Origin of the sequence: Dickeya sp. ws52 (assembly GCF_007210685.1) — a bacterium.
Taxonomy (GTDB): domain Bacteria; phylum Pseudomonadota; class Gammaproteobacteria; order Enterobacterales; family Enterobacteriaceae; genus Dickeya; species Dickeya chrysanthemi.
In genome coordinates this window covers 1-115,343 of the sequence record NZ_SZVX01000014.1, presented here as the reverse complement: position 1 = coordinate 115,343, position 115,343 = coordinate 1, and the positions used below count along the sequence as shown (strand labels likewise).

103 protein-coding genes, 1 other RNA gene, 5 pseudogenes and 1 riboswitch (1 of these 110 running past the window's edge) are annotated in these 115,343 nt (G+C 53.5%); of the genes and pseudogenes, 39 read left to right on the top strand and 70 right to left on the bottom strand.

Annotation, left to right across the window (positions count from 1 at the left end):
* Together FDP13_RS14760 and FDP13_RS14755 are read right to left on the bottom strand one after the other, a co-directional pair.
* Positions 1 to 926, bottom strand: the 5' end (the start) of a protein-coding gene (locus FDP13_RS14760; RefSeq protein ID WP_143839776.1) for a DEAD/DEAH box helicase. 1,885 nt of this gene lie to the left of the window's left edge; only the first 926 of its 2,811 coding nucleotides appear in the window; the start codon lies at positions 924 to 926; the stop codon falls past the left edge of the window.
* Positions 923 to 1,687: a hypothetical protein gene (locus FDP13_RS14755; protein ID WP_143839775.1), complete on the bottom strand. Its 765-nt coding sequence runs from the start codon at positions 1,685 to 1,687 to the stop codon at positions 923 to 925. Before FDP13_RS14755 ends, FDP13_RS14760 begins: the two co-directional genes overlap by 4 nt.
* A 516-nt stretch (positions 1,688 to 2,203) precedes the next feature.
* Between FDP13_RS14755 and FDP13_RS14750 the strand changes: the two genes are divergently transcribed.
* The 4 genes from FDP13_RS14750 (at position 2,204) to FDP13_RS14730 (ending at position 5,688) form a co-directional block, all read left to right on the top strand.
* Entirely contained in the window at positions 2,204 to 2,953 is a 750-nt protein-coding gene (locus FDP13_RS14750; RefSeq protein WP_143839774.1) for a HipA family kinase, read from the top strand.
* 309 nt (positions 2,954 to 3,262) lie between these two features.
* The gene (locus FDP13_RS14745; protein WP_234424414.1) at positions 3,263 to 4,012 is read left to right on the top strand and encodes an ETEC_3214 domain-containing protein; all 750 of its coding nucleotides are present in this window, start codon (positions 3,263 to 3,265) and stop codon (positions 4,010 to 4,012) included.
* 645 nt (positions 4,013 to 4,657) lie between these two features.
* Positions 4,658 to 5,206: a hypothetical protein gene (locus FDP13_RS14735; protein WP_199886341.1), complete on the top strand. Its 549-nt coding sequence runs from the start codon at positions 4,658 to 4,660 to the stop codon at positions 5,204 to 5,206.
* 116 nt (positions 5,207 to 5,322) lie between these two features.
* Positions 5,323 to 5,688, top strand: coding sequence for a DUF3742 family protein (locus tag FDP13_RS14730; RefSeq protein ID WP_081652041.1), 366 nt, complete (start codon positions 5,323 to 5,325; stop codon positions 5,686 to 5,688).
* Between the two features lie 6 nt (positions 5,689 to 5,694).
* Here the strand turns inward: FDP13_RS14730 and FDP13_RS14725 are convergent, their stop codons facing one another.
* Genes FDP13_RS14725 through FDP13_RS14705 form a run of 5 tightly spaced genes read right to left on the bottom strand, consistent with a single transcriptional unit; the run spans position 5,695 to position 10,351 of the window.
* Complete coding sequence (locus FDP13_RS14725; RefSeq protein WP_143839773.1) at positions 5,695 to 7,218, bottom strand: conjugal transfer protein TraG N-terminal domain-containing protein; 1,524 nt, start codon at positions 7,216 to 7,218, stop codon at positions 5,695 to 5,697.
* Positions 7,219 to 7,229: 11 nt separating this feature from the next.
* Positions 7,230 to 7,580, bottom strand: a complete 351-nt coding sequence (locus FDP13_RS14720) for a hypothetical protein (protein ID WP_143839772.1) — start codon at positions 7,578 to 7,580, stop codon at positions 7,230 to 7,232.
* A complete protein-coding gene (locus tag FDP13_RS14715) occupies positions 7,577 to 8,974 on the bottom strand; it encodes an integrating conjugative element protein (RefSeq protein ID WP_143839782.1) in 1,398 nt (465 codons plus the stop codon). Before FDP13_RS14715 ends, FDP13_RS14720 begins: the two co-directional genes overlap by 4 nt.
* A 10-nt stretch (positions 8,975 to 8,984) precedes the next feature.
* Positions 8,985 to 9,920 (bottom strand): TIGR03756 family integrating conjugative element protein, encoded by a 936-nt coding sequence (locus tag FDP13_RS14710; RefSeq protein ID WP_143839771.1) that lies wholly within the window; start codon positions 9,918 to 9,920, stop codon positions 8,985 to 8,987.
* Complete coding sequence (locus tag FDP13_RS14705) at positions 9,917 to 10,351, bottom strand: TIGR03757 family integrating conjugative element protein (protein WP_143839781.1); 435 nt, start codon at positions 10,349 to 10,351, stop codon at positions 9,917 to 9,919. Before FDP13_RS14705 ends, FDP13_RS14710 begins: the two co-directional genes overlap by 4 nt.
* Before the next feature lie 175 nt (positions 10,352 to 10,526).
* Here FDP13_RS14705 and FDP13_RS14700 point away from each other — a divergent pair, with 175 nt between their 5' ends.
* Complete coding sequence (locus FDP13_RS14700) at positions 10,527 to 11,138, top strand: DUF6088 family protein (protein WP_143839770.1); 612 nt, start codon at positions 10,527 to 10,529, stop codon at positions 11,136 to 11,138.
* A complete protein-coding gene (locus FDP13_RS14695; RefSeq protein ID WP_143839769.1) occupies positions 11,131 to 12,150 on the top strand; it encodes a nucleotidyl transferase AbiEii/AbiGii toxin family protein in 1,020 nt (339 codons plus the stop codon). The genes FDP13_RS14700 and FDP13_RS14695 overlap by 8 nt, the downstream gene beginning before the upstream one ends.
* Here FDP13_RS14695 and FDP13_RS14690 read toward each other — a convergent pair.
* The 9 genes from FDP13_RS14690 to FDP13_RS14650 are packed head-to-tail and all read right to left on the bottom strand — an operon-like array spanning position 12,134 to position 19,769.
* Entirely contained in the window at positions 12,134 to 14,995 is a 2,862-nt protein-coding gene (locus FDP13_RS14690) for a conjugative transfer ATPase (protein WP_143839768.1), read from the bottom strand. The two genes, FDP13_RS14695 and FDP13_RS14690, sit on opposite strands and share 17 nt — an antisense overlap.
* Positions 14,995 to 15,432 carry a TIGR03751 family conjugal transfer lipoprotein gene (locus FDP13_RS14685; RefSeq protein WP_143839767.1) on the bottom strand — a complete coding sequence of 146 codons (438 nt, stop codon included), beginning with the start codon at positions 15,430 to 15,432 and terminating at the stop codon, positions 14,995 to 14,997. The genes FDP13_RS14690 and FDP13_RS14685 overlap by 1 nt, the downstream gene beginning before the upstream one ends.
* Positions 15,413 to 16,813 (bottom strand): TIGR03752 family integrating conjugative element protein, encoded by a 1,401-nt coding sequence (locus tag FDP13_RS14680; RefSeq protein WP_143839766.1) that lies wholly within the window; start codon positions 16,811 to 16,813, stop codon positions 15,413 to 15,415. The genes FDP13_RS14685 and FDP13_RS14680 overlap by 20 nt, the downstream gene beginning before the upstream one ends.
* Positions 16,803 to 17,699, bottom strand: coding sequence for a TIGR03749 family integrating conjugative element protein (locus FDP13_RS14675; protein ID WP_143839765.1), 897 nt, complete (start codon positions 17,697 to 17,699; stop codon positions 16,803 to 16,805). Before FDP13_RS14675 ends, FDP13_RS14680 begins: the two co-directional genes overlap by 11 nt.
* Complete coding sequence (locus FDP13_RS14670) at positions 17,696 to 18,376, bottom strand: PFL_4703 family integrating conjugative element protein (RefSeq protein WP_143839764.1); 681 nt, start codon at positions 18,374 to 18,376, stop codon at positions 17,696 to 17,698. Before FDP13_RS14670 ends, FDP13_RS14675 begins: the two co-directional genes overlap by 4 nt.
* The gene (locus tag FDP13_RS14665) at positions 18,373 to 18,771 is read right to left on the bottom strand and encodes a TIGR03750 family conjugal transfer protein (RefSeq protein ID WP_143839763.1); all 399 of its coding nucleotides are present in this window, start codon (positions 18,769 to 18,771) and stop codon (positions 18,373 to 18,375) included. Before FDP13_RS14665 ends, FDP13_RS14670 begins: the two co-directional genes overlap by 4 nt.
* Positions 18,772 to 18,783: 12 nt before the next feature.
* Entirely contained in the window at positions 18,784 to 19,143 is a 360-nt protein-coding gene (locus FDP13_RS14660) for a TIGR03745 family integrating conjugative element membrane protein (RefSeq protein WP_143839762.1), read from the bottom strand.
* Positions 19,144 to 19,161: 18 nt separating this feature from the next.
* Positions 19,162 to 19,395, bottom strand: coding sequence for a TIGR03758 family integrating conjugative element protein (locus tag FDP13_RS14655; RefSeq protein ID WP_019844513.1), 234 nt, complete (start codon positions 19,393 to 19,395; stop codon positions 19,162 to 19,164).
* Positions 19,392 to 19,769 (bottom strand): RAQPRD family integrative conjugative element protein, encoded by a 378-nt coding sequence (locus FDP13_RS14650; protein ID WP_143839761.1) that lies wholly within the window; start codon positions 19,767 to 19,769, stop codon positions 19,392 to 19,394. Before FDP13_RS14650 ends, FDP13_RS14655 begins: the two co-directional genes overlap by 4 nt.
* 182 nt (positions 19,770 to 19,951) lie before the next feature.
* Here FDP13_RS14650 and FDP13_RS14645 point away from each other — a divergent pair, with 182 nt between their 5' ends.
* Complete coding sequence (locus FDP13_RS14645) at positions 19,952 to 20,980, top strand: hypothetical protein (protein WP_143839760.1); 1,029 nt, start codon at positions 19,952 to 19,954, stop codon at positions 20,978 to 20,980.
* 80 nt (positions 20,981 to 21,060) lie between these two features.
* On the opposite strand, the gene FDP13_RS14640 is transcribed toward FDP13_RS14645, so the two are convergent.
* From FDP13_RS14640 to FDP13_RS14610, 7 genes are read right to left on the bottom strand one after another with little or no spacing between them, the layout of a single operon-like run.
* Complete coding sequence (locus FDP13_RS14640) at positions 21,061 to 21,810, bottom strand: TIGR03747 family integrating conjugative element membrane protein (protein ID WP_143839759.1); 750 nt, start codon at positions 21,808 to 21,810, stop codon at positions 21,061 to 21,063.
* Positions 21,807 to 23,966: a type IV conjugative transfer system coupling protein TraD gene (gene traD / locus FDP13_RS14635; protein WP_143839758.1), complete on the bottom strand. Its 2,160-nt coding sequence runs from the start codon at positions 23,964 to 23,966 to the stop codon at positions 21,807 to 21,809. Before traD ends, FDP13_RS14640 begins: the two co-directional genes overlap by 4 nt.
* A gap of 4 nt (positions 23,967 to 23,970) precedes the next feature.
* Positions 23,971 to 24,510: an integrating conjugative element protein gene (locus FDP13_RS14630; protein ID WP_143839757.1), complete on the bottom strand. Its 540-nt coding sequence runs from the start codon at positions 24,508 to 24,510 to the stop codon at positions 23,971 to 23,973.
* Positions 24,507 to 25,097: a transglycosylase SLT domain-containing protein gene (locus FDP13_RS14625; RefSeq protein WP_143839756.1), complete on the bottom strand. Its 591-nt coding sequence runs from the start codon at positions 25,095 to 25,097 to the stop codon at positions 24,507 to 24,509. The genes FDP13_RS14630 and FDP13_RS14625 overlap by 4 nt, the downstream gene beginning before the upstream one ends.
* A complete protein-coding gene (locus FDP13_RS14620) occupies positions 25,079 to 25,786 on the bottom strand; it encodes a TIGR03759 family integrating conjugative element protein (RefSeq protein WP_143839755.1) in 708 nt (235 codons plus the stop codon). Before FDP13_RS14620 ends, FDP13_RS14625 begins: the two co-directional genes overlap by 19 nt.
* Before the next feature lie 11 nt (positions 25,787 to 25,797).
* The gene (locus FDP13_RS14615) at positions 25,798 to 26,436 is read right to left on the bottom strand and encodes a hypothetical protein (protein WP_143839754.1); all 639 of its coding nucleotides are present in this window, start codon (positions 26,434 to 26,436) and stop codon (positions 25,798 to 25,800) included.
* The gene (locus FDP13_RS14610) at positions 26,433 to 26,990 is read right to left on the bottom strand and encodes a PilL N-terminal domain-containing protein (RefSeq protein ID WP_143839753.1); all 558 of its coding nucleotides are present in this window, start codon (positions 26,988 to 26,990) and stop codon (positions 26,433 to 26,435) included. The genes FDP13_RS14615 and FDP13_RS14610 overlap by 4 nt, the downstream gene beginning before the upstream one ends.
* 92 nt (positions 26,991 to 27,082) lie before the next feature.
* Between FDP13_RS14610 and FDP13_RS14605 the strand changes: the two are divergent.
* From FDP13_RS14605 to FDP13_RS14595, 3 genes and pseudogenes are all read left to right on the top strand, one after another.
* Positions 27,083 to 27,379: pseudogene (locus tag FDP13_RS14605) on the top strand (integrase); the annotation flags it as partial.
* A gap of 357 nt (positions 27,380 to 27,736) precedes the next feature.
* Positions 27,737 to 28,417 carry a hypothetical protein gene (locus FDP13_RS14600; protein WP_143839752.1) on the top strand — a complete coding sequence of 227 codons (681 nt, stop codon included), beginning with the start codon at positions 27,737 to 27,739 and terminating at the stop codon, positions 28,415 to 28,417.
* A gap of 127 nt (positions 28,418 to 28,544) precedes the next feature.
* A pseudogene (locus FDP13_RS14595) lies at positions 28,545 to 28,727 on the top strand (IS30 family transposase); the annotation flags it as partial.
* Here the strand turns inward: FDP13_RS14595 and FDP13_RS14590 are convergent.
* The 16 genes and pseudogenes from FDP13_RS14590 to FDP13_RS14515 form a co-directional block, all read right to left on the bottom strand.
* Positions 28,728 to 28,937, bottom strand: a pseudogene (locus tag FDP13_RS14590) (DUF3275 family protein); the annotation flags it as partial. It lies immediately after the preceding pseudogene.
* An 82-nt stretch (positions 28,938 to 29,019) separates the two neighbouring features.
* Positions 29,020 to 29,913: a DUF3577 domain-containing protein gene (locus tag FDP13_RS14585; RefSeq protein WP_143839751.1), complete on the bottom strand. Its 894-nt coding sequence runs from the start codon at positions 29,911 to 29,913 to the stop codon at positions 29,020 to 29,022.
* 504 nt (positions 29,914 to 30,417) lie between these two features.
* Positions 30,418 to 30,783 carry a DUF3085 domain-containing protein gene (locus FDP13_RS14580; RefSeq protein ID WP_143839750.1) on the bottom strand — a complete coding sequence of 122 codons (366 nt, stop codon included), beginning with the start codon at positions 30,781 to 30,783 and terminating at the stop codon, positions 30,418 to 30,420.
* Positions 30,784 to 30,931: 148 nt separating this feature from the next.
* Entirely contained in the window at positions 30,932 to 31,729 is a 798-nt protein-coding gene (locus FDP13_RS14575; RefSeq protein WP_143839749.1) for a GTPase, read from the bottom strand.
* Positions 31,730 to 32,133: 404 nt separating this feature from the next.
* Positions 32,134 to 33,486: a DNA cytosine methyltransferase gene (locus FDP13_RS14570; protein WP_143839748.1), complete on the bottom strand. Its 1,353-nt coding sequence runs from the start codon at positions 33,484 to 33,486 to the stop codon at positions 32,134 to 32,136.
* A gap of 526 nt (positions 33,487 to 34,012) precedes the next feature.
* Positions 34,013 to 36,025 carry a DNA topoisomerase III gene (locus FDP13_RS14565; RefSeq protein ID WP_143839747.1) on the bottom strand — a complete coding sequence of 671 codons (2,013 nt, stop codon included), beginning with the start codon at positions 36,023 to 36,025 and terminating at the stop codon, positions 34,013 to 34,015.
* A 119-nt stretch (positions 36,026 to 36,144) separates the two neighbouring features.
* Positions 36,145 to 36,261, bottom strand: a pseudogene (locus FDP13_RS14560) (single-stranded DNA-binding protein); the annotation flags it as partial.
* A 90-nt stretch (positions 36,262 to 36,351) separates the two neighbouring features.
* The gene (locus FDP13_RS14555) at positions 36,352 to 36,882 is read right to left on the bottom strand and encodes a DUF3158 family protein (RefSeq protein WP_119875308.1); all 531 of its coding nucleotides are present in this window, start codon (positions 36,880 to 36,882) and stop codon (positions 36,352 to 36,354) included.
* Entirely contained in the window at positions 36,879 to 37,697 is an 819-nt protein-coding gene (locus FDP13_RS14550) for a PFL_4669 family integrating conjugative element protein (protein WP_143839746.1), read from the bottom strand. The genes FDP13_RS14555 and FDP13_RS14550 overlap by 4 nt, the downstream gene beginning before the upstream one ends.
* Positions 37,698 to 37,880: 183 nt before the next feature.
* Positions 37,881 to 39,095, bottom strand: coding sequence for an STY4528 family pathogenicity island replication protein (locus tag FDP13_RS14545; RefSeq protein WP_143839745.1), 1,215 nt, complete (start codon positions 39,093 to 39,095; stop codon positions 37,881 to 37,883).
* A complete protein-coding gene (locus FDP13_RS14540; protein WP_019844480.1) occupies positions 39,095 to 39,655 on the bottom strand; it encodes a DUF2857 domain-containing protein in 561 nt (186 codons plus the stop codon). Before FDP13_RS14540 ends, FDP13_RS14545 begins: the two co-directional genes overlap by 1 nt.
* An 11-nt stretch (positions 39,656 to 39,666) precedes the next feature.
* Positions 39,667 to 41,391, bottom strand: a complete 1,725-nt coding sequence (locus FDP13_RS14535) for a ParB family protein (RefSeq protein ID WP_143839744.1) — start codon at positions 41,389 to 41,391, stop codon at positions 39,667 to 39,669.
* Positions 41,392 to 41,398: 7 nt separating this feature from the next.
* The gene (locus FDP13_RS14530) at positions 41,399 to 41,644 is read right to left on the bottom strand and encodes a type II toxin-antitoxin system HicA family toxin (RefSeq protein WP_143839743.1); all 246 of its coding nucleotides are present in this window, start codon (positions 41,642 to 41,644) and stop codon (positions 41,399 to 41,401) included.
* Complete coding sequence (locus tag FDP13_RS14525; RefSeq protein WP_143839742.1) at positions 41,628 to 42,332, bottom strand: ParA family protein; 705 nt, start codon at positions 42,330 to 42,332, stop codon at positions 41,628 to 41,630. The genes FDP13_RS14530 and FDP13_RS14525 overlap by 17 nt, the downstream gene beginning before the upstream one ends.
* Positions 42,333 to 42,365: 33 nt before the next feature.
* A complete protein-coding gene (locus FDP13_RS14520; RefSeq protein ID WP_019844476.1) occupies positions 42,366 to 42,578 on the bottom strand; it encodes an AlpA family transcriptional regulator in 213 nt (70 codons plus the stop codon).
* Positions 42,579 to 43,020: 442 nt separating this feature from the next.
* Positions 43,021 to 47,922: an NACHT domain-containing NTPase gene (locus FDP13_RS14515; protein WP_143839741.1), complete on the bottom strand. Its 4,902-nt coding sequence runs from the start codon at positions 47,920 to 47,922 to the stop codon at positions 43,021 to 43,023.
* A 744-nt stretch (positions 47,923 to 48,666) separates the two neighbouring features.
* On the opposite strand from FDP13_RS14515, the gene FDP13_RS14510 reads away from it, so the two are divergent.
* Positions 48,667 to 49,164 carry a hypothetical protein gene (locus FDP13_RS14510; protein WP_143839740.1) on the top strand — a complete coding sequence of 166 codons (498 nt, stop codon included), beginning with the start codon at positions 48,667 to 48,669 and terminating at the stop codon, positions 49,162 to 49,164.
* Positions 49,165 to 49,513: 349 nt separating this feature from the next.
* On the opposite strand, the gene FDP13_RS14505 is transcribed toward FDP13_RS14510, so the two are convergent.
* On the bottom strand, positions 49,514 to 50,962 hold the full coding sequence (locus tag FDP13_RS14505; RefSeq protein WP_143839739.1) for a hypothetical protein: 1,449 nt from the start codon (positions 50,960 to 50,962) through the stop codon (positions 49,514 to 49,516).
* Between the two features lie 166 nt (positions 50,963 to 51,128).
* On the opposite strand from FDP13_RS14505, the pseudogene FDP13_RS14500 reads away from it, so the two are divergent.
* Positions 51,129 to 51,229 (top strand): annotated as a pseudogene (locus FDP13_RS14500) (IS481 family transposase); the annotation flags it as partial.
* A 32-nt stretch (positions 51,230 to 51,261) separates the two neighbouring features.
* Here the strand turns inward: FDP13_RS14500 and FDP13_RS14495 are convergent.
* The 3 genes from FDP13_RS14495 to smpB form a co-directional block, all read right to left on the bottom strand.
* On the bottom strand, positions 51,262 to 52,491 hold the full coding sequence (locus FDP13_RS14495; RefSeq protein WP_199886339.1) for an integrase domain-containing protein: 1,230 nt from the start codon (positions 52,489 to 52,491) through the stop codon (positions 51,262 to 51,264).
* A gap of 165 nt (positions 52,492 to 52,656) precedes the next feature.
* Positions 52,657 to 53,037, bottom strand: a transfer-messenger RNA (tmRNA) gene (gene ssrA / locus FDP13_RS14490).
* A 50-nt stretch (positions 53,038 to 53,087) separates the two neighbouring features.
* Positions 53,088 to 53,570 (bottom strand): SsrA-binding protein SmpB, encoded by a 483-nt coding sequence (gene smpB / locus FDP13_RS14485; protein WP_012770969.1) that lies wholly within the window; start codon positions 53,568 to 53,570, stop codon positions 53,088 to 53,090.
* Positions 53,571 to 53,725: 155 nt separating this feature from the next.
* Between smpB and FDP13_RS14480 the strand changes: the two genes are divergently transcribed.
* Positions 53,726 to 54,160 (top strand): type II toxin-antitoxin system RatA family toxin, encoded by a 435-nt coding sequence (locus tag FDP13_RS14480; RefSeq protein ID WP_012770968.1) that lies wholly within the window; start codon positions 53,726 to 53,728, stop codon positions 54,158 to 54,160.
* Entirely contained in the window at positions 54,153 to 54,446 is a 294-nt protein-coding gene (locus FDP13_RS14475) for an RnfH family protein (protein ID WP_012770967.1), read from the top strand. Before FDP13_RS14480 ends, FDP13_RS14475 begins: the two co-directional genes overlap by 8 nt.
* Before the next feature lie 54 nt (positions 54,447 to 54,500).
* Here the strand turns inward: FDP13_RS14475 and bamE are convergent, their stop codons facing one another.
* The 3 genes from bamE to nadK all read right to left on the bottom strand — a co-directional run bounded on the left by bamE (position 54,501) and on the right by nadK (position 57,580).
* A complete protein-coding gene (bamE, locus tag FDP13_RS14470) occupies positions 54,501 to 54,845 on the bottom strand; it encodes an outer membrane protein assembly factor BamE (RefSeq protein ID WP_012770966.1) in 345 nt (114 codons plus the stop codon).
* A 111-nt stretch (positions 54,846 to 54,956) separates the two neighbouring features.
* Positions 54,957 to 56,618 carry a DNA repair protein RecN gene (gene recN, locus FDP13_RS14465; RefSeq protein ID WP_012770965.1) on the bottom strand — a complete coding sequence of 554 codons (1,662 nt, stop codon included), beginning with the start codon at positions 56,616 to 56,618 and terminating at the stop codon, positions 54,957 to 54,959.
* 83 nt (positions 56,619 to 56,701) lie between these two features.
* Positions 56,702 to 57,580 carry an NAD(+) kinase gene (nadK, locus tag FDP13_RS14460; protein WP_033577678.1) on the bottom strand — a complete coding sequence of 293 codons (879 nt, stop codon included), beginning with the start codon at positions 57,578 to 57,580 and terminating at the stop codon, positions 56,702 to 56,704.
* Between the two features lie 153 nt (positions 57,581 to 57,733).
* On the opposite strand from nadK, the gene grpE reads away from it, so the two are divergent.
* The 4 genes from grpE to maeB all read left to right on the top strand — a co-directional run bounded on the left by grpE (position 57,734) and on the right by maeB (position 63,397).
* A complete protein-coding gene (grpE, locus tag FDP13_RS14455; protein ID WP_027713004.1) occupies positions 57,734 to 58,321 on the top strand; it encodes a nucleotide exchange factor GrpE in 588 nt (195 codons plus the stop codon).
* Between the two features lie 365 nt (positions 58,322 to 58,686).
* Positions 58,687 to 59,922, top strand: a complete 1,236-nt coding sequence (locus tag FDP13_RS14450; protein WP_143839737.1) for an Nramp family divalent metal transporter — start codon at positions 58,687 to 58,689, stop codon at positions 59,920 to 59,922.
* Positions 59,923 to 60,069: 147 nt separating this feature from the next.
* Positions 60,070 to 60,654 carry a GDP-mannose pyrophosphatase NudK gene (gene nudK, locus FDP13_RS14445; protein ID WP_012770961.1) on the top strand — a complete coding sequence of 195 codons (585 nt, stop codon included), beginning with the start codon at positions 60,070 to 60,072 and terminating at the stop codon, positions 60,652 to 60,654.
* A 463-nt stretch (positions 60,655 to 61,117) separates the two neighbouring features.
* Complete coding sequence (gene maeB, locus FDP13_RS14440; protein WP_012770960.1) at positions 61,118 to 63,397, top strand: NADP-dependent oxaloacetate-decarboxylating malate dehydrogenase; 2,280 nt, start codon at positions 61,118 to 61,120, stop codon at positions 63,395 to 63,397.
* 66 nt (positions 63,398 to 63,463) lie between these two features.
* Here the strand turns inward: maeB and FDP13_RS14435 are convergent, their stop codons facing one another.
* Together FDP13_RS14435 and hemF are read right to left on the bottom strand one after the other, a co-directional pair.
* The gene (locus FDP13_RS14435; protein WP_012770959.1) at positions 63,464 to 63,916 is read right to left on the bottom strand and encodes a YaiI/YqxD family protein; all 453 of its coding nucleotides are present in this window, start codon (positions 63,914 to 63,916) and stop codon (positions 63,464 to 63,466) included.
* Positions 63,913 to 64,851 carry an oxygen-dependent coproporphyrinogen oxidase gene (gene hemF / locus FDP13_RS14430; RefSeq protein WP_143839736.1) on the bottom strand — a complete coding sequence of 313 codons (939 nt, stop codon included), beginning with the start codon at positions 64,849 to 64,851 and terminating at the stop codon, positions 63,913 to 63,915. The genes FDP13_RS14435 and hemF overlap by 4 nt, the downstream gene beginning before the upstream one ends.
* A 199-nt stretch (positions 64,852 to 65,050) precedes the next feature.
* Between hemF and FDP13_RS14425 the strand changes: the two genes are divergently transcribed.
* The 7 genes from FDP13_RS14425 to FDP13_RS14395 all read left to right on the top strand — a co-directional run bounded on the left by FDP13_RS14425 (position 65,051) and on the right by FDP13_RS14395 (position 76,401).
* Positions 65,051 to 65,476, top strand: coding sequence for a GNAT family acetyltransferase (locus FDP13_RS14425; RefSeq protein ID WP_012770957.1), 426 nt, complete (start codon positions 65,051 to 65,053; stop codon positions 65,474 to 65,476).
* 339 nt (positions 65,477 to 65,815) lie between these two features.
* Complete coding sequence (locus FDP13_RS14420) at positions 65,816 to 66,688, top strand: TonB family protein (RefSeq protein WP_033577681.1); 873 nt, start codon at positions 65,816 to 65,818, stop codon at positions 66,686 to 66,688.
* Positions 66,689 to 66,747: 59 nt separating this feature from the next.
* Positions 66,748 to 69,318: a TonB-dependent siderophore receptor gene (locus FDP13_RS14415; protein ID WP_033577682.1), complete on the top strand. Its 2,571-nt coding sequence runs from the start codon at positions 66,748 to 66,750 to the stop codon at positions 69,316 to 69,318.
* Between the two features lie 132 nt (positions 69,319 to 69,450).
* On the top strand, positions 69,451 to 72,207 hold the full coding sequence (locus FDP13_RS14410; RefSeq protein ID WP_143839735.1) for a pitrilysin family protein: 2,757 nt from the start codon (positions 69,451 to 69,453) through the stop codon (positions 72,205 to 72,207).
* The gene (locus FDP13_RS14405; protein WP_143839734.1) at positions 72,204 to 73,865 is read left to right on the top strand and encodes an ABC transporter ATP-binding protein/permease; all 1,662 of its coding nucleotides are present in this window, start codon (positions 72,204 to 72,206) and stop codon (positions 73,863 to 73,865) included. The genes FDP13_RS14410 and FDP13_RS14405 overlap by 4 nt, the downstream gene beginning before the upstream one ends.
* 243 nt (positions 73,866 to 74,108) lie before the next feature.
* Positions 74,109 to 74,702 carry an RpoE-regulated lipoprotein gene (locus FDP13_RS14400; RefSeq protein WP_033577694.1) on the top strand — a complete coding sequence of 198 codons (594 nt, stop codon included), beginning with the start codon at positions 74,109 to 74,111 and terminating at the stop codon, positions 74,700 to 74,702.
* Between the two features lie 424 nt (positions 74,703 to 75,126).
* Positions 75,127 to 76,401 carry a glycosyltransferase gene (locus FDP13_RS14395; protein ID WP_199886337.1) on the top strand — a complete coding sequence of 425 codons (1,275 nt, stop codon included), beginning with the start codon at positions 75,127 to 75,129 and terminating at the stop codon, positions 76,399 to 76,401.
* Positions 76,402 to 76,615: 214 nt separating this feature from the next.
* Here FDP13_RS14395 and FDP13_RS14385 read toward each other — a convergent pair whose 3' ends face one another.
* Positions 76,616 to 76,903, bottom strand: coding sequence for a helix-turn-helix domain-containing protein (locus FDP13_RS14385; protein WP_143839733.1), 288 nt, complete (start codon positions 76,901 to 76,903; stop codon positions 76,616 to 76,618).
* Positions 76,904 to 77,201: 298 nt separating this feature from the next.
* On the opposite strand from FDP13_RS14385, the gene FDP13_RS14380 reads away from it, so the two are divergent.
* From FDP13_RS14380 to FDP13_RS14360, 5 genes are all read left to right on the top strand, one after another.
* Entirely contained in the window at positions 77,202 to 77,879 is a 678-nt protein-coding gene (locus tag FDP13_RS14380; protein WP_027712991.1) for a LuxR C-terminal-related transcriptional regulator, read from the top strand.
* A 13-nt stretch (positions 77,880 to 77,892) separates the two neighbouring features.
* Positions 77,893 to 79,188, top strand: a complete 1,296-nt coding sequence (locus tag FDP13_RS14375) for a cytosine permease (RefSeq protein ID WP_143839732.1) — start codon at positions 77,893 to 77,895, stop codon at positions 79,186 to 79,188.
* A 223-nt stretch (positions 79,189 to 79,411) separates the two neighbouring features.
* Positions 79,412 to 80,311 carry a Dyp-type peroxidase gene (locus FDP13_RS14370; RefSeq protein WP_012770946.1) on the top strand — a complete coding sequence of 300 codons (900 nt, stop codon included), beginning with the start codon at positions 79,412 to 79,414 and terminating at the stop codon, positions 80,309 to 80,311.
* Between the two features lie 88 nt (positions 80,312 to 80,399).
* Complete coding sequence (gene cysM, locus FDP13_RS14365; RefSeq protein ID WP_033577689.1) at positions 80,400 to 81,281, top strand: cysteine synthase CysM; 882 nt, start codon at positions 80,400 to 80,402, stop codon at positions 81,279 to 81,281.
* Between the two features lie 245 nt (positions 81,282 to 81,526).
* Positions 81,527 to 82,753: an anaerobic sulfatase maturase gene (locus FDP13_RS14360; protein ID WP_027712988.1), complete on the top strand. Its 1,227-nt coding sequence runs from the start codon at positions 81,527 to 81,529 to the stop codon at positions 82,751 to 82,753.
* A 61-nt stretch (positions 82,754 to 82,814) separates the two neighbouring features.
* Here FDP13_RS14360 and FDP13_RS14355 read toward each other — a convergent pair whose 3' ends face one another.
* The 3 genes from FDP13_RS14355 to FDP13_RS14345 all read right to left on the bottom strand — a co-directional run bounded on the left by FDP13_RS14355 (position 82,815) and on the right by FDP13_RS14345 (position 85,377).
* Entirely contained in the window at positions 82,815 to 83,318 is a 504-nt protein-coding gene (locus FDP13_RS14355) for a hypothetical protein (RefSeq protein WP_143839731.1), read from the bottom strand.
* A 68-nt stretch (positions 83,319 to 83,386) separates the two neighbouring features.
* Positions 83,387 to 85,066 carry a sulfatase gene (locus FDP13_RS14350; RefSeq protein WP_143839730.1) on the bottom strand — a complete coding sequence of 560 codons (1,680 nt, stop codon included), beginning with the start codon at positions 85,064 to 85,066 and terminating at the stop codon, positions 83,387 to 83,389.
* A 191-nt stretch (positions 85,067 to 85,257) separates the two neighbouring features.
* Positions 85,258 to 85,377, bottom strand: coding sequence for a CAT RNA binding domain-containing protein (locus tag FDP13_RS14345; RefSeq protein ID WP_143839729.1), 120 nt, complete (start codon positions 85,375 to 85,377; stop codon positions 85,258 to 85,260).
* A 375-nt stretch (positions 85,378 to 85,752) separates the two neighbouring features.
* Between FDP13_RS14345 and FDP13_RS14340 the strand changes: the two genes are divergently transcribed.
* Positions 85,753 to 86,433, top strand: a complete 681-nt coding sequence (locus FDP13_RS14340; protein WP_033575904.1) for a response regulator transcription factor — start codon at positions 85,753 to 85,755, stop codon at positions 86,431 to 86,433.
* Between the two features lie 2 nt (positions 86,434 to 86,435).
* Positions 86,436 to 87,833, top strand: coding sequence for an ATP-binding protein (locus FDP13_RS14335; RefSeq protein ID WP_143839728.1), 1,398 nt, complete (start codon positions 86,436 to 86,438; stop codon positions 87,831 to 87,833).
* Positions 87,834 to 87,936: 103 nt separating this feature from the next.
* Here the strand turns inward: FDP13_RS14335 and FDP13_RS14330 are convergent, their stop codons facing one another.
* Positions 87,937 to 88,902, bottom strand: coding sequence for an enoyl-CoA hydratase-related protein (locus tag FDP13_RS14330; protein ID WP_143839727.1), 966 nt, complete (start codon positions 88,900 to 88,902; stop codon positions 87,937 to 87,939).
* A 532-nt stretch (positions 88,903 to 89,434) separates the two neighbouring features.
* On the opposite strand from FDP13_RS14330, the gene FDP13_RS14325 reads away from it, so the two are divergent.
* Positions 89,435 to 89,995 carry a helix-turn-helix domain-containing protein gene (locus tag FDP13_RS14325; RefSeq protein WP_012770941.1) on the top strand — a complete coding sequence of 187 codons (561 nt, stop codon included), beginning with the start codon at positions 89,435 to 89,437 and terminating at the stop codon, positions 89,993 to 89,995.
* A gap of 180 nt (positions 89,996 to 90,175) precedes the next feature.
* Here the strand turns inward: FDP13_RS14325 and crr are convergent, their stop codons facing one another.
* The 5 genes from crr to cysZ form a co-directional block, all read right to left on the bottom strand.
* Positions 90,176 to 90,685 (bottom strand): PTS glucose transporter subunit IIA, encoded by a 510-nt coding sequence (gene crr, locus FDP13_RS14320; RefSeq protein WP_012770940.1) that lies wholly within the window; start codon positions 90,683 to 90,685, stop codon positions 90,176 to 90,178.
* A 41-nt stretch (positions 90,686 to 90,726) separates the two neighbouring features.
* Positions 90,727 to 92,454, bottom strand: coding sequence for a phosphoenolpyruvate-protein phosphotransferase PtsI (ptsI, locus tag FDP13_RS14315; protein ID WP_012770939.1), 1,728 nt, complete (start codon positions 92,452 to 92,454; stop codon positions 90,727 to 90,729).
* A 48-nt stretch (positions 92,455 to 92,502) separates the two neighbouring features.
* A complete protein-coding gene (gene ptsH / locus FDP13_RS14310) occupies positions 92,503 to 92,760 on the bottom strand; it encodes a phosphocarrier protein Hpr (protein ID WP_012770938.1) in 258 nt (85 codons plus the stop codon).
* A 405-nt stretch (positions 92,761 to 93,165) separates the two neighbouring features.
* Positions 93,166 to 94,134, bottom strand: coding sequence for a cysteine synthase A (cysK, locus tag FDP13_RS14300; RefSeq protein ID WP_143839725.1), 969 nt, complete (start codon positions 94,132 to 94,134; stop codon positions 93,166 to 93,168).
* Positions 94,135 to 94,310: 176 nt separating this feature from the next.
* Complete coding sequence (cysZ, locus tag FDP13_RS14295; protein ID WP_033576086.1) at positions 94,311 to 95,081, bottom strand: sulfate transporter CysZ; 771 nt, start codon at positions 95,079 to 95,081, stop codon at positions 94,311 to 94,313.
* Between the two features lie 223 nt (positions 95,082 to 95,304).
* Between cysZ and zipA the strand changes: the two genes are divergently transcribed.
* Together zipA and yjeH are read left to right on the top strand one after the other, a co-directional pair.
* The gene (gene zipA / locus FDP13_RS14290; RefSeq protein WP_012770935.1) at positions 95,305 to 96,231 is read left to right on the top strand and encodes a cell division protein ZipA; all 927 of its coding nucleotides are present in this window, start codon (positions 95,305 to 95,307) and stop codon (positions 96,229 to 96,231) included.
* 163 nt (positions 96,232 to 96,394) lie between these two features.
* Positions 96,395 to 97,648 carry an L-methionine/branched-chain amino acid transporter gene (yjeH, locus tag FDP13_RS14285; RefSeq protein ID WP_143839724.1) on the top strand — a complete coding sequence of 418 codons (1,254 nt, stop codon included), beginning with the start codon at positions 96,395 to 96,397 and terminating at the stop codon, positions 97,646 to 97,648.
* Positions 97,649 to 97,703: 55 nt separating this feature from the next.
* Here the strand turns inward: yjeH and FDP13_RS14280 are convergent, their stop codons facing one another.
* Positions 97,704 to 97,988 (bottom strand): accessory factor UbiK family protein, encoded by a 285-nt coding sequence (locus FDP13_RS14280; protein ID WP_012770933.1) that lies wholly within the window; start codon positions 97,986 to 97,988, stop codon positions 97,704 to 97,706.
* A 160-nt stretch (positions 97,989 to 98,148) separates the two neighbouring features.
* A riboswitch (FMN riboswitch) is annotated at positions 98,149 to 98,309 on the top strand.
* A gap of 128 nt (positions 98,310 to 98,437) precedes the next feature.
* Between FDP13_RS14280 and ribB the strand changes: the two genes are divergently transcribed.
* The gene (ribB, locus tag FDP13_RS14275; protein WP_027712977.1) at positions 98,438 to 99,091 is read left to right on the top strand and encodes a 3,4-dihydroxy-2-butanone-4-phosphate synthase; all 654 of its coding nucleotides are present in this window, start codon (positions 98,438 to 98,440) and stop codon (positions 99,089 to 99,091) included.
* Between the two features lie 85 nt (positions 99,092 to 99,176).
* On the opposite strand, the gene tehB is transcribed toward ribB, so the two are convergent.
* The 3 genes from tehB to norV all read right to left on the bottom strand — a co-directional run bounded on the left by tehB (position 99,177) and on the right by norV (position 102,836).
* The gene (tehB, locus tag FDP13_RS14270) at positions 99,177 to 100,040 is read right to left on the bottom strand and encodes an SAM-dependent methyltransferase TehB (protein ID WP_143839723.1); all 864 of its coding nucleotides are present in this window, start codon (positions 100,038 to 100,040) and stop codon (positions 99,177 to 99,179) included.
* Positions 100,041 to 100,160: 120 nt separating this feature from the next.
* Entirely contained in the window at positions 100,161 to 101,342 is a 1,182-nt protein-coding gene (gene norW / locus FDP13_RS14265; protein ID WP_033576083.1) for an NADH:flavorubredoxin reductase NorW, read from the bottom strand.
* 9 nt (positions 101,343 to 101,351) lie between these two features.
* Positions 101,352 to 102,836, bottom strand: coding sequence for an anaerobic nitric oxide reductase flavorubredoxin (gene norV / locus FDP13_RS14260; protein ID WP_143839722.1), 1,485 nt, complete (start codon positions 102,834 to 102,836; stop codon positions 101,352 to 101,354).
* A 162-nt stretch (positions 102,837 to 102,998) separates the two neighbouring features.
* Here norV and norR point away from each other — a divergent pair, with 162 nt between their 5' ends.
* On the top strand, positions 102,999 to 104,525 hold the full coding sequence (gene norR, locus FDP13_RS14255) for a nitric oxide reductase transcriptional regulator NorR (RefSeq protein WP_143839721.1): 1,527 nt from the start codon (positions 102,999 to 103,001) through the stop codon (positions 104,523 to 104,525).
* Between the two features lie 46 nt (positions 104,526 to 104,571).
* Here the strand turns inward: norR and fumA are convergent, their stop codons facing one another.
* Positions 104,572 to 106,215 (bottom strand): class I fumarate hydratase FumA, encoded by a 1,644-nt coding sequence (gene fumA / locus FDP13_RS14250; protein WP_143839720.1) that lies wholly within the window; start codon positions 106,213 to 106,215, stop codon positions 104,572 to 104,574.
* 429 nt (positions 106,216 to 106,644) lie between these two features.
* Entirely contained in the window at positions 106,645 to 107,511 is an 867-nt protein-coding gene (locus FDP13_RS14245; protein ID WP_143839719.1) for a LysR family transcriptional regulator, read from the bottom strand.
* A gap of 106 nt (positions 107,512 to 107,617) precedes the next feature.
* On the opposite strand from FDP13_RS14245, the gene FDP13_RS14240 reads away from it, so the two are divergent.
* Positions 107,618 to 108,082 (top strand): multidrug/biocide efflux PACE transporter, encoded by a 465-nt coding sequence (locus FDP13_RS14240; RefSeq protein ID WP_143839718.1) that lies wholly within the window; start codon positions 107,618 to 107,620, stop codon positions 108,080 to 108,082.
* A 67-nt stretch (positions 108,083 to 108,149) separates the two neighbouring features.
* Here the strand turns inward: FDP13_RS14240 and FDP13_RS14235 are convergent, their stop codons facing one another.
* Positions 108,150 to 108,824 carry a DNA-3-methyladenine glycosylase gene (locus FDP13_RS14235; RefSeq protein ID WP_143839717.1) on the bottom strand — a complete coding sequence of 225 codons (675 nt, stop codon included), beginning with the start codon at positions 108,822 to 108,824 and terminating at the stop codon, positions 108,150 to 108,152.
* A gap of 98 nt (positions 108,825 to 108,922) precedes the next feature.
* Here FDP13_RS14235 and alkB point away from each other — a divergent pair, with 98 nt between their 5' ends.
* Positions 108,923 to 109,576, top strand: a complete 654-nt coding sequence (gene alkB / locus FDP13_RS14230) for a DNA oxidative demethylase AlkB (protein WP_143839716.1) — start codon at positions 108,923 to 108,925, stop codon at positions 109,574 to 109,576.
* Positions 109,577 to 109,639: 63 nt separating this feature from the next.
* Here the strand turns inward: alkB and FDP13_RS14225 are convergent, their stop codons facing one another.
* From FDP13_RS14225 to FDP13_RS14205, 5 genes are all read right to left on the bottom strand, one after another.
* Entirely contained in the window at positions 109,640 to 111,211 is a 1,572-nt protein-coding gene (locus FDP13_RS14225; RefSeq protein WP_143839715.1) for an FAD-dependent oxidoreductase, read from the bottom strand.
* Positions 111,212 to 111,273: 62 nt separating this feature from the next.
* Complete coding sequence (locus FDP13_RS14220; protein ID WP_143839714.1) at positions 111,274 to 111,618, bottom strand: FMN-binding protein; 345 nt, start codon at positions 111,616 to 111,618, stop codon at positions 111,274 to 111,276.
* A 56-nt stretch (positions 111,619 to 111,674) separates the two neighbouring features.
* A complete protein-coding gene (locus FDP13_RS14215) occupies positions 111,675 to 113,048 on the bottom strand; it encodes an MFS transporter (protein WP_143839713.1) in 1,374 nt (457 codons plus the stop codon).
* Positions 113,049 to 113,050: 2 nt separating this feature from the next.
* Positions 113,051 to 114,007, bottom strand: coding sequence for a cytochrome c nitrite reductase subunit NrfD (gene nrfD, locus FDP13_RS14210; RefSeq protein ID WP_012770919.1), 957 nt, complete (start codon positions 114,005 to 114,007; stop codon positions 113,051 to 113,053).
* The gene (locus FDP13_RS14205; RefSeq protein ID WP_012770918.1) at positions 114,000 to 114,698 is read right to left on the bottom strand and encodes a 4Fe-4S dicluster domain-containing protein; all 699 of its coding nucleotides are present in this window, start codon (positions 114,696 to 114,698) and stop codon (positions 114,000 to 114,002) included. The genes nrfD and FDP13_RS14205 overlap by 8 nt, the downstream gene beginning before the upstream one ends.
* Between the last annotated feature and the right edge of the window lie 645 nt (positions 114,699 to 115,343).

Genomic DNA, 115,343 nt, shown 5'->3' with positions numbered 1-115,343 from the left:
AATCGCTTCCGTAGTGAATCTTTCACCTGTTCGCCAACGGAGACATACGGTGCTACATAGACGCATAGGCCATCATTAACTAAACCAGAGGCTATACAAGCTTCAGCTACAAAAGTTTTGCCAGTGCTTGTGGGTAGCGTCAAGAGAGTATTGCGTCCATGACTAGCAATTCGTCTCTTACTCAACAGCATGTGTTGCGGAGGTAGCAAAGTCACCATGCCTGATTTTATGGAGTTTCGGATAAACCAATTTGGAATTTCAGGAGCGTCATCTTGAAGGTTTGCTGTAGCTAATCTTTTAGCTTGGTGAGCTGCCATTCGGCCGCCCAGCATAAGAGCACCTTCCGCCATGGTGCCTGCCAACGCTGTTTCAGTAAAAAGCTTGAGTGCATGTCTGAATTCTTCATTTCGCTTTTGGCTATATTTACTGCGCAAAGCGAGATACCAGCTTCGCCGAAAAGGCTCAAATTCGATATCTTCCGAACTATATCTAACTGATTTGTCACAGGGATCGCATATTGCTACGACCATACGCAACATCAAGCTTTCCTCAACAAAGTCTGACGATATATCTAAAAGGGCTGCATGGGCACTAGGGAAATTACCATGCATTGCAAAAGCAAGTGCCGAATATAACAATAAGTCATTAATGTCGGCGTTGTTTGATGGTTTGTTTGCACTTCGCAAATGCTGTGCGGTCGACTGTAAAATACGAGCTGCTGCGATAAGAGGCTTAGCGTTGTTCTCATCATCGAGTGCTTCAAGGGTTTCGATATTAACGCGGACTTGAAAAGCGTTAATGCATTTGAGTGCTGTTGCTACATCGAGTGGATCAGCTGTCGACCATATCGGTTCAACACCTCTGGCCTTTGCTGCGGACGAAGCAGCACTATCAAGAAATTTGACTGAAACAGGTAGGTTGGTCATGGCATTGTACTTTCATTATTTGAAAGATGCACAAGGCACCTAGTCAGATTGCTTATTGCAATGCTCCAAGGTTCGATGGTCTTCTTGCCCCAGCCTTGCTTTTCAATTTCTCCAGCAACATGATCTAATGCGTTGACAGCAGCTTCATCACCGACATTGCGATCATGTACGAGAGTTGGTAGTAACCGGATACCTTTACAGTCTTTAGCTTCAGGCATGAAGAGATTGCCTACCCGCTCAATCTCTTCATCAGAGAATTCATGTATCTCTTTCAAGTAGCCCAGGAGCCAGTTAAATCTTTGACCTAACGAACCTGCTACCGTCGTTTTACCCAAGAGCTTTTCATAATCACCAATGAGTGCCGTCGCATAGGTTAGATTAACGGCGCCGGTAGTCTTTACTTCCATGATGTACAGGCAGTCTTTACTGGTATCGCCACTGGGATCCAAATGAACAATGGTGGTATCCAACCCAGTAGGGGCCCCATCTTGAAGCGGAGTAAGGGCTCCCATAAGCGCCACTGTATATCCTTTCCTTTTCCCATAAAGCCCATTAACAACTGCTACTTTGTACGACAGGAATTCACCTAAATTCCCCCGTCGACCAGTTGTCAGTGCAGTGATTTTTGGTGGCCAATTTTTGGTCACATTTGCGAGCTCGGCATAAATCCATTTGTAGAAGGTTCCACAGTCGGGATTGCCCCGCATGAGCAGTATATCCCGCCCATTAGACGATTTAAAAGGCAACTTATTAAAGGCCATTGGATCCCATTATAGTTTTAATATTCAACCATTACAGTGTGAGTGAAGCCTACACGAAGGTTACAATAAGTTCCTAATTATTGGTATGTGTGCAGATCAATAGTTCTTCATGATCAAATGCCCATTCGAAAATGATTTGTAGCACTGGGCCACTTCAACGTAAAAAGCTCACAGATACCAGGGCTGCTGGCAGTTCGTCCGAGAAAAGTACTTTAATGATTAATAATACAGCAAAAATCTATTGTAAAGCAGCCCAACATTAGTCACGGAACTAATAGAGGTCTGCTAGCTATTTATGGACTAACCCAAAAATTGTGTTGCATCCATCGGTTGAACTCACAGCTCATAACGGACCAAACAATTGCTTCGGCCTGCATTGTGCCAGGCGGGAGACATCAAAGATCAAAAAGCTCAGGTATGATGGTAGTCAACTAATCGTTAGAAAATGTTTGTGCTCCTCTTGGTTATACAATTATACTTTATGCCAAATTTCATGATTTTTTATTCAAGGTCGCCGTGATAATAATTAATTCCATTAAAGATAAACTGGAAAAATCCACAAGTCACTCTAATCCTTTTATTGGTGTTGATGAGTTAGGGAATGATTGGTTTGTAAAAACATATCTCAACGAGTCCGGTCATGAAACAAATGCGTTGTTTAATGAATTAGTAGCTTTTAATTTAGCCAAAAAAATAGGTTTGCCTTGGCCCAAAGGCCATATTGTTCAGCTTTCTGAGATTGTAAAGAGTGAACTAAATGTATCAATTTCTCATTTTATTGCATATGAGTTCATACATGCTATAGAAGAGTTGCCTGATGGTTATCAATTCAGTAATGACCAAATGAATAATCTTTATGGTAAATCAATATTTGATAATTGGCTGTCAATAGGTGATGTGAAAAATGATACTTGCAAGTTATTAAATGGCGAGTTGCTATTTATGGATGCTGGAATCGCTTTTGGGGATGATAGTTGTGATACATGGGGGGAAGATGGTTTTATCTGGAAAGATAATAAATTATTTATTGAATCATCGCCATATCATCGCGGAATTTTGCATTCTGCAGAAGGATATGAATCATGGATGAATCAAATTTGTGAAATACCTGTTGGGTTTTATCAATCTATCGCAGATAGCATCCCTCAAGATTGGCGTGTTCCGGAAAGTTACAAATCAAAATTTGTTGAGGTATTTTCGTCATCCTGTGAGAAGTTTATTCCTATGATGAAATCTTGTATTGAGTGGGAATTAAATCACCGATAATTATATTAATAACTAGGCGAAACATTCGATTCTCGCGCATAGCCGACCTAAAGTTCCATACATTTTCCCGCTCCGTGTCAGAAGTAGACATCGTGGACGCTATGGCACGTTAGGTAAGATATCTAAAAGCACATGGTCCGCTTGGGTAGGGTACTAACACTAGGAACGGAAGCATATATGATTGTAGAAAAGCTAATACCATGCTTTCCTATAATATTACGCTATGATTATTATTGACAATAACCGATTTTATTTTTATTATTTTAAACTGTAATCAATCCAATATGTAATAATAAAAAAGAAAACATTATGCCATCAAACAAAAAAACACTAAGAAAATCATTAGTTGCTGTTTTATTTAGTGGTGCAATTGCCATTGTTGGATATTTTTCCGCAGGTTTTGGGCTATTGAATGGAGTGTTTGATTTATATAAAAATATCTCAAATGAGTTTTTCCAAAGACAAGCAGAAGATAATCTCCATGTCATTTATACAGGGTCATCAATAAAATATATCGAGTCAATTTTTGGTGTTCCGGTGAAAGAGGAGCATTCGGAAGATGGTAAGGTTAATGAGTATATTTACTCCTTTAAAAAATTTTATCTGCAAGTCGTTTATGACAAAAATAACACGGTAATACTATATTCTGTAACTAGCAAAGACAAAAGCTTTCATCCTGAAATACCATATTTAGGAGGGGTGCTTGGCGATAAATTCAAAAATTTTGGTGACGATGTTGATTATTTGGAATCTGGTTATTCATCGAAGTTCTATCAATATGAAGAAGGGCACTACTTAGGGAATCCAGGTAATTATAGGAATTTTTACCTAGCTTACAATCCTGCTGGCGCTGATTACGTTGAGTTACAACCCCTTCCAGATGTTTATAATAACAAGGAGTCACCTCCAGATAAGAAACATCTTGAGGATTTCAGAAGTAATAATGCTCCGAATACCTTTGGAGTAGGTGATATACACGGAGGTCCCGATGGTCTTGAGTTGTATTATGGACTTGGAATTGATTACTATGATGCGAGAGATATTCCAGATCAAGATTAGTGTTAGGGGGTGTTCCTGACTATTTTTTGTACAATTAGGTCTATGATTTGCTCATAAAAAGTCCTTTAATTTGGCTCGTTACAATTTCCCTGATGAGGTATGGGCACTGATTTCTCCCAATGCTGCCACCTGAAAGAGGTGTTTCCGGAGGCGGACGTCCTTACTTTGTACATACACGTCATGAATGGCATGTTTTGGATGCTTTTCTCCGGTGCTCCCTGTCAGGATTTATCAGAGGAGACAGAGCCGACTAAAGCCTTATTGGAGGATATCGATATCCAGAAAAAGCTTGATGTACTTGCCTTAGCTGACAAGCTGGGTAACGTAGTAGGAGCCTCTCGTCTGAGCCGCGTGTCACGGGAAACTATTCACCGTTGTCAACAACACCGCTTAATGACCGCTTGGGATCTTAATCAGTGTTGCTGACAACGTCACAGACGGTTGGTTAAAGAAGGAGGTATTGATGCCCTCAAGCGCCAGGAGACACCAAGTTTACGGCACAAGAACCGAACAGAAGAAGCCCTGGAAAGGTTGATTATCGACTTCTCCCCACGTAATAACACCGAAAAAGACTTTGCCTGAATCGAAGGGCGTTGATAGTGTGATAACGACAAAATCGCCTGGTAATTATTCCGTCAGTATCCCTTGGACACTAATGCAATTTATGTCAATGACGTATTTCATGTTGATGCGTCGGCTTTACCTATTACCCTGTTGTTCACTACCGGGCTTATGGTATTCAAATTAATTTTGCCATTTATAATCGTCGTGGCTGCGGCTATGTTTATTATAAATATTTTATTTCTGTTAGCTTGGCTCAAGAATAAGTTTGATGGTGGGGATTCAGAGTTGCCAGTGTTGCGCCCTGTCCTTTGTGTGTTGGTTTCATCCGTTCTTCTTTTTCATGGATGGTTATGGTCCAATGAGCAATTGAGCGATGCCCGGGTGCCTGAAAAAATCTATCTACTGGCTCATGCGCTAGATTTTAATAACTCGCATCAATGCGCTAATGTTCCAGCGGGTCGGCCAGTGGTTTTTCTTGGTAATGCTCAGGACTCGGTGTTAGTTGCGCCGTATCAATTGGAAGGCTTCGACTTTACCACTTTCTTTGAAGCCTCGGTAAAAGTTCCCCAGCAATTTATGCGCATGCGATGTGAATACCAAATGGCGCAAGCGTTGCAGGAAGGGGAGTGACTTGATGTATGGTATTTCTGCTCTAAGCTAAGTAGACAGGGTGACTGCTGTCGCAATACTGCGTATCAATCGTTGTAAGGTGGGATGTAGGGACAAACGGGTAACGCAGGCAAATGATGACCATGAATAGCGCGAGCCATAACAGTATTGCAGAACGCTTTGGCCGTTGGCTCGGCAGGGGGTGGCGTGTCTATGCGCGTTGTGAGCAACAGATATCAGGCTGGTTTGTCGAGCAGGGGATGCCTGTTAAGGGAGCATTTGTTCTGCTGTGGATGACCAAACTGACTTTTTTGGGGTTATTGCTTTATGTGGCATTCTGGTTAGCGACCCTACTCATTTTCGTTGTAGCTGCTGCTCTGATGGCTAATGCCGCTGGATTCGTTGATGAGCCTCCAAAACCAGAGTGGCGTAACGGCCCTGCAGGATTCGGGCTGTATACCTACGATGACTTTCGTATCGATCCGCATATTGAAGACGATTAAAAGAGCTTATTTTTTCGATACGGATTTAAGAACCATGTCACCTCCTTTAGCTCCTGCTGCTTTGGCATCAGCCGTAGCTCCAGCGAACGCTTGAAGAACATTACCGGCGCGGATGCCTGCCCAAGCCAAAGCCATTATCCAGAATGTGGGTAGTACAATGAACATCGTGCCCATGACGAAGTTCAGCAGCATGTCGCCGAAAGTGTTGCTCAAACCTGCCATCGGATCGACGTTGCTGTGCGGCCGATTCCAGCCCCAACCCCACCCGTAAAGTGCATCGAGGATGGTGCTGTCAATCCATCGTGCCAGTTGAAACCAAAAATCCGCAAAGAACAGTGCAAACTGCACGACGCTGACTGTTATCGTTGTCTTCAGGTTGTAAGTGCCGACCAGAAGCACGAGAGGGATACAGATCACCAGCGCCATCTTCAGTAGTGCAAGTACCATCGGTAGTCCCTGACGCATCACGTCCAATGCCGGGAATGCGGCGAGTCCTCCCACTGTCATGCCGATGTCACCCGCAGCGCGAGTAACGATATTCGGTAAGGTCTTGTCGATTTGACCGCCGTAATCCGTGTAGACACTACCTTGGTTGAGTTTCTGTTGGTGAGGGGAGACAATCGTCCTGATAACCGAGTCATCTACCTCCGTGCGGCTGAGGAACCCGGCCCAACCGGCGATGCGATTGAGTAAGCTGGGATCGACCTGTGCCAGCAGACGTGCACGCAAGCCGTTGCCACCCTCGCTCCACCACTGGCGGCAACTTGGGTAGCCAGCACCACTTGGCACCTGAGCCAGTCCGGCGTCACGATGGCTGTCGTAGGCCCAACCCTCACGCGGTGTCCTGGCGTGATAGGTGTCGTAGAAGCCTGCGGTACTGACAAAATAGGTCGAGCCGATCCAGGTCACATCGTGCATTTGTGTCTTGTCAAGATTGGGACGAGTCATGAACAGCTTGGCGCGTGCGGGGCCGTAGCAATCGTGGGTAAAGTCTGCCACTTCCTGAGCCAGTACCGGGTCATCAATTCGGGTGGCATTGATCTCCATTCTCATTTGACGCAGGTCGGTGCCGCATGGGATAGCTGATACCGAGGCACTGGTGATCGCACGTGAGAGTGCGTGCATGAAGGCCCACCAGACTGGCACTTTGGCGCTCTGGTTGTTGAGGGTGCTGAAGGATTTTGACCAGCCAGTGTCTTCGGGTTGCGGTACGCTGATCTGGCACTGTGTCGAACGCGCCTGGTCGTATCTGATCGTGTTGAGGTCGACATCGATGAACGGAATGCCTGCGAACATCACCACAACAATTGCCACCCATACCCGGTTCTCAATGCGCATTGATGACAGCACGCCCTTGTTGCCCTCATCAGCGCCTTCGGTACGGGCTCTCAGCCACTCGTCGATGATGATGGCCACGAAGGGGAGGACAAACACGCCGCTGGAAACCAATACCGCCCAAATACCGTTGTGGACGATCCAGCCCACCAGAGTCAGGTAATACTCCAGGTAATCGGTGGTGAAAAGCGTCATGGTCACAGCCCCTATACGTACTGCACCAACAGGCTGAATTCCAGCACCAGTAACGCGCCGACACCGAAAACTTCGGCGCGAATGAGCCTGCGCCGGTCATCGGTACTGGTTTCGCGCAGGAGCAGGCGGCGGCGCATCCACTGCCAGCCATAAACGGTGGCACCGTACAGACACAGACGCCACAACAGAAAATAGCCGGCTGTATCGGCCAGCCAGTGTTCCCAGCCAGCAATGCTGCCAACGAAGTGGATACCCAGAACGTTGGCTGTGACGGTGATGACCAGCAATGCGACAATCCACAGAAGGACTTTGGGTGTACGCCAACTGAACAGACAGTGTGATCGCAGCCAGGCAAACTTCATGGTGTGTCTCCGGGATTGCGTCGCTGTAACTGGTCGAGACGGTCAGGTACAGGGTCTCCTTCATAGATACCGCGTGAACCGGCTGAACGTACACTGTGGCGTTGGATAATGGCCATCGGTGAGTTGTTGGCGAGTTCCCGGCGTAGCTCAAGCTCGGTTTTGAGGTTGAGGATCTCGCGGTCGAGGGTGTTGCTTTCCTGAGTGACGGCAGCGACTGCCAACTGATTCGCGGCAACATTTGGCTCTTTCTGGCCAGTCAGTAGCGTACGCTGCAGCAGCAGGGCTTTTTCCAATACCGATGCCAGCGCAACTTCGGAGGCCAGGCGTCGGGCCAGAATGTCTTGATCAGGTTCGTCACGCAGTGCCTCGATAACGCCACGGGTGATTGGCAGCGAAGTACTGCCAGCTTCGTGAAGGTTCTCGAACGTGGTATTGCGGGTTCCTCTGACCAATTCCTGCAGCACTTTCAGCTTGGTGTCGTACTCTTTCTGGATGACCGGGGTCAGCCCGACGCCGGGTACGGTCTCGGTCCTGATACAGCCTTCGCAGGTACGCTGCTCCTGTTCGCCCAGTACACGAGTGGCAAAGTCAATAGCCTGTTGTGGTGATGTCCAGGTCTGGCAGGACAGGCTTTGGCAATTCGCGGTGTCGATGGATGAGGTGTCGGCCACATTGCGGCCGTTGACCAGGTTGTAACCTGCACGGGTCACGTCACCGACGACCTTGATTGAGTGTTGTCCGACACCGCCGGCGTTGTCGCCGCCGACCCACGGTACCCCGTCATTGCCTCGGTTTTTTTCAGCTTGTTCAATAGCCGATACGGCATCGGTGCTGGATACCGCCTGACGCAGCGCCATGCCTTCGGCAATCTGGCTCCAGCCGAGTTGGCCGCCTGCCGTGTCCGCCATGCGTTCCGCCATCGCCCGGCAGGTGAGTTTGGAGCGATCAAAGTCGAGCCGAGCTTGCAGAATACCATTGGTCAGAAGGTTGTAGAGACCCGGATCGGCCCGCTGGATGATGAGTGCAGGCAATGAGGCGACCGCGCTGGTGGCGTTCTGGATCACGCTGCTCATGATGTTCTGGAAGCCGTTGGTTAGCCCATTGAGCTGATTCTGGATGGTCGTACTGATGTTCATGTCGCCGCAGATCAGATTGCTGTTCCAGCCCACACCGACACCAATCGAGCGCATACTGGCCGCACTACTCATCGATACGGCGTTGCCGCCACCGATGGAGTACATCACCTCATCGCCAATGACAGCACCGCTGTTCTGGAAGCCTCCATCCTGTGCCAGAGCCAGGCCACTGGTCATAGACAGTGCAGTAACCAACAACGCGCATTGCCACAGGCGTGGCATAGGCGTTGAGTACGCTTTCGGATCGAGATGTTTCATCATCATGTCCTCAGTTGAAATCCATACTGCCGAGAAAGGTCTGGCCGCGTCGCTGGCAGCAGCTATACGGTCGCCATAGTGCCCAGGCATAGTCGTCTTGCTGCGCCTGAGTCAGTGGCCCGTTATGTGGGAAGACTGTGCAGGAGGAGGACAGGCCAGGGGCCAGCTCTTGCCATTTGCCGGTCGATGCATCGTTTTCCATCAGTGCGCCTGCTGGCCAGTAGCCATCGTGCGCGTTGGCAAGCAGGGGTTGGTATACATGCAGTTGTCCCCGACGGGTCACGATATCGCCCGCCCGCTGGGCGACCACGGCACTGGCCTTGTAGCTGTCCACCTGGTGCAGGAAACCGCCGCGCGGATAGAGGTTGCCCCACAGGTTCAGCGTGTCGCGTGCGCCGATCTCGCGCATACCGGGGATCAGCGCCTCGGGATACACGACTTCGGGAATGTTGTAGCGCCACGCGACGGTATCGAGTGTGCTCAGCAGGTACGGCATGAACGCGATGCCAGCACCGTCGCAGATGTAGCCTGATGACGAGGCAAACTGACTGAATGTCTGGCCGCCGGGATGGCCGATCACGTCAGCGTTGCGGAATCTGGATAGATTGTCCTCGTTGCCATGGTTGCTGGTGCCGTCACCACCGCCCTGGGCCGTGGTGTTGGGCATACTCATGGCGCGCACCTCAATCCACGGGTTTTCGCCCGTATTGCCATAGCTCGATACCACGGCATCGGGAACGTAGTGCCTGACTTTGACGGAAGTGCGTACCGAACATCCGAACGGGGTGCAAAGCAGCCAGTAGCAGATCCCGGTGACGCGGTATTCCAGGCAATCAGGGGATAACGACGAGGATATGATGGTGACGGTGTTGAGAGCGAACGATGAACTGGCTGCCGTCAGCAAAATACTGGCGATGCTGGCGCGCAGACGGCGGGTGAGTCTCATTGCTGAGTCCTCCTGTAAGCGTCGATACGCACAACTGCTTTGGCGACGTCAGGCTCTCCGTAAACCACATACTGTTGATCAACGATAACGGCGGGAAGGGTGGTGATGCCCAGGCTCCAGGCATCGACAACATTCTGATAGGCCTCGTTGATGCGCTGCTGCAGGGCGGTGCCGCCTTCTTTCAGGCGTTGTTGCACGATTGCCGTGGCACGGGTTGGGTCTTTGGGGAGGTTGGCTGCCAGCTCGGCTTCGATGCGTGATGGGAGGTCCAGTTCGATGAGCCGGGTGTTGCCCAGGTTTTGCATCGGGTGCCGGGTATCAGTAACGGCCAGTAAATCCGCGGCCTGTACGAGTGGACTCAGCAGCGCAGTGAGCAAGACAGTAACAAGCCTATGCCGCGAGAAGGCATAGATGGAAGCAGAAGCCGACATACGGAGCACCGCAAAATTGATCATGGCGGTAGTCCACTCCAATCTGCTTCAGGAAACGACAAACAATCGGGAAGCGGTGCATCCCGGTTTTGGGATGAATCTGCTTTAGGCGGTTCTTGCCCTCATTGTGATGTGTTAGATTTTTTTGTAAAATACCTAACAACAGGAGGCCGCTATGAGCACAGCCCAAGCTATTCGAGAACGCATCTCCGCCCAGTTGGTCGGAGAGCCTTTCACGCCCGCTATCTTCGCCGGGTTAGGGTCGCGTGCGGCCATCGATCAGGCGCTGATGCGGCTTACCAGGGCTGGCCGTATTGAGCGTATCGGCCATGGATTGTATGTCGTTCCCAAGGTCGGTCGCTTTGGCGTCAAGACGTTGCCTGCGCCTGAGCAGATCGCGCAGACACTGGCTGAGGCGGAAGGCGCGACGATTGAGATCCACGGTGCTGAGGCCGCACGGCGTTTCGGCTTCTCTACGCAGATGCCGGCGCAGGCGGTGTTCTACACCAGTGGGTCGTCACGGGCGGTTAGGTTAGGAAAAATGACCGTCCGCTTGCAGCATGTCGCGTCGCGCAAACTGGTATTGGCCGGCCGACCCGCCGGTCAGGCGCTGTCGGCGCTCTGGTATCTGGGACGTCATCAGGTCACCTCCGGTACATTCCAGCGGATTGCGCAAAAGCTCGCTCCCACTGAATTTCAGGCGCTGTGCTCTGCCAAGGCCTCAATGCCTGCATGGATGCTGGAAGCATTGCGCGGCTACGAACGCAGCGAGGTGACACATGTCTGATACGTCAGATGCGTCCTATTTTGATCTGACGCCCGTTGAGCAGGCCGAACTGCTGAATGGTCTGGCACCCGGGCTTGGACGCCGTGCCGAGATTCTGGAAAAAGATATCTGGCTATGCCAGGTACTCGGCTCACTCTTTGCGTTACCCTGCCGCAAACCGATGGCCTTCAAGGGAGGGACATCACTGTCGAAGGTCTATCAGGCTATCGAGCGTTTCTCCGAAGATATCGATGTCACCATTGATTACCGCAGTCTGGTGCCGGACGTGCCCGTGCTGGCCACGCTTTCCGGCAATCAGCGTCGGAAATTGTCTGACACACTCAGGGAGGCATTGGCTGAGCATGTCACCGGGGAACTGGTGCCGGCACTACGCGAGGCGTTGCTACAGGCTCTTCCAAATCACGAAATCACGATTGAAATCAGTGATAATGCGGAAGAGCTCAGGCTTTATTACCCCAGTGCAGTGGAGAACACCGACACCTATCTGCGGCCCAGCGTGTTGATCGAGTTCGGTGGCAGAAATGCGACCTTGCCGCAGGAGATGTTGACCATTGTGCCTGACATTGGTGAGCATGTGCCGGGGTTGGTGTTTCCAACGGCAGAGGTCGCCGTACTGTCGCCGATGCGTACTTTTTGGGAGAAGGCAACACTCATTCATGTTGAATGCCATCGCCCGGATCTGCGTATCGGTGCTGAGCGGCTGTCGCGGCATTGGTACGATCTGGCGCGGTTGGCTGACCACCATATCGGTCATCAGGCTTTGGAAGATATCGCGCTGCTGCAGGATGTGCTGAACATCAAAGAAACCTTCTTTCGCAGCAGTTCCAGCCACTATGACCGCTGCCTGACGGGCGCGCTGAGACTGATCCCGGATGCGGCGCTGCTTGATGCGTTGAGGCAGGACTATCAGGCGATGCTGAATGCCCAGATGTTTTATGGTGAGATCTTACCGTTTGATCGGATTATCGAACGCCTGGCTGTACTTGAACAGCAAATCAATCAGCAACGCTGAGAGGTTCCATGGAGTGTATGCCGCGTGCATGGTCAATCATTTCGGCCACTTTGAATGCGGCATCCAGCTCGCCAATGCCGAACTGCTGCATCAGCCGGTAGCGTTCTGCTTTTTCCTCGGGCTCGGTCTGCGCCAGGGCGAGGTAGAGACTGGGGGGGACGGCACGGAATAGCACCTCCAGGTTCTTGGAGAGGATGACGCCTTCGGTGAATTTGCCGGATTCTTTCCGTGCTGACAGCATCAGCGTCTTCTGAGCGGGTGTCAGTTCCCTGAACCGGGCAATTTTTTCGACTTCGTCGGGCGGCATCGACAGGCAAATCCACCACTCGATCATGTTGAGCATCGGTTCTGCCGCTTTTGGCAGATCGTCGATGTTCTGCGTCGCGAGCCAGAACCACGCCCCAAGCTTGCGCCACATTTTGGTTACTTTCACAACGTAGGGCGAGAGCAAGGGGTTTTTGGTGATGATATGGCCTTCATCCGTCACGTTGAGGATGGGGCGGCCCAGGAACTGATCGCGTTCGGCGATGTTATTGACGGTGTTGATCAGTGAAATGTAGGCGATTGACAGTTGCGCGTTATAGCCTTCGCGCGCATAGGTTGCCAGGTCGACCAGCGTGATGTCGGCCTCTGGCCAGGGGGTGCCGTCGCGGTCGAACATTTCTCCGTCGCTGCCCTGGCAGAACATATCCATCGCGTCTGCCATCTCCAGCAGGCGAGCACGCCGGATTTCCGGCAGTGTGGTGTCATGGCCGCGTTCACGCAGTGCATCACGTATGTCGCGGGTCAGTACGGTGCGGTTGGCCGTCACGCCGCGTTGGGCTGCGTCCAGAATGCACTGGCGGATCAACGAGCGATCGGCCCGTGTCATGCGGGCTTCTTCCTTGTCTTCACCTCCTGTGATCATCAAACGTGCAGTGATTTCCAGTTCGCCCAGCACATCGCGCTGTTCGTCGGCATCGGTTTCCTTGCTCTGTAGCCCATCATCCAGTTCATCGGCATCGAGTGTTTGTACATCACTGGGCGTTTCAATGAGTCGACGGGCGTCGGCGAACGGCGCGAGACTCACGCCCGCTCCGGGGGAGAGCTTGACGCGGTTGACGGTCAGTCCTAAACGCCGGGCGAACTCGCAGAACAGCCCGAAGGAATTGCCAGCCTCCACAATGAAAATCCGTGGACGATAGATTGCTGTGACCTGATTGAGCAGGTTGTTGAGGGTTGCGCTCTTGCCTGAACCCGTAGGGCCAAACAGGAAAAGGTGCGCGTTCATCTGCCGATCCAGGCGGTTGAATGGGTCGAACGTGATCAGGCCACCTCCGCGATTGAAGACAGTGATCCCTGGATGGCCCGTACCCCGGCTACGCCCCCAGGTTGGTGAGAGGTTGGCCACATGCTGGGCGAACATCAGTTGTGTGTACCACTGTTTGCGGTCTTGGGCTGGGTTGTACATACACGGCAGCCAGCGCAGATAGGTGTTGAGCGGGGCGACTTCGTCCTCTTCGCGTACTGGCTGAAGGCCTGCGCCCAACATCACGTTAGCCAGTTGCAGCCCCTTGTTGTCGAGCTCTTCTTCATTCCGCCCACGCAGGTAGAACGCCAGGCTAGCGCGGTACAGCTTGTGAGAACTGCCGATCAGCGAGCGTGCCTCTTGCACGTCCGTCAGGGTTTGTTCGGATGCCAGCGTCTCGCCCACGGCTTTTTTGGCCAGATGATTCAGGTGCGTTTCGAGCACGTCCTGTGGTGTGGCAACCAGCGTCAGGCACATCACAGTGTCTTCCGGCATCTGGTCGAACAGGGTATTGATGGCATCACCCTTGTGGTTTTCACCTGTCAGATGCCCTACATCTGGTGGGGTACGCAGGCGGTCGGTCACGACTACCCGATGCGGGATGCCGTCGAAGTACCACACACCCTGATCTGCATTTGAGCGCGGCTGGCCGAAGAACAGTCGCTGACTGAAATCGCATCCGGAGGCCAGCTCGATCTCGTCGGCGTCACAGGTATTCGGGTAGGCAGTCAACTGGTAGAAGCGTTCGCGGTCTTCGGCACCCAGTCCCAGTAGTGTGGGATGTGGGTTGAACCAGCGCAGTAGCCAGTCGTGGATTTGTGCGGCATCCAGTCGATGTGCACGAATGCCAGCGTTGGCCAGGCCTCCGCTCAGGCGATCACAAACCACGTTCAATCCCTGCTCGGGTGTCTGGCCGCGTCGTGTTTTGCCGCTTGCGGTGCGGCGATAGACCACCATGCGTACCCGGCGCATTTGACCACGCCAGGGCAGCCGGGTGACCGTGGTGTCATCGAACAAGCCCCCCGGTTTTGCGACCGCGTGCAGATGATGAGCCATCGAATGCAGGTAGAACTCGGTGAAACGTGAGCCCTGTGCGCGTGGTTGAATGTAGCGATGCAAGGTCTGCAGATAGGCGTCAAAGTTTGTCTCGTCCTGGGCATAGAGCTGCAGCACCCAGGGGTTGTCGTCAAACTCATCAAAACTGTCCTGCAGCGCGTTCTCCAGTGCATCCCGTGCCTGTGCAAGCCAGGACGGTTCACGGCCTTCGGTGCCCAATGGGGTCAGTTCGAAGAATGCGGCGACCGAGCTGCCATCCTCCAGCAGCATGCTTTGTGACGTGGGCAGGTATTCAACCCAGGGCAGCAGCTCGACCAGCGATGGCACAACCTGGTACAAGGCTTGTTCGTCGGCTTGTGTCGCGGGGCTGTTTCCCCTGGTGGTGGATCCGGGTTCAGGAATACCCGCCTGCTGCAGCGTGTTGATGTGGTGCTGCCAGCCGTCCGGCCGCTCGTCTTTGGTGACCCCGGCGGATTTACGACGGAGAAGCGACCAGACCATCAGTAGTCCTCCGTACGCTCACCGGGCATCGCGTACTGTACACGCTGATAGAGTGGGAAAATGGTGGTGTAACCCGGCACCGGAACCGGGTCTGTCCCCGCCAGATGCGGGAACACGTACATCAACAAGTCGGGATTGGGCAGCCGCTGAAACTGGCTGCGTATATCATTGGCGGCGGTACGCGAGTAGCTTTCCTGCTCTGTGGAAACAGTGTTCACATCTGCATGGCTGAGTGGGCGACGTAAGCTCTGACGGGCATCGAGCAGTTGACGGTGTGACATCTGACCCAGACTGCCTTCATTGCTGCTCTCCTGCTGCCAGATATCCTGCATGGTTCGACCGCCATGGGGCAACAGCTCTTCCTTGCTGGTAGCGCAACTGGTCAATGCGGTTACCGTTACCATGATTGCCAACGATTTAGTCCAGTTCGAACGCATGGCTTTCTCCTGTACGATGGTCGACCTTGCGGCCTTCGGTTTCGTAGTCAATGGCGAGAGGTTTTTCGAGGTGAACCGCGACTTGTGCGCCTGGCTTTACATAGACCGCTGCGAAGGCCTGGCCATAGAGCTTGTTGACCCAATCCGACATGTCGCGTACGCCGCTGGCAAGAATACGGCCCACCGCCTCGTTGCTGCTGATACCCACCGTGCCGATAGAGCCGTTGGCACCGGCGTAGGACATCTGGCTGCTTTTTGAATCCATGAGCGATGCCGCGCCTGCACCCGCTGCGGTGATCAACGCCTGCGTACCGAGGTACTGCTGGGCATTGCTGCGGCGCTCGCCGGACACGCACGGGATACCGTAGGGATCACTGATCCATCCGAGACTATTCTGGTCGTTGCTTTGCTGATGACTGCGTTCGCTGTCTTGCGGAATGGTGCGGATGGTGCCGTCGTGGAAAACGAAGGTGATTGAGCGTATCTGCCCTCTGACGCATGAGAGCGTCCAGTCGCCGGAGGCGGTGCCGCTGAACACGGCTCCGGCCACATCGGGGATATCGATGCCGTTGGCCGTCAGGTTGTCGGGGCCAACCAAAACTTTGAAGGGGTAGGGGTCATTGACGGTACCGTCGATAGGTACGCGGCCGATCAGGGCTGTCATCGCGACTGAGCCCATCAGTGTTGAATTGGTGGGGACGGTGTAAACAGCCCTGGCTGGTTTGGCTCCGGTAGTGCTGGCACGGGTTACACTTTCGACTGTAGTGTCCAGTGTCTTCTGCGCTGGCCCGAAACTTGTCGGGAAGCTCCGCGCCGTGTTGCTGTTGCGGCCTGCAGTCTGCCTGGCATCGTCAGGCTCTACCCAGCGGATAGTGGCCTCTTTACCGAACCCTTCAGCATCCCCGTCTCGCAGTCCGAGACCGACTGGCAGGTCGGCGTGACCACTGCTGCCGATGCTATCCAGCCGTCGCTGCAAATCTGCCAGCAGACCTTCTGTCTGCTGGCGCTCACTACTGAACTGTTCCTGGTCGCGGCGCAGATTGGCTCGCTCGGACTCCAGTGCGGTGTTGATACGCTGGTCAATAGTACTTTCACGCTGGCGCAGACGCTGGTTTTCTTCGCGCTGCGTCCGGTTGTCGGCAGTCGCGGTTTGCAGTTCGGTGCGCAGTTGCCGAACCTGTGCTACCAGTGTGGCGACGGTGTCACGCGGTGTGTCCCCTTCGATGCCCAGTGCCTTCATTTCCTCCGGGGTGAGTTTGCTGCCTGTATCAACCGTGTCTGGTGCTTGCGTGCCATGACCAGAGAATATGCGGATGCCAACGAACAGCACCAGCAAAGCCACCGGGAGCATCAGCCATTTCAGCAGACCGTTACTGTGCATCACGCACCTCCGTTGTCGGGGGCGTCGAAGTAGGCAAGTGTACGGCAGGATCAAAGCGTTGGATGGCGGGCAGTAACGACTGGGACAGTCCGTGCTTGCGGGTAACCAGATACAGCACTGTGGTGTCTTCAGGGGTACCGTGTGGGCCGAGCGACGCATGTTGGAAAGTAGCGGTGAGGAAATCACCTTGCAGTGCGCGTGGATCTAACTGAATCCAACCACCCTCTGTATGGGTCAGTCGCACGGCCGTGACCCACTGATCTTCCAATCGCCATGAAACCAGCGCTGTCGCCTGAACAGGCAGCGTAGGTAGTAAGGTATCGAGTGGCAGATTACGGTGAAGATTTACCTGCATGATGCCGGGCACGGGTTCAACGGTGCGCAGTGGTACGTACAGGTTCTGTGCGGCGTAGCGCGTCAGTACCACGGCCACCGGCGTTTTATGTTGCGCCGGTCTGGCCTGGTCTGTAGCGGGGGCGTCGGTTGCGCTGTCTGGCGGCTGGCCATCGCGCGGTGGTGTGGTATTGTCCTCGACGATGCGCACAGGCTCAAGTTTCGGTTCGCCATCTTTTTGGGCTGGCATGGCATCAATGTCGAGCAGAATCAACGCACCACTGTCTACGTCCTGCAACTGCAATCGGGTGGGTTCGATGGGCTTGCTGGCACGCAGATAGATGGCACCACCGGCACTCTGCACACGCAAGCGGTCGCCGATGCTGGCCGGGATGCCAACACGGACGTTGTGTTCCACGAACACAATACGTTCCTGTCCGACGGTCAGCGGTACGGCAAGAGGCAGTCGTTCCCAACGCAGGATCTCTACTGCATGGGCAGATGATGCCATTACCAGAGTCAGAAGCCCCAGCCGGATGAGACGGAATTTCATGGGGTTTCTCCTTGCTTGCCCAGGCCGCCACGATTGGGTGTTTCCTGAGTCGGGGGGGAGATGTGCTGCGGAACCCCGTCGTAGCAGTCGAGCACCAAACCAAACGGATTACGGGCCGGATCGACGTCTATTCGTGCGACTTTGAGCGGGTAGCGCACCAGCGCGCGCTTGACCTGCTCCGGGCCGTGGTACTCGTCGGCGCTGAGATCGAGCGTTACGACCCAATCGCGGTCAGAGACTACGCGTACCCGTGCTGCAGGATTATCGCCATAGCCGCGACCGGGGATTTCGTAGACGCCGCGTACACGTTGTTGCAGTTCGCCGGTGCTGCGGCGATAGTCGTAATCCGCCTGTAGAAAGGCGCGGCACGCCGGGGTGAAGTACGGCGACAATGCATGGAGGTTACGTGCGTAGTCCTCTTCTCCGTTGGTTGGCCAGCGGTTGAGCTGCTGGAACACATAGAATGTGAAGGCATAGACCGATTCAGGAGGGACTTCCCACCAGGCGCGTGAACTCCCCGAACGCAGATCAGGGGGGACGTGGATCGTCAGATCACGCGGTGCGCTCCACCAACCGACCCCCATCACCAGTGCCATAAGGAGTAATGCGCTGGCACCGATGCGGAGGGTCTTGATGTGTGCCTGTAAATGCGTGACTTCGTTTTTGAATCGACTCATCGTATCGTCCTCCGGTTCGACCAGAAGCCCGATCGCGTAATCAGCAGGTGCCCGCCGACCCAGCCTGTGAGCAGTGGATAACGGGTTGTGATACGCCATTGCAATTGGCGGTACAGCCAGGTGTCGGGTCGGCCACGTTTCTGTCGTCGCAGGAAGCCGCCTCCGACGAATACGCCGCAGGTGATGCCCAGCACAATGCAGGTCGGTGCCAGAGCGATGGTCGAAAGTAGCCAGGACAGCGGTAAGCCGATGAGCAACCCGGCGCTGCCGGACAGGCCACAGCAGATCCATAACTCATCGGCCGTCAGTCCGCGCACCACCACCGGATGTCGATTGAGCCGATGTGGCAGGAACGTCACTGTGCCGTCTGCGCGGACATGCGGATGCGCTGACATGTCCAGCCTCTCTCACAAAATGCCAGTGGCTTCGGTGAGCAGCCAGATGCCGATCACCAGCAGCACCGCCCCAACCGCGACCGTCAGACCAAACTGACCCCAGGTTTTCTTGCCGTTGTGGATCTCGGCGTAGGTGCCGTAAGCGTGATAGCACACCCCGATGAACATGCTGGCGACCACCAGTAGCGCTACCAGTAGCACGATGTCGTAGCCGTAATTGCGGATGGTTTCCATGATGCCGCCACCTGTGCCACGTGATGGGTTTTCCAGTTGCGGCAACCCCTGTGCGAACGACAGTGCAGGTAAGGTGGTTAGACTCAAGGCCAGCACAGCGCGCTGAACGAGACGAGTGGGATAGCGGTAGTGTTTCATCGGGCTGGCCCTTTTTGGTTACGAGAGCAGGAAAAACGTCAGCACGAGGTACATCGCGAGAAAGCGCACGATGACGCCGAGGAACTGGCGCTGGTTGAGTTGGTTCTCGGCCCAGCCGACGTAGGCGGTTCGGATAGCCCATGCGCCCCACAACAGCAGTACAGCGAACACGATGCCGGTCAGGGTGGTGGACATTGCCGCAGGAGTGATACTGCTGTTCGCCTGAAAGGCGCTGATCTGTGCGGAAGTCATGGCTGCTCCTTCAGCTTCAGCGAGGTGCTGTGGTACTTGGGGGGCGATTCCTGGCGGTAGTCACTGTTCAGTTCGGTGGCGTCGCGTGGCTGGGCGCGAGACGGCGAAAGATAGAACTGGATGCCAGAGCGCACGCGGGCTAAATCACCGAGTAGCCGGGGGTAGTCGAAGTAATAACGTTCGTTTGGCGCGAGCGGCGTAGTTGCGGCGCTTTGCGCGACAACGCGTTGCAGGGCGTCCAACTGACGTAACGCGGCGGCCAGCTCCTGGCGCTGGGTCGGGGCGCTTTCCGCTATTGCCTGCGGCATCAGCCCGAGCAGGGCGAATACAGGGAGGATAGCGTTGAAGCGTGCTGTGCAGAATGAAAGAGCCATTGCATTGTTCCCGTCGTTGATTCAGCAATGGTGAAATCGTGACATCGGAACTTTGTGCTGGCCGCAAAGAATAGGAACTGCGTAGCTACCGGATTTTCTTTAAATTTTGTGGATTATTTTGGAAAAAGCTCAGGTTTTAATGTTTAATATTATTCTTGTGGAAAAATAATGGAGGTATGGCTGTGAGCGAGATGGAGAAAGCACAAATATTACATGCACTGAAAAGCAATTTTAATGTGGATCAGGCTATATTGGATGAGTTGCTAAGGCAAATTAAGGATGAAAATATTAGGTTGAATTTTCCCAGGATACAGAGGGGGTTAACTGCGGAAGAAAATTACAGAGCAATATTTTCGGCCATGCCTTGGATTAAGAATATAAATGGATTGCATCAGGAACAGGAAGTTCATCACAAGAAAAATTATCAGGTTCCTGATTATTCGTTATTGGTAGAAAGTTCTGAAAAAATTAATTTTCCCCTACTGGTCGATGTTAAAGTGGTTTCGGGAAACAAAGAGTCGTGTGAGTTAATGGTCAAACAGTTGCATTCTTTAAGGGCTTATGCTCGTGATCATAATGCTCAATTATTAATTGCGGTTTATTGGGAACGTTTGGGTTATTGGACGCACAATTGTGTGCGAAGTTTTGGAGGTAAAAAGAAAAATAAAATTACTTGGGCTGAAGCTATCGCAAATGATGTCTCTCATGTTTTGAGTGATTATTCTTTTATTGTTGAAAAAGATTTTTATAGAAAGACATTCTGCTCTAAAGATAAATTGGACGGAATGGCTGGCCACAATAAATATGGGCATTTTTCTGAGGTTTTTCTTGGAACTGATATAAGCAATCTAAAATCTTATGATTTGATTTATTCTTCAATTGTTGATTCTGTCTTTCGTGGAGAAGAAGTTGAGGTAAAGGAGGTGCCTGGAGGTGTGGAGATAATTGAGCGATTTAGTGGAAAACGCATCATCAAAGTTAGTAACTGGTTAGTGAATTTTCTTAATTTATGGGATTTTGACCCGACAAAAAAATTTGATGATATGAGAGTCACTACGTTGGGGCGTATTGCAATGGTTGATCTGTCACATGAACTTGGCTTTAAGGTAACGTACCTAATTCCTCGTGATAAAAATGAAGATACGAAAAAACTATTTAAGCAGGCTTATGATGAAACGTATGTTATGAGAAATTATAACTCTGGCTCATGAATGAGAGGCTAAAATAAGATAATTGAGTAGCATGACACATGCTGAATATTGTGGAATAAGAGTGTTACTAACAAGAGTTGCTACAAATACTTTTTAAAACTACCCGCCGTCAGCGCCACCGCGAAGCCCAATAATGCAGCGCCAGGCAGCAGGATCAGCAGCGGATGTACCGAGATCGGCAGCGCCAGGTAGGTTACCCAGGGCAACATGGCCAGCGGCAGTAACGCGGCCTTTGCCCGGTGGTAAATGAAGCCCGATTCCCGGCCTGCGCCAAACCTGCGCACATCGCGTCGTACCAGACCATCCACTAGCCCGACGAATACGGCCATGAGAATGAGCGGCAATGTCAGCACTAACACCAGCAAGCGCACCATGAACGTCAGCGTGGTAAAGGCTGCGGCGATCAGATAGTTTTCCGACCATACATAGACTTGGCTCACGAAGTAGCGGAAGTCGCGCTTGGGTGTCTGGCTGGGAGCACGGGCACGCTCGGCGATCTGCTTTATGCGCTCAAACAGTCCGGTCTTGACGAACATCCATTCATAACCGGTATCGACGATCTGGTGCGCAGTTCGCCCCGGCTCCTGCACAATAGCGCTGCGGGTAAAATTATTCGACAGGTGTCCCAATTCGTATTGCAGCATTGCCTGCGAGTGTCGCCAGCCTTGGTCTTTCCAGAAGAGATTCATGCCTGCGCATTCCACGATGATTGAAATCAGCAACGAGCCGATCAGCACGCCAAGCAACCTGAACGGCAAGGTGATGACACTGGCCAGCAGGCTTTGTCGGCGTGTCTGTTGGTGTTGTGCAGCAGCAGCCGGATCGCTCATGGTGCTCGACCCTGATCGGCGGTGCTGTCGAGGTTTTCATCGAGCAGCTCAGGTGGCAGTGCTTGCTCCTGCAACACGGGGGTCCCCTGGTTCTGCCACCATTGCCCGGCATCGGTGTAGCTCTGGCGCATGTAGCCTGCCAATTGCTGCAGATCGGTCGGCATGACTTCATCCGGGTCGGGGGAGGGCAGCGGCATGCGGACTTTCCAGAGATTGCCGCCCTGCAGCAGCGCGAAGCACTGTCCCTTCGGAAGTTGAACCACATGGGACGGTTCAATCATCGGCACGCTCGACAGACTGACGCGATCCTGAGTATTGCTGGTGAAGTCGGTTTTTGCGTGGATGTCGGAGCTGTCGGTCACGCTGCTGGCCACAGTGGTGGTGTAGACCTCTACCTTGGGTAACTGTTTCGTAAGTAGTTCAGCGGTAGCTGTTTCGCGCACGCGTAACATGAACAGATTGTTGAAATTGCCGACGACCTGACCGGCTTTGGCGCGATTGCCTATGCGGGCTTCAATATCACTGAGGGTTTGAGTATAGGCGGTGATCTGGATGCCAGCGCCGCCCCCTTTGTTGACCATCGGGATGAACTCATCGCCCATCAGTTCATTGAATTCATCGGCATGGACGTTGATTGGCACCTTGGTGTCAGCCGATGCACCCGGCAGACCGTCGTCGATACCGAATTTATAGATGTGTCCGGCCACAGAGACCATATCGCTGAACATCGAGTTGCCCACTGCTGCAGCGACTTCTGCATCGGATAGTGCATCAAGACCGACATAGACTATTGCGCGTTTCCTGATGATTTGCAGCCAGTCGAAAATCGGTCTGGGATCGCTCAGATCCGAATAGTTTGGAGCCAGCAATTGGGCGATTTTGCCGCTGGTGAGTTTTTCAAGCAGGGGCAGCAGGCTGGCGACGATCTTGTCGAAGTATGTTTTGTCGTAGCGAACAGCGGATCTCAAGCCATCCAGTACGGGATCGTAGTTACGCGCCTGGCTGAGGTATTGCTCAAGGGCGACCACTCGCTTTTCACGGCCGATCATGTTCCTGGGAATGTTATTCTCGTTGAGCTTGGCTTCGATCTGGACAATAACCTCCCAGGCTTTCGGTTCTATGCGGGCGAAGTAGTGCTGGGCGTACTCGATGAACAACGCATCGATATTGATGACGTGGCGTTGGATGAGCAGGTAGTCCGGGCGCTGACCCAGTTCGATTAACGCCCTGGCAATGACATTGACAAATCTCCAGGCAAATTCCCTGAAGGCCGCCGAGTTGCCTTCCCTGGAAAGCTGCCCTGCGACGCGGGTGGCGACTTCGCTGATACGACCAAAACGCCCCACCGCGTTGTAACGTGCGCTGATCTCCGGCCACCCAAGATGGAACACATAGAACTCGTTTTCTCTGCCTGCGCGTTTTGCCTCGACGCACATGCTCTTGAGCAGATCCGCGTCACCTTTAGGATCGAAAACAATGACCACTTCATGCTCGCCGAGGTGATTCTTTCGGCGAATGTCCTGGATGATGAATAATTCGGCCAGCCGCGTTTTGCCCACCCGTGTGGTGCCCAGCACCAGAGAATGACCGACGCGCTCGCCCAGGGGCAGGCTAACATCCACCTCATCAGGCTCGATACCGTGCAGGCGCGGCAGTCCACCGACAGGAGGCAGCGGTCTAACCGGGTTGAACGGTACATCCCAGGTGGTGATACGGGGCAATTGTGACAGCGGGAATGGTGCGAATTCCAGCCGTTCCTCCAGGCGTCGGGCCAACTGGTAAGCGGGTGTCGGTTCTACATAACGCCTGAACTCAGGTCGGTAGGTTTGCATCAACCGGTGGGTGTGTTTTTGCTCCCACAGAAACCCTCTACCGATAAACAGCCGTTGTCCACTGACGGGCACATCACGGCTGGTCATCACATAGCGTGGCAGACGCCGGATATTACGACGGTAATGCAGGATCACCTGCGCATCACGCCAGCGCAGTGCGCCAAAGGCTCCGAAGGCCAGTGCGCTGCCGATACCGATGTCTGGACTCAGCGCGAGAGCCCACGGAGCCGTCAGGCATAGCAGTACTGCCCCGGCGCAAACCGCAACGGTATAGAGTTCCACTGGTGGGCGCAGCAGTACCTCGATCGGCTGGGGCTTTGCCATTGTGTTATTGCTCAATGCCGGTGCTGGTGATGAGCACGGGGTAATGCTGCAGACCAAGGCGTTCGGCTAGGTCATCGGCTGCAACTGGCGCGAACTGCAGGTCTGGTGTGATCGCGCGCAGGCGCGCAAGCCCGTCCTCGGTCTCGACATTGACTACCAGGCCGATGGCTTTACGTTCGCGCAGTGATGCCGCCTGGCGCTGCAGCCAGATATGCGATGCTTCATCGTCGCCGACCAGAAAGAATGGCTGCAGGCCCGGTGCGTCGATGACCCTACGTGCTACGGTGCCGGGTGTGAGTTTCGGGCTGCGCACTGGCAGCATATCTGCTTCGGTGGCTGGGTTCACTTGTACCGATGGAATAGTCACGGGGGAGCGAGGGGCATTGGGTGAACGGGCCTGAAGGTTGAGTGCCTCGTAGTACGGCATGGCTGACGCCCCGCCATGGTCCTCCACTACGATAGGCGGTTGTGCTGCGTGCAGCAACGGCGATACGGTGGTGAGTGCCAGGAGAAAGCCGTATGCGGTCGTGATGTGAGTCGTCATGGGGAGGTCTCCTTGCTATTAATGTTGGTGAAGGCTTGCTGTGGCCCCAGTACGCGCTGAAGGTGTTGAGAGACACTATGCCGGTAGCGTGCTGCAGGCGTTCCTCCAGATGGTCGGTGGTAGCGACCAATTGCCAACAGCCAGTCCTCACCGGGAATATATTGCTCTTTGAGGATCTGCGCAGCGATCGCCAGATTGTTGTACGGATTGAGTAAGTCGCAGGGCTGGCGGTAGCGATGTTCTTGCCAACCGAGATTAATCTGCCCCAGTCCTACGTCGATTCGGGTTGGTGGTACGTCCCGCAGGGCCTGGTGTATTCCTAAGCAGGCCTGTACCTGACTGGCATATCGAGATGACTGACCGTCCACATTCAGCGACCACGGCCACGGTACGATGCGCTCCGCACGGCGCACGCCACTTTCCTGCAGCGCCACTGCATAAAGGACGACGGAGGGAATGCCAGCGCGTTGAGCGGCCAACTGGTAGGCAGGCGGAGGGATCTCCTGGCCTTGGGCCAGGCTGCTCAGCAGTATGTTCACCAGCAGAACCCACCGCCGTCGCATAGATGTCAGGGCTGACGCTGCCATTGGCCATTTACCTGTCTGATACTGGCGGGCAGGTCTCCGGGCAGTCCCAGAGATGACCAACGACCGGCGTCGTGGTTCAGAGTAATGGTGCCATTGCGTACCTGCTCCGGGGCAATCTGCGCACGTCTGGCCCAGGCGCGGATGAGCGCATCGTCCTGGCGTGAGTCAACCATATACAGGTCGAATGCGGTGCCGGAAGCCTGTAAACGCTGCACAAGTTGGGTGCATGGCGGGCAATTGTCCTTGATGAAAACTGCTGTGCGTCCGTTGCCGATCACCGCGTTTCTGCTGAGCCCGGCATCAGGTAAGCTTACCCGCTGCATGCCGGGGTTGAGTCTTCGCCACGCTTCGTCGTAAGCGCGCTGATAGGCCAGCAGCTTTTCGACGCGACGAGCTTCTGCTTGCACTTGCAGTTCAGCATAACGTTGTCGCTCTTCATCACTGCGTGCCTCGATACCCAGTGCAGAGAGCGGATCGAGGTTGGGTGAGTAAGTACCGATTGGCCCCTCCATCAGTTCGTGGTAGCGCTGCCATTCATCGGCCTTCAGGCCCCACTCCTGAGCCAGACGTTCATCCCGGTGTTGTTCGCCCTGAACCGGTACGATGCGGGACTGCATCGTGGTGGGGGGCTGTGCCATCGCTGACATTGTCAGAGTGGTCGCGATGAGGAGCGTCATCTGGCGTTTCATTGTGTTCTCCATCAGGGGATAGTCAGCCGGTGTGTTTGCCCGGCGTGGCTGAAAATTGCTGTGTCGCCATCGATGGTTTTCAGTCGCCACTGGCCCACTGTTTCGCCGGGTAATACAACCTGGATTTGCGCCGGTGCCGGTTCTCCACTGGCAGGTGCGATCGATACCATGCGTTGCCCGGCACGCAGTTCCAGACCCAGGATACGGAACGGGAATGGCATTCTCTTAGATGCCGTGGCAGCCGGTCTGGCGATGTGGCTGGTGGTTGCTGTGTTTGGAATAGCCACTGCCTGTCGGGACTTGAGCTGTTCAAACTCGTCACGAAGCGTTTGCACTGCTTGCGTGGAGGCGTAGTTTTCCTGCGTTTGTTCAATCTGCGCGATACGCGTTTCCAGACTTTGCTGTATGCCGCGTAAGGCTGTTGTGCTGGCGGGGGCAGGGCGTGCCTGAAGGGCCTGTATGCTGTTGGCCAGATCTGTCAGGCGATCTTCCAGTACCTGAACCTGCTTCAGGCGGGCATCCATCTGTTCGCGCTCGGTCAGTTCGGCTGTGTTGTGATAGTTCATGACGGCAAGAACGGTAAGTACACCCAGCCACACCCAGATCAGGAGCCGGATGAGCCTGGTTGCTGTTATGGTGGTGTTGTTCATGGTTGCTCTCCGGCAGGAGGGAGGGGCTTAACTGCTCCGGCGACCAAAGTGCTACCATTTCCTGCATCAATATCGGGGCGTTTGAAGCACACTTGTCTCGTACGGTTATCGACATACAGAGTCCAGAACGGTCCGGCCAAGGTAAGCAATGCCTCCCGCAAGGTCATCGGGCCGAGGTGTAGGTGTGCAGCGGGCAGCGGCAGTGAATAGAGTTCACTAACAGAGTGGGCCGTTTCGCAAAGCTGATAGCCACTTCGTTTGAGCGCGTGCCGCAGGCCGTCACCCACGGTGGCACGGGAGTTTTCGGGCATTGATACGTCGATCACCTGCAACAACAGATCGCGCTGTGCCGCGTTGGGAGCCAGTTCTACCAGGGTATAGCGTCCGTAACGTACAACGAGAATGAAATCCGGCGTAGCATCGGGAACCGAGGCGACCGCTTTGATGGGCGGAGAGTGGGGCGGGGCAGTGGTTGTTGTACATCCGCTGCTCAAGGCTGCAATGATCAGCAGGTGGCTGACAAACAGCCGCCGGATTGAATGTGTTGGTGACATGGTTCAGCTCTCTATAGCGATGAGCTGTTACCTTCGTCTGAGGCGTGGGTTTGATCAGCAAAGAATGCGGATTGGGTTCCTTCCTTTTTTGCGTCAAGGTGAAGGACCTGAAGCGTCCGAGTGTGGCCGCGTTGATGAAGAAGTTGGCCTACAAGCAGGCGGAGGTGAACCGAACCTTTGGCATACTGCGCAAGATATTCAAGCTGGCCGAAGTATGAGGGCTGCGACTGGACGGCATGAATCCGTGACGTTATGTTCCGATGTGTCCGCTCGGCAAGGAAACCCGGCTCATCGTGGACGATGAACTGGTGCGGCTCTTCCGTCACCTGGAGCATCTGGAGGCGAAGGGTCTGGAGAACTACATCATTCCGTTGGCGATCCGCCTGCAATCGGTGCCCGTATATGTGGGATTTACTAAAACAGGTAAAATAGTTTATGAAGGCAGCTTCACCATTCCCCGGCAATCACCGTGGTCTGGCTAAAGTTGAGCTGTAATATGAAAATTTATTTAGGCAGAAGTAATAGAAATATGAATGGAATTCTATAATGTCTGTTATCGTCCATGAGCAGTCATTACGTCATTGGTCTTTAACGAATAATATCGAGCGCCAATATCGAAATTTTCAGATTTGCCTAAGAGGTTTGCGTGCGATTGCTCACTCTCATCTTTGCGGATATATTAATTATTATAAGAACCATGAGCATTTTTGCCTGTCCTCTAAATCTAGCTAGGAATAGAGAACCCTATGTTTCCATTGAGCCAAGTAGTTAACAGACCATTTGTATTTCTTGTTGATTCTCCGAATCACAACGATTTGTACGATGGCTACAGCATCGGGATGGCATTACGAGATGCTCTTAAAGCAATAAGAATTCCTTGCGTTTATACCCTCGCAACATGCAAAGAAAATTTCCAAGCTGCCCTAAACAACCGTCTTCTAGATGCTGTTTGCCAAATGCAGCACAATGCAAGCACAAACGCAATCCCGTTTGTTCATCTCTGCATGCATGGGTCACAACCGGGTGTCAGTTTAACGGACGGTTCGTTCTTTAGTTGGTCGGAGCTGCGCAACCTTTTATTGAGCCATAATCATGTAAAGGGCAACGATCCGTATGTGTGCATGGCCTCATGCAACGGATTTAACGCTACCAGCATGGCAAACGCTTTTGATAGTGCTTTCAATATTCTTATTGGTAATACGGGAGCAGTACTTCAATCAGACGTAACCGTCGCCTATATGTCTTTCTACAACCATCTTTTTTATAAAGCTGCAAACTTCGATCAGTCAGTTCAAGCCATGCGTCATGCATCTGGGGATCACAATTTTTATTATGCTGTAGGTCAGCAAGTTAAGAATCAGCGGTTCTATGAAATGCAATCTCAGCTTCCTGTCAATCCATGGTCAAATCCGCAGCCAAGCTTCTAACATGGCGGTCAAGCGGACTAGCCCAAAGCCAGCCGCTTACTGATCGTTAGTAGTTTGGCTGTCTGCTTTGGGTTGTGAGTTCAACGGGTCGATGCAACGCTATCCTTAATCAAGGGAGGACGTTGCCATGAAACGAAGAACGCGTATTAACTACACGCCGGAACAGAAAGCGATTATCTGGGACAGATATAAGCAAGGTGATTCCCTGCATGATATCGCCAGAATGTTCGACAGATATCATTCTTCTATCATGCCCACTATCCACCAGACTGGTGGATACCGTCCTCCTGTCCGAAAGCGGCACCGGTTAGGCTTTTGGATAAATGTATCGAATCGCAAATTCACCTTCATACTTCCCTTCGGGATACTGCTCCAGCTCAGGGTCTTTTACATGGAACAGCCCGAGGTGCGTTGTGAGGCGACCGACGGTGAACCGACCGTTGCGGCCAGAGATGGTGCGGATCGTGAGTTGGCCGCGAACGATGATAGGGGGATCGGATTGAACGGCTGTTGTAGCCATGCTGAATCTCCTTAGATGCGTTTTACTGGCGATAGACCTGGAAAAAGAGACAAGACCCCAATGTGAGGTCTTGCTGATCGGCTTAGCGTGAGGTTGTGAGAGCGGACTCTTCTTCTGCTGAAAATTGTGCTTCAGGCTCGTGTGTACCCGATGTTGTAGACGGCATATCTGCGCTGTTGTCAGGACTTTCTGACTCTGAGGGGGCCTGGTTGGCTGTTGGATAGACTCGTTGTCCATCGATCTTAATCTGGCCAATATGTATTAGCTTGGACTCCAGACTCGCTGCCGGTTCGCCGGCATGCTCGCCCTTCTTGCGAAGGTACGGATTCGCCTTCATGCCATTGAGACGGAAGGCGATCAACACCTTGTGCTGAGCCTCGACGGCTTGCACACAACGGCGCACCAGATGCTGAGCTTCCGGAGCGGTCACGATGGTGTTGATGTATCGGTATTCCGGTTCTTCAACAGGCCCGGCCAGTGCACCGATGGTGCATGTGAGGAACGGGTCACCCTCCTTCGGTGTGACATCTATGGGGCGATTGAGATAACCAATGCCTCGGGTGATCAGTTCGTACTGTTCGATTGCCACCAATATGGCGGGGTCAATCAATTCAACCTTCAGAAGTCTACCTTTGAGGCTGGCTGCGGGTTCACCCTTGCGCTCACCACTGGGGCGGATGAATGCATCGCTCCACAGATCCCCCAGCCGGAACTTGACCACCGGGCGCAACTGCGGATCATCCGTGCCGATATAGTGTTCGACCAGTTTTTTAGCCTCGGCACCTGAGACTTTGACATCAAAATAGCGGATGACCGGCTCTTTGGCAGAGCCGACCAGCGCGGCGATGGTGCAAGCCAGGAAGGGCTGAGCACGGCGGCCGCCACGCACGGGAACTTCCCGCACACGCTGCAGACGACCGTAACCTTCGGTGTGCAGATCGAAATAGGCTTTTTCGCCTGAAGTAGAATGAACCATGATGACATCTCCATTAAAAAATGAAGCGGAGACACACCAGGCCCGATTGCGGGGGTGTGTAACCCCGCGATGGGTTGATAAGGCAGAGGCATCCACTACCGGTATAAGCCGGTGGTCGTTCGCATGAGGATGCTGTGCGAACTGGTTCGGCCATGCGGTTTTCGCCGCACCGCAACTTAGGGCCGGGGTTGCGTGGCATGTCGCTGACAACGTCAGCAAAACATGCAGACAGACTGCCTGTGCCCTCAATGCAAGTGCGACGAGAAACGTGAACTGAAGCCGTTCCCTATTTTCGAGGTGCCATTTATTCAGGAGGAGGCTGTCGTACCGGAAAAATTGATGCAAGTTGGGGAGTCGATCTTGAATGGGCCGCGTATACAAGCGTTTTCAGGATATAGCTGGTGGAATGGCCAGTAGTGGGCTGCAGACGAATGCGCATCAGTGGCGGAGAGACTGGCGCGAGGGGAAAGAAGCCCCCATCAAGGGGGCTACGGGGGGCGAAGGCTAGTCGCTATCGAGGGTTGTCGTCACAACTTGCAGGGAGATATGTGTTGCGGTAGCGGACACATCGAGATCGCCTGCACCATCCAGGATGCGGGTAAACACCCTGTCGCGGGGCTCGAAAAATTCGCCAAAATCGTCACTACCGAACTCAGCGCGTGAACGTTCCCACCAGTCGTCAAAGGGGTCAATGTCAGGGTTGCAGCCAACCGCGTAGGCGATCAGCTTTTGACGTCCATCGGTATGGCGTTCACCATGCTCGGCGAGCCAGTAAACACCATGATCCTTGACCAGGATGATACGGCACTGATTGGCAACGGCTTCGGCGATGACGGGCCGCAGTTCGGCTCCTTTGAAGCGTAAAGTCATAGGTACTCCTGAGATAATGGTATGCCGTGCAATACGGTGAAGAGCCGTTGCCTGGGGACAAGGCATTGGTGCTCGACCCAGTAGCGGCACGGTAAGTAAACGATGTTAGTCAGCTAACCCAGCGTGTAGACGGGGTGTCTCTGCAGCGTTATGACTTACGCCGTAGCGGCTTTTGAATGGTGCACACACGTATGCGACGCCAGCTTCCATCATCGATCAACCTGAGCAGTACCTCCCCGAGGCTATCGAAGAACACACCGTCAACCCGTTCGACCAACTCTCCATCGTGACGCAGTACCACGGCATAGAGGTCGTCGGCGCGCTCGTATTGCACGGTGACACGTCCATCGAATTTCGCCGTGCTTGTGTTGAAGCTGATCGCCGGTGGTGTGGCGATGATGTCCTGGGGCAGCGGATCGACCCAGGTGAAATCCCGCGCACCGGCATCAACTAACAGGTGTGTAATACGACGGAAGCCATCGGGGGCCGGTAGTTCCTCCAGTTGCCTGATAAGTTCCTGTAACTCTGGGCAGCGAGGTTGTGGGATCGGAAGCCTGGCGGGTGCAGAGCCGAGAATATACGTCTTGAGCTTGTAGGGCGTACCATCGGCGGTGTATTCGGTGCGCTCTTCGGGTGTGTCTGCACGAAGGCCGTCGAAGCGGTGCCGCGCATAGGGCTCTACCTGTACCTTGGCACCTTCGTCCGGATCTTCGGTCACAAGCGTCCGGTCAAGCACGGCGAACTCGATGCGGCCGATCTTGACGACAATGGCGTCCTCCGTTCTGGCGATGATTTTTCCCTCAAAAGGTTTGGGATCAATGTGAAAGCCCAGTGCAGACACTTTGGGCTGTCCGTCGAAGATGTTGAACTTGAAGCGGCGGGCATTGGAAGGAACGTGGTCACGCACCAATGACTGCATCTGATTGCGAATAGTTTGATGATCCATGGGAAAGTCTCCAAAAAAGGAACTCCCCAGCCACAAGGGATGGGGACCCTTGTGGGTGGAATGAATGGACGATAAGCGCCCTGTGATGGCGAAAGCCAACACGCTATCAGCGTGCCGCAGTCTTGATGGCCTTGACTGCCTGGGATGTTGCCAGCTACGCCAGCGAACATATATGCAGAATGGCGTGATGATGGACCGTGTGCGTGGAACAAAACGCATCAGGTTACGCCCATATTGGCGCTGATTACGGTAGAAAAATCCCCTCGTAGAGAGGACGAGTGGGGAGGTCAAAATCCTCGTAGAGAAGTAATACACGCGGTGCTGGTAAGAGCATATACCTCCAGTGAGCACTGTGAGTATTGCTGCCATCGAACGACACGCCACTCTGTTCTATAGAAACGGCGTCACCTGGATGGTTGCAATGCCTGAAGCAGACGCTGACCCAGCCACGACACGCATGGTACGGCCATAGAGTTGCCGATGGCTTTGTAGCGAGGCGTGTCGGCCGCAGGTTTTCCACGGTACGGCACCTGCGTCCAGTCGTCGGGCATGCCCTGCAAGCGTTCGCATTCGACTGGCATCAACCGCCTGACTTTCCACTGAGGCCAATGCTGTCCGTCAGGTTTGATCGGCGTGTAGTGGAAATGTGCTTCCCGGTTCGGTGTCAGGGCATGGCTCTTGTCGCTGTTATGTAGCGCAACGCTGAACATGGCAGGCCAGGCTCTGGTACGCCAAGTCGGAATCACTTCTTTTACGGCCTCTGCGCCGTATTCTTGGGCGGTAAAGGCAATGAGCGGGGCATCGCGGTATGAGCCATCTTTGCTGCAGCCTTCGCTATTGTTCGCTGTGTTTACGTCAGGTCTGAAGAAGCCGAGAATTTTCTGAACCAGGAAGTTCTCGGTGCAGATATCATGTTTGGCTCCAGCGGCCATCAGGCAGGCAGCAACGTCAACCGGTCCTGTTCCGCCACCGAAACCGAACGTCATGACAACCTTGCTGTAGGGTTTCAGTCCGGCGTAGCCGCCTGTTGCCGCAGTGCCTGCTCCAGCAGTTCGGGTAGCTTTTTGCCACGGCGCGCTGCCCGCTGAAGAATCCCCGCACACGCTGTTTCGCTCAAAAAGTATTTCGCAGGGATCGAGGTCGTCTCGACCACTTGCCACAAGAAACACGCGCTTGCGACGCTGGGCGACGCCGAAATATTGAGCGTCGAGTACCCGCCATGCGAGACAACGGCGGGGTCCAGACACGTGACCTGCGTGTGCCCATTTGCCCCCTGGCGGTTCGAGCGCATGGCTTTCGCCGGCCAGTGCGCCCAGCAGGTAGCCAAAGGCGTTGGAGTGATCACTGAGTACGCCAGAGACATTTTCCCAGACGAGTGTGGCGGGGAGCTGATGGTTTTTGATGCGGGTTTGATCGATGACATTGGCAAGCTCCACATAGCTGAGGGTTAAGGCACCACGTGGGTCGTTGAGTCCCCGTCGTGTGCCGGCAATACTGAATGCCTGGCAAGGTGTCCCGCCGACAAGAATGTCTGGGGCCGGGACCTCACCGTTTTGTACACGGTCGGCGATGCGAGTTATATCGCCGAGATTGGGGATATGGGGATAGCGATGCGCGAGTACGGCATTCGGAAATGGGTCGACTTCCGAGAACCAGGCTGCTTGCAGGCCAAGTGGCTCCCAGGCGAGGCTGACTGCCTCTATGCCGCTGCATACGCTGCCGTATTGCAGCGTATGGGATGTGGGGTGTGTGTTCATTAGGTCTCCTGTTTGTTGGATTCTGGGCTACAGGCCTGAACGGATGTGTCGTCACTCAGGAGAAAAAGTGTCGGGGACCTGCTGGCCTCCGACTCGGTAGGAAGAAACCACCCATGGGCTGTTCCAGGATGCGGTCGTCGTCAAAACCGTTCTCTGTCGCAGCAATCGCACCCGGCCGTTATCGTGGTTGTGGCCGGAATCCTCTGGCATGTATCCACACACAAAGGGAGCCCAGTTTTTCGCCGTTGGGCACGGCAACGAATACCGCCAACCCCGGAAGGGTTTCCTCAGACCTGACCACCTGTGCAAGGCGTCAGGAAACCCTTCATGGAGAACGGAAATACCGGATAAGGGGGAAAGCGTCTGGTGCGATCCATGGACGAGTTGCCTTCTTGCCTCGCTGCCGGAGCATATCGAGGTGCGCACGGTTTAGTAGAAGGCTGGTGCGCCGGGATTCCCGCACGGACGCGAGATGGAGGCATGTCATCATAGAAGACGTGACAGGGCTCTTCAGGTGTAGGGTAACTCAGGATGCCTGGAGACTGCTGTTACGTTTGCGCCGCGTGGTGCGTTTACGCTTGCCGCTGTCGATAGGCAGCGAGCCTTTGCAATCGGGATAGCGCGGGCAAGACCAAAACGGTCCGTTCTTGCCGGGCCTCTGATGCATGGGCGTGCCACATTCGGGGCATGCGGCCCCCTGCGGCATCTTGATGGATAAGGATGCTCCCCGATACTGCTGTATCAGTTGGGCAATCCAGGCTGACTGCTTGTCGATGAAGACGTCGAGTGTGAGCTGGCCTGATTCGATCATATCCAACGCCTGTTCCCATATGGCAGTCATGCCGGGATCAGCAATGGCACCGGGAACGGCATCGATAAGTGTGAAGGCGGTATCGGAAGCACGTACCGAGCGGCCTTTCTTCAATAGGTAGCCACGGTCAAGCAATCCCTTGATGATATTGGCGCGTGTCGCCTCAGTACCAATACCGGTGGAGTCTTTCAATGTTTGTTTCAGGCGTGGATCTGAGACCAGTTTGGCAACGCCCTTCATCGCTTTGACCAGTTCACCCTGGGTATAAGGGGGCGGCGGCGATGTCTTGAGCGCTTTGCAGTTGATGCCAGTGATCTGGCAGGTCAATCCTTCGTTCAGCGGTGGCAGAGCCTGACTGCGTGATGTGGTATCGCCATCGTCGTCAGGCTTCGGCTCGGTGAGTACTCGTCGCCAGCCTACTACGACCACTTGCTTGCCGACCGCCTGCAGCATCTCGCCTGCGCAAGACAGGTATGCGGTAGTACGGTCGAATTCATGATGTGGCAAAAACTGCGCCAGGTAGTGGGCTCGGATCAACGTATAGACTGCCCGCTCCTTATCGCTCATGGCCACGAGGTTAGTGGGTTCGAGCGTGGGAATGATGCCATGGTGCGCAGTAACTTTGCCGTCGTTCCAGGCGCGTGAGCGCAGGTTTCTGTCTAACTGATCGACGATCGGCCTCAAGCCTGGCTCGGTCTTGAGCAAGCTATCGAATACAATAGGCACCTCGGCGAACATGCTTTCGGGCAGGTAGCCGGAGTCTGAACGCGGGTACGTTGTTGCTTTGTGCGTTTCGTACAGTGCCTGAGCGATTTCCAGCGTTTCTTGTACGTCGAGGCCCAGTTGCCTCGAACAGACCTCTTGCAGCGTTCCCAGATCGAACGGCAGCGGGGGGCCTTCACGTATGCGTTCTGTTTCGACTGACGTTACCTGTGCGCTGCCAGTAACACGCATATGTTCGGTTGCCTGCCGGGCGATAGGTTCCTGCAGACAGCGACCCGCATTATCAGCAGTTGTATCAGGTGGCATCCAGGCGGCAGTGAAAGATTGACCCTCGCTCGACAGCACGACTTCAACAGCCCAGAACGGTACAGAGACAAAGCGTGAAATTTCTCGGTCGCGGTCAACCACCAGTTTTAGCGTCGGGGTTTGTACCCGGCCAACGGAGAGTACGCCGTCGTATCCAGCCTGTCGTCCCAGCACGGTGAATAGGCGACTGAGGTTCATGCCGATCAGCCAGTCCGCGCGGGAACGAGCCAGTGCCGAGAAGTACATCGGTAGCGTCTCGTCAGATGGTCTGAGAACTGACAGAGCTTTGCGGATCGACGTGTCGTTCAACGCTGATAACCACAAGCGTTGGATAGGGCCGCGATAGCCGCATAGCTCGATGATCTCGCGGGCAATCAGCTCGCCTTCACGGTCCGCATCGGTCGCGATGACCAGTTCGGTTGCCTTGCTCAGAAGCTCTTTGACGACGTTGAATTGCGAGGCGGTCTTGGATTTGACTTCGACACGCCAGCGCTCGGGGATAATGGGTAACTGTTCGATGGACCAGCGCTTGTACTGCTCACCATAGGTTTCGGGTGGTGCGGCTTCAACGAGATGGCCAATGCACCAGGTCACGGTGATGCCTGAACCTGTGAGGCAACCATTGCCTCGCTGAGTAGTACCCAGCACACGCCCGATGTCTTTGCCCTGAGAAGGCTTTTCACACAGAAATAATCGCATGGAATACTCGACGGCATGTGAATCATGCCATCGAGTATTCCCGGCTGGACACTTTAAAGTTATAAAGAATGAGGATTGCGAACCACCGTATTTGATTGTCTAATCTGATATGCCGAATCATTCGGTGAGTAGGCGTTCAGGCGCAACACCCGGCGTGGTTCTTCGTTGCCGTTGGGGTACTCGTGGAACTCTGGTGCAGAGCCGATATTTCCTTCGCCGCTGAAATGTGTACTCATATCTATGACTCCCGGTTGATGTTAAATGCCCTTATTCGAAAGACAATGCAGGCGGAAATAGTCAACGGCGTTGTGCTGATGCTTGATATTTCATGTGGCACCCTTTGGGTGGGGATGGTTAAGCTCTGCCTGATGGCCTGTCCGGCGCAGATAAGCGTCGTCGGCATGGGCCAGCTTGCTGGCGCAGTCTCTGGCCTGGCGTGCGAGTGTGTGTAACAGGCTAATCTGCATATTCAGCACAACCCGCTGGACTTCGATTGCGTACAAATCGTCGATGAGTCCGGGCGGCGTGGCTGGGTTGGCCATCATCTCCTGCCACAGCGCTACGCCCATGCTGCTGCGGTCGAGGTTGCGCCAGCGCAGAAAGGTGGTGCCTGCGCCAGTGGCTTGCTGGGCCAGTTGTACTGGTAGCAGGTTGAAGGGGTGGCTGCGTGCCTGCGCCAGAACTTGCCGCTGTGCCAGCACGATCACGTTGTTGCGTAATGCCTCACATTGGCTGGCCCAGTCATCGAGTGCCCCTTTACCTTTAAAAGGTTTTAAAAGGCCTTTTAGGTAGCCTGCATGTTCCAACTGCTGGAAGGTGGTGTGTTCCAGCATGGTGAAGCGAGTTGATGCGATCATACGTGGTCACTCTCGCTATCTTTTGCACCTTCTGTCGGGTTTTCACTGTCATCGGCAGGGGTATCAGCAGCCTCACCCACTGGTGATGGTGTCTGATTAGTGATGCCTGATTGGGCCGTGTTTGTTTGTCCTCGCCGGATCAAGGGCGGTGCGAAGCGTGAACGACGCGTGCCTTCGAGCACGTCCTGCGGCAGCTCTCCGAACTTTTCCACTGCGGCACGGGCTGCGGCATTGTTGGCGGCGAAGTCGTCACGCCGGGTACCGGAGTAGCGGTATTGCTGTGCCAGGCTGAAGAGACTGCGCAGGGCATGGGCACCGTCGTTGAGCCAGCGCTCGAGGGTTGAACGGTCGATCAGTGCGGTGTGGTGAGCCAGGATTAAGCGACGGGCAAGATCGTCGTAGTCGGCCAGTAAATAGACCGCCATAAAGCCCAGTTGCGAGGATACAAACAGCGGTAGTCTGACGGGTTGCACGTTCATGTTTTCACCAAGGCTTAGCGCGGGAGGTACGTCAGCCAGTGCCTGATCCACTTGTTGGCGTAAGATCTGGAGCTGTTCTTTGGTGAGCGCCAGCTTGTCTTCGATGCACAGCATCCACCAGTCGGAGTAGGGATCGTCCTGCTCGGCACCGCGCTTGAGCTTGTTCATGATGGAGACAAATCCGTTCAGGCCGACGATGCCGGGTTTGCCTTCTGTTGCTGCGCGGCCGTGCCAGATTCGTGATGCGTGGTGAGTATGCAAAGTCAGTGACATCGCACTGCGCAATGACCCCAGATTCAATTGCAAAGATTCAGTGGCACTGTTTTCGCTGGCCATGGTGATGATTCTCTGTAGTGAAACGAGTCGTCAGCTTCGGCTGCAACAGGAAGACCGTCAGTCATGAAACCGCACTGGTATTCAGCCTGTTTTGCGAAGAGCCGAGTGCCCAGCAATGGAAGGCCGCGTGTGCAGTTATACCCCGGGTATAGACAACCATGGATGTTCATGGATATATCGAGTTCAAGGGGTATCCAGCAATTTGCGCAACCGTGCCAGATGCGCCAGTGCGACATCCCTGTTCACTGTAGGTGGCCGTGGTGGCGTGGGGATGTCATGAGGTTTGGCGGCGAGCGTTTTTTGGGCGTTGTCCTTCTGCCCAGCCCAGGCTCGAAAGTCACCGCGCAGGGCTTTCTGGATGATGCCGAACAGATAGCCTGCGGGGTTGCGAATGGCGGTTGTCGTGCATCGGGCATCCCATTCGTCGAGGACTGCCTGGTGCTGCGTTGGTTCAACCGACTGTAATGCGGTCAGAGCACCGGATTGCTGCTCAACCCTAAGTGCCATAAAGCGCTCAGGCAAACGAAGCATCCCGAGCCCTTGTGCGCGCGGTACTGTAAGTATTTTTTTATTATTTTCTTTTATATGTACTGTACTGATGCTCTTCGGATTCCGAAGTATGTTGATTTTGCAGGCGCTCAGGTCTGCTTCGGAATCCGAAGTCTGGTCACCATCATTCCGAAGAGGGGGGGTTGTCCCTTCTTCGGAATCACGATCGTTCATATCCTGTGAGTAACCCGACACCATGCTCCAGCCCTGTGCGGCAAGACGTTGTGTCAGAACCTGTAATCGAGTCGGCAGTACCTGACCGCTGAGCATCGGATCCTGGGATATTTCCCGTAGCGTATACACGCCAACACGCTGGATGGATTTGCTGGTATGTGTCAGCGACTGGCTGACCAGAGCCAGGTAGTCGGCGTCAAGCTGGATTGCCTCATAGGGAGTGAGTGGGTCATCGTGTAGTACATAGAGGTTGCCCAGAATGCGGCCTGTGCGTGGATCTCGTCTGCGCCTGACCAGGCTGATCCATCGGGTCAGGCGTAGCATAATCAGAGTACGTGCGACCGTTTCGTGAGACGCTCTGGCAGCGCACGGCATGGAGGCTAGCCATGGCGCGAGCTGATCGTACGTTGGCATCGCGGTGATACCATCCTCTGCGAGCATCAGCCGGAAAACTTGCCAGCCGTTGCGTTCAAGCGGGGTCAGTCGCCCATCCATCAGCAGTGCCCGTGGCACACTGTCGTGGTGATTGCCGCTGAAGAGGAAACCATCAGTTGCCGCAGGCGATGAGGTGGGTTTAACCGGCTTCGCAGATTGCGGTTGCTGATGGGAGAACACCTGGTCGAACAGCTCATTCAGTCGAGTGGGGCAGTTCGTGCGTGTCTGGCCTCCTGTCATCAGGTTTGTCCTTCATCAATCCATCCGCGTATGGCACTCCAGATAACGGATAGAGGCAGACCTGTAGCCTCGGCGAGATCCGCTGCGATACCCAGCATATGCATATCGTCATTGAGTGCCACTTGCTGTGATTTAATTGCAGCAGACCATCGATGCCACAGATCGGTATCCTGTTCTTCGGTCATAACGGGGTGGCGTCCTTTTCTTTTGGGTAGACCGAGGACGCTACGACGTAACGCGATTTCCTGATGAGTGAGCCCAAAGAATTTGCTGATAAGCTCGGTGCTTGCACCCAGACGCAGCAGCCGGTCTGTTTTGACGATCTCTTCGGTGACATCATCAACCTGATGCAGCAGCCGACGCAGCACATCACGATTAACCACTACCGAACACCAGGATACGTTGGCGTTGGCCAGCACGCTGGCCATGGCAGGATGCTTCAGTGCATCAAGGTCAGTGTCATCAAATCCCATGGATTTTGCTTTGCGTAGTTGACCATTGCGCAAATCATGCAGGGCTTGCGCGATGACAGCCTGATTGAGAGGGTGTGGACCGGTCATGGCTGTGCTCCTCATGATCCGGACATGCTGTCGTGGTCATCTTGTCTGCCGTTCTCCATGTCGATCAGCCGACGTGCCAGTCGCAGCAATCGGAACAGCTTTACCAGCGCACTGTCATTGAGTCGCTGCGGTGCAGCGTTTGCGTCATTGCTCGCGTCCGATATCCCCTGCAACAAATACCCTAGTTGCCCGAACGGCATCATAGATGCGGTATCTGAAATAGGATGTGTAGCAGGCAGATAGGGGGTACTCAGGGCGTGCAGCAGCGCCAGCGCCATTGATGCTGATGTGTTTGTGTTGACTCTATCATCGGCGTACTGGCAACTGAATCCGATGCCGTTTTCGTATGGTTCAATGGCATCTTTTGCGCCGACTTCGTGAGCGATTTCGGCTGCAAACTGTGCGATATGGGTGCGTAGTCGAGCTGGCTCATCGAGTGCTGTTTCGATGTACCAGATATCGGTGATCGGATACAGGCTGTCAGCTTGGATAGGAATAGATTGCAAGACATTGCGTTCGAAATCCGGCAATGTCTCGCCGGTATGGTCGGCGACTAGGCGCTGGATCGACTGTAGTCGTTTGGTTGTGCTTGCCGGAGAAACAACATGCTGTTGCAGCTGGGCGGCATGTCCGCCGTTTTCTGTTGCTGATTTACCTTGTGGGGGGTGACCAACAGGTTCAGTTGGGGGCGACGCAGATGGTGCAGACTTCTTGTTGCTTGTTGGTGAAACGGCGTCACTGAACTGTGTGGGCCCAGATGTGGCTTCGTGCTTCGCTGCTGATAGTGGTGGTTTACCTTGTAGGGTCGATACCCCGGATTCAGCCAATGGCGCTTCGTTACTGAGTAACTGCCAGCGTCGGTCGGAGTCGGTGATCTCGAATGCCAACGTGTCGTATTCCATCTCCAGCAGATCGGCCATTTGTCCGATCAACTCATCTTGTACACGCTGGACAGTGAAATTTTCCGGTGTACTGTCGAACATTACCAATACATCCTGGAATAAGATGGTGAAGTCGATGTGATGGTGCGCATTGGTGCCGCAAGCAGACCAGGCTCGTTCAGCAGCGCGTCGCAGGCTGGTCAATTGTTCAACCTGATGCCTTCCCAGGCCCGCATAAAGAACCGTAGGGATGGCCGGGAGCAAGTATTGAATGGCTTCTTGCATGCGGCTGATATGAGGCTGGGAGATGGGGTAGCCATCGGCCTTGAGACGCCGGGCCAGTTCTGATTGTGACAGTGTTTTTCCTGCCTCTTGCTCATAGAGTTCTCGTGCTTTATTGACGCCTAGAGCACGTTCAATAAATGACAAACCACCGTGCAGCTCGTCCTCAGCCAGATGCCCTGTCAATGCGATGATGTCACCACGTTCCGGCCATGGGCGAAACAGACAGGGAATGCGGAAGAAGCGTTCATCCCTGGTCTCCGTCCAGAGCTCGCGCAGGATCGAGAGTCTGGTATTGCCTCCAGTACGAATGATATAGCCCTTTGCCCCTGGACGCTGGGTGATGGTGGGCGGTGAGTCTAGCCCACGCTCGCGTATTGAGGCTTTGATCTCGTCGTAGAGCGGGTTACGGGTCAGGCGTGGATTGAACTCATAGGGTGATAGTTCGTCGAGCGTGACAATCATCGCTGTTTCTGCAATAGGTGCGCTCAACACCTCGGCAATCTGTACTTTGCTCGTGAAGCCTTCGCTCAGTAATTTGCCGGCAAGGTCTTGTACGGAAATGTCAGGCATAGCGGCCTCACTTGTTAAGAGAGGATTCGTCAGTAGCAAACAGGTGCTGTGTTCGCCGTAGTAAGGCGCGCGCATTACGCCCAGCACAATAGTCGCTGGCTGTCGAGCTGGTGAAAATCGGTGGCATACCAGGTTTGGTGAACTTCAAATGCCCACCAGAGGTACGCTTAACCTCCCATCCTTCTTTTAGTGCATATTCGATCAGCGGTAGTAACTGCTTGTGGCCTCGAGCCAATTCACTGGCATTTGACATAGGCATACCCTCCGCTGGTTTTTCCTGTGACCTCTATGAACGGCTCATGCCATTGGGGAAACAATTCGGTTGCCAGGTGGCACATGATTTCTCGTGTAAAGCGCGTCTGGTACGCATCAATGCGATGCGCGGGCAGGCAGAGAGTTGCTGCACGAGGAAAGACTTCAATTGCTGATATCCTTGTGTCCAGAATGTGAATGCCCACTTGCTCAGCAGGTGTTGCGGTGGGTATTTCTGGCGTGACGGGCGAAATGGCTTGCTGCCACATCAGTAATTCCAGCTCCAACAGGACTGTGCGTACTCCCTGTGCGTCAATTACAACGAGGTCGTAGTGTGGCTGGAACACAGACACTAACAATAAGTTGTGTAGCCTCAGCCTGCCGTCTGGAGCATGAAGCAGCAGCGTGTACAAATGCGGGTAATCATCGTTGGATAGCAAAAGATCCAGACGATTAATGGTGATACGGGAGACAGTTTTCCCCAGATCCTGCCTGTTGAAAGCCAGCAGTTCATCGATGCCGCCAGGGGCGTGGCTGATCATCTCATAGTAAGAGGGTTGCGTAGGCTGCATATCCAGATCGAGCAGGAGTATGCGCAATCCGGCATCGGCAACGAAACCTTTTGGGTTGGCTGCAATGGTTGTTTTACCCACATCACCTTGTGTCGAAATAACAGAAATCACCTGCATGGCTTGCTCCTGGTAACGAGTGACTGGGAGCAGTTAGGCGCGTTCTTTGAGGCGATCAGTGATCCACTGATCGATCTCGGCAGAGTCCCATCCGACTGCGCGGACGCCGAGGTGCAGAGCTTTGGGAAACTTACCCTCCTTCATCAGGTTGTAAATGTGTGCTCTTTTAAAGCCTGTTTTGGCTTCAACTTCAGCCCGGCGCAGGATGCGACGTTCAGGAACGAGATTAGTGTTCTGCTGGAACATGATAGTCACTCCTTAATGCTTGGTAGCGCTTATTGAGGGTGATTACCATTAAATAGTTACCGTTAATAAGTCACCTCAAACAATAGGAATGAGTTGGTTACCGCTTTCATGTGTAAGCGTAAACTCAGCGTCGCCAGCCTTGGTGGTGTCAGCCTGATGCGTCCTTTGGTTCGATGAAGCAGCTGACCCCCCTAGGTGGTTTGGTGGTTTGGTGGTTCGAGGGATGGACCGATATAAACTCCAGGGTGTGTCCCGTAACTATTTTTTGTACAGAACAGCATTGTTATGGCTATGCAAAAAATGTTTTTAAACGATAAAGAACGCCTTGAATCGCACAATATTCAACCAAAAATCACATTTCGGAAATGATTCCTGCAGCAATTTTTAATATGCAAGGAGGAAGGTTAAGTGACACACCCTCATCCTCCCTAATTCCATGTTTTTAGTGTATAGGTCCTGCCAACACATCAAGTAATGAGTGCGTGACAGGTCTTATGAGGTCAGAGAGGGCATCGTAACCATGAGCTGGAATTCCTGAAGCAATATATCTCTCATTGAGATAATGCTGGCATAATTTCTGAGTATCTTCGTCAAGTTTTCCTAAAGACGCCAGATAACGAGAAAAACTCGAAATTTCACTTTCAGTGGGGACCGATGCCAGCCATTCGCCCATTAATGTGACAAAATTCGCGTCGTTTCCCATCCTGAGTTTGAGTGCTTGGTTAATTCTGTCCTGAAAATCCCACAGATCATGATCATGGCGGTTTATCATTTTTTTGACGATAACGCCGAGTTGCTGGCTATCAGATCTTGCTGAGCCAAGAATGATAGGCGTCACAAATAGTGATCGCGACTCTACCTCTTGAAAAACCTTTTCTACAAGATTATCAAGGCTGGAATGGTGAGGATCATAAATCGCCATAGCAGCAATGCCATGTCTAAAATCAGTATCCTGCAGTACTTTTAGTATTTGAACTGTCAGCTCTGGCGTGTCCGGAAATTGGTCACGTAATATATAGGAAGCTTCGAAGTAGCTTTGGTATAGCGACCATGTGTCATTGGTTTTTACTTTTCCCAACGCTTGAATGGCTGATAAGCAGTGCCTCTGAAGCAAATCACTTTTGGGAAATGTCCTTGCGAGTGATTGTAAAGTCTGGGCATCCAGAACATGAGATGAATTTTCACAGTGAGCGATGAACTTCTCTCGCAAAGATGCACTCCCACTAATATATGGGGATATGAGAGACCAGAAATTGTATTCTGAATTTATGTCGCTAATTCGAGACATAAATTTTTTATCGAAACACATATCAATTTCATCCCAGCGCTCAGCAACTAATCTTAAAAGGGCTTTGGATTCTCCGCTATATGGCCCTAGTGAAACAGTTAATGGCTTATTATTCCATTCGAGGCGAACAAACTCGTTCACGGCACCGTAAGCCACCAATCCCGCAAAAGCAGCTGCATGGCGCTCTTCAAAATCTGGAGCTGCAACCTGAGCATCTGATATCAAACGGTCAATAGTTGTTTGACGCTCCACGTTTGCGGGTAATAATGCCTGATAGTATTTTATTGCACCTTCGATTTTTAACTGACCGTCAACCTCATTATCATATCGGCTGAGTATTTTTTCTGCAGTCCCATTTCTATCAAATTCACTGGCCGCAGCGTCCATAATTTGATGGCGCATGGCAACGGAAAGAGATCCTACGTGTTTTGCTATTTGTAAACGGACTTCAGGTAGTTTGTGATAAGTAGAGGCAATCATTGCAAGGGGCGGATTACGATCTTCAAGTTTTGAAAGCGCGTATTCTTTTAACCTTGGCTCATCCGGACAGATCAACAGCAAATTGTTGAGGCCTGAGTACATATTGTCTGGCTGAGTTAAAAAGTGGGTAACCAGGAAGTCAGTGATGTCAGCATCTGCACCAACATCAAGTTGAGTAAAAGCAGACATGAGTAGGTCGGTCCTGACGCCATCCGTGGTCTTGGCAATACTAATCAGAGCTTCAATGCATTCCTCCCTATCCAACATTTTGGGGAGTAAACTGACAATATGTCGTTTTTTTTCATCTGGCCATTGCAAGATTTCTTGAACAAGAGCATCCACCTCGTGGTCACCAGCCTTCCACTTGTGAAGTAAGGGGCTTAAAAACCAGAAAATTCTAAATCCTTCAGCAGTTTTTACCTTATTTATCAGGTGCTGTTTGATTCGTGGTTCTTCAATTCCACTAATGACAGGATTCAACTCATATTCTTTGTACTCCATCCTCTCAGATAATATGGTGGAAATGACTTTTTCACGTATCTCTGCATTTGCTTCAGTAAACCGTAACAACCATTCCCAGTTCATCCCTAAACTGGCTAGAAAGGGGTGTTTAGATTCCAGTTCGCGTAGAATCCAGGCAATAATATCGGTATTTTTCGAGTTGCAGTTTGTGAGGTATAGAAGCGCTACTTGTTTATCAATCCCTTCATCTCTCCTAAACGAATTATCAAACGAATCTAAGCATTTTTTAATGACTGACTCATTATCCTTCCAACCCAATATCAGGCACAGTCCAGCGAGATCTCTGTTGTAATAATCGAGGCGGCTATACCAACAAAGCAAATCCAACAATGAATCCAAGTCTTGATCATCATGTATGGATAGTTTCACTTTGCAAAAAACCGCACTCAGCCGCAGGTGTGTGTCTTTTGAGGCTGTCGCAGAAGAAATCAGCGCAGGTAATGCATCGTTCTTTGGCCAGCCAAGCACAAGAGCCTCTAACGCAATCCCCACAATCATTAATTCTGAATCACCCCGAAATAGTGATAGCAACCATTCCTCTACCACAGCATCTCCGGCGTATTTTAAAGCAAGAACATGAGCAGCAGACCGTGCATTGTAGACGTTTTCGTCTTTCATACCGTGCTGAAGGATATTCAGCGTTTCATCTGAGTGCGGCCATGCTGATAAAGTGTGATAGAAGTTATGCAGGTAATCGGTGCTTTTGATGCCCCAGGTACTGATAGCTGCAGAGGCTTTTTCTCTGAGAGTTGTGTTATAAACCCCCTCAAACACGGCGACAAGATGCGCACTCCTTTCCCCTATCCAGCCCGAACCAGTAATAATACTGAAACTTTGCTCAGCAAGCCTGAGAGCTGTTGGCTTGTTTATCTCAGCACCACCAAACACAACATTAGCAAGCAGTAAACGGCGTTGCAGTGCGCCGACAGCATCACTTTCAGGCTCGTCAATAACTCTGACAATTTTCTCTGCCTCAGATCGCCGGTTATTTTTGGCAATCAAATCGCTAAAAACACTTCTCCAGCGAAAGTGGCTAGCATTGGCCCTGACAAACTCTAAAATACGCTCAATGGGCCAGCCGTGGATGTGAACCGATGCCAGATATTCTTCCAGACTTGCGTGTACAAATCCGACTTCTGCACGTCCTTTTTCAACTAGCAGTCCCATGGTTTCTGAGTTCACAGCCAAGATTTCATTGGCAACTTCAATTGCTTCTCGTTGCGCATAGCTGAACCCCTCAGGATCTGTCAGAAACGTTTGAATGCATTTTCGGGCCAGATGAATGGGATACCCGGCATCGCCCCCCTCAGAGCGGATTTTAAAAGCGAGTGCGGCAAGTGCTTCCCGTCGCACATCATTTGAAGCCGCAGGTGAAAAGCGTGGAACGACATCTCCCGCTGCGGTTGCACGACTGTGAGGGTGGCGTTCTAATAGAAGCTCAGTGAGCTGACTAAGAGCTTGAACTTTGTTAATAGGCAGAACCAACTGACGGATAGCAAGAGCAATAAGCCCCAACAGCAGTAGTGGTGTTTCAGCTAGGGTGGACAGCCCACGGCCCTTGTTTAACTCATCAAAAAAGCGGTTTGTCTGCCAGAGTACGGACTCTGCGCTTTGAACAGGATCGCGATGTCGATCTACGTTTCTTGAGAACCAGATGGTGGCAATTTGTGTTTGCTGCCTTTTCGATAAAGGCGCAAGTACGCCCACGGCCCAGTTATCTGGAATGCCCCCAATGGTTGTCAGCCCCCCAGGGCGAGCACTGACCAGAACAGGAATGCTATGTGCAGAGACCACAGTCAGCATCGCCTGAAGTGTGGTACGAGCGGCTTGCTCGTTAGCCCACTCGTCAAGGCCATCCACAAAAAGTACCACACGGTTTTCATCAATCGCCTTATCGATCAAAGCGACCAGATTTGCCGTCAACTGCTGCTGCCATGTTTCCCGGATTAACGCTTTAATGCTCACGACACCGCCATTCGCTTCCGTCAGACGTACCCACTTTGCGAATGAGATGAATAATGGGAGGTGGCGTCCCCATTTCTTTGCCACGTGCGTAAAATGATTTTGCTCCCCAAGCAGATCAAGCGCCAGACAGCGCAGCACAGTGCTCTTTCCTGTGCCAGCATGACCAATAACGGCAATTTGATCAGATTGCGCTAACCAGTTCAGAATGGGGGTTCGTCGATATTGTTCAGCCTGGCGGCTTTCTTCACCTCGGGATTGTGGATGCGTTTCAATCGGCTGCTGATCATGCGCAAGATCCTTCTTTTCGGCAGTTTTTTTTTCGGGTGCATGATTCTTGACGTTTTCTCTCAGTAAAACATCGGGAGCGGAGAAACGTTTGAGTAGAGAAATGGGTTCAATCGGCTGGTCGGAAAAAGGCGTTGGGGCATTGACTGGGATTTTATCAAGTAGCTCAAATCCCGCCTGGTAGACTCTCAGCAGTTGCGATCTGACTTTCTGGATTTCCCCACCATCAAGCTTGTTAAGAAGATCCTGACTGACAGTATCGCCAAAAAAATGTTTTGCACATTCTCGTCCAAAAAATTCCAGAACGATATCCGGATGGTCGCGTAGAGCAGTGCACAAGTCATGTCCACCCAGAACTTTTAACACAATATTCTGAGTACGAAAGTTCTCAGCTTGTTTTTCAATGGCGTCTTGAAGGTTTACATCATCAACAGTACATTGTACGACAATATAAAAGATGTCCGTTTTACCCGCCCATCCGCCTGACAGAAATATCGCACAGGCACTGTTAAGATCTTTATTTGTATATTTTTTATAGCGTTTTGCTTGCCAGGTGTTGTATCGCCCGTTGCGCTTCCTCGCAAATATATCAATTCCCTGCTGTGCCTGGCCTGTTCTGCCATACAGACTGTGTGACTCAATATCCGCATCCTTCCCCGCTAACCGATAGCAGAGTTTTTCGAAGTTTTCCCAAGTCAGCTCAGCAAAGGGCAACGTCATCGTAACGGAACGTACGGCCACAAAATCTGGTACGTGATTCGCCGGTGAAGTCACTGCCATGTCTGTTATTTCATCCAATTCCATGTTCACCAGCTCTTCCTGTTAAACGGTTTGGGGATTTCGGGCATCCGGCCAACAATGCCGTTGGATTTATATAATAACGAATTCGTTAACTGCCGTCGAAGGCCATGACGGGATTCCTGCTAATAATACAGCGCGTTTTAGTTAAATGGTGTATTACTAAACTTGGTGGATGTCTATGCAGAATGTTTAACGCAGTTGGACTCCTATAAACTTTTATCTTGTGCATTTGTATAGCAATAAGCAGTTAGCATTTTTCCTTAGACCTGATCCGCAAGAATCAACACGGCAGGATACATGCAACGTTTGCTTGGCACAAAACGGTCGAAGAAGGTAGATGCGTCTCTTGACTCATCAACCAGGTGTTATGGAAGAGGCTGACAACAGTTATGACGCCAATATCCGGTATAACGGAGAAAACCTGCGCGCGGCGATTGACTGTGTGAAAGGCTGATATCTGGTGCTGAATGTGGGTTAGTACCTTCCGTGCTCGTCGGGCAGGATTGCCCTCCGGTGCTGGCGACATGGAGTCCGCTGGGGACCAGCGAATGAATATCGTTTTAACCGGACATGTAATCCATTCGGTTATATGGTGAACAATGTAAATATGGATAAAGAATCCAGCTTCATTTCAGTGGGAGACTATCTGTTTTCATTGTCATCCAAGTCATTACCTGAAACCAATAAAGCTAAAGCTAAATTTGCCGATATGTGAAGAAACTTATTGAAGAAAAAGGGAAAGTCAGAATGAAAATCTTCACCGGTATAGTTCTAATTTCAGGTCTGCTTCTTGCAGGATGTTCGGCCCAAAGATCATCCGAAAAGACACTTTATCTGAAAACTGAAATGCAGTCTTCCGTCTCGAACGTAGCAGAAAATTCAGAGCAGGTAGACAGTCTGCTTAAGGAAGACCGTGTTCGCCACATCCACATGTATGGTCTACAACCTCTGGCAGGTAAAATTTATCATGACGATTTTGATAAAAAATACACCGCAGTATTTATGTATATAGACATGATTAAGGACAGAAATGGTTATACAGCAATAATTAGCGGCTCTATTGATTATTACGACACTCAACGTTACGTAAACGGGAAGTTGGTTGGCGACGTTATTAAATCTGTACCTATCCCGACAAAAAATATTGTTTTTGAAGACCGAAAAGCCGTCAGTATTGAACTTCCACGCGGTATCAGATTTACGGCTCAATTATCTGAAAATTGCTGCTCCGGCATAACCTACTGAGTCCTTTGAGCTGTTTTGATGATGTTGTGGTGGGTAGCCCATACATCCCCTGTTCATGAAACGATGAGCGCAACCTGACGAACAGAGTATAACCGCCGGTGCGATAAGGTGTCGGCCAGATATCCGAAGCACTCTGGTGTGCTTCGGATATCTGGCGATTTTTATTTCCAGTGAGCCTTGTCTTCCTAGATGCTACGCAGCATTCCTGTTGTAGTTACTCTTACACGAAACAAGTCATAACTGAATACAGCCTTCTGATCGTCATCAAGTGAATCAGCACCTGTCAGTACGACTTAACTTCCCGGTACAAGAGTACTTTTGTTGACAACAATACAGTTGATGGTGCGTGTTAATCAACGGGGAGCTGGTCAGTGTTAGTGGATGTTCTTTCATATTCACTGTTGCTAATCCACGCAGTGACATCCCTGATAGCCTGGGGATGCGAGTGCGTGGAGTGGAGCATTGCGGCATCATCTTTGGGAACATATTTGTGGATGCTGAATTCCCCTGCCGGGGTTTCTGATGAGGATATAAACATATTAGGACAGAACATGAGGCGCAGGTCTCCATATGCGAGTGCTTTGGCCACTCCCAGCCAGAACGAGAAAATGGTAACGGGCAGGGCCGCTGTAATCAGTACATTTGGAATGTACTCCGATGGCTTAAATAGTTGCCATAGATGCACCACAGCGATAGCGATGAATCCTACCCCGCAGACGGCAGCGATATCTCTTATGTTTGGGTAAAAGTACCATAAGGTTGTACCGACCGCAGCATAGATGAAGTAACTCAGTACTGCCGAAGCACACAGGAACTTTGCGTCAGGTCGAGATGCATCTTTAAGCTGCGCTAGAACTGCAAAACAACTTTCGTGGAGTGAACTGACAAACCTTAGCGCTGAATCAGCTTCATCCCCGACGGCCTGGAATATCTGTACGTTGTTAAAATTTACGGATTCCTGATTTTTACGCTCTTCGACCTCCTTATGAAGCGAATTACGGCAGTGTTTCGATATCGCCCGTTCAGCTAAAGCTGTCAGGCAGAAGAGAACGGCTGCGCCAAAAAAATCATAAATGCCAAATGGTAGAAGAACGGCTGCAAGCACTAGTTGAAGGGCGAAAGAGCCACCGATATCGGTCAGATAAAAAAGTGCACCTGAAGTTCGTTCAATTTGACAGCGATAAATGAAAGGTGGAGATAGCAGACAGACCCCTCGTACTTTGTGTGCAACATCTGGTCGTCGATGCGACATTTCCCGCACAACTGCACTTCCGTGGCTGTGTGCAATAAGGTAATGATGTCGCGCGGATGATTTTGCCAGTTTCTCGCCTAAGATGATTGATGCACGGGTGCGAGACGTGATGGTGTTTTGTCCATCCCAACTGAAGTGTGTTATGTCTACATTTAATCCCAGCGCCTCGATCTCTTTACGTAATGCCGAGCCCGGTTGCACCCAGAGGGGATTTTCATCGAAAGTCCCGTTGATGAGATAGATCATGACGTCTGGGGTAGGTGTTTTTACATCATGATGCTTCATGGCTGGTTGGGTAGTCCGTCTCCAGAAAGACAGGTATATGATGTTCCTGAAAACATAAAAAATTAAGAGACACAGCAGTATAATAGCAACAGGAATGGTTAAAAGACCAATCGCTAACGTTTTAAACAGATATTTCAGAGTGCCTTTAGGATGAACACAAAAGAAACAGATAACTGAAGAAAATAGAAATATAAAAAAAGTCGATAGTCCGCCTAAAATGATGATTAATATCCATGTCTGAAGGGCAAAGTGGCCAGCCATAGGCGTTGTTCCTTAAATAATAATATGTAGTACATTGAAGGTTTCAGGACATTAATATTACACTGGCTTTTGATAAATATGAATTAACCTAGCGAGCGAGAAACGGTCTAACCGGAGCGCTTTAATTGTGTGATTCATAGACATCGTTTCACTACAATGGAACGTTATGGACAGAGAAATTCAACAGCGGCTGCTGTGGGTAAAACTCTACGAAACGTCTGGTGATGCGGGCTTGTATGCCGCCGTTGTGGTATTTCTCGTCCTACATCGAACTTGAACTGAGAAAATTGAAACGATGTCTATGAATCACACACCTTATGTTTTTGTGTTTGAATATAATTGGCCCACCACTGCATTAGCTCCGTTCTTTCCGAAAGATATTCGGCACGATTGTACGCTGCGATGATTTCGCTGCTTTGGGTATGAGCCAAAGCTGATTCAAGCACTTCTTTTCTAAATCTACCGCATTCTTCCGCGGCCGTCCTTGCGATTGACCGCATACCGTGAGCTACAAGCTCTCCACCAAAGCCCATACGAATGATTGCTGCATTTGCTGTTTGTTCATGCATATGGTTGAAGGGAGTTTTGATGCTGGGGAAAACCCACACTCTATGACCACTGATTGGTTTCATTGATTCAAGGACGCGTAAAGCTTCTTTGCTTAATGGGACTTTATGAGGGCGTTTCATCTTCATAAACTCGGCTGGAAGGTCCCATACGGCATTATCGATATCTATATCCATCCATCTGGCGCGAACAGCTTCTCCCGGTCGAACCCAGGTCAACAACTGCCATTCAATCAGCATACGTGTTTCTAACCTTATGGATGCATTAGCCAGAGCAATCATAAATCTTGGTAGTTCGCTGGGGGGAAGGGCTGGCATATTCTGCTTTTTAGGCTTACTGAAGCGCTGGCCGAGATTATCAGCAGGATTAAACTCAATAAGTTCTTCTGTCGCAGCCCAACGGAAAATTTCATTCAGGCGCGAAATGATACGGCGCAGAGTTTCTAATACGCCTCGTTGTTCGATTGGGTCAAGGTGCTGTTTTAACAGCTTAGGCCGGATTTCTTTGATAGGGACATTGCCTAATCCGGGGAAAATATTTCGTTCCAGACTCCGCCAGATGTCTTCTGCATGGTCTGCAGAAATACCTGAGGTCTTAATCTTCTCATCTAACCACTTCCTTGCAACAGCCTGTAGCGTATGCTCAGTGGCATCCTTAAGAGCATTAGCTTTATCGTTGTTGTGAGTCTGCGGATCGATACCGTTTGCGAGCAATGACAAATATTCATCACGTAAAGTTCGTGCCTTGGCAAGGGTAAGATGAGGATAAGTTCCTAAACTCATCTTAGTTCGCTTTTTAGTTACTGGTACCGCATACCTGAAATACCAGTTTTTCTTGCCACCTACAGAGAGAGGAGCGATCCGTAGCATCAGGCCGTCGCCATCAAAAAGGTTGATCTCCTTTTCTGCTGGCTTGGTATTTTTGATTTCGGTGTCAGTAAGTTTCTTAGCGATCTTTGCCATTTTAGGACCCTCGATTTGGGGACCCTTTGTGTTGGGTCCCCAAAAGGGTGCCATAACGAGTAGCTTCTAGCAAATCTCAGTAGACTTCTGTAGACGTAAAAAAGCCCGCAAGGCTGGTTCCATGCGGGCTTAGTAGACTTCAGTATACTTCAAACAACTAAAAAGTGGTGGAGCTGGGGGGATTTGAACCCCCGTCCGAAATTCCTACACCGTCGGTACTACATGCTTAGTCTGGTCTTTACATTCGCTTGCCAGCTGCGGACAGACACGCCACTAACAAACTAGCCTGATTGGATTTAACGCTTCAACCCCAGGCAGGGCATCCACGCGATCTCTTTTGGGTTTGACCTCTCTTGATCCCCGTCCTAAGAGCGGAGGCTAGGGAGAGAGGACACCTTCAGTTTCTTAGGCTGATTAAGCTGCTAAAGCAGCAGGTGCGAAGTTTTCGTCGTTTGCGACTATTTTTTTGCGGCTTTTTACGAGGCCAACCGCCCCTCGGCATGCACCTTGGGTTTCGCGAATCCCGTCGAATCCAGAATCAGCCCCAAGATATTTCACTATTATAACAGAAAGAGGGTTCGCGACGCTAGCTGCCGTTAGCGGGCGGCATTTTTCATGATGCGCGCTTTATCCAGCTTCCATTCACGCTCTTTGATGTCTTCACGCTTGTCGTGTTCTTTTTTGCCTTTTGCTACGCCAATCTTGACCTTGCACCAAGCGTTTTTCCAGTACAACGACAGCGCAACGACCGTATAACCCTCACGGTTAACGCGACCGTAGAGTGAATCCAGCTCGCGCTGATTCAACAATAGTTTACGAGTTCGGGTCGGGTCACACACTACATGGGTGGAGGCACCATGCAGTGGGGTGAAAGTGGCACCAAACAGGTAAGCTTCGCCATCACGCATCAGCACGTAGCTGTCGCTGATATTGGCTTTACCTGCGCGCAGTGATTTGACTTCCCACCCCTGAAGAGCAAGCCCCGCTTCAATCTCTTCTTCTATGAAGTATTCATGGCGGGCGCGCTTGTTGAGCGCAATGGTAGCTGAACCGGGTTTATGTGCTTTTTTCTTTGTCATAGTGTCGTCATTATACTGGTTGTTGCTGTGAATGAAATCCCTCGTTGGTGTTGATGCCGTTCTTTGTGAACGGGTGCGATGTTCCTCGCAGAATGGTTGTCTGACTGCTCATCGATGGTATGATTTTGCGCGTTTTATGAATCACGGAAAATTGTATGCCTAAAATCAGCCGGTCTGCGCTGGTCCCATTCAGTGCCGAGCAGATGTATAAATTAGTGAATGATGTTTCCTCTTATCCAGCTTTTTTGCCAGGGTGTACCGGTAGCCGGGTGCTGTCTTCCTCCGAAAATGAAATGACCGCCGCGGTTGATGTATCCAAAGCCGGTATTAGCAAGACATTCACTACCCGCAATACGCTCATTGATAACCAATGCATTTTAATGCAACTGGTGGATGGTCCGTTCCGTCAACTGCGCGGGGACTGGCGTTTTACGCCGTTGAGCGATGATGCCTGCAAGGTGGAACTGAATCTGGATTTTGAGTTCAAGAATGCACTGATTGAACTGGCATTCGGTAAAATTTTCAAAGAGTTGGCCAACAACATGGTGCAGGCATTCACCCAACGCGCCAAAGAGGTCTACTGTGGCTGATATTCATGTTGAAGTGGTTTACGCATTGCCGGAACGGCAGTATTTACGACCGCTAACGTTGGAAGCCGGGAGCACGGCCGAGCAGGCCATTCAGGCATCCGGCTTGCTGGCGTTGCGACCGGATATTGATCTGGGCGTCAATAAAATCGGTATTTTTAGTCGACCGGCGAAATTGAGCGATGTACTCAATGATGGCGACCGGGTGGAGATTTATCGGCCGTTGCTGGCGGATCCTAAAGAGTTGCGGCGTCAGCGAGCGGAGCGTTCAAAAAATAAGGCACGGTGACGTGCCTTATTTTTGTGCCGATCATTTGGGAATAACAGTGGCGAGCTTATTCACTTACTGCGCTTGCAACGTGGGTTTGTTATCCACATTAGCCAGTACACCTTGACTGTTGAAAGTCAGTGTCAGCGTTTGTTGCTTCACGGCTTGATGGCCCGGTTGCTGACGGAAGACGTAATACCAGGTATCTGATCCAAACGGATCCTGCAGCATGGGGGTGCCCAGCGTGTAGATGACTTGCTGTTTGGTCATTCCGTTATGAATTTTGGCAACGTCAACGGAGGAAAGGTAATTCCCCTGGTTGATGTCAGGCCGATAGACGACTCGCTCCAGTGTGGAACAACCGGCAGTCAACATAACAACAACCACCGCAGCGACGACAGTCAGCGTTTTACAGCGCATAGTGATTACATTCCTTAAGGGCATAGGTTGCAGATGATAATAGACCTTGCCTGACTTGAAAACCTGCAAGACGTCTGTAAGACCGCGGGAATTCGAAAAAGTTGACCTCTACTAAGCTGCGAGCAATTCTCTGGCGTTTGCCAGGGTGTTTTTGGTAACGGCTGAGCCGCCAAGCAGACGCGCCAGTTCTTGTAGTCGTTCACGTTTAGCTAATGGCTGCATCAGGGTTTCCGTGGCGGCGCCATCGGTGTGTTTGCTGACAAAGTAGTGGTGGTGACCACATCCGGCCACTTGCGGAAGGTGGGTCACGCACATGACCTGAGTCGATTGCCCAAGCTGGCGCAGCATTTTTCCGACAATCGCCGCCGTCGGGCCGCTGATGCCCACGTCCACTTCGTCAAAAATAAGCGCTGGGGTATCCATCTTGCGGGCGGTGATCACCTGAATGATGAGTGCGATGCGCGACAGCTCACCCCCCGAAGCCACTTTTACCAGTGGCTGGTGAGGTTGACCGGGATTGGTGGTGACACAGAATTCAATGTGATCGGCACCGGTAGCGGTCAGTGAGTCTGGAGAGAAGGTCACCTCAATCGTGAAATGGCCGTGTGGCATCGCCAGTTCATGCATATTGGTGGTGATCAGTTGCGCCAGCTCGATGGCGTGTTGGCTACGCCGAATGTGAAGCTGTTCGGCCACATGCAGCGCTTGTTGATGAAATTCCTGTACTGCACGGCTCAGGGTTTCATGATCGCTTTCTTGCTGCTCCAGCAGTTGTTGTTCCTGTAATAACTGTTGATGAAACGCGGGAAGTTCTTCCGGAGTGACGTGATGTTTACGTGCCAGCGTTAATTGACGCGACAGGCGCTGTTCCAGTTCATACAGTCGGATTGGGTCCAAATCCATACGGTCACAGTAATGACGCAATTCCTCGCCGGCTTCGCTGATGTGAATGCTGGCTTCTTCCAGCATGGAAAACACGCCGGAGAGTTTTTCATCTATGCTGACCAACTCCGATAACTGATGTTTGGCGCTGTGTAACATGCCAAGCACATTCTGGTCTTCGCTTTCGCTGAGAATCTGCAGCGTCTGCTGGCTGAGCGACATCAGTTGACCGCTGTTGGCGAGCCGCTTGTATTCGACGTCGATTTGCTCGTATTCACCCGGCTGGGGGGCGAACTCGTTAAGCTCCTTGAGCTGATACTGCAGCAATTCCCGACGTGCTTCCCGCTCGATGGTCGCTTGCTGGTGTTGCGCCAGCTCACGGCAACTCTGGTGCCATTGCTGCCAAACCTGACGCATGGCGCAAAGCAGTTGAGATTCGTCGGCGTAGGCATCCAGCAGGTGGCGTTGATGTTCCGGTTTGAGCAACAACTGGTGAGCGTGCTGACCGTGGAGTTGAATCAGGTGCTGACCCAGTTCACGCAGTTGCGACAACGGCACCGCCGTCCCATTGATGAATGCACGGGAGCGGCCGTCGGCACTGATGACGCGACGCAACAGGCATTCGTTGTTGTCATCAAGCTGATTGTGCTCCAGCCAGCGCAACGCGGCTGGCGTATCCGCTAGCGAGAAACGAGCGCAGATGTCGGCGCGACCGGCGCCGGGGCGCACCATGCTGGCATCGGAGCGGTTGCCGAGACAAAGACCCAGAGCATCGATAGCAATGGATTTCCCCGCCCCGGTTTCACCGGTAATGACGCTCATCCCTGCCTGAAAATCAATTTCCAGTTCGCGCACTATGGCGAAATTACTGATTGTGAGTTGAGCCAGCATGATAATGTCCTGTGTGTAATAACACCTGTTGTTGCATACAGTATAAACTGGTTTTTTGTACAGTAAAGTAGCCAGCGCGACTTTCAGAATAATTTTTTAGACCAACCGAGCTTGCTGCTTAATGTATTGAAATAGCTATAATTTTCAGGGTGAATAAGATTCAGGTGATACTCGCTGCGCTGAATAAGCACCTCTTCACCTTCTTGAACCGGCAGAGCAATCTGGCTGTCGCAGCTGATTTCCAGGTCCTGGGTGATATGGGAAAATTTCAGCCGGATGGAGCTGCTGCTGTTGATCACCAGCGGTCGTGCCGACAACGTGTGCGGAAACATCGGTACCAGTGCGATCGCATCCAGCGATGGAGTCAGGATCGGGCCGCCGCCGGATAGCGAATAGGCCGTGGAGCCGGTGGGGGTGGAAATAATCAGGCCGTCGGAGCGCTGGGAAAAAGCAAATTTGTCATCAATATAGACTTCAAATTCAATCATGTGCGCCACTTTACCAGGGTGCAGCACCACTTCGTTGATGGCGGTGCTGCTACTGTTGGGATGGTTGGCGCGGCACACTTGAGCTTCCAGCATGAAGCGTTGTTCACGGATGTAGCGCCCGGCCAGCACTTCGCTCAGTTGTTGCTGGGTATGATCCGGGTCGAGATCGGTGAGAAAGCCGAGATTACCGCGGTTGACGCCAATCACGTTGATATTGTATCGCGACAGGACTCGCGCGGCGCCCAGCATGTTGCCGTCGCCGCCGACAACCACCGCCAGGTCCGCCTGTTGGCCGATTTCCGACAGGCTGCCGGTATCGGCTTCGGTCAACTGCAGTTCGCGGGCTACTTGTTGTTCAACCACCACGCGGTAACCCTGGGCGCGTAGCCAGTGATACAACATTTCATGGGTGGTCAATGCATGTGGGTGACGCGGATGACCAACAATGCCAATGCAGTTAAACGGTCTGTTCATTTGGGTGCTTTATCCTCATGAGAACACCGGCCGCTCACGGTTTCCGGACCGAAAATCGGACCAACAATATGTGAGTGGTTCCCTTGAAACCCCGGTTTTGATCCCCATAATAAGCGAACTAGCGAGATGAATGCGAAAAACGCGGAGAATTTCATGAGTAGTAAAGAACAGAAGTCGCCTGACGAGCAAGTCTTGGATCAAAAGGAAACGGAGCAAGGTCAGCAAGCGGATGCCGTGCCGGAGACGACGGATGTCGCTGACCCGCGTGAAGAACGTATCGCCGAATTGGAAGCGCAACTGAACGATCTCCAGCAGCGTGAACGTGAAAACGCATTGCGTGCCCGCGCCGAGATGGAAAACGTCCGTCGCCGTGCCGAACTGGATGTGGAAAAAGCGCATAAATTCGCCCTGGAGAAGTTTGCCGGTGAAATGCTGCCGGTGATTGATAACCTGGAGCGGGCGTTGGAAATGGCGGATAAATCCAACGAAGCGCTTTCGGGTATGATTGAAGGGGTTGAGCTGACGCTGAAGGCGATGCTTTCCGCGGTGAGCAAGTTTGGCATTGAGGTTGTGGCTGAGGTGAATGTGCCGTTTAATCCGGAGATTCACCAGGCGATGACGCTGATCGAATCAGCCGATCATGAACCTAACCATGTGATGATGGTAATGCAAAAAGGCTATACCCTGAACGGCCGCTTGCTGCGTCCTGCAATGGTTGCGGTTTCCAAAGCCAAAGAGTAATGCTTTGGATTACCCCGGGGAGTCGTCTGCGGACGTCTTCCCGGCGGATTCAGCGGATCTTCTTTTCTCTGCTTTTTTCTGCTTTATTTTCGCCTCGTTACGTTCAATAAACAGTTATGCCTGCCGTGTAAGCCTTCTTTTCCCTGCGTCATCCTGTAAAGCGGTGAGTGAGTCCGTTATTTATTGTTCGTTTTTATGTTTATATTTTGTTAATCTTTATGTGTTGAAACATGTGTCGCTTGTCAAGCAGATGCATCATTATCATTACCTATCAGAGCAATCATTTCTTTCACTCCAAATGCACTTGATAATCATTATCAACTTTGCGAGAGTAATAAAACAATAGCGTTAGAAGGGTTACTCATATGCCGGGGAGTCGTGTAGTGGAGTCAGTCAGCCGAACATCAAGAAAGCTCAAGCTTTCGCTGATGGGGCCGGCCTTTATCGCGGCGATCGGTTATATCGATCCCGGTAATTTCGCCACCAATATTCAGTCGGGCGCATCCTATGGCTACCAACTACTGTGGGTGGTGGTGTGGGCTAACCTGATGGCCATGTTGATCCAGTTACTTTCCGCCAAACTGGGGATTGCGACGGGTAAAAACCTGGCAGAGCATATTCGCGACCGCTTTCCCAAACCCGTGGTCTGGGCTTATTGGGTACAGGCTGAAATCATCGCCATGGCGACGGACCTGGCGGAGTTCATCGGTGCGGCGATCGGCTTTAAATTATTGCTGGGGGTATCGCTGCTGGAAGGGGCGATCCTCACCGGTATCGCTACATTCCTGATACTCATGTTGCAGCAACGTGGGCAAAAACCGCTGGAAATGGTGATTGGCGGTTTGTTGTTGTTCGTGGCGGCGGCGTACATCGTCGAATTGATATTTTCGCGGCCTGAACTGGTTTCGCTCGCCAAAGGCATGGCGATGCCCAGTTTGCCGAATTCCGATGCCGTATTACTGGCGGCCGGCGTTTTGGGCGCCACCATCATGCCGCATGTGATTTATCTGCATTCTTCGCTGACGCAGCAGCAGAGCCACATAACCCGTGCCGAGCGCTATTCCGCCACCAAGGTGGATGTGGCGGTGGCGATGACTATTGCCGGGTTTGTCAACCTGGCGATGATGGCGACGGCAGCGGCGGCATTTCACTTTAGCGGCAACACTTCAGTCGCCGAACTGGATGAGGCGTATCTGACGCTGAAACCACTGCTGGGGCAGGCTGCGGCGACCATTTTTGGCCTGAGCCTGGTCGTTGCAGGGCTGTCTTCCACGGTGGTGGGGACGTTAGCCGGGCAGGTGGTGATGCAAGGGTTTGTACGTTTCCATATTCCGCTGTGGGTTCGCCGAGTAGTGACCATGCTGCCGTCGTTTATCGTGATTTTGTCCGGCATGAATCCTACCCGCGTGCTGGTGTTAAGCCAGGTGCTGTTAAGCTTCGGTATCGCGCTGGCGCTGATCCCGCTACTGGTTTTTACCGGTAATCGTGAGTTGATGGGAAATCTGGTGAATAGTCGCCGGGTGCAGAATACGGGTAAGATCATTGTTTGTCTGGTGATTGCGCTCAATTTGTATCTGGTGCTGGATACGCTGTTGGGATAAGTGCCGCCTGCTTTTCGTTGCGCCTCCGCTGGTCGGGGGCGTTTGTTTTTTATGGCTTCAACTGGCCGCCTTCATCGTTTGATCACGTGCAATTCGACGGTGCCCGGCCTATTATCTGAAGCTGATTTTTGATACAGAGATGCAATTATGTCGGCGCCGATTACTATCGTTGAGAAAAAGCTGTTATCCGATCACTGGTTTGTCTTGCATAAATACGTGTTCGATTTGAAGCGGAAGAATGGCGGCACCGTGCGTCAGATGCGGGAAGTGTATGATCGTGGCAACGGTGCGACCATCTTGCTGTACAACCGGGTAAAAGGCACGGTGGTTCTGACGCGTCAGTTCCGGATGCCGACGTATCTGAACGGTAATGAAAGCGGGATGTTGCTGGAGGCTTGTGCCGGTCTGCTGGACGATCAGTCGCCGGAACAGTGTATCCGTAATGAGGCGATTGAAGAAACCGGCTACCGGGTCGGCCAGGTGGAGAAGTTGTTCGAAGCCTATATGTCGCCGGGCGGCGTGACCGAGCTGCTGCATTTCTTTGCGGCGGAATATGACGATGCGCAAAAACGGACTTCCGGCGGTGGTGTGGAAGACGAAGATATCGAAGTGTTGGAATTGCCGTTTAGTGAAGCGATGGCGATGGTCAAAGATGGCCGTATCAAAGATGGTAAAACCATCATGTTGTTGCAATATGCACAGATTAACGGCTGGTTTGCCGATGCACGCTAACCGCGTGATAAAACCGTAGATGACAGGGGCCGACAGGCCCCTTTTTGCTGACGGCGAAACCGTGGTTGTGGTTATAGACGCCGGCTTCCGCGCAGTCGAGCCTGTGCAAATAGAAACAGTAACGTTAGATTGCGGTTTATCCCTTCCTTTTTCCTGCTCTTCAATGCTGTCATGCAGGCTAAGCATAGCTAATCCGTCATAAATCTGCCGTTAAGGCGGGATAAATAGAAACAGTTGTGCTTATTTCCCGGCATTTTTCTCTGCGTGCCGCTTTATGTTGTTTCCGGTGTTTTCGCCGGAAAGCGGGTGTTGCGGTGAGTGATTTTCAATCTCATTAATTAACTATATTAAGCGGTATTCCGTTGCGGATTTTGTAATGCTTCATGGTTTCGCAAATCACAGACACGATAAACTGGGTGGCCCGCTACCCTACTAACAAAGCAATAAGACAAGGTAATTAGCTATGGATGAACAACTGAAACAAAGCGCACTGGACTTCCATCAATATCCGGTGCCGGGAAAAATCCAAGTCTCCCCGACCAAGCCTCTGGCCACGCAGCGCGATCTGGCGCTGGCTTATTCTCCAGGCGTTGCCGCGCCTTGTCTGGAAATTGCTGAAGATCCGCTGGCCGCTTACAAATATACCGCGCGCGGTAATCTGGTGGCCGTCATTTCCAACGGTACTGCGGTGCTGGGGCTGGGTAACATCGGCGCACTGGCCGGTAAACCGGTAATGGAAGGCAAAGGGGTACTGTTCAAGAAGTTTTCCGGCGTCGATGTGTTTGATATCGAAGTGGATGAACAGGATCCGGACAAACTGATCGACGTAATCGCGGCGCTGGAACCGACTTTCGGCGGCATTAATCTGGAAGATATCAAAGCGCCGGAGTGCTTCTATATTGAGCAGAAGCTGCGTGAACGCATGAAGATTCCGGTCTTCCACGACGACCAGCACGGCACCGCCATCATTTGTACCGCCGCGGTGCTGAACGGTCTGCGCGTGGTGGAAAAACAGATTTCCGACGTCCGGCTGGTAGTGTCGGGCGCGGGTGCCGCATCCATTGCCTGTCTGAACCTGCTGGTGGCGCTCGGTCTGAAGCATGAAAACATCGTGGTATGCGATTCCCGCGGTGTGATTTACAAAGGCCGTGAAGCCAACATGGCGGAAACCAAGGCGGCGTACGCTATTGATGATAACGGCAGCCGTTCGCTGGCCGATGTCATTCCGAACGCGGACATTTTCCTCGGTTGTTCCGGCCCGGGCGTGCTGACGCAGGATATGGTGAAAACCATGGCGCCGCGCCCGCTGATCATGGCGCTGGCTAACCCGGAGCCGGAAATTCTGCCGCCGCTGGTAAAAGAAGTGCGCCCGGATGCCATCGTCTGTACCGGTCGTTCCGACTACCCGAACCAGGTCAACAACGTACTGTGCTTCCCGTTCATTTTCCGCGGTGCGCTGGATGTCGGGGCGACGACCATCAATGAAGAGATGAAGCTGGCCTGCGTACATGCGATTGCCGATTTGGCGCTGGCGGAGCAGAGTGAAGTGGTGGCGTCCGCCTATGGCGATCAGGATCTCTCCTTTGGGCCGGAGTACCTGATTCCGAAACCGTTTGATCCGCGTTTGATCATCAAGATCGCGCCGGCGGTAGCGAAAGCGGCGATGGAGTCCGGCGTGGCGACCCGCCCGATTGAAAACTTCGACGATTACATCGAGAAGCTGACGCAGTTCGTCTACAAAACCAACCTGTTCATGAAGCCGGTCTTCTCTCAGGCGCGCACCCAGCCGAAACGTGTGGTGTTGGCGGAAGGGGAAGATCCGCGCGTGCTGCACGCAACGCAGGAACTGGTTTCGCTGGGGCTGGCGTTCCCGGTGCTGATCGGTCGTCCTGGGGTGATCGAAAAACGCATTCAGAAGCTGGGCTTGCAGATAGCCATCGGCAAGGATTTCGAGGTGGTCAATAACGAATCCGATCCGCGCTTCAAAGCCTACTGGACCGAATACTTCGAGATGATGAAACGCCGCGGCGTGTCGCAGGAACAGGCGCAGCGCGACATGCGTGCCAACCCGACGCTGATTGGTTCTATCATGGTTCATCGCGGTGAAGCGGATGCGATGATCTGCGGGACGGTCGGTAATTATGAAGAGCACTTCGGTGTGGTGGAGAAAGTGCTCGGCTACCGTGAGGGCGTACATGTCGCGGGGGCGATGAATGCACTGCTGCTGCCGAGCGGCAACACCTTTATCGCTGATACCTACGTCAACCCGGACCCGACGCCGGAACAACTGGCGGAAATTACCCTGATGGCAGCCAGCACCGTGCGCCGTTTTGGTATTGAGCCTAAAGTGGCGTTGCTGTCGCATTCCAGCTTCGGCACCTCCGATTCGCCGACAGCGAAGAAAATGCGCGCCACGCTGGAGCTGGTTAACCAGATGGCTCCGGAGCTACAGATTGACGGCGAGATGCACGGCGATGCCGCGCTGGTGGAAGCCATTCGTCGTGAGCAGATGCCGAACAGCCCGCTGAAAGGGGCGGCTAACATCCTGATCATGCCGAACATGGAAGCCGCGCGTATCAGCTATAACCTGCTGCGCGTTTCGTCTTCCGAGGGGGTGACCGTCGGGCCGGTGCTGATGGGCGTGGCGAAACCGGTACACATTCTGACGCCGATCGCCTCCGTGCGCCGTATCGTCAACATGGTGGCGCTGGCCGTGGTGGAAGCACAGACAGCACCGCTGTAATGGCGTTGATTGTCGGCAAAATTGCGGGCAAAAAAACCAAACCGGCAGATTATTCTGCCGGTTTTTTTACGCCTGTTGCTGGCGTAACCACTTTTCCAGCTCGTTGGCGAACTGCTGGCGGTCACGCTGGTTTAATGCGGCCGGGCCGCCGGTTTGCACGCCGCTGGCGCGCAGCGTATCCATGAAATCCCGCATGGTCAGCCGCTCACGGATGGTATCCGGGGTGTAGCGTTCACCGCGCGGGTTGAGGGCGATGGCGTGTTTTGCCAGCACTTCTGCGGCGAGCGGAATATCGGCGGTGATCACCAGATCGCCCGGCTGCACACGGCGCACGATTTCGTTATCCGCCACATCAAACCCTGCCGATACCCGCAAGCTGTGGATATATGGCGACGGCGGCGTTCTGAGCGGCTGATTGGCAACCAACGTCAGACGGGTTGCGGTACGGTCGGCGGCACGGTAAAGCACCTCTTTTATGACGTTGGGGCAGGCGTCGGCATCCACCCAGATGGCGGTCATTCGTGCGGCTCCGACGGCGTATTCAGGCCCAGCCAGTCTCGCGGCGGCAGGAAGTCGCGGTAGAGCGCCGCTTCCGGGCTATCGGGTTCCGGCTGGTACTGGTATTCCCAGCGCACCAGCGGCGGCATTGACATCAGAATCGATTCGGTACGCCCGCCGCTTTGCAGGCCGAACAGCGTGCCCCGGTCCCATACCAGATTGAATTCCACATAACGCCCCCGGCGGTAAAGCTGGAACTGGCGTTCCCGTTCGCCCCACGGAATGTCTTTGCGGCGATTGACGATCGGTAAATAGGCATGTTGGAACCCTTCGCCCACCGCACGCATGAAAGCGAAACTGGTGTCGAAATCCGGCGTGTTGAGATCATCGAAGAACAGGCCGCCGATGCCGCGCGCTTCATTGCGATGTTTGAGGAAGAAGTAATCGTCGCACCATTTCTTGTAATCTGGGTAAACGTCATCGCCGAATGGCCGACATAAATCAAATGCGGTTTGATGCCAGTGGACGGCATCCTCTTCAAAACCATAAAACGGCGTGAGATCAAAACCACCACCGAACCACCATACGGCCGGTTCGCCCGGTTTTTCGGCGATGAAGAAGCGAATGTTGGCGTGGCTGGTCGGCACGTATGGATTGAGCGGATGGATAACCAGCGATACGCCCATCGCCTGAAAACTGCGCCCCGCCAGTTCCGGGCGATGAGTACTGGCCGACGGCGGCAGCGAGGCGCCGGAAACGTGAGAAAAATTCACGCCTGCCTGTTCAAACACCCGTCCCTGACGCAGAACACGGCTGCGTCCGCCGCCGCCGGATGCGTGTTGCCAGGCATCTTCGATAAACGTTGCGCTACCGTCGGCCAGTTCCAACTGTCGGCACAGGGTGTCTTGTAGCTTGAGCAGGAAGTGCTTGATCGCGGTGATATCAGGTGAGCTCATAATGTCCCTTATGATGTTGAAAGGCGGTTGGGCTTATTCTGCCCTAGTATATCGGAATTCGGCGGGTCGCCCATCGCCGGAAGATGTCGCGGGCGTGAATCGCCGGTCATTGCGGAAAAGTGTATGACGGAGATATTGCGTCTGCGATGAATCACGGGATAATCAGGGATGACCGATTGACTCTAGATGGCGAGCCGTGATGGAAATCCGCATATTCAGGCAAGATGACTTTGAAGAAGTGATCACCCTTTGGGAACGCTGCGATTTGTTGCGCCCCTGGAATGACCCGGAAATGGATATTGAACGCAAGCTCAACCATGATCCCGACCTGTTTCTGGTGGCGGAGGTGGGCGGTGAAGTCGTCGGCTCGGTGATGGGCGGATATGACGGGCATCGCGGTTCCGCTTACTATCTGGGGGTTCACCCCGACTATCGCGGACGCGGCATCGCCAATGCGTTGATCAGCCGTCTGGAGAAGAAACTGATCGCGCGCGGTTGCCCGAAGATCCACCTGATGGTGCGCCAGAGCAATACCGCCGTTATCAGTATGTATGAAAAGATGAATTACGATATGGTCGATAGTATTACGCTGGGCAAGCGGTTGATTGAAGACCAGGAGTATTAAACCCTGCTGATACGCCGCCGGCTGATGACGGAGCTATCCCGCCTCGGCTCCGTCTGAACCCGGTGTCTTGCTCCGGCTATCGGCCATGTTTTCCTTTCCGTTTCTGTATACGCCTCGTTGCGACCTTTCCCAACAGTCATTTTTCCACCTGTCCAAAAGATCAGGTTTGAATGACGCCATGTAAATATTCGTTGATAATGGATATCGTTTGTAAAATAATTCTCATTATCCGGAAAAGGATGTTTCCGCTTGTTTGGGTGGGTTGGGGATTACGGCGGCTTTACCGTGGTTCCGTCCATGATTTGATACTTATTTTTATAAATAAAACATGGTATTAATTTGAAAGTTACGCATTCTTTCCTGTTGTCCGTCGTGGTGCATCTGTCGGTAATCTGGGCCTTATTGTGGGGGTTCTCACCTCGTGAGCAGATGCTGCTGCAGGCCGGACGCGCCGGGGAAAGTACGACGGGTATGCATGTCACGTCGTTTTCCACCCATTCTGTGCGGCTGTTTTCCGCACACACTGAAACACCTTCTGTTGTTGAACCTGTTACGGCTCCCAGAGAGACGCCTGTTGCTGTGGCGCCGACGGCGATGCCCGCGCTGCCTGTCAATGAGCGAGCGGTAGTGACGACGGCATCTTCCGATTCAACGGCGAAAACACGCCCGCCAAAACCCGCAGAAAAACCCCGTGAACTAGCGCGTGCGCCAAAAGAGCCCACGCCGGTGCGAACGAACGAAACAGCGGACGTCAGAAAAATATCAGTTACACCGCGCAGTGAAACCCGTGATGCGCCGGCGGCAGACGAGGCTCGCCCGGCGGAGCAGGGAAATAGCGCGATGGCGTCGGCGTCCGCCAGTGCGTCGGCAGGCGGTCAGGCTGCACCGGCGGGTGAAAGCGCGCAAGGGCAGGCTAGCCGTGGCGCGGGAAGTAGCCAGAGTGATGTGCTCAAGGCGTTGCAACGACGAGTGAATTATCCGGTTCGAGCACGCTCGATGGGCGTGGAAGGACAAGTGCGATTGCGCTTTGACGTCACGGCCAGCGGTACGGTGACCAATATTCGGGTACTTGCGGAAAATCCCGACGGCATGTTCAGCAGCGACGTTCTCAAAGACATGGCGCGCTGGCGTTATCAGGCGGGGTCACCTGCCGTCGATCAGACCGTGTCCGTCATTTTTCGGCTGAATGGCCATATTGAACTTCAAAATTGATTGAACTTCAAAATTGATTGTTTTCTTTTCAATATCTCAGGGGTACAGGAAATAACTGCATGAATAAGCATCTCTATTTGATGATGATACTCGGCGTATCATCAACGGCTACGGCTGCCGGGCAGACAGACCAAACAGAAAATACGGCTACCGATAAACCGGCGACGACAGAAAAGAAACACGCCGATGAAGATACCATTCTGGTCCGTTCCACCCCCACCAGCCAGAGTATGGGTACGCAGATTATTAACAGCGAACAGATTCAGCGTCGGCCGACCCGTAACGGCAGCGTGACTGAATTATTGCGCTCCAACCCAAACGTCCGTTTCTCAAATGATCTTGACAGTAGTATGACGCCGGGTGAATTAGCGCCGGAAAATGTGTCTTTTCATGGCGAAAAGTTTTACCAGAATAACTACATGATTGACGGGCTATCCAATAATAATGTGATTAACCCCGGAGCTAATAACGGTCAATTGACTAATACGCCGGACGGTTATTCCCCAACAGACCTGCCCGCCGGCGGTGCGCAATCATTCTGGATTAACTCAGAGTTGATCGAGCAATTACAGGTATTCGACAGCAATATCTCCGCAAAATATGGCGATTTTACCGGCGGCGTGGTTGATGCCAAATTAAAAGACCCTAAATTGGATCGTGCTTCCGGCAAGATTTCTTACCGCACTACCCGCGATAGCTGGGCCCGTTATCATATTGACGACGATATTGAAGGCGATTTTTATTCCGCCAGCCAGCTCGATTATCAGCCGAAATTCCGTAAGAATTTTTATTACGCAACCTTTAATCAGCCATTAAGCGACAAGGCCGGATTTATTTTTGCCTATAACCGTCAGCAGTCGACCATTCCGTTTTACAACAGTGTGATGGATGAATGGGTAAAACAGACCCGTAAAGCGGAAACCTACTTGCTTAAAGGGACTTATCTGGCCGATAACGGCGATATTTTTCGCCTGACCGGGATGTACGCACCGCATGAATCCGGCTATTACAAAAAAGACATTAAAAACGGCGGTTATACCAATACCGGCGGCGGTTATCGCGGCAATATCGAATGGGAACACAACGCAGACTGGGGGAAAGTCAGCAGTCTGGCGGGGTATCAGTTTGAAGAAAACCGTATTGAACACGAATCGGATACTTATCAGACCTGGTATCGCTATAACCTGTCGTCACGGTTTTTGTCCAATGTGGTGGATTGGGGGACGGGTATACCAGGAAGGAATGCCCAAATGTCGGGGATTGGCGGCTACGGCAAGTATGCCACCGAGAAACGGACCTTCACCTTCAAACAGGATTATGAATTAAACCCGTTGGCTTTATGGGGAACCAGCCATCAGTTCGATATGGGCTGGCAGGTGGATTCGTACCACGCCCAATACCGCCGTTTTAGCGATGTCTATACCAGCCGCAACACGCCCACCATCAGCACCAGCGTCGTGTGCCAGACCGGCGATGCCTTCTGTATCAACCGCGAGCAGTATTTCCGTAGCCGCAATCTGTTCCCGGCGCGTCAGGTGGAAGGCAGCTACGTGAATTATGCGATGTATTTGCAGGATAGCGTCAGTTACAAGAATCTGGAGGTGACGCCGGGTGTGCGCCTGCAATATGACGACTACCTGAAAAACCTCAATCTCGCCCCGCGTCTGGCGGCTTCTTACGACGTGTTTGGCGATCGCGCTACCCGTGTTTTCGGCGGCGCCAACCGTTACTACGCCCAGAATATGCTGGCGTACAAACTGCGTTCCGGAATCAACGAGTCGGTGGTGCAGAACCGAACCAACGCCGGCAGCGCCTGGACTAGCAGCGCAACCAGCTATGGCAGTAATGACTACGATATTTCCGACCTGAAAACGCCGTACAGTGACGAGTTGTCGCTGGGGCTGTCGCAGCGGGTGTATGACACCGTCTGGACGCTGAAATGGGTGAACCGTCAGGGTCGCGACCAGTTTGGCCGCGCCAACAGAACCGATGACAGCGGCCAGCGTTATTACTACCTGACCAACGACGCCCGCACCGAAGGCAACACAGTGTCGCTGACGGTAGAGCCCATCAGCCCGTATAAACTGAAATACGCCGATATTCGCTGGGGTCTCAGCGCCAGCATGGCGGATAACAAGACCAGCTCACAGACTTACTACGACCAGAGCAACATGGACGACAACAAGGTGATCTTTAAAGGACGCCTGACCGATCGCCGGGACATGGACGCACTTGACTACAATACGCCGTGGTCGGTCGCGCTGAACATCAACACCTATTTCCCGGCCGTTCGTCTGAACTGGGATCATAACCTCACCTATACCTCGGGCTACAAAGGCTACCGCACCACCAGCGTGACCTGCTCCGGCAGTACCAGCAGCGTCAGCGCCTGTGGCGATTACAGTGGCAGCGCTACGTTGTATACCGAGCGCAAATATCAGGACTACCTCTCCTATGACTGGCGTTTCAACTACTCGCTGCCGACTTACAAAAACCAGTCGCTGGACCTGACGCTGGATGTGATCAACGTGCTCGACAACGTGATCGCCACTTCGCAGGAGTCCACCGGCAATACGGTGACCTACAAGCTGGGTCGTCAGTTCTGGCTGGGCGTGGCTTACAACTGGTAATGGCCTGAAACCGGGAGCGGGCAGGTCTCGCTCCCGGCAATAACGCCATGTTTTCCTGAGATATCCCGTCTGTTTTATGTATCCATGATTGAGTGACTAATGAGAAAAATGACTTCCCGCTGGATAGGCATAATGGGTTTTTGTCTATTCAGTACGCTGGCATCAGCGCAAACCGTCACCAGCCCGTTGCCGGTGATCACTGAAGGGCAACTGGACAACGGTCTGCGTTACACCATTGTGCCGCTATCCGGGCAACAGCAAAGGCTGGACATCCGGCTGCTGGTCGAATCCGGTTCGCTGGATGAGCAGGACGGCGAATCCGGCGTGGCGCATATGGTAGAGCACATGGTGTTTCGCGCCACCCAGGATTATCCCGCCGGATTAGGGCAGACATTGGGTCAACAAGGGTGGGTTCGTGGTCAGCACTACAATGCCATGACCAATTACGAGCGCACGGTGTACATGTTGAGCCCGCCGGCCGGCAAGCCATCGTTGGGGCTGGCACTGAATGTTCTGGCGCAGATTGCCGGGCAGGTGCGTTTCGAACCGGAAGACTGGCAGCGCGAGCGTCAGGTGATTCTGGAGGAGTGGCGCGGCAAGCTCGGGGTGGCGGAGCGTATGAATCAGCAGCGGGTCGCCGCCATCCGGCATGGTTCCCGTTATCCCGAACGCCCGGTCATCGGCACTGAAGACTCGATTCAGAACACGCCGGTGACGGTGCTGCACCGTTTTTATGACCGCTGGTATCACCCCCGCAATATGCGCTTGATGGTGATAGGCGACGTACAGCCCGAACAGGTAAAACAGGCGATTTCGCAGGCGATGGGGAACCTGCCGGATACGCCGATCCCCGCGCGGGAGTCGTATGAGCCAGCGTTGCGCCAGCAGTTGCACGTGGTGCGCCTGCAAGACAGCCAGAGCAGCGTCAGCCAGGTATCGTTTGTGTTTCGCTTTGATGACGCAGCGGCTAAAGCGACGGGAGAGGAAGGCATACGCCGTCGCCTGATTAACCAGATAACGCTGGATGCCCTGAGCAAACAGGTGCAGCGTCAGCCGCTCTCTTCGTCCTCGGCAGTCAGCAGTCTGGTGGTGCGCAAGTCCGATGTCGGCGACACCACGGTAGCGCTGGGGTTGTTTGCTTCGGTGCTGCCGGACGGCCATCAGCAAGGGGTCAATGCCGTGCTGCAGGAAATTGCCCGCTTGCAGCGCTATCCGCTCCATGAGCCGGATATCATCGCCATCAAGGATACGTTGCGCCAATCGGCAGAGAAAATGGCGGCGACGCCGGAACAGCGCGAGTTTTCCGATTGGGTACAACAACTGGTGGTGTCCTGGCAGCAGGACCGTCCTTACATCGGCAAGCAACAGTTGGGGCAGCAAGTGCTGGCCGCACTGAAAACCATCACGACCGATGATATTAACGCTTGCCTGCAGCGCTGGTTGTCGTCGCCGGATCAACTGGTTCAGTTCAGTGTTCCCGGTAGCCTGCCGTTCACGCTGCCGTCAGCGGCGGCGATTGAGCAACAGCGCCAGTTGGCCGCGCAAAGCGAGCTGGCGCCGCTACAGCTGCCGGTGGCGCGGGTCACGCCGGTACTGCCGCCGGCCGAAGGCCGTGGCGAAGTCACCGCTGTGCGTCCGTTCCCGGAACAGAAGGTAGAAGAGTGGCAACTGGCGAACGGTGATCGTCTGGTGTGGCTGCGTACGCCTCAGGCCGGCAAAACGGTATCGCTGACCGTGCTGTCGCCTGCCGGTTTTATGGCGCCGGGGCGCGAGCCGTGGTTGTCTCAGCTTGCCGCCCAGTTGTTCAGCAAAAGCGGGCCGGCAGGCTGGAAAGGCCGCGATTTGAACGAGTGGGAAAAAGCGCGCAAATTGGCCCTCAGTCTGGATTATCAGCCGGATGAGCTGCGCTGGAGCGGCAGCGTCAGTTCGGACAAGTTGGACGCGTTGCTGCATTTGTATCACGTGATGAACCGCTCGGCGGGGATCGACGAAGGCGATCTGCGTGAGAGCCTGGCGGAACTGAAACGTCAGCAGGTCACTCGCGAGCAGAGCATTAGCGCGCAGCGGGAGCGGGAGAGCGCCGAATTGCAGTTTGGCAAAACCGGTATGCCTTTCCCGACCCCGGAGCAACTGGATGGCGTGACCAGAGAACAGCTGACGCAACAGTGGCGGCAGACGGTGGCGGCACCGGTAACCTATTACCTGCTGGCGGACTTACCGGCAGAACAATTGCGGCCGCTGGTGGAGCGCTATCTGGCTTCGCTGCCTCGTCAGGCCGGCGGGGAAAGCCCCCAGCATCTGGCGCTGGAAGGGAAACGCGAGCGTATTTCCGCCATCAATCTGGAACCGAGGGCGGATGTCTATCTGTGGAGTTTCTCGCCGCAAACATGGACGCCGCAACAGGCGGTGCAGGTGAATATCGCTTCCCGGCTGGCGGCGCGTTATCTCAAGGCCAGCCTGCGGGATGATGCGCAGGGAATTTATAACCTGAAGATGGAAAGCCGCCTGAATGATAAGAGCCGGCGTATCGAAACCGTGCTGCGTTTTACCACCTCGCCGCAACGTGTGCAGGAGTTGAGACGCAATGCCCAGCAGGTGCTGGAAACGCTGGCGACGCGCATCACGCCGCAGGATGTCGAACAGGAGCGTAAGCAGTTTATTCACAGCGAACGTGCCCGTCAGCAGGACAGCACCACCCTGATGTCGCGGTTGATACTGAGTTACCGCAATTATCACGATCCCCGCTATCTGACCCAACTGGACAGCCTGGCGCCGGCGATCACCTTTGATGCGGTGCGTGATGCGGCGTCGCGGTTGTGGCATCCGCAAAATCAGGTGTTGTACATCACATTGCCGAACATCACATTGCCGCAGGAGAAAAAATCGTGAGAACGTTCTTGCAGGCGTTTGCTCTGTTATGCCGTCCATTCTGGCTTGACCGGCGTTACTGGCAATGCTGGTTGTTGCTGGCGGCAATCGTGGCGATGGGCGGCGGCATTGTGTACCTCAACGTCCGCATCAATGACTGGAGCAAAACCTTTTATGATGCGCTGGGAGCATTCGATAGCGGCTTGCTTTACCGCCTGATCAAAGAGTATTGCCTCTATATTCTGATTTATATCGGCATCTTCGTGTATCAGGAGTGGCTGACCAAATTGTTGATTATTCGCTGGCGTGAGCAGATGACGGCGGCGTTTATCGACAGTTGGCTGGCGAAACGCGCCTTTTATCGCCTGTCGTTAAGCGGCCGGGTGGATAACCCGGATCAGCGTATCGCGCAGGATGTCGACCTGTTCGTCACCCAAACGGTGCGGCTGTCGGTGTCGTTTATCATCACCTTCGCTCAGTTGTGCTCGTTCCTGTTAATCCTGTGGGATTTGTCCGGTGTGCAGCAGTTTACGCTGTGGGGGCACAGCATTACCGTCAGCGGCTATCTGGTATGGGTCGCCGTGCTCTACACCCTGCTGGGAAGTTTGATTACTCAGTGGATCGGCAAACGGTTACACGGCATCAATTACCATAAACAGCAGGCGGAAGCGGATTTCCGCGCCTCGCTGCTGCGTAAGCACGATAGTGCGGAGCAGATTGCGCTGTACGGCGGCGAGCGGCAGGAGAAACGCCAGCTCGGCGGTTATTTCTCTTCGATTGTCAGCAACTGGCGCTCATTGATGAACGCCGAGCGTAATCTGGGTCTGTTCACCGTCGGTTATACCCGCGTCAGCCTGATTGTGCCGGTGTTTGCCGCGTTGCCGGCGTTTCTCAGCAAGACGGTCACGCTGGGCGGATTAATGCAGATTCGCAGCGCGTTCGGCCAGGTACATAGCGCATTGAGCTGGTTTATTCGGGTGTACTACTCGTTGGTGGAGCTGTCTGCCAGTATGACGCGTTTGGATCAGTTCCGGCGGGAAATCGAGGCGCATCAGGATACGGCGATGCCGCAGGTGAGAGGAGAACGGCTACATGTCGAGCGGCTCAGTTTCTCCACGCCGCAGGGGCAACCGTTGTTGCGTAACGTCACGTTCCAGTGCGATCCCGGCAGTTGGAACCGCCTTTCCGGTCACAGCGGGTTGGGAAAATCGACCCTGTTGCGTACGCTGGCCGGGTTGTGGCCCTATTACGAAGGCGGCTGGCAGGTTGGACGCGGTACGCCGCTGTTGTTGCCGCAGCAGAGCTATCTGGGACAGGGGACGCTGGCGGAGGTGATTTGTTATCCGTGCGCGCCGCTGGATGATGAAGCGGCGTTGCGTCAGGTGTTGGATCAGGTTGGGTTAAGCGACTGGGGCGACCGGTTGCAGCAGCAGATGAACTGGGATCGGGTATTTTCCGGCGGCGAGCGTCAACGGCTGGCGCTGGCGCGGGCGCTGATCAATCGCCCGGACCATCTGTATCTGGATGAAGCCACCAGTCATCTTGATCAGTATGCCGCCCGACACTTGCTGGGCGTTATCCGTCAGGCATTGCCGGATTGCACCGTAATTGCGGTCACTCACCAACAGGAACTGGCCGATTTGTTCCACTATCACATCGATCTGGCGGCGTTTCGCTGATCGTTTACCCACTGGCCGGCGGCGTTTTTATCTGACGAACGTTTTATCCGGGAACGTTTTATTCAGGTGGAAATGGTCCCCGGCCAGCCTGAACAATGGTAATCTTGGCGCCCATCTGTGCGCCGTGGCGTAACCCGCGCAAATTTTCACGGCACTTTCTGCCTGAGGCGGACTCAAACAGCCGGCGTGATGATCGCGCCGGCCCAGGGTGAGTCGGCGCCGTTTTATGTTGAGGAGTCGAGAGTGACAAAAGTGCGTCCGTTGTTTCTGGTTTTCCCGCTGTTGCTGGCAGGGTGCAGCACCCTTTCCAGTTTTTCCTGGTCCAGTTTGTCGCCGTTCAACTGGTTCGGTCATCGGTTGACGGTGTCGGACGCGGGCGTCGGCGAGATTAATGCCGCAACACCGATGCTGGAGTCGGCGTTGGAGCAGGCGCTGGACGGCGATTATCGCCTGCGCGGCGGCATGGAAACCCGCAACGGCAAACTGGTCTCGATCTATGAAGCGCTGAAGGATGACGGCGTCCGGCTGGAAATCAGCGGCGCGCCGAAGGGCCAGGTAAAACAGGTGGCGGTGATGGACAAAGCAATCGCCAGCGAGTGGGGCGTAAAAATCGGCGATGAGTTCAGTTCGCTTTACAGTAAGGCGTTTGGCGTTTGCCAGCCGGGGCAAGGGTTAGCCGATGCCCGCAGCGTAGAATGCGTGGCGCCGCAAGGGAAACACGTCAGTTACCTGTTCTCCGGCGACTGGAACGGCCCGGAAGGATTGATGCCGCCCGATGACATTCTCAAGAGCTGGAAGGTCAGCAAGATCGTCTGGCACGCGCAGGGTCGGGAATAATTCATAAGAATCATTTTTAAATTCAGGAGCCTGGGTGAGGCTATCCCGGCTCCCGTTACCCTTTTGTTCTACTTGCGATGCCATGTTCATCAGATTTATTGTTTAATTTCGTTAAAGAATTTGGTGCTTTATTTGTGCTGAGTTACTGAAAAATTTCCTGATCATTCACTGCTTTTATGACTTATCGTCATCGTTTTATCCATTTTTCCCCTGCTGATTTTTCATTTCTTCTGAATATGATCCGGATCGTATCCGGTGCTGTATCTGTGCCCGCCTGACGTTAACATAGCAATATGCATACAAATTTGTGTGTGACAGGCAGCCGTTGGCGCTGTTGGCTGCGAATAGCATTTGTACAGGAAGTTTGGTGTGAACATCCGTAGGGGATTTGGGTCCACGCCGAAATGATCAATAAGGAGATTTAATGTCCCATATTCTGATGGCCGCGGTGGCAACGCCGGGGCATGTTTATCCTATGCTGACCATTGCCCGTCATCTGCTAACCAAAGGGCACCGGGTAACCCTGTTCAGCGGTGCGCTGTTTCGCGAGCAGGCGCAGGCCGCGGGTGTGGGTTTTATCGCCTTCGATGAAGCGATTGATTTTGACTACCGCTATCTGGAACGCCATTTTCCCAAACGCGCTACCCTGCCGCCCGGCAACGCGCAGATGGCGTTGGCATTGCGTGAATTCTTCTCTGCGCCTATCCCGTTAATCGACCGCCAGTTACGTCAGGTGCTGGCGCACACTCAGGCGGATGTAGTGATGGCGGAAAACTGCTTCTACGGCATTCTGCCGTTGTTGGCCAGTGAAGATCGCCCGCCGGTGATCGGCATCGGCGTGACGCCGCTGTCCTTCTCTTCCCGCGATTCGATCTTTTACGGGCCGCGTATTCCACCAGCGTTATTGCCGCCGGATTTGACCCGCGAGCAACTGATCGACAAGGAAACCCGCGAGCTGATCGCCGGCGTGAAAGAAGCGTTTGATACGGTGATGGTGCAGTCGGGGAAACCGCCGCTAACCGCACCTTTTGCCGACGCGCTGATCAGCGGCTGTGATCGTTTCCTGCAACTGTCTACCACCGAACTGGAATATCACCGTGATGATTTGCCGTCGTGTGTCCGCTTTGTGGGGCCGTTACCGCTGAAAGTGACCGAAGAAGAGGCGGAGCAAGCGTGGTGGCCAACTGAGGATACCCGGCCGTTGGTGATTGTGTCGCAGGGAACGCTGGCGAATGTGGACCTACAACAGTTGATTGGCCCGACGTTGCGCGCGCTGGCCGGCCTGCCCGTCCGGGTGCTGGCGACCACCGGCGGCCGGCCGGTAGAAGAGTTGGCCGCTTCGGCACCGGAAAACGCGCGGGTGTACCGTTTTGTTTCGCTGGAGCACTGGTTACCGCGGGCGGCGCTGCTGATCACCAACGGGGGATACGGTTCACTTAACGCGGCCTTGTCTCACGGTGTGCCGTTGATTGTGGCCGGTACGGGAGAAGACAAGCTGGAAACGGCGGCAAGGGTGGTGTTTGCCGGCTGTGGGCTGAATCTCGGCACCAGCACGCCGGGTGAGCAACAGATTGCCGATGCGGTGATGCGCATCCTCGAACAACCCGGCTATACCCAGCGGGCGCGTTGGGTCCAGGCGGATTGCGCGCGTCATGATGCGCTGGAGGCGATCGCAGAAGAGGTAGGGGCAATTAAGTAAGCGTTTTTACACTGCAATCTATACCCAAAATAATTCGAGTTGCAGGAAGGCGGCGACGCAGCGAATCTCCGGGAGCTTACTTAAGTAAGTGACCGGAGTGAGCGAGGAAAGCCAACGCACCTGCAACTTGAAGTATGACGGGTATATACTCGTCATACCTGCAAGGTGAAGTATGACGGGTATAGCGAATTATCGAGTCGGCATTGACGAATATTCAGGCGGATACTCGGGATTTACCGGCTGAATTGCGCATCAGTTTTTTACGGTCAACCAACGTATTAGTTTGAGGGTCATAATAACGGCTTGGCCATATTTCTTCCGGATTAACGCCTAATTCCGCGGCGATCAGTAATTCTCCTTTCGGCCAGGGCCGATATAAGGCGTTTGCCAATGTACTGGAACTTAATCCGGCTTCTCGCGAAACCGCTGAGAGTGATGTCCCTTTCTTCCTTAATGCAGCGATAATGTCGGCTGAGTGCCAGTCTGTTCTCCTTACGCGCATTTTCTATCCTCGGTAGCTGTGACTGATTGCTATTTTTTGTGACAGATACTTACTATTACATATTTATATAGGTAAAAAATACTCTTGAATTAAAAATTATTTTATAAATTTATCGTTATCCTGTGGTTTTCTATGATAAGTGAAAGGATTTGGGTTTTTTAATAACCGATCTGATTAATAGTTTTAGATGTTATTATTTTTTTATTTTTATTTCGTTTTGTGAAATTACAATATGAATTTAATTCCCTTGTTGATCTTTATATTTAATTGAGTGTTTTATATACAGGATGTTTTTGTAATGAATAATACGCAGGATTATCTTCGCTCGTTAATTCCCGTTCTGGATGGGCTCAATGAGCCGTGGGGAATCAAGGATCTGGCGTCTCGTCATGTGTATATGAACATGCCCGCATACAGTTACACCAATACGCCGGTGCGTTTTGATATTGAAGGCAAAGCCGATGAGGAGTTTCCGCTCGCTTGGGCGGAATTGTCCGGTGATTTTATTGAGCACGATCGTCGAACGGAGACCTGTGCCGAACGGGTTACCGTCATTGAAACCCATTACTGGTTTGGCAAAACAGAATTATCGCCGTATATCAGTGAAAAAATTCCGTTGTTTAATCCAGAAAAAGAGTGCGTGGGCATTTTATGGAATGCCCGGCCGATGACCACATTGTCGCCGCTGATTCATATTGACCGGCGTAAACCCACGGTGCTCAAAACTGAAGTAACGGTGGATATTTTTACCCGCGCCGAACTGGATACGCTTTTTCTTTTACTCCGGCGGTTTTCCAGCAAGGAAATTGCGAAGAAGTTCAATTTGTCCAGCCGGACAATCGAAAACAGAATACAAAGTATGTACCAAAAAGCCGGCGTACATTCGTTCAATCAGTTTGAAGAGTTTTGCTATCAACAAGGGCTGGATGGCTTTATACCTCACTCATTGCTGACAAAAGGCATTTTATTTATCTGACAGGGACACGTTGATGGAAAACCTTGAGGATTATCCGCTGAGCCGGGTGCCGACATCGGTTCGGTTGCCGTTTTTCACTGTTGCGTTGGTTCATATTGGTATGCTTACCGCGCTGGACCAGTTCATGCTGGGAGCGGTGCTGGGGCATTCAATGACGCTCGGCGATGCATTTCTGGCGATTACCATCGGCAGTGCGATTTTTGGCGTGGTGACGCTGGGGCTGGGTTATGCGGGCATGAAAGAAGGGCTATCCGGTAGTTTGCTGGCGCGCTGGTGTGGTTTTGGCCGGCTCGGCGCGGTATTTATCGGCGCCATTATCGCCGTCAGCCTGCTGGGGTGGTTCGGCGTACAAAACGCGGTGTTTGCCAAGTCACTGAATTTTGCGTTGGGCGATCGCCTGGGGTTCGGCTGGTCCGCGGCCCTTTCCGGTGGTGCGTTGACGCTTCTGGTCACCTTTGGCTTTAGCGCCTTGCGTTATACCGCCAGAATCGCGGTGCCGCTGTTTATCATGGTCGTAGGCTATATTTCGACCATGACGCTCGCCGGGCACAATATTACCGACTTACTGCAAATCGGGGGAACGGGCGAGGCGATTTCAGTGAGCGCCGGGGCGACTATGGTGGTCGGCGGTTGTATTGTGGCCAGCCTGATCACGCCCGATATGACGCGTTATTCCCGTCGCGGGCGGCATGTTTTTTGGGTCACGATGCTGTCGATCCTTATCGGCGAGTTCGTCGTCAATGGGCTGGCGATTTTGATTGCCAGAGCGCTGAATACGGCGGATATCGTCACCATCATGTCGCAAACGGCAGGGGGAATCGGGCTGGTGACCGTGATTTTTTCCACCTTGCGCATCAATGACATTAATCTGTACTCCTCGTCATTAGGTATCGCCAATGCCGTAGAAGGCGTCACCGGCAGAAAACTCAGCTACAAAGCCATCACGTTGTTGATCGGGCTTATCGGCACGTTTCTGTCGGTGATCGGCATTCTGGATCGGTTTGTGGATTTTCTGACCTTACTGGGCGTGTTTTTCCCGCCGATTATCGGGGTGATGCTGGTGGACTACTATATCTTGCGTACCAGCCGGGCGCAGTTGGATGAAAGTCGCCGACATGGCGAACTGCCGGATGCAGACAGCACGCCGGATGTCGGGTGGTCTGCGATATTGGCAAGTCTGGTGGGAAGTGCGGTCGGATTATTCACCGCGTGGGGGATCCCGGCATTAAATTCGCTGCTGGCGGCCAGTGTGCTGTACGGGCTAATCAAGGTGACACTTCCGGCCATGAAAGCGAATCGCGGCGAGTGATGTGCCGCCGGTAAGCTCAGGCGTTGCCAAAACAGTCGCCCGCGCTTTCCACCTTTATTGGTAAGGTTATCCTGTTATCGTCAACATCGTTTGATATCATGTGAATCCGATTGGGGGCGTGGTGGCCACGCCTCGCGTTTTTATTGATATCGCAGCATTAAGATAACAGCCCGGCATGGCATTGCCGGGGTGGAAAAAACTGCACCGAATGAGGAAGCAACAGATGACACAAATTCAAAGCGGTATTTTGCTGGAGCATCGCCGTTTTGCCATTTTCATGGAGGCTATGGTACAGGGTGAATTTGATGCCATCCGCCAGGGGTGCAAGAAGTTTTGCCAGGCGCTGAGCGAGTTGCAGCAACGTTTTCCCGATGCGGGGCTCGGTGCGGTGATTGCTTTTGGCTATGACGTTTGGTGCGAGCTGGATTGCGACCACAGCGCGCAGGAGCTCAAACCCTTCACACCGCTGGGTAACGGATTGGCGCCGGCAACGCAGCGCGACATGCTGATTCACATCCAGTCGCTGCGTCATGACGTCAACTTTTCGCTGGCGCAGGCGGTGTTGGCGTCGTTCGGCAATACCATCAACATCGAAGAGGAAACCCACGGCTTTCGTTGGGTGGAAGATCGCGATTTGAGCGGTTTTGTCGATGGCACTGAAAATCCGCAGGGCGATGCCCGACATGGTGTCGCCATCATCCCGGATGGCGAAGCGGGAGAAGGCGGCAGTTATGTGTTTGTTCAGCGCTGGGAGCACAATCTGCGCCAGTTGAATCGCATCAGTGTGGAACAGCAAGAGCAGATGATCGGCCGCACCAAGCAAGACAATGAAGAGCTGTCGTCTGAGTCGCGGCCGGTGACCTCGCATTTGAGTCGGGTTGATCTTAAAGAAGACGGCAAGGGCTTGAAAATCCTGCGTCAGAGCCTGCCTTACGGCACCGCCAGCGGTAAACACGGTTTGTATTTTGCGGCGTATTGCGCCCGTCTTTACAACATTGAACAGCAATTGCTGAGTATGTTCGGCGACCGTGACGGCAAACGCGACGATATGCTGCGCTTTACCCGCGCCGTCAGCGGTAGTTACTTCTTCGCGCCGTCCCTTGATCGTTTGCTATCGCTATAACAGAATCCGGTTTTGCTACAGACAGACAGGCACTGCACCGCGGTGCCTGTTTTTTTGGTGACGCCCGGCGTCGTGCGGAGAGAAGAATGTGACCTCGCTTGAACACTGCATCGGCAATACGCCGCTGATTAAATTACAACGTCTGGCTGCGCATACCGGCAGCGAAATCTGGCTGAAGCTGGAGGGCAATAACCCGGCCGGTTCGGTGAAGGATCGGGCGGCGTTGTCGATGATCCGGCAGGCGGAGCATCGGGGCGAGATTGCACCGGGCGATACGTTAATTGAAGCGACCAGCGGTAATACCGGTATTGCGCTGGCGATGGTCGCCGCCATGAAAGGATACCGTTTGAAGCTGCTGATGCCGGAAAATATGAGTCTGGAACGGCAAGCCTCAATGCGTGCCTACGGTGCGGAGCTGCTGCTGGTCAACCAACAACAAGGGATGGAGGGCGCGCGCGATCTGGCCCGGCAGATGGCGCAGGCAGGCGAGGGCAAGCTGCTCGACCAGTTCAACAACCCGGACAATCCGCTGGCGCACTTCACCACCACCGGCCCGGAAATCTGGCGACAAACGCAGGGCCGGCTCACCCATTTTGTCTCCTGCATGGGCACTACCGGCACCATCACCGGCGTGAGTCGCTACCTGAAAAGCCAGAGCGATACGGTTTGTACCGTTGGCCTGCAACCGCAAGACGGTAGCCAGATACCGGGGATCCGCCGCTGGTCGCCGAATTATCTGCCGGGGATCTTTCAGCCGCAACTGGTAGACCGGATTATGGATATGTCGCAGCAGGAGGCGGAAACGACCATGCAGCAACTGGCGCGGATGGAAGGGGTATTCTGCGGCGTCAGCTCCGGCGGTGCGGTGGCGGGGGCGTTGCGCATTGCCGCCGAACAGCCCGGCAGCCTGATCGTGGCCGTGGTGTGCGACCGCGGCGACCGCTATCTCTCTACCGGCGTGTTTGGCTGACGCGCTCACGGCAGCAAAATTTGTCATAACGGGAACAATCAACATTAACGCTGGGCATGAAGAAATCTCAAAAGCGATCATTGTACATAAAATTCAATTAATTAGAGGTGTTACCCTTTTCTTTCATACTCAGGTATATTTGAAGGAGATCGTTACCACTTAAGGGCGAAACCTGGCATCAGTTGATGTGTTACACATCAACTGATGCCAGGTTTTTTTTTGAATATGTATGATGAGAGCAGGAAATGAAAATCAATAACTTTCAACTGATGGCCAAACCCTCCGGTTCGGTGTGTAACATCGACTGTTCCTACTGTTTTTATCTTGAGAAAGAGCATCTGTATCCGGAAAGAAAGAAAAACTGGAGAATGGATAATCTGACGCTGGAAAATTACATCAAGAAAAATATTGCAGCACAACGTGCCGATGTCGTTGATTTCCTGTGGCAGGGTGGTGAACCCACGATGTTAGGAATTGATTTTTATCGAGAAGCCGTCCGGCTACAGGCCCTGTATCGGGGCAAAAAAACCATCAATAATTTCTTTCAGACTAATGGCATTAATCTTAATGAAGACTGGGCGATCTTTCTTAAAGAGCATAATTTCCTGGTGGGAATATCCATCGACGGCGATCGTATCAGCAATGACGCCCATCGTTTAACTCGTTCAGGAAAAAGCACCTTCGACAGCGTCATGAATGGCATTGATATTCTGAAACGTCATCAAGTCGAATTTAATACTTTGACGGTTGTGAATGCAGAAAACGTCAAGCGACCTTTAGATGTCTACCGGTTTTTAAAAAGGATCGGCAGTCGCTATATGCAATTCATCCCCTTAATTGAACGCCGCGCAGCCCGTCCGGATGAGAATGGCCTGACGCTGATTAAACCGGATTTCTCCGGTCAGTGTGCGGTGGAAGCCTGGTCCGTTCCGGCGCCTGCTTGGGGAAAATTCCTTAATGCGATATTTGATGAATGGGTGGTCAACGATCTCGGCCGGACCTTTGTGATGAATTTTGAGCAAACTCTGGCCAAAATGAATGGCGCACAAAGCGCCTGTATTATTAACGAAACCTGTGGCGGCAATTTAATTGTTGAATCCAATGGTGATGTCTATTCCTGCGACCATTTTGTCTACCCGGAAAATAAGCTTGGAAATATCAACGAGCACGAAATCACTGAAATGGTCAATTCGCCGCAAAATATCGAGTTTGGCGAACGCAAAGCCAGCCATATCAGCAAAGACTGCCTGACCTGCCCGGTGAAATCCATCTGTAATGGCGGTTGCCCTAAGCACCGATTTGAACTGTCGAGCGACGGGAAGCCAACCAAAAATTATCTCTGTGATGGTTTTGCGATTCACCTGCATCACGTAGTGCCCAGAATGCAGCATATCCTTGGACTGCTACAGCAGAGAACCACGCCAGCCCGCATCAAGCGCGAAATGAAAAATTTTGCCCGACGCCCGCATTAAATTTCCCTCCCCTCACTGCCTCGTCGCGGCGGGGCGGTGCCCGTACCGGTAAAAGCACGGCTTATTTTTTTGCCAATCGGTAGTTCATTTTAACCAGCATCACGTTCACCCCATCCACGACAAAGGGTTCCAACGCTACCCAGACTTTATCAATGTGATCCATCGGAAAGTTAACAACGGGTTTCACCTCGTCGGAAAACCAGAGGTCGGCAAACCAGAGTGTTGAATCGCCGTGGCGGATCTTATGGAAGCCTGGCAACTGCTTATCGTAGAATTTCTCCAGCGTTTCGGCAGGGGCGAGTGACAGGAACATGGCAAACGGCAGCGAAGTACCGTGGTCGTCGAAGGCGATACCGTTATAAAGATTGAAGACTAATTTCGATTCCGGATACTGTGTGAAGGGGATCACCCGTACGAGAGATGTCTGGCGATATTTCTCCGGCACACCCATTTTCTGCGCCAGCGACTGCGTCAACTGGTCAGTATTGTCGGCGAGGGCTACGCCAGCAAACAGCGACAGGAGCAGGGTAAATAGTGCGCGAAATAGTACGTGGCTAAGGTTCATTTTCTTTTTCCTGTAAAAACAGAAAAAGGAGGAGCATCGCTCGCTCCCCCTTTGCTTTTTGGCTTAATTTAGTGCTTTTCTTTCATGTAGTTTTCTTTGATGAAATCCTGGGTTTTATCCATCGCTTCACTCATTTTTTGCAGTCGTTCCGCTTTCCCTGGCGTGTCCGGCAGGAACCCGACATACTTGTCTTTCGGGCCATATTGACGCATCCAGTTCTGCGGGAAGTCGGCAGATTTCATGCCCTTACCATTATCGTCATAGCGCTGAACAATCCCTTCGGACAATTTGGCGTTATAAGGAATAATGTTCTGGCCTTTGTGATCGCCGAGTTTGGTAAACAGCTCCTGACGCAGATCCTGCTTAATTTTCACAATCGCCGGATCGTCGGAATTAATCAGGTTATGCATTTCCTGCGGATCTTCTTTCAGATCGTACAGTTCTTCGGTATCCCACACGCCATAGTAGTTGATGTACTTATAGCGTTCGCCACGGATTGCGAAGGTAGTCGGCGTGTACGGGAAGTTATATTCCCAGAAGTACTCGTAGACGAAAGTCTGACTTCTCGCCTCGGCAGGCTTTTTACCCGTCCCGAGAGAAAGGAAGCTGGAGCCGTCATACTCTTTCGGCTTCGGTAGCCCAGCCGCTTCAAGAATGGTCGGCGCGATATCAATGTTGGCGACCACATCGTTCACCACGCGACCGGCATCGAAGCCCGGACCACTGGCAATCAACGGCACACGGATCGACTCTTCGTATGCATTACGTTTATCGATCAGACCATGCTCGCCGAACATAAAGCCGTTGTCGCCCATCACCATGATGATGGTGTTTTTATCAAGGTTGTGGTCTTTCAGATACTGGCGCACGCGACCGACACTTTCATCGACGGACATCAGCGTTTCATAGTAGCTCTGCAACCATTCGTTGTAGTCGAGGTTTTCCATATACGGGAAATCGATGCCGTGCCAGCTATTACGCTGATCTTTCACCCAGCGTGGTTTCCCGGCATAGTTCTCCGCATTGTTCACCCAAGAGTCCGGCTTTTTGAACACTTTGCCTTTCAGCTTGCCGATGTGGCGCGGCGCAGGCAGGAAGTCGGCGTGCACACCTTTATGGCCTAAATAGAGCATAAAAGGCTTGGACTTATCGCGGTGATCCAGCCAGTCTACGGCATAGTCGGTCAACTCATCGGTAATATAGCCTTTTTGTTTCACGACCTTGCCGTCTACATTCAGCTCAGACGCGCCGCCAAACTCGTTGATCGGGTAGTAGTTGCCCTGAGAATTGGAACCGATAAAACCGACCCATTTATCAAATCCGGCAAACCCTGGTTTGGCCTCTTTTTCCACCCCGCCAAAGTGCCATTTACCAAAGAAGCCGGTCTGATATCCCGCCTGCTTAAGACGCTGAGGGAAGAAGTTCAGGCTGTATACGTTGTCGTTTTTATTGTTATCCACCATGCCGTGGTTGTGGGCATACATCCCTGTCAACACGCTGGCGCGACTTGGTCCGCAAAGTGAAGTCGTGACAAAGGCATTTTTAAAATAGGTGCCCTCTTTCGCCATGGCGTCCATGTTCGGCGTTACCGCATCGCTGTTTACAAATCCCATCGCGTCATAACGCTGGTCGTCAACGATGATATAGACGATATTGGGCTTTTCCTGAGCCGCATACGCTAGCGTTCCGACCGAAGTCGACGCCAGACAGGAAATACCGATCATTACAGATAATAAACTTCGTTTCATTTATTTCCCCTTGCTTCAGTCCTGAGTCGCCTCATGGATTTAGAAAAACTGAAATACCGAATTTCCATTGTTCATCTTTGTTTTCCGCAAATACGGCATTATCGAGTTCATTATAAAGCAGTCCAATTCCACACCCGTCTGATTAAAACGCTTCCAGATATAGGCGGATGGACTGCTGAACGGGTATAAACTTATCTGCAATTACCATAGTTTTTGTGGAACCCCAAGCCGCTACCCATTATCACTAGCGCATTGTTATTATCATCAATGACTACTACCTCATTATTATTTAAAGTTTCGGTAATATTCATTTATTCCAGCCATAAAAAATGGAAACAAAAAAAACCAGATAATTGTACATTTTCTTGCAATACGAAATGTACAATTATCTGGTTTTGCCTGTATATACAGTAGCAACCCGTTATTCATTTGGATAGTACTGTCTTTTTTCTGGATATAAAGAATGAAAATTAAAAAACGTGACCCGTATCCAAATTTATTTCTAGTGGTTGTCATTTAAGTTGTTGTTAGATCTGTGGTTAGAGGTATTTGTATTCGATACCCGTCATCCGGCTTTGCATGGATTATGTTTTGAACAGTGAAAGGTAAGGATTCCGTAAATGGTGCTGCGCAGATTGCCGCCAGCCCTGACAATAGAAGTGGTAACAATGTATGGGAATGAAAGTATGAAAATTTTACTGGTAGACGATGACGCTGAACTGGGGCACATGCTGTGTGAATACCTCACGGCGGAAGGGTTCAGCACTTCACAGGTAATGACCGGTAAGGAGGGAGTAGACGGCGCCATGTCCGATCAGTACACCGCGATGATTTTGGACATTATGTTGCCCGACATGAGCGGGATTGACGTTCTGCGACAGGTACGCCGCAACCGCTCGATTCCCATCATTATGTTGACGGCCAAGGGCGACAATATCGATCGCGTGATCGGGCTGGAAATGGGGGCGGATGATTATGTGCCGAAGCCCTGCTATCCACGTGAGTTGGTGGCGCGCCTGCGCGCGGTGCTGCGCCGTTATGAAGACAAGGCGGAAAAAAGCGAGGACGCGGGGACGATAAACTATGGCGAGCTTGTGATCAGCCCTTCCACCCGCAGCAGCGAGTGGCGCGGCAAGGCGTTTGACCTTACTGCGTCGGAGTTCAATCTGCTGGAGCTGTTGATACGCTCGTCCGAACGGGTGGTGACCAAGGATGAACTGTCGGAGAAATGCCTGGGACGCCGCCGTGAAGCGTATGACCGCAGCGTGGATGTGCACATCAGCAATATTCGTCAAAAACTGGCGGCGCTGGATGGATGTAGCCTGACCATCGAGACGGTGCGCAGCGTCGGATACCGGATCCGTTAATTATGCATGGACGGTTGTTCTGGAAGATTCTGCTCGGCTTGTGGCTGACATTCCTCGTTATTTCGCAACTATTGTGGGTAGGGTTCTCATTTTACGGCGAACACCCCGAGCCGCCGGAAGTGCGTCAGGGAAAACATACTATGTCGTTGCAAATGGCGCTGGCGGCGCAGGCGCTGCGTCAGGGGGGAATGGCTGAGCTGGGGCATACCCTGGGTGAGTGGCCGAAGAACGAACGTGTTTATATCAACGTTTCGATTATCGGCGACAACGACGATATGGCTGGGAATACCTCGCTACCGGGGATCGGGATGCCGGGTGGACCGCCTGAACGGCCAGAACCGCCGGGGATTGGGCCGGGTGGATTACCGGATCAACTGGAGCAGGCGCCGAAGCAGATAGTGGAAGGCCCCGATGGGCAGCGCTACCGGATTAGCTTCGATACCACTCGCTGGCGGCATGATGTCATCCCGAAGGAGCCCCCGGCGTCGCTGCCGTTTTTCCTGCATTTGCCACCGCCGATGATCTGGATCGGTGCATTGGGCGGCTTGCTGTTTAGCGGTATGCTGGCCTGGAATCTGGCGCGCCCCTTGAGCCGGTTGCGGGCCAGTTTCGAACGGGTTGCGCAGGGCGACCTGTCGGTACGGCTTTATCCGTCGATGCGTCGCCGCCATGATGAGATAGGCGACGTGGCGCGCGATTTTGACGCCATGGTTGGTCGTTTGTCGATATTGGTCAGCGCGCGCGAGCAACTGCTGCACGATGTTTCCCACGAATTGCGATCGCCGTTGGCCCGGCTGCAACTGGCGATAGGGCTGGCGCGGCAGAACCCAGACAACGTGGAAAACGCGTTGCAGCGCATCGAGCGTGAAGCGGAGCGGATGGATAAGATGATCGGCGAAGTGCTCACGTTGTCCCGGGCTGAAAACAACGCCGTCAACAACGAAGAGTATTTCGACTTGCTCGGGCTGGTGAGTGCGGTGGTTAACGATGCCCGTTACGAAGCGCAGGTGCCGGGGGTGGAGATCGCGCTGAGTACTGGCGATTACGACGATTACACCGTCAAAGGCTCAGCGGAGCTGATGCGACATGCGCTGGATAACATCGTTCGCAATGCGTTGCGTTTCTCTTCGCGTGGTCAGCAGGTGCTGGTTACGCTGTCTCGGGATGAAAAAGAGTGGTGCATCGGCGTGGCGGATAGCGGGCCGGGCGTGGAGGAAAGCAAGCTTTCCAGTATTTTCGACCCTTTCATGCGCATTGATTCGCCGCAGTCGGGCAAAGGCTATGGTCTGGGGCTGGCGATTGCTCGCAAGGCGGTAGTGGCGCATGGCGGCCGTATTGAAGCGGAAAACCGCGAGCAGGGCGGGTTGCAGATCGATATCTGCATTCCCCGTTGGCGGTAGCCTGGCTGACTGATTCCTGTAGCGGGTTGACGCCAAAACAGCCGCTACTCTGTGGCGATTTGGCGTCCTGTATCATTTGTCGGCGGTGATACTCGCCGCCTGATTAATGACCATGAAATAGGGGAGGACGGCCTTCGGCTTGTGCAGCCATACCTTCGATAAAATCCTTGGTACGATAAAGCGCGCTGTACTGTGCGCCGAGTTGGGCGAAGGCTGTGGCCTCACTGGTATCAATGGCCAGATGCGCCGATGCCAGCGTGGTTTGTATGCCGATTGGGCCGCATGTCGCGATTTTGTTGGCGATAGCTATGGCTCTGTCTAACGTTGCCTGAGGCGTCTCGGCGATCTCTTGCAATATTCCCATGCGATAGGCATCTTCCGCCCCCCAATGGTCCCCCGTCAGCATGAATCGCATGGCATTGCCCCAGCCGGCTTCGCGTACGAATCGAACGGTTGAGCCGCCTCCGGGGAAACGTCCGTGGGAGTTTTCATCCTGACCAAACCTCGTATTGGCTGCCGCAACCCGGATATCCGCTGACAAGAAAAGCTCGTGGGCCATATTCCATGTGTCGCCGTGCACGGCGGCGATGAGCGGTTTGGAACGCCGGGTCGGGCCATAATTAAGCGGACTGATGACGTGAGTCAGGCCCGCCAGAATATTTCCGTTGCTATTAACGGTTGCTTTATAGGCATCCACATCAATACCCCGAGAGAAATTGTCTCCGTGGCCGAATAAGATAGCCGCTCGCAGAGAAGGGTCATGATCGTAGTCGTATATGGCTCTTGCCAGTGCCTGAAATGTTTCAGGATCGATACGGTTTTGGACGGCAGGGCGATTGAGCCCCAATAACACCACTTGCCCCCGGCGTTCGATCGATAATTTTGTGTTTAGCCCTGGCGGAACGTCAACGAGGGTTGTGGGTTGCATCGCTGTTTCTGTCGTGGGGGAGGGGGTCTGTTCCGCACCAAGTGCTGCGGATGTCGCCATCGCCATTGTCGGTACGGCGGCGGCGAGGGTAGCGGTTGCCTTAATCAATGTACGGCGCGTTAAATCAAGTTTTTCTTCCACTTATGGCGCTCCAGTTGGGATTGCTTGCTGTGTTTGGTCAACATCACACTGAAAAAACCACCGAATGCCCGGATTCAGCCTATCCACTCAATGACATGCTGCGGTGACCCGGTGAACAGCATCAGGCGGTCGATATGCCGTATGACGCTTATAGATAAACTCGAATATTAAAAAGCCCTGGTGTATGGCAAACAATCACCAGGCAGTCCTGAGACTGTTGCTGGTGGGGGAATGACGTTGGTCGTCTTGTGCGACAGCAAGTGTGAACGCCTTTGTCTGGGATGTTGCCGTGATCATGGTGAAACAGGATCACTTTATGACGTCAACCTGCCGAAGCATCAGTACGCATGGTTAATCTTATAATAAGAGTGACTGGCCGCGCAAGCACCTGCCCGAATACCGGATCTGCGGTGATCACTCCAGGGATGGCCTGAGATCGCCGGCTACCGCGGGCCAAATAAGGTTTTGCTGTTGATAGGGGGGATTTCTATAATTAATGGTTTATGCAAGGTGCCGGATTGGGGGTAGGCTTATGCGATCGAAAAATTTTGATGGGATGGTGTGCTCAATTGCCGGCGTTATGGCTGCAATTGGCGATCGTTGGGGGCTGTTGATCCTGCGTGATCTTATCTTCGGCATCAGCCGATATGACGAGCTACGTCAATCATCCGGCGTCACCAATGCGACACTGAGCAACCGACTCAAGCACCTCGAGGCCAATGGTCTGATTGAGCGGCGGCGCTATCAAGTCAATCCTGAACGCTTTGAATACCTGTTAACTCCGCATGGTCGGCAACTCGCACCGATCATGGTGATGCTCTCTCAGATTGGCGATCGCTTAGGTCTATCCGGCGCTTCAGCGCCGCCGTTAAAATTTGTGAATCGAAAAACCGGTGCGGATGTGCGGTGGAGCTTCATCGATGAGAACACCGGTGAGCTGCTAAGCGGTGAGGATATCGCTTTTGAAGAAGGGCCTGGTGCGGATGATTTGGTGCGCTGGCGACTTTCTCACACCACTCGCCGATATGAGGGCGATGCGACGACGCTTTTGGAGGACGACTCAGTCTCCGAGCCTAAGAGCCTATCTCATTAGGGTTTCCCGAGGCCAAACTGGCTGCGCCAATAACGCCTACTGGGATAATCTCTAAGACTAAATGAGCAAGGTACAGCTATAAAACACGCCGCAAAAAAAGAAGCCGCAACATTTATTTGTCGCGGCATTCTTAATGGATTAATGCGTTACGCATTGCACCTACAGGCGCATGAGATTCGCTTACTTCTTGATGCGGATAACCGGGGTTTCCCCAACGACTACGGTGCCGTTCAGTTTGATCAGCTCTTTGATCTCATCCATGTTAGAGATAACGACCGGAGTCAAAGTGGACTTGGCTTTCTCTTCCAGCAACGGCAAATCAAACTCGATTACCACATCGCCTTTTTTGACGCGTTGCCCTTCTTCGGCGATACGCTTAAAGCCTTCGCCTTTCAGTTCAACGGTATCAATACCGAAGTGAACGAACAGCTCAATGCCCGTGTCTGATTCGATGGAAAACGCATGGTTGGTTTCGAAGATTTTACCAATGGTGCCGTCTACGGGGGCAACCATCTTGTTACCGCTAGGTTTGATAGCGATACCATCGCCGACGATCTTCTCAGCAAAGACGACATCAGGTACGTCTTCAATATTGACGATTTCGCCAGATAACGGGGCAATGATTTCGATGCTGCCGGTTTCTTTCTTGTCGTCAGAAACCAGAGATTTCAGTTTATCGAACAAACCCATGATTTTCTCCTAAGCATTAATATTGGGTCAGCACAGCGGTATCAGCAAAGCGTCTTTTCTTTAATGAACCGGCTTACCAGACTGCTTAACTCTTCTGCTGTCGGCTTGGCTAATGCCTGCTCCGCCAGCGCTTTCGCATCTTCGTAGTTGGCATTGCGAATAATTTTCTTGATGCGAGGAATCGAGATGGCACTCATGCTGAACTCATCCAGACCCATTCCCAGCAGCAGTAGTGTAGCACGTTCGTCACCTGCCAGTTCACCGCACATGCCGGTCCACTTGCCTTCGGCATGGGAAGCATCGATCACCTGCTTAATCAGGGTCAACACGGCCGGAGACATCGGGTTATAAAGATGAGAAATCAGCTCGTTCCCACGATCTACCGCCAGAGTATACTGGGTTAAGTCATTTGTCCCAATACTAAAGAAGTCAACTTCCTTCGCCAGGTGATGGGCGATGGCCGCCGCGGCCGGGGTTTCCACCATCACGCCGACTTCGATGGTTTCATCAAATGTTTTGTTTTCGGCACGCAACTGGGCTTTGAGCATCTCCAGTTCGGCTTTCAGCGTACGCACTTCTTCTACCGAAATGATCATCGGGAACATGATGCGCAGTTTGCCGAACGCTGAGGCACGCAGAATAGCGCGCAACTGCGAATGCAGAATCTCTTTGCGATCAAGGCAGATACGAATCGCACGCCAGCCGAGGAACGGGTTCTCTTCCTTCGGCAGGTCCATGTACGGCAGGTCTTTGTCGCCGCCGATGTCCATGGTACGCACGATCACCGCCTGCTCGCCCACCGCTTCCGCGACGGCTTTGTACGCCTGGAACTGCTCTTCTTCGGTCGGCAGGGCATCGCGATCCATGAACAGGAATTCGGTACGATACAGGCCCACGCCTTCCGCGCCGTTACGCTCAGCGCCGGCGACGTCGCGCACGGTACCGATGTTGGCGCACACTTCCACCTGATGACCGTCCAGCGAGATGGCCGGCAGATCTTTCAGTTTGGCGAGTTCGTATTTCTCGGTGTTGTACTGCTCCTGAACGGCTTTGAGCTGGTCAATAGTCGCCTGATCAGGATTTTGATAAATCTTGTTGTTCACCCCATCCAGAATGATGAAATCGCCATTCTTGATTTTTTGGGTGGCGTCGGTCGTACCCACGATGGCGGGCAGCTCCAGCGAGCGCGCCATGATCGAGGTATGGGATGTACGGCCGCCGATATCGGTAATGAAACCCAGCACCTTGTTCAGGTTCAACTGTGCGGTTTCAGACGGGGTCAGATCTTTGGCGATCAGGATGACTTCATCCTGAATGTCGCCCAGATCGACGATATGCAGGCCCAGAATGTTTTTCAGCAGGCGCTTGCCGATATCGCGCATATCCGCTGCGCGCTCTTTCAGGTATTCATCATCCAGTTCTTCCAGCGCTTTCGCCTGGGTCTCGATGACGGAATAGGCCGCCGCGTCTGCAGACGCGTGATCGTCTTTAATCAGGGAGATGATTTCCTGCTCGAATTCCTCATCTTCCAACAGCATGATGTGCCCTTCGAAGATGGCTTCTTTCTCTGGCCCCAGCGTTTCAGCGGCTTTTTGCTTGATGACTTCCAGTTGCTGTGACGCTTTGGCGCGGCCGGTCAGGAAGAGCTCGATTTCCTTCTCGACCTGGTCTGCAGAGATTTTTTTCCGGTTGACGACAATTTCGTCATCTTTCAGTAGCAGCGCCTTACCAAAAGCAATACCCGGTGATACTAATATGCCTGAAATCATAACCCTACCTTACTTGATTCTGATGTTCACTGAAAGATAGCGGGCCGTTTACTCAAGCTCAGCCATCAGTTTAACCAGATGTTCAACGGCTTGCTGCTCGTCTTCACCTTCGGCAGAAATCGTGACGACAGTCCCTTGAGTCAGACCCAGAGTCTGCAGTTTGAACAGGCTTTTCGCGCTGGCGCTTTTACCGTTGGAGGTGACGGTGATTTCAGAGGTAAAGCCTTTAGCTTCTTTCACGAACTGTGCGGCAGGGCGAGTGTGCAGACCATTTGGCGCGGTAATCGTTACTTCTTGCTTGAACATTCTGTTTTCCCCAACTTGTTGGATTAGGTTCATGTTGTGGAACTAAAGTTTAGTGTATGTGCTGAACTTTAGCCTGCTTGGTTGCCCTGAGTGGTTCAGGACAGGCCGGGATGCGGTAAGGGAAACGGAGTGCGCTTACCCCTGGTTAAGTCGGTAATGCCCCTTGCTCGTTGTTCCTGCGGTAATAAAGCGTCCGGCCCTGCAGCTTCATGTCGCAAGAATGATATCCGTATGTGGGGGCTCTGCCGGATATTAATTTCACGCATCAAAATAATTGTCCGGTTAAATACTAAACCTGGCGCGGAAAAGCAATGTGCAAGTAACAGAAAGTTTGAACTCTGCCACAAAAAAGCACCCGGAAGGGTGCTTTTTTAACTTTTGAATCACACTCGCGAGAAGAATGACTTACTGCTGTAATTCCTGCTCGGTGAACAGATCGGCAAAGAGTGCGGTACTGAGGTAACGCTCACCGGAAGAAGGCAGGATCACGACGATGGTTTTGTTAGCGAAATCCTCTTCTTTCAATAGGTTAAGCGCTGCCGCTACCGCTGCGCCGGAGGAAATCCCTGCCAGAATACCTTCTTCTTCCATCAGGCGGCGAGCCGTGTTGATCGCTTCTTCGTTAGTGATACGCTCGACGCGATCGACCAGTTTCAGATCCAGGTTGGCTGGAATAAACCCTGCGCCGATCCCCTGGATCTTGTGCGGACCGGGTTTGATTTCTTCGCCGGCCAGCGCCTGGGTGATGACCGGCGAGTCGGTCGGCTCAACGGCCACGGAAATAATCGCCTTGCCTTTGGTCTGCTTGATATAGCGGCTAACGCCGGTCAATGTGCCGCCGGTGCCGACACCTGCGATAAACACATCGACTTCACCGTCGGTGTCTTCCCAGATTTCCGGACCGGTGGTTTTTTCATGAATTTCCGGGTTGGCCGGGTTGCTGAACTGCTGCAACAACAGATAATGCTGCGGGTCGCTGGCCACGATTTCTTCGGCTTTGGCGATAGCGCCTTTCATGCCTTTGGCGCCTTCAGTCAGCACCAGATTGGCGCCCAGCGCTTTAAGTAACTTACGGCGCTCAAGGCTCATGGTTTCCGGCATGGTCAGCGTCAGTTTATAACCGCGCGCTGCCGCTACATACGCCAGCGCAATACCGGTATTACCGCTGGTCGGCTCTACGAGTTCGACGCCGGGCTTTAGCACACCGCGTTTTTCGGCATCCCAAATCAGGTTGGCGCCGATGCGGCATTTGACGCTGAAGCTCGGGTTACGTGACTCCACCTTAGCCAGAATACGCCCATTGCCGATGCGATTCAGACGAACCAGCGGCGTATGGCCGATAGTGAAAGAATTGTCTTCGTAGATCTTACTCATAGCCCGTCCTTTAATAGCTGTATGAAATTTTTGCGAACCATAAAGAGAATACCTGTTCGGGAAAGCCAGTGAAGGAAAGAATCGCTATATCGATATGTTCTGAGGAAATATGTTTTTCCCAACATCCAGTTATAGAACATCGATACTCCGACATTTTTTCCGTTCAAGATCCCCGGTTACGTACGGTGCTGTGTACCGGAAAGATGACGGTAACGATCGACCCATAAGGCCGTCGCGCCGCAGACGGCGACCGGCATGATTAACAGGTTCAGCACCGGCACCATCGTGCACAGGCTGACTAGCGCGCCAAATTGGAGATTGGTCAGCTTGTTCTGCCGTAATGCCTCTCGCATGGCGACGAAACCGACCTTGTGATTGTCGAACGGATAATCGCAGTATTGGATTGCCAGCATCCAGGCGCCAAACAGAAACCATACCACCGGTATGATCGTCTGGCCGACGCCGGGCACGAAATACAGCAGCAGTAGCACCAGTACACGGGGTAAATAATAGGCCAGTTTTTGCACTTCGCGCCGCATAATGCGCGGGACGTCTTTGGCGATATCACGTATTCCGCTGGCCGGCAGGGGCTGACCGGTTAGCCGGGCTTCCAGTTGCTCTGCCAGTAACCCATTAAACGGCGCGGCAATCAGATTGGTCAGCGTGCTGAAGAAATAGCTGAACACCAGCAATACGGAGAGCGTCACCAGCGGCCAGAGCAGGTAACTCAGCCACTGTAGCCATTCCGGTACATGGGTCATGAGTTGCGGAATCCAGTTTCCCAACTGGCGAAATAGCCACCAAAAAGCGCCGCCCATCAGCAGGATATTCATCAGCATAGGAAGAATGACAAAACGGCGAATGCCGGGTAACGACAGCAGTTGCCAGCCTTTCAGAAAATAATGCAGGCCGCTGTGTTTGGGATCAAGGTGTTGCGTGTAAGACATGGTGCGGTTTCTCACCTTAGGATATGCAGGTTACGGCATCATATCGGGATGGTTTTCGGCTGGCTAGTTGCGATTTGCATGAAAAAACGGCAAAAAAATGCCCCCTGTCGATCTTTATTATCATAAACTAGTGCACGGACTTGCACTTGGGTACACAGGCAAATACAGTTAGAGGTATGTGTATTTGCCGTAGTGGCAATGTATTGGAATAACTGGGATAGCAATGATGCAGGACCTGCGTCTGATCTTGATTGTCGTTGGCGCGATCGCAATTATAGCACTGTTACTGCATGGTCTTTGGACAAGCCGTAAGGAGCGCTCGTCCCTTTTCCGTGATCGTCCGGTAAAACGCCTGAAGCCAAAGCGTGATGATACCCCGCTGGAAGACATTGACGACGGGGTGGGTGAAGTGCGGGTGACTTCTTCCCGCAGCCAGAAAAATACGCCGTCCGGCGATTATGCGCCTTCAGGCGAGCGTCCGGAGCCCGCCTTCAGGCAGGAATCGCCGGTGTATGACCCGTTACTGGACGATGTTGAACCACCAGCGCCGTTGCGCCAGCCTGTTACGCCACATGCAGAACCGCAGCCTCGCTATCAGCAGCCGTCATCCCAGTCGGCAGAGCCTGTACAAGCGGTTAATGAGCCGGCGGCGCAAACCTATCACCGGCAACCCGATCCTGTGCCTGACGCGCCGACAACGGTACAACATGAACCACCGCAAGAAGCGGTGCTGGTCTTGCACGTAGCGGCTCATCAGGGCGGCGTGATTGGCGGCGAGTTGCTGTTGCAAAGCGTGTTGCAGGCGGGATTCCAGTTCGGTGAAATGAACATCTTCCACCGTCATGTTAACCCGGCCGGCAGTGGGCCGGTGTTGTTCAGTCTGGCTAACATGGTTAAACCCGGTTCTTTCAACGTGGAAGCCATGTCGGAATTTACCACGCCGGGCGTGTCGATTTTCATGATGGTGCCTTCGTATGGCGAGGCGAGTCAGAATTTCAAGCTGATGCTGCAATCCGCTCAACGTATCGCCGATGATGTCGGCGGCGTGGTGCTGGATGACGAGCGTCGCCTGATGACGCCGCAGAAGGTGGAAGCGTATAAAGCCCGTATTCGCGATGTGCTCAAGGCGAACAGCGCTCAGGGCGAATAACGTTTGGGGCGAATAACGGTAGCGTGTCGTTAATGCTCTCTCTTTTCACAAGCCTCCGTTCTCGGGGGCTTTTTTACTTTCATCGCAATCGTTCATGCAGCGATCGCGTTCAGTATGTCGGTGTCGGGCAGTAAACCTGTCGGCTGGCGGCAAGGTGCAGACAGTGAGCGGTAATAATACCTTAAAACAGGAGTTGGGGCTGGTTCAGGGCATCGGGTTATTGTCGACCTCGTTGCTGGGAACCGGCGTGTTTGCTGTGCCCGCATTGGTGGCGGAGCAGTCGCGTGGCGATAGTCTGTGGGCCTGGCCGCTGCTGATTGCTCTGGTGTTTCCGATTGCGATTGCTTTTGCTTCGTTGGGCCGACACTTTCCGAATGCCGGCGGCGCGGCGCATTTTGTCCGACTGGCGTTCGGTCCCCGTTTAGCCAGAGTGACCGGCTGGTTATTCTTATCCGTAATCCCGGTTGGCTTGCCCGCGGCAATGCAGATTGCGTCTGGTTTCTGGCAGGCGGCCTTTGGATTGAGCGCCGGTGGTTTACTGTTGGTGCAGTTGTTGACGCTGGCGGTGATTTGGTTGCTGGGAATACGTAGCGCCGGTTCCAGCGCGACGGTGCAGACGCTGATTGCGTTGCTGGTGGTGTTGCTGGTGGCGGCGATCTGGTGGAAGGGGCAGATAACGTTGTCTCAGATACCGTGGCCCGCACTCGCGGAGATTAACGGTGCGAAGATGCTGGATGCGCTGGCGGTAATGTTCTGGTGTTTTGTCGGACTGGAAGCTTTTGCGCATCTGGCGACTGAATTCAGGTCACCCGAGCGTGATTTTCCACGCGCGTTGTTGATCGGTATGTTGCTGGCCGGCGCCGTCTATTGGGGATGTACCGTCGCAGTACTGCATTTCGGCGCTTACGGCCCCCATCAGGCGGCCACCGCATCGCTGCCCGGCGTGGTGGTGCGGCTATTCGGCGACCATGCATTGTGGCTGGCCTGCATCGTGGGTTATCTCGCCTGTTTCGCCAGCGTGAATATCTATACCCAGGGTTTTGCCCGGCTGGTGTGGTCGCAAGCACCGGAAGGGAGCCGTCTGGCGCGTTTATCCGCATCGCGTGCGCCGGTGAATGCGTTATCGCTGGTAGTGGCCTGCTGCCTGATCTGCTGTCTGCTGATCTATTGGCTGCAACTGCCGTTGTCTGAACTGATCGTTTACGCCAACGGCATTTTTATTTTGATTTATCTGCTGTGCATGTTGGCGGGATGGCGGCTGCTGCATGGCCGTTCGCGGGTGATGGCGGGCGTTGGAAGTGTATTGTGCGTAGCGTTATTGCTGACGCTGGGCTGGAAGTCGCTGTATGCGTTAGGCATGTTGGCGGCGCTGTGGCTGATGCTGCCTGCAAAAAACGAGGCTGTTGCGACCGGTTAGCGCCGGACAACCAGACAGGAGCCGAAGCCCTGTCTGACGTAGCGCCGCCGGGGGATTACTGCGGGTCGGCGGGCGGTCGCTGCCCGGCTTCGCTGCCGGCGGTTTTCGTTTCCAGTGCGCTCACGCGCTGTTCCAGCAACGCCAGTTTCTCACGAGTACGCAGCAGAACCTGGGTTTGTAAATCGAATTCCTCACGGCTGACTACGTCCAGCTTGCCCAACTGCGACTGTAAAATCTGACGGATTTTCTTCTCCATATCTTCGCCAAATTCCCGGATGCCTTTCGGCATGGATTCTTGCACCTGACGAGCAATCTGCTCTAACTTTTTCGGGTCAATCATGACGCTTTCCTGAACTGTTTGACGAAACGGTGGATATGTTCTCAGTGTAATGCCAGACCTGCTCGGTATAAACAAAAAGTGATTTGTATCTTATGAATTTTGCGATCTATCAGTAGGGTTAGCGATTGCCCCTCTCTTCGGTTAGCGTTATAGTAGCTCTGCTTATTCTCAGGGCGGGGTGCAATTCCCCACCGGCGGTAAACCAGTTTGCGCCTAAGGCCGACTGGAAGCCCGCGAGCGCTCAAGCGGTATCGTTTGAGGTCAGCAGATCCGGTGTAATTCCGGGGCCGACGGTAATAGTCCGGATGGGAGAGAGTAACGGTTTCTGACAGGTTCGCGCCTGCCCGCGTTATTTTTGCGCTTTTGCCGCTGTTTTTCAGCTTGCATCAGCGACTCCTCAAGTTCGCCCTGATTCTGGTAATCCATATTAACAATGAGGTTTTTTTACCATGAATCAGACTTTACTTTCCGAATTCGGTACTCCTGTTGAACGCGTTGAACGTGCGCTGGATGCGTTGCGTCAAGGCCGCGGCGTGATGGTGCTGGACGATGAAGACAGGGAAAACGAAGGTGACATGATTTTCCCGGCCGAAACCATGACCGTTGAACAAATGGCGCTGACCATTCGCCACGGCAGCGGCATCGTGTGTCTGTGTCTCACCGAAGAACGTCGCCAGAAGCTGGAACTGCCGATGATGGTGGAAAACAATTCCAGCCATTATCAGACGGCGTTCACCGTCACGATTGAAGCCGCTGAAGGCGTCACTACCGGCGTCTCCGCCGCCGATCGCCTGACGACGATTCGCACGGCGATTGCCGATGATGCCCGTGCGAGCGATCTGAATCGCCCTGGTCATGTGTTCCCGCTGCGTGCGCAGCCGGGCGGCGTGCTGGCGCGTGGCGGTCATACCGAAGCGACGGTGGATTTAATGCGTCTGGCGGGGTTCAAACCGTTCGGCGTGTTGTGCGAACTGACGAATGACGATGGTTCTATGGCACATGCGCCGGAAGTCATCACCTTTGCGAAACGGCACAATATGCCGGTGCTGACTATCGAAGATCTGGTGGCTTACCGTCAGGCGGCTGAGCGCAAAGCCAGCTGATTGTCGTCAGACAACATCGTATCGACACAGGGCCGGTTTTCCGGCCCTGTGTCTTTTCAGGCATGGTGTTTTTGGGGTGTCAGGTTCAGGCGGGTTTGCGCGCCAGCAGCGTGGCAAAGCGCAGTTTGATACGGTTGCCGTCGGCGTCGGTTTTGTGCAGTTCCCCTACATCTTCGTTGTATTTTACGATCTCCCAGTCTCGGTAATAGTCGTGTAATTCGTTGTGCCCAAAGGTAAACGAGAACGGCAGTGGGCAGGGGAAATCGTCGGTGGACATGGCGGCGACAATCAGATTATAGCCACCGGCAACCGTGCGCTCCTGCATGTTGCTGACGATAGCCGGGATGCATGAGCGTTCCAGAAACATAAATACCACTGTCGACAGGATGAAATCGTACTGATGACGAACATCGGCCTGATTGATATCGTGGACGAACGCCTCAATCCGGCTGAGTGATTCATCGGCAATGATGTGATTGAGCTTATCAATACTCATGGCGTTCTTGTCACAGGCGGTGACGTCAAACCCTTTCAGGTTCAGGTAGAGCGCGTTACGCCCGCCGCCACAGCCCAGATCCAGCGCTTTCCCCGGTTGCACATAGCGCAGGGCGTTGATGACTTCCGAGTGGGTGCGCGTCAGCTCATATTTTTTGTGGTAATAGTCTTCCGCCGTGCAGTAAAAGCCCAATTGGCATTCCAGATCGTCTGAAAACGAGACAATGCGGTGCCAGCACTGGGGTTCGATATAGGGCGGTTGTTGTTGCGGCGAGAACTGGAAACGCTCCGTAGTTTCACCTTGTTCCGTCAGCAGGTCGAACGTCATCTCGCCTTTTATAATCTGTAGCTTCGCCCAGGTGCCTTCTTTAGTGTTGTGTTTTTCCTGGAATGCCGCAGGCAGCGTACTGCTGTTCCATACCGGCATCTGTTTATAACAAATCAGTTCTTGCATAAAGACCTCGTGCATCCGCGTATCCGGCTATTCTATTAAGCGCGCGATGGTGTGACCAGAAATATGTATTACAAATACATGAAATGACAAGGCGGCCGCTGTAGCCGTCGTCATGGCGTTTCATGATGACAGTTGTCGTAGCAACGGGAAGGCCTCTTTCATGCGGTCGCCGCCCACGACAAAAGCCCGTAACTGTTCTCCGGCCATCCCTTTTGCCACTATGCCGCCATCATCGGCTATGAGGTGCCAGACCAGTTGCGGGTTTTGTGTTTCCCCCGCCAGTTGTAACGGAAATAGCGGCGTTTTCACTCGAATCAGCATCGCAGGCAGGGTGAGGGAGCGGTTTCCTTCCTGTAGAGGGTTGTTCGCGCCATGACCTGTGCCGGCCGCAATACTGTTAGCCGCGATGCTGGCGGTCAGTTGAATCGGTTGTAAAAAGGGCAGCAGTTTGCCGTTGATTTCGGCGCAGTCTCCCAGCGCGTAAATATGTGGATCAGAGGTACGTAGCTGGTTGTCGGTCACAATGCCGCGATTCACCGCCAGACCGGCGGCGGCGGCCAGCGAGGTATTGGCGCGCAATCCGATGGCGCAGATCACTTCGTCAACCTCTAGCGTGCGACCGGATATTAATGTGACGTTCAGGCCTGCATCGGTTTTTTCCACCCGCTGGAGTTCAGTATGGAGTAACAGTTCTACGCCTTGGCGCAGCAAGGCGGTTTGTAGCCGGGCGCTGAAATCGACGGGCAGCAGCGCGGAAAGAAGGTGTGATGCTCGATCCGCCAGCACGACGTGCTTACCGGCTTGCGCCATATCCATCGCCAGCTCGCTGCCGATCAACCCTGCTCCCACGACCAGAATGCGCCTTGCCTGCATCAGGCGAGTTTCCGCCTGACGATATTCCTGCTGGCTGTTGAGCGTCAGCATCCATTCATGGCCGGGAATCGGCGGGAGCACGGCGCTGGCGCCTGTTGCCAGCACCAACCGGTGATAATCATAGCGGCGGGCATCGCAGATAACCTGCCGCCCCGCGACGTCAATACCGGTGACGGCGGTATGCGGCAACAGCGTAATCCGCTGTTCTTCGGCAAATTGCGCGGCGCTCATGCGCGTCAGGTCATCGGCACGGCGCTGCTGGCTTAACACATGGCTCAGTTCCGGTTTACTGTATTCGTCGCCGCTGTCGGCGGTGATCAGACGAATAGGGCAATCGGAATCCTGTTTACGTAGGTTTTTAATCAATTGCCGGGCGGCAAAGCCTGCCCCGACAACAATTATTTCATTGCGAATGATTTCATCAGACATGGCCGTTCCTTAGTTGATGGGATTAAACACGTCTTTGCCTAAGCTGCATTCGGGGCACAAAAAAGTGTCCGGAACATCAGACCAGGGTGTGCCCGGCGCTACGTCCTGCATCGGTTCGCCGATCGACGGGTCGTAAATCCACTGACACACGCTGCATTGCATTCGGTTGTTGTACTGCGTTGCCGGCGCGTTATTGCAGTTACAGGGGGCGGCGGGGGCAATCTCTGCCGGTCTGTCGATGTCGGTAACCGCCGCGGTTTGGCTGATGCCTGAGGCGGCAGGCAATACGGTTAACGGATGCAGCGCCCATTGCCGGGCAATTTCACGACCATGTTCCCGGCAAATTGCCAGCGCAGAGCCATCCGGGCGCCACTTGGTTTTCAGCGACAGCGTGGTCTCAAAGCCGGCATCCATCAGCCGGGTTTGGATGCGATCAACCGCGCCGCCGTTCCAGCCGTAACTGCCAAAGGCAGAGGCTTTCTTGTTCTGGAAGCGCAAGCCGGTAATTTCCTCCAGCATGGCGGCCACTTTCGGCATCATCACGTTATTCATGGTGGAAGAGCCGACCAGCACGCCTTTGGAGCGAAACACCTGCGTCAGAATTTCATTTTTGTCATGGCGAGCCACATTGTAGATTTTCACGGCCACACCCGGATCGACATCATGGATCCCCTGGGCGATGGCATCCGCCATCATGCGGGTATTGTTGGACATGGTGTCGTAGAACAGGGTGATGCGATCTTCCTGATAGCTATCCGCCCAGCGCAAATAGTGATGAATGATCTGCGCCGGGTCATCGCGCCATACCACGCCGTGGGAGGTGGCGATCATCGACAGCGGCAGGTTAAACGCCAGCACTTCGTTGATTTTGGCGGTGACCAGACGGCTGAACGGCGTCAGGATATTGGCGAAATAGCGTTGGCACTGCTCAAACAGCTCACCCTGATCGACTTCATCATTGAACAGGTGTTCATCGCAGTAGTGCTGGCCGAAAGCGTCATTGCTGAACAGAACGGCGTCGCCGCTCATATAAGTCATCATACTGTCCGGCCAGTGCAGCATCGGCGTTTCGATGAACACCAATTGCTTGCCGTTGCCGATGTCCAGCGAATCGCCGGTTTTGACGGTGTGGAAGTTCCATTCAGGATGATGGTGATGACCGGTAATCGAGTCGATAGCGTTATGGGTGCAGTAGATCGGCGTATCAGGGATATGGGCCATCAACTCGCTCAGCGCCCCGGCGTGATCTTCTTCCGCATGGTTGATAACGATGTAATCGATCTGCGCCAGATCGATCTCCGCCATCAGGTTCTGGACAAAATCACGACTGAACTTGTGGTCAACGGTGTCGATCAGCACCGTTTTTTCTTCCCGGATCAGGTAGCTGTTATAGCTGCTGCCTTTCAGCGTTTTATATTCGGTGCCGTGGAAGTCGCGCACTTCCCAATCCCGCTGCCCGACCCAGTGAATATTGTTTTTAACATGAATAGACATCGTAACACTCCAGTTAGCGTATTAAAGGTGGATACGATGTCATTGCATGAGGCGTGCCAGATTTTATATTTTTGATTATTAAGTATTTTTAAAATAATCTTTGTCATTATGACAATAACCGGATAATGTCTTTTTGACACTCATCTGTGAAAAAGACACACCATGACGCTATCGATAGATGCCTTCGCGCACATTGCCATTGAGCTGCAACAGGGGCTTTCAACCCGCGACCGCTTTCAGCGCCTGCTCAATAGCTTGCGCCAGTTGCTATGTTGCGATGCCGCCGCCTTGCTGCGCTATGAAAACCAACTGCTGCGCCCGCTGGCGACCGACGGACTGGCGCCGGATGTGCTGGGGCGGCGTTTCCGGCTGTCGGAGCATCCCCGGCTGGAGGCGATAGCCCGGGCAGGCGACGTGGTGCGTTTCCCGGCGGATAGCCAGCTTCCTGATCCTTACGATGGCCTGATCCCCGGTCAGGAAGCGTTGAAAGTTCATGCCTGCGTCGGGTTGCCGCTGTTTGCTCACCACACGCTGATCGGGGCGCTGACGATTGACGGGATGGACCCTCACCAATTCGATCATTTCAGCGATGAAGAGCTGCGGTTGATTGGTGCGATGGCGTCCGTTGCCTTGAGCAATGCGTTGTTGATGGAGCAACTGGAACGGCAAACGCTGGCGCCGCTGCCGGATGCCGTTCCGATGGCGGAAGCGAATGCTGACGAGATAGTGGGGTTGTCTGCGCCTATGCAGCAACTGAAAAAAGAAGTGGCGATTGTGGCCGATAGCGATCTTAACGTGCTGATCATGGGGGAAACCGGGGTCGGCAAAGAGCTGGTGGCGCGGGCCATCCACCAAGGATCGCGGCGCGCGAGCCGCTCGCTGGTGTATCTGAACTGTGCTGCGCTGCCGGAGTCGGTGGCGGAAAGCGAGCTGTTTGGTCACGTGAAAGGGGCGTTTACCGGCGCCATTCACCATCGTACCGGCAAGTTCGAACTGGCGGATAACGGTACGCTATTTCTGGATGAAATCGGCGAATTTTCGCTGACGTTACAGGCCAAGCTGTTGCGGGTGTTGCAATACGGCGATTTGCAGCGCGTCGGCGACGACAGCAGCCTGAAAGTGAATGTGCGTGTGCTGGCGGCGACCAACCGGGATTTAAAGCAGTCGGTGCAGGAAGGCGCTTTCCGCGCCGACCTGTTCCACCGGCTGAGCGTGTTTCCGCTGTCGGTGCCGCCGTTGCGGGCGCGTGGTCAGGATATTGCCTTGCTGGCCGGTTTTTTCTGCGAACGCAGCCGGGCACGGCTGGGGTTACAACGTCTAGCGCTGTCGCCGGAAGCGACGCAATTACTGGTGCGTTATCCGTGGCCGGGGAACGTGCGCGAACTGGAGCATGTGATTTATCGGGCGACGATTGTGGCGCGTGCCGGCGATATGACCGGCGATCTGACATTGCGTCCGGAACATTTGAATCTGGATGGCGTTTTGCCTGACGCGCCTCGCCCGGCCGCCGCCGATACCGTGCCGTCGTGGCACGGCGTCAGCCTGCGGGATGCGACGGATCATTATCAACGACAGGTGATTAGCGACACGCTGGCGCGTCATCAGGGCAACTGGTCTGCTTGTGCCCGTGAGCTGGCGGTCGATAGCGGTAATCTGCACCGTATGGCGAAACGACTGGGGATCAAATAACAAACCCCGGCAATGCCGGGGTTTGACGGACAGGCTTAGCGAATCATCAACCGCAGCGGGTGCATTTCTGCGACTGGATCACCTGGAAGAAGTCGTTGCCTTTGTCATCCACCAGAATGAAGGCCGGGAAGTCTTCCACTTCGATTTTCCAGATAGCTTCCATACCCAGTTCCGGGTATTCCACGCATTCCAGGCTCTTGATGCTGTTCTGCGCCAGAATCGCCGCCGGGCCGCCGATGCTGCCGAGATAGAAGCCGCCGTGTTTATGACAGGCGTCGGTGACCTGCTGGCTACGGTTGCCTTTGGCCAGCATGATCATGCTGCCGCCGTGGGATTGCAGCAGGTCAACATAGGAGTCCATTCGGCCAGCGGTCGTCGGGCCGAGCGAACCAGAGGCATAGCCTTCCGGCGTTTTGGCCGGGCCGGCGTAATAGATCGGATGATCTTTCACGTATTGCGGCAGTTCGCCGCCGTTGTCCAGCAATTCCTTCAGCTTGGCGTGCGCAATGTCGCGCGCCACGATGATGGTGCCGTTCAGCGACAAGCGGGTGGAAACCGGGTACTGCGACAGCGTCTTGAGAATATCGGCCATCGGGCGGTTCAGGTCGATGCGAACCACTTCGCCTTCGCCGGCCTGACGCAGGTGTTCCGGAATGTATTTGCCGGGGTTGGTTTCCAACTGTTCCAGCCAGATGCCCTGACGGTTGATCTTGGCTTTGATGTTGCGGTCTGCCGAGCAGGACACGCCCATGCCGATCGGGCAGGAAGCGCCGTGACGCGGCAGACGGATCACCCGCACATCGTGGGCGAAGTATTTACCGCCGAACTGGGCGCCGAGCCCCAGATTGCGGGCTTCTTCCAGCAGTTCCTGCTCCAGCGCCACGTCGCGGAACGCCTGACCATGCTCGTTGCCTTCGGTCGGCAGTTCGTCGTAGTAGCGGGTGGAAGCCAGTTTCACGGTTTTCAGGTTGGTTTCCGCCGAGGTGCCGCCGATGACGAAGGCAATGTGGTACGGCGGGCAAGCCGCGGTGCCCAGCGTACGCATTTTTTCCACCAGATAGTTGGTCAGCTTGCCCGGTGACAATAGCGCTTTGGTTTCCTGATACAGGTAGGTCTTGTTGGCGGAACCGCCGCCTTTGGTGACGAACAGGAATTTATATTCATCGCCTTCGGTGCTGTAGAGGTCTATCTGCGCCGGCAGGTTGGTGCCGGTGTTGACCTCTTTGTACATATCCAGCGCCGCGTTCTGGGAATAGCGCAGGTTGTCTTCGATAAAGGTGTTGTAAACCCCGCGCGACAGCGCTTCGGCATCGTTGCCGTTGGTCCACACGCGCTGGCCTTTTTTACCGACGATGATGGCAGTGCCGGTATCCTGACAGGTCGGCAGGATGCCTTTGGCGGCGATTTCGGAGTTACGCAGGAACTGCAGCGCGACATAACGGTCGTTTTCGCTGGCTTGTGGGTCATGCAGGATATCGGCGACCTGTTGCTGGTGGGAAGGGCGCAGCAGGAAAGAGGCGTCGTGGAATGCCTGCTGAGCCAGCAAGGTCAGCCCCTGCGGGTCGACTTTGAGAATATCCTGGCCTTCAAACTGGCTGACGGAAACAAAGTCGCTGCTGATTAAACGGTATTCGGTTTTATCTTTCGCTAATGGAAACGGATCTTGGTAATAAAACGGTTTATTCGACATTTTCTTCTCACTTGCAGCCGCATTATTGAGTGATGTATCGGGTCTTATTTCCGCCTAAGGCTTTTGTGCCGGTCTTATTGTTGTGTCAATCGTTGTGGTGTCAATCGCCTCTGGCACGACGACAAAAGCAATAAACGTGGGTGATATTCCTTAACGTGCGCCGGTTGCGCCCCTTGAGGGATACCGCCTCACATACTATGGCTTTATGATAGGGAGTACCACGCTGACAAGTCACATTATTTTTATCTTCATCATGTTTTCGTCGAAAATATATTACAGACGGAAACATCGTGTAGACAATGACAAAAATAACCCCGCCCGCGCCATATTAAGTCATTTATTTAAATTAATTAAGTGTGATATGCCTGGGTGATAAATACCCATTAAATAAATAAGGGTACACGTCACCTTGCCGGTATGTTGATTTTATTATTCGCGCTGTTCGAGCAAGGTATCGATAAGCCATAGCCCTGCCGGGCCAGGAGGGGACGGGCGCGACCAGGCGATATCCACTTCAATTTGTCGCGGCCAGCCCGACAGCGGCAGTTCCACCAGCCGGTTCTGGGCGTATTCGTCTACCAGCCAGCGCGGCAGGATGCTCCAGCCAAAACCCTGCTCCGCCATTTCCAGCAACATCAGATACGACGGCGTTGACCAACCGGCGCCTTCGGCAGGTGGGCGCTCCCGTTGGCTGTAGGTATGCAGGCAGAGCTGACGCACTGTGGCGAGTTGTTCCTGCGTCACCTGTTTCTGTTGCGCCAGCGGGTGCGTGCGGGCGACATACACCGCCATTTCGGTTTTCACCTGCAACCGGGATACCGCAATGTCGATGGGGTAATGCGCCTGTGCCTGCAACACGCCGACGTGGGCGCGCTGCGACTGCAACAAGTCCACCACGTCTTCGTCTTCCGCAATCAGGCACTCGAATTCGACATCGGGAAAGCGCCCGGCGAAGCGCTGCAATACCGGGTAATAGTGGCGGCATTGCCAGGTGTCCGACAGCACAAAGGTCAGCCGCGGTTCGACTTTATCCGCCAGGCGGATCGCCAGTTCGTCCAGCGCTTCGCTGGCGGAGAGAATCGCTTTGACATGGCTGAGCACCTTACGCCCTTCTTCCGTCAGCACCGGCTGATGACCGCGCCTGTCAAATAACGTCAGGTTGAGATCCGCCTCCAGATTCGCCACCGCCGTGCTGACGGTGGATTGGCTCTTTTGCAGGTGGCGTGCCGCCGCGGAAAACGAGCCGGTATTCACGGTGGCGAGAAATGCCAGCAAAGATTCAGGGGAATAGCGCATCGCCGCCTCTATCGATTTTCTAGATGGATTCTAATTTAGAACTATTGATTATTTAGATGAAAATGGCAACCCGTTAGCGTCGCTGCATCATCCGAAGGAGGAAACCATGCAACAGAAAACCCGGCAGACAGCGCATCATCAGCAAAAAACATTCCGTGAGCGGATAGCACATGCTATCGGTTTCGAGGTGATGGCGTTGCTGATTTGCGCCCCGATCGGCGCCTGGGTGCTTGAGCGCTCGATCTTGCAGGTGGGGGCGCTGTCGGTCATGTTATCCAGCGTGGCGATGGTCTGGAACGTGGTGTACAACAGCCTGTTTGATCGCTTGTGGCCGGTCAGCCGCGTGAAACGCGGTTGGTGGGTACGTGCAGGACACGCTCTGGGCTTCGAAGGCGGTTTTATTCTGATCGGCTTGCCGTTGGCCGCCTGGATGTTGAATATCACGTTGTGGCAGGCGCTGATGGTGGAGATCGGTTTCTTCCTGTTCTTCCTGCCGTACACCATGGCGTATAACTGGCTATACGATGTGCTGCGCGAACGGCTGCTGACCACCGTTATACCGGGGCGTTAGCCCGGTATCCGAAGCAAGAGAGCGAGCGATTGCCTGCTCCTGGCTTCGGCTTGTTTTCATACGCCGTTTACTGACGCAACGATGCCCGGTATTCGGCGTAATCCGGCATGTGGGGAATGCGCCACAAATACCAGGCCGCCAACGTGCGGTAGGGGCGACAGGGTTCGCTCAGTTCCAACATCGTTTTACGCGTCGGGTCCTGCGGCAGACGATACAGGTAACGAAACCCTTGTTTGATGCCGAGATCGTCCACCGGCATGATATCCATCCGCTCCAGCGTGGAGATCAACAGCATTTCCACCGTCCAGCGGCCGATGCCCTTCAGCGAGCAAAGCCGTTCGATCAGCGTCTCGTCATCCCAATGTTCCGCGTCCGCCCGGCCTGGCACCAGCCCGCTCAGCACGCCCTGTGCAATGCCTTGAACGGTATCGATTTTACGGGCGGAAAAACCGCACTGGCGCAGGATCGCCGCTTCACATGTCGCGAGTTGTTCGGCGGCGGGAAAGCCGTTTTCCCCCACGGCAAAACGTTGCTGTAGCTTGCTGATGATCGCGGCGGCGGCGCGGTTGCTGAGCTGCTGGCTGGCGACTGCCCGGATCAGCGCCTCGTAAGGTTCCCGCGCCGGGCGGCTTTCAAAGCGAAGATGACCGACGCCGTCGATCAACCGCGCCCAGTGCGCATCAATCGCGGATAAATGGGCGAGAGCCTGAGGTTCGTCGAACGGGAGGGGAGATGGCGTCATTGATTGGCATCCTTAATGATTGGCGATTTATTTCAGCAGGCAATGCTCTGTGAAGAGATATATACTAAATTCCACTGGTTATTTGAACAGGGTTGCGCATGAATTTCGAACTGTTTGCCGATGAGCCGCCGGAACGCCGCAATGAAACGCTGGCGCCCGGCGCGATGTGGTTGCGCGGCTTTGCCTGGCAACAGGCCGGTGAGTTGCTGGCCGCGCTGGAAACGGTGACGCAACAAGCGCCTTTCCGCCACATGGTGACGCCGGGCGGGCATACCATGTCGGTGGCGATGAGTAATTGCGGGCCGCTAGGCTGGGTGAGCGACGAGCACGGCTACCGCTACAGCGCGCAGGACCCGCTGACCGGCGAACCGTGGCCTGCCATGCCGACGTGCTTTTTGCGCTTGTCGCAGGCGGCGGCGCGCGAGGCCGGGTATGACGGTTTTTCACCGGACGCCTGCCTGATTAACCGTTACGCCGTCGGTGCCAAATTGTCGTTGCATCAGGACAGGGATGAGCAGGATTTGCGCCAGCCGATCGTCTCTGTTTCGCTGGGGTTAGGTGCGGTGTTTCTATTCGGTGGGAGGAAACGCAGCGACCCGTGCCGGCGGTTGGCGCTGATGCACGGCGATGTGGTGGTGTGGGGCGGTGCGTCAAGGCTGAATTATCATGCGATTTTGCCGCTAAAACGCGGGCCGTTGCCGGCGGGGCTCACGGAGGCGGTGCGCCTGAATCTGACGTTTCGTAAAGTGTGATGATGTTTCGTTAAGGGTGAAAGTCCCCCACGGCGTGGGGGACGACAGGCAGGATTTCAGGCGTTACTTCGCGCTGAAATGAATGTAATCGAGAGCGTTTTCGCCGGCCATGCGACCAGAGTTGAGCGCAAAGCCGAAAGTACCGCCGCCCAACAGCAAGTCATAGGTGTCGCCGTACATACCGGCGGCATCGTTACCGGTGACGTACAGGCCAGGCACCGCGCTGCCGTTCGGGCTGACCGCTTCCATTTTCTCGTTAATCTTCACGCCGCCGAGCGTACCGAGCGCGGCCGGCATCATCTTCACCGCATAGAACGGTCCGGTTTTTACCGGGCGCAGATAGTCCATGTTTTTGTTGAAGACTTCGTCGCGTTTCTGAGCAGCATAGCGGTTGTTGTCTTCAATGGTGCGTTTCAGCACGGCCGGGTCGATGGCCATCTGTTTGGCCAGGTCTTCAATGCTGTTGCTTTTGAAGACAAAACCCCGGTTTTTCTGGCTCTCTTTGGCGAACTCGTCGTCAAATTTCACCAGCTTGGTATTGGCGATGACCCATTCGCCGATCGGCACATCGATACCGTCGTTGACCACGTGCTTACGGGTTTCCTCGTCAAAGACGGAATACATCACGCCGCCCGCTTTCGCCAGCGCGTTACCGGCGTGCGGCCAAATGATGACGATGGATTCATCGGTGAAGCGGCGTCCGGTTTTGTCTACCCACAGGTACGGCTGGCGAGCCGCAGCCAGCATCTGGGAGTTGGGGGCATACTCCGGCAGGCCGGGACGATAAGACTGCACCACCCCCATGCCTTCTTCTTTGGCGCCGGCTTTCCACGCCATTTTGATGCCGTCGCCGTCTTTACCAATGTTGCCCACCATGATGGTGTCGGGCATGGCGACGTATTTTTGCAGCATCTCTTTGTTGTTGGCATAGCCGCCGGTGGCGACGATCACCGCTTTGGTGTCGATCTGGAACGGTTTACCGTCGCTGCCTTCAGCGATTACGCCGGTAATTTTGCCGTCTTTCATCACCAGGTCTTTACCCGCGGTTTTCACCAGCGTCGTAACCTTCATGTTTTTAAACTGCTCATGGAAGGTTTTGATCAGGTAACGACCGTGGCCGGGGCCGTCGATAACGTGCCAGGTCAGCATTCCGCCCGGCCCGCCGGGGCCGATGTATTCAAACTTGATGCCTTTGGATTTCACCCATTCGATGGTGTCGGCGGAGCGATTGACGAAAGTGCGCACCACATACGGGTTCGCCATCCAGTGGCTGTATTCCATGATGGTCTTAAAGGCCATATCAGGCGTAACCACGATACCCTGGCGTTTCTGCATCGAACTGTTGGCAGCGAAGATACCTTCCGCGAAATTGCCGGTACCGCCGACGGCGGGCTGTTTCTCCAGCAACACCACGCTGGCGCCTTTCTCGGCCGCCGCCATGGTGGCCGCCGTACCCGCAGCGCCAGCACCGATCACGACCACGTCGACGCTCTTGGGGATCTCGACCGGTTTGGCCGGCTCGGCGTTTTTAGCCGGCTCGGCGGCAGGCTCGGGTTGCCCTGATGCCTGAGCGGACGTGATTCCCAGTACCGAGAGGCACAGAGCCGCAAGGAGTTTTTTTCGGTATTGAACCATATTATTTTCCTTTTATTTTACGCGTGGAATGACGCGCCAAAGACCGGCGCGTCGTCCGGTATTTATTTCGCTTTGGCTTTGGCGTAGGCCGCCTGTGAGGCTTCATGTACCGCGCCGCTGGTCATGGTGGCGCCGGAGACGCCATCAACGCTGATGGTCTTTTTCTCCGTCATGGTTTTCTCCAGTTCTTTGGCCGCTTCCCCGCCGACTTCCGGGGTTTCGTTCGGCGCATCGATAGTGGCTTTTTGCACCACGCCTTTGGCATCGATATCCAGAGTGACCGTCACGTCACCGCCGATGCCTTGTCCGGTCGCTGAGTAGGTTCCGGCTTTAAACTGGTCTTCGGCGACGGCCGCCCCGGCGATCAGCAACAGGCAACCCAATAATTTGATGGAACTTTTCTTCATAACGTGCATTCACTCTGTTTGGTTGACATCATCAATAAACGGGAACCCGCAGCAGGCTAGCGCGCCAGCAACGTTTTCCCTTCTTCATGGCTGAGGTGGCGAAACAACAGGCAGCTCAGCGGTAATCCGGTTCCGAGCAGTAACAACAGCAGGCTAAAGTGATTGATGTTCAGCAGCGGCTCCCATTGCGAAAACAGGCGTAGCGCCGGGAAGGTCAGCGCCATGCTGAGCATGACGGCAATCAACTGACTGAGAATCATGATGTTATTGCCGCTGTTGTAGGTGTCGCTGTTCAGGTGGCAACAGGCCAGCGTGCTTTCCGCCGAGTGCAACAACGCGGTCATCAGGCCGATAGCGACGGCGCAGATGCCAATCACCGGCAGTAAGCGGTGTTGGATAGCCAGACCCAGCAGCAGGACCAGTGCGGAAGCCAGCAACGTGACGTACATCAGCACGTTGCGATAACCCAGCCAGCGAATCAGCGGTTCGAACATCAGTTTGGCCAGCAGCGCGCCGGCCGAAAACATCAGCATGATCAGCCCGGCGGTCGCGGGCGGCAGGCCCAGCGAGGTCTGGATTACCAGCGACATCACCACCGGCAGCGAAGCCAGCAGTAACCGGGTTAGCACGCCGCCCCAGACGCCGACGTAAAAGGAACGAATGCCGAACAGCGAAACCGGCAGTAGCGCTTCACGCCCCGGCGGATTGCTACGCAGGTAGCACAAGGTGCACAGGATGCCGGCCAGACCCAGCAGCACCATGACCGGCAGCGACAACCAATGACGCGGCGCCGCCACCAGCAGCAGGGTGGCCGTGAGCAGAATGCCGACCAGCGGCAGCAGGTTGCCCATCGAAACCCGGCAGCGACTGACGTGGGTATCCGCCGGCAGGATGCGCCACGCCAGCCACAGGCACAGCAGCGCCAGCGGAACCGGCGCGATAAAAATGGCGCGCCAGGATAATCCGTCGGTCAGCAGGCTACCCAGCAGCGGCCCGGTCAGCGTGCCGAACATGCCGAGCAAGGTCATACGGTTGAGGAATGACAGCCGGGTGTCGGCGGGGGTGTATCGCAGAACTTGCGTGCGGATCACCGGCAGCAGCAACGCGCCGCCGGCGCCCTGAATAAAACGGCCCAAACCCAGTTGAAACGCGGTGTCGGCATGGAAGCACAGCAGCGCGCCGCCGGTGAAGATAGTCAGGGCGGCGAGACACGTGCGGCGCTCTCCCAGATGCTGGCTCAGCCAACTGTTGATGGGGGTAAAGGCCACGACGGTGATGACATACGCCATGACGATCGGCTCCATACGCAGGACCGGCTGGTGTAACGAGCGTGCTATCGCCGGTACGGCGACGTACAGCATGGTGGTGTCCAGCGCTTGCATGAAGAACGCCACCGAAGCCAGCCAGAAGAGTGCGCGTGGGCCGGTCATGGTCAGGCTACCGTCATCTGGCCGGCATACAGCACGAACAGCCGCAGCAGGAACACGCCCAGCAGCGTCAGGCCGGCGGCGATGCGCGGCAGGGCGGTGATACGGCGTTGCATTGCAGGCAGGCTGCCCGCAGCCAGCGGCGCCAACATGCCGATGCCGATAATACCGATCCAGAACACACCGCCCCAGAATCCGCTCAGCGCAACCTGCGCCGCCACCGCTTTCTGGCCGCCGCCCAGCATCAGGCCGATAAAGAAAGCAAACAGCAGGAACAGCTCGATCAAGGCGACCGGTTTTTCCAGGTGGTGCAACAGGTGCAGAGTCTGCGGGCAATCACGACGGCTGCGCGCCGAGGTGCCGACCATCATCAACACCGCGATGCCGGACGTGACGCCGGACACCAGAAACAGCACCGGCAACACCGGGTTATTCAGCAACGGGAACGACTTCAACGCCGAGAGCAAAAAGCCGGTATAGCAGCCGAGCAGCAATGCCAGCACCAGCAGTACATTTTCCACCGGACGTATGCCGCGGGTTACCAGAGCGACCACCCGGTTTAGCAACGTGTGCAACGCTGCCGGCAACCGGCGTTCGCTCCAGGCCAGCAGCGGTTGGCGATACAGGCTGGCAATCCACAGGAACATCACCAGCATATACACCTGAAACAGCATCACCCCCAGCGACATGATGGAATGGGGATTATAGAAAATCATCAAATACCAGAAGGTGATGGGGCGGGCGAGGTGGAAAATCAGGATAACCAGCCCGACAATCACCGACAGCGGTGCGACGATGGCCGTTGCGGTAATCAACGGGTTGGCGTGTTGATTTTCCGCAGGCAGGTAGCGGCGAAACAGCAACGTCAACACCATCATCCCGGATGAGATCCCCACCAACAGCAGGTAAACGGCAATCGGCCAGTCCCACACCAGCGAATGAAAATGAAAGGCATCATGCATGATCGCTCTCTCCGTATTTACCCGGTATGCGGTAAAGGTTGGGGCCGGTGCCCAGGTAGACTTTGCTGCGGTAGATAGGATTGCTTTTGATCATTTTCGAGATATCGCTTTCCGGATCGTTGAGGTCGCCGAATACCAGCGCCTTGGTCGGGCAGATCTCGACGCAAGCCGGTTTCTTGCCGGCCGCCAGATTGGTTTCCCGACAAAAATTGCACTTATCCGCGGTATTGGTTACCGGGTTGATAAAGCGTACGTGGTACGGGCAGGCGGCGATGCAGTAGCGACAGCCGACGCAGCGTTTATCGTTGACGTCGACAATGCCGGTCAGTGCGTCTTTGAACGACGCGCCGGTCGGGCAAACGGACACACAGGGCGGGTTATCGCAGTGCTGACAAGACTGACGAAAGAACTGTTTGATGGGTTTACTGGTGTCGGTGGCGGGGATATCGACGGTTTGTATGATATCCAGCCGGGTGACGCCCTCCGGCACCTGGTTGGTTTTACGGCAGGCGGTCATACAGGCTTTGCAGCCGATGCAGCGCAGCTCGTTGTGCAGTATGCCGTATTTGACGGGGCGCGGGCCGACGGAAGGCGCCGTGGTGTCCTGCGCGGCGGCCGGCAAACCACTGCCGGAAACGGCCAGCGCGCTGCCCATAATGGCGATAAAACGGCGTCGGGTGTAATTTTCCATAAAATAACCTTTCAGAAATCGAATATCGGTTTGCAGCAACGACTCTCTGCGCTGCAATAAATCTCTTTTTATTTTCTTATTCACCCGTCATGAGTACGCACAGTGAATAACAACAATTCTCACATATTAAAAATAAGCGTGTGTTTGAAAATAATGCGTGTCGGAAAATAAAACATCTTGATGGGATAATTGGAACATGCGCACCTGGCGGGATATGTGTCACGCTTCACATTTAATTTTTTGTATATCCGGATAAAAATAATTGCAAAATACGATAACTGGCCCAAATAATGTTATTATTGTCGTGAGTTTTATTGTTAATGTTATTTTTGTTGTTTGTTTTTGTTATTAATATGTCTTTTTTGATTTGTATAATAAAATCCTTTTCCGGCTAAAATGAATGAAAATGATGTGGCGCAATAATTCAATCGCGCGGTACGTTATTTTTGTCTATACCCTTCATACTTCAAGTTACAGGTGCGTTGGCTTTATTACTCGGCCCCTCCCTGGGCCTCGCCCTACGGGCCGCAGCAAGCTGCGTTCAAATCTGCTCCCGGCAGATTTGTCACTCACCCCAGTCACTTACTTGTGTAAGCTCCTGGGGATGAAATGAGAGACATCCTGTCTCTCACCAGAGGCCAGCCT

Coding starts and splice junctions, on each gene's coding strand:
- FDP13_RS14755 (WP_143839775.1), bottom strand. CDS start 1,687: ATGGCCTTTAATAAGTTGCCTTTTAAATCGTCTAATGGGCGGGATATA.
- FDP13_RS14745 (WP_234424414.1), top strand. CDS start 3,263: ATGCCATCAAACAAAAAAACACTAAGAAAATCATTAGTTGCTGTTTTA.
- FDP13_RS14730 (WP_081652041.1), top strand. CDS start 5,323: ATGACCATGAATAGCGCGAGCCATAACAGTATTGCAGAACGCTTTGGC.
- FDP13_RS14725 (WP_143839773.1), bottom strand. CDS start 7,218: ATGACGCTTTTCACCACCGATTACCTGGAGTATTACCTGACTCTGGTG.
- FDP13_RS14720 (WP_143839772.1), bottom strand. CDS start 7,580: ATGAAGTTTGCCTGGCTGCGATCACACTGTCTGTTCAGTTGGCGTACA.
- FDP13_RS14715 (WP_143839782.1), bottom strand. CDS start 8,974: ATGAAACATCTCGATCCGAAAGCGTACTCAACGCCTATGCCACGCCTG.
- FDP13_RS14710 (WP_143839771.1), bottom strand. CDS start 9,920: ATGAGACTCACCCGCCGTCTGCGCGCCAGCATCGCCAGTATTTTGCTG.
- FDP13_RS14705 (WP_143839781.1), bottom strand. CDS start 10,351: ATGTCGGCTTCTGCTTCCATCTATGCCTTCTCGCGGCATAGGCTTGTT.
- FDP13_RS14700 (WP_143839770.1), top strand. CDS start 10,527: ATGAGCACAGCCCAAGCTATTCGAGAACGCATCTCCGCCCAGTTGGTC.
- FDP13_RS14695 (WP_143839769.1), top strand. CDS start 11,131: ATGTCTGATACGTCAGATGCGTCCTATTTTGATCTGACGCCCGTTGAG.
- FDP13_RS14690 (WP_143839768.1), bottom strand. CDS start 14,995: ATGGTCTGGTCGCTTCTCCGTCGTAAATCCGCCGGGGTCACCAAAGAC.
- FDP13_RS14685 (WP_143839767.1), bottom strand. CDS start 15,432: ATGCGTTCGAACTGGACTAAATCGTTGGCAATCATGGTAACGGTAACC.
- FDP13_RS14680 (WP_143839766.1), bottom strand. CDS start 16,813: ATGCACAGTAACGGTCTGCTGAAATGGCTGATGCTCCCGGTGGCTTTG.
- FDP13_RS14675 (WP_143839765.1), bottom strand. CDS start 17,699: ATGAAATTCCGTCTCATCCGGCTGGGGCTTCTGACTCTGGTAATGGCA.
- FDP13_RS14670 (WP_143839764.1), bottom strand. CDS start 18,376: ATGAGTCGATTCAAAAACGAAGTCACGCATTTACAGGCACACATCAAG.
- FDP13_RS14665 (WP_143839763.1), bottom strand. CDS start 18,771: ATGTCAGCGCATCCGCATGTCCGCGCAGACGGCACAGTGACGTTCCTG.
- FDP13_RS14660 (WP_143839762.1), bottom strand. CDS start 19,143: ATGAAACACTACCGCTATCCCACTCGTCTCGTTCAGCGCGCTGTGCTG.
- FDP13_RS14655 (WP_019844513.1), bottom strand. CDS start 19,395: ATGACTTCCGCACAGATCAGCGCCTTTCAGGCGAACAGCAGTATCACT.
- FDP13_RS14650 (WP_143839761.1), bottom strand. CDS start 19,769: ATGGCTCTTTCATTCTGCACAGCACGCTTCAACGCTATCCTCCCTGTA.
- FDP13_RS14640 (WP_143839759.1), bottom strand. CDS start 21,810: ATGAGCGATCCGGCTGCTGCTGCACAACACCAACAGACACGCCGACAA.
- traD (WP_143839758.1), bottom strand. CDS start 23,966: ATGGCAAAGCCCCAGCCGATCGAGGTACTGCTGCGCCCACCAGTGGAA.
- FDP13_RS14630 (WP_143839757.1), bottom strand. CDS start 24,510: ATGACGACTCACATCACGACCGCATACGGCTTTCTCCTGGCACTCACC.
- FDP13_RS14625 (WP_143839756.1), bottom strand. CDS start 25,097: ATGGCAGCGTCAGCCCTGACATCTATGCGACGGCGGTGGGTTCTGCTG.
- FDP13_RS14620 (WP_143839755.1), bottom strand. CDS start 25,786: ATGAAACGCCAGATGACGCTCCTCATCGCGACCACTCTGACAATGTCA.
- FDP13_RS14615 (WP_143839754.1), bottom strand. CDS start 26,436: ATGAACAACACCACCATAACAGCAACCAGGCTCATCCGGCTCCTGATC.
- FDP13_RS14610 (WP_143839753.1), bottom strand. CDS start 26,990: ATGTCACCAACACATTCAATCCGGCGGCTGTTTGTCAGCCACCTGCTG.
- FDP13_RS14600 (WP_143839752.1), top strand. CDS start 27,737: ATGTTTCCATTGAGCCAAGTAGTTAACAGACCATTTGTATTTCTTGTT.
- FDP13_RS14585 (WP_143839751.1), bottom strand. CDS start 29,913: ATGGTTCATTCTACTTCAGGCGAAAAAGCCTATTTCGATCTGCACACC.
- FDP13_RS14580 (WP_143839750.1), bottom strand. CDS start 30,783: ATGACTTTACGCTTCAAAGGAGCCGAACTGCGGCCCGTCATCGCCGAA.
- FDP13_RS14575 (WP_143839749.1), bottom strand. CDS start 31,729: ATGGATCATCAAACTATTCGCAATCAGATGCAGTCATTGGTGCGTGAC.
- FDP13_RS14570 (WP_143839748.1), bottom strand. CDS start 33,486: ATGAACACACACCCCACATCCCATACGCTGCAATACGGCAGCGTATGC.
- FDP13_RS14565 (WP_143839747.1), bottom strand. CDS start 36,025: ATGCGATTATTTCTGTGTGAAAAGCCTTCTCAGGGCAAAGACATCGGG.
- FDP13_RS14555 (WP_119875308.1), bottom strand. CDS start 36,882: ATGATCGCATCAACTCGCTTCACCATGCTGGAACACACCACCTTCCAG.
- FDP13_RS14550 (WP_143839746.1), bottom strand. CDS start 37,697: ATGGCCAGCGAAAACAGTGCCACTGAATCTTTGCAATTGAATCTGGGG.
- FDP13_RS14545 (WP_143839745.1), bottom strand. CDS start 39,095: ATGACAGGAGGCCAGACACGCACGAACTGCCCCACTCGACTGAATGAG.
- FDP13_RS14540 (WP_019844480.1), bottom strand. CDS start 39,655: ATGACCGGTCCACACCCTCTCAATCAGGCTGTCATCGCGCAAGCCCTG.
- FDP13_RS14535 (WP_143839744.1), bottom strand. CDS start 41,391: ATGCCTGACATTTCCGTACAAGACCTTGCCGGCAAATTACTGAGCGAA.
- FDP13_RS14530 (WP_143839743.1), bottom strand. CDS start 41,644: ATGTCAAATGCCAGTGAATTGGCTCGAGGCCACAAGCAGTTACTACCG.
- FDP13_RS14525 (WP_143839742.1), bottom strand. CDS start 42,332: ATGCAGGTGATTTCTGTTATTTCGACACAAGGTGATGTGGGTAAAACA.
- FDP13_RS14520 (WP_019844476.1), bottom strand. CDS start 42,578: ATGTTCCAGCAGAACACTAATCTCGTTCCTGAACGTCGCATCCTGCGC.
- FDP13_RS14515 (WP_143839741.1), bottom strand. CDS start 47,922: ATGGAATTGGATGAAATAACAGACATGGCAGTGACTTCACCGGCGAAT.
- FDP13_RS14510 (WP_143839740.1), top strand. CDS start 48,667: ATGAAAATCTTCACCGGTATAGTTCTAATTTCAGGTCTGCTTCTTGCA.
- FDP13_RS14505 (WP_143839739.1), bottom strand. CDS start 50,962: ATGGCTGGCCACTTTGCCCTTCAGACATGGATATTAATCATCATTTTA.
- FDP13_RS14495 (WP_199886339.1), bottom strand. CDS start 52,491: ATGGCAAAGATCGCTAAGAAACTTACTGACACCGAAATCAAAAATACC.
- smpB (WP_012770969.1), bottom strand. CDS start 53,570: ATGACAAAGAAAAAAGCACATAAACCCGGTTCAGCTACCATTGCGCTC.
- FDP13_RS14480 (WP_012770968.1), top strand. CDS start 53,726: ATGCCTAAAATCAGCCGGTCTGCGCTGGTCCCATTCAGTGCCGAGCAG.
- bamE (WP_012770966.1), bottom strand. CDS start 54,845: ATGCGCTGTAAAACGCTGACTGTCGTCGCTGCGGTGGTTGTTGTTATG.
- recN (WP_012770965.1), bottom strand. CDS start 56,618: ATGCTGGCTCAACTCACAATCAGTAATTTCGCCATAGTGCGCGAACTG.
- nadK (WP_033577678.1), bottom strand. CDS start 57,580: ATGAACAGACCGTTTAACTGCATTGGCATTGTTGGTCATCCGCGTCAC.
- grpE (WP_027713004.1), top strand. CDS start 57,734: ATGAGTAGTAAAGAACAGAAGTCGCCTGACGAGCAAGTCTTGGATCAA.
- FDP13_RS14450 (WP_143839737.1), top strand. CDS start 58,687: ATGCCGGGGAGTCGTGTAGTGGAGTCAGTCAGCCGAACATCAAGAAAG.
- nudK (WP_012770961.1), top strand. CDS start 60,070: ATGTCGGCGCCGATTACTATCGTTGAGAAAAAGCTGTTATCCGATCAC.
- maeB (WP_012770960.1), top strand. CDS start 61,118: ATGGATGAACAACTGAAACAAAGCGCACTGGACTTCCATCAATATCCG.
- FDP13_RS14435 (WP_012770959.1), bottom strand. CDS start 63,916: ATGACCGCCATCTGGGTGGATGCCGACGCCTGCCCCAACGTCATAAAA.
- hemF (WP_143839736.1), bottom strand. CDS start 64,851: ATGAGCTCACCTGATATCACCGCGATCAAGCACTTCCTGCTCAAGCTA.
- FDP13_RS14425 (WP_012770957.1), top strand. CDS start 65,051: ATGGAAATCCGCATATTCAGGCAAGATGACTTTGAAGAAGTGATCACC.
- FDP13_RS14415 (WP_033577682.1), top strand. CDS start 66,748: ATGAATAAGCATCTCTATTTGATGATGATACTCGGCGTATCATCAACG.
- FDP13_RS14410 (WP_143839735.1), top strand. CDS start 69,451: ATGGGTTTTTGTCTATTCAGTACGCTGGCATCAGCGCAAACCGTCACC.
- FDP13_RS14395 (WP_199886337.1), top strand. CDS start 75,127: ATGTCCCATATTCTGATGGCCGCGGTGGCAACGCCGGGGCATGTTTAT.
- FDP13_RS14385 (WP_143839733.1), bottom strand. CDS start 76,903: ATGCGCGTAAGGAGAACAGACTGGCACTCAGCCGACATTATCGCTGCA.
- FDP13_RS14380 (WP_027712991.1), top strand. CDS start 77,202: ATGAATAATACGCAGGATTATCTTCGCTCGTTAATTCCCGTTCTGGAT.
- FDP13_RS14375 (WP_143839732.1), top strand. CDS start 77,893: ATGGAAAACCTTGAGGATTATCCGCTGAGCCGGGTGCCGACATCGGTT.
- FDP13_RS14370 (WP_012770946.1), top strand. CDS start 79,412: ATGACACAAATTCAAAGCGGTATTTTGCTGGAGCATCGCCGTTTTGCC.
- FDP13_RS14360 (WP_027712988.1), top strand. CDS start 81,527: ATGAAAATCAATAACTTTCAACTGATGGCCAAACCCTCCGGTTCGGTG.
- FDP13_RS14355 (WP_143839731.1), bottom strand. CDS start 83,318: ATGAACCTTAGCCACGTACTATTTCGCGCACTATTTACCCTGCTCCTG.
- FDP13_RS14350 (WP_143839730.1), bottom strand. CDS start 85,066: ATGAAACGAAGTTTATTATCTGTAATGATCGGTATTTCCTGTCTGGCG.
- FDP13_RS14345 (WP_143839729.1), bottom strand. CDS start 85,377: ATGAATATTACCGAAACTTTAAATAATAATGAGGTAGTAGTCATTGAT.
- FDP13_RS14340 (WP_033575904.1), top strand. CDS start 85,753: ATGAAAATTTTACTGGTAGACGATGACGCTGAACTGGGGCACATGCTG.
- FDP13_RS14335 (WP_143839728.1), top strand. CDS start 86,436: ATGCATGGACGGTTGTTCTGGAAGATTCTGCTCGGCTTGTGGCTGACA.
- FDP13_RS14325 (WP_012770941.1), top strand. CDS start 89,435: ATGCGATCGAAAAATTTTGATGGGATGGTGTGCTCAATTGCCGGCGTT.
- crr (WP_012770940.1), bottom strand. CDS start 90,685: ATGGGTTTGTTCGATAAACTGAAATCTCTGGTTTCTGACGACAAGAAA.
- ptsI (WP_012770939.1), bottom strand. CDS start 92,454: ATGATTTCAGGCATATTAGTATCACCGGGTATTGCTTTTGGTAAGGCG.
- ptsH (WP_012770938.1), bottom strand. CDS start 92,760: ATGTTCAAGCAAGAAGTAACGATTACCGCGCCAAATGGTCTGCACACT.
- cysK (WP_143839725.1), bottom strand. CDS start 94,134: ATGAGTAAGATCTACGAAGACAATTCTTTCACTATCGGCCATACGCCG.
- cysZ (WP_033576086.1), bottom strand. CDS start 95,081: ATGTCTTACACGCAACACCTTGATCCCAAACACAGCGGCCTGCATTAT.
- zipA (WP_012770935.1), top strand. CDS start 95,305: ATGATGCAGGACCTGCGTCTGATCTTGATTGTCGTTGGCGCGATCGCA.
- FDP13_RS14280 (WP_012770933.1), bottom strand. CDS start 97,988: ATGATTGACCCGAAAAAGTTAGAGCAGATTGCTCGTCAGGTGCAAGAA.
- ribB (WP_027712977.1), top strand. CDS start 98,438: ATGAATCAGACTTTACTTTCCGAATTCGGTACTCCTGTTGAACGCGTT.
- tehB (WP_143839723.1), bottom strand. CDS start 100,040: ATGCAAGAACTGATTTGTTATAAACAGATGCCGGTATGGAACAGCAGT.
- norW (WP_033576083.1), bottom strand. CDS start 101,342: ATGTCTGATGAAATCATTCGCAATGAAATAATTGTTGTCGGGGCAGGC.
- norV (WP_143839722.1), bottom strand. CDS start 102,836: ATGTCTATTCATGTTAAAAACAATATTCACTGGGTCGGGCAGCGGGAT.
- norR (WP_143839721.1), top strand. CDS start 102,999: ATGACGCTATCGATAGATGCCTTCGCGCACATTGCCATTGAGCTGCAA.
- fumA (WP_143839720.1), bottom strand. CDS start 106,215: ATGTCGAATAAACCGTTTTATTACCAAGATCCGTTTCCATTAGCGAAA.
- FDP13_RS14245 (WP_143839719.1), bottom strand. CDS start 107,511: ATGCGCTATTCCCCTGAATCTTTGCTGGCATTTCTCGCCACCGTGAAT.
- FDP13_RS14240 (WP_143839718.1), top strand. CDS start 107,618: ATGCAACAGAAAACCCGGCAGACAGCGCATCATCAGCAAAAAACATTC.
- FDP13_RS14235 (WP_143839717.1), bottom strand. CDS start 108,824: ATGACGCCATCTCCCCTCCCGTTCGACGAACCTCAGGCTCTCGCCCAT.
- alkB (WP_143839716.1), top strand. CDS start 108,923: ATGAATTTCGAACTGTTTGCCGATGAGCCGCCGGAACGCCGCAATGAA.
- FDP13_RS14225 (WP_143839715.1), bottom strand. CDS start 111,211: ATGGTTCAATACCGAAAAAAACTCCTTGCGGCTCTGTGCCTCTCGGTA.
- FDP13_RS14220 (WP_143839714.1), bottom strand. CDS start 111,618: ATGAAGAAAAGTTCCATCAAATTATTGGGTTGCCTGTTGCTGATCGCC.
- FDP13_RS14215 (WP_143839713.1), bottom strand. CDS start 113,048: ATGACCGGCCCACGCGCACTCTTCTGGCTGGCTTCGGTGGCGTTCTTC.
- nrfD (WP_012770919.1), bottom strand. CDS start 114,007: ATGCATGATGCCTTTCATTTTCATTCGCTGGTGTGGGACTGGCCGATT.
- FDP13_RS14205 (WP_012770918.1), bottom strand. CDS start 114,698: ATGGAAAATTACACCCGACGCCGTTTTATCGCCATTATGGGCAGCGCG.